The organism is Gordonia sp. L191 (assembly GCF_030077625.1).
GTDB classification, from domain to species: Bacteria; Actinomycetota; Actinomycetes; order Mycobacteriales; family Mycobacteriaceae; genus Gordonia; species Gordonia polyisoprenivorans_A.
On record NZ_CP125996.1, the window covers coordinates 4368337 to 4480981 of the forward strand.

The following is a 112645-nucleotide window of genomic DNA, read 5'->3' on the forward strand; positions in this document are numbered from 1 at the left end:
CACCGACGAGCAGGCCCGCGACGAACTGTGGCCGCACTACCGCGCATACGTGGCGCGGATCGGCGCCGAACGCGGTTGGCCCGCCCCGACGCGCATCGAGTTCGACCGGTCGACCGGACCCGGCGGTTCGCTCTACGTCGGTTCACCGGAGACCGTGGCGCACAAGATCGCCCACACCGTGCGGGCCTTGGGGCTCGATCGCTTCGACCTCAAGTACTCCCACGGCACACTGCCGCATCGCGCCATGATGCGCAGCGTCGAACTCTATGGCACACAGGTCATCCCGCGGGTCCGTGAGATCCTGGGCGACGCGGTCACCGACGAGCGAGGGTGAGGGAGAAATCTCCCATCGGGTCTGTCCAGCTCGTGACGGGCGCCAGTCCCGCCTCGGCGAGTTCGCCGTGCAACACCGGCAGATCGAATTTGGTGCTGATCTCCGTCCGGATCTCGGCACCGGCCGGTAAGCGCCAACGACGTTGCAGGTCACCGAAGTAGGCGTCGATCTCCCGCCGCGCCCGCAACCACATCTCGATGCGGCGGCGCTCGGGATTCCACCGGGCGATGTGGTCGAAGTCGTCGGCGTACAGCCCGACGGCGTCGAGCCCGGTGCGCAGGACCTCGATCATGTTGCGATTGAAATCCGCTGTCACCCCGGCCTTGTCGTTGTAGGCGGCGACGAGCCGACCGGTGTCCTTGATGAGGTCGGCGCCGAGGAGGAAGTAGTCGCCGGGGGCGAGGGTGATGGCAAGGCCGGAGAAGAAGGCGCGGCGCCCATCGTCGTCGAAGTTGCCGATCGTCCCGCCGAGGAACACCGCCAACCGCGACCCATCGCACGACGGCAGGACCAGCCCGGTATCGGTGAAATCGGCTTCCACCGGCCGGATGTCGATGCCCGGATAGTCGTCGGCGAGGATGCCTGCGGATTCGGTGAGCATCTCGGCACTGACGTCGACGGGCACGTAGACGAATCGTCCGGTCGGGCGATGGCCGATCCGCTGACCCGCGCGGGTGAACGCGTCGAGGAGCAGCCGGGTCTTGGTCGATGTGCCCGAACCGAATTCGACCATCATCGCCGCGTCCGTGGCATCGACGATGTCGTCGGCGTGATCACGCAGGATCGCGGTCTCACGTCTGGTCGGGTAGTACTCGGGTAGTCGGGTGATCTCGTCGAACAGCCTGCTGCCGCGCTCGTCGTAGAGCCATTTCGTCGGCAACACCGGCGGGGTGGACCACAATCCGGCGAGAGCGTCGGCGGCCAGCGGTGGCAGTGTCTCGACGGTCACCGGGCGAGCCTCAGTCCGGCGAACACCCACCGCGACGGCGCCGGGAAGAAATTGCGGTACGTCACGCGCTCGTGACCGCGGGGCGTGATGGCGGCCGCGCCGCGCAGAACATGTTGATCGCTCATGAACTTTCCGTTGTATTCGCCGACCGCCCCGTTCGCCGGGACGAATCCCGGATACGGAAGATAGGCACTCGAGGTCCATTCCCACACATTGCCGATCATCGCCGCCTCATCGGATCCGGCGACCGATCGGGGGTGACAACGATCCGGGTCCAACAACTCTGCACGCTGGGCACCGAGCGTGGATGCGGCGGTCTCCCATTCGAATTCGGTGGGCAGACGGGCTCCGGCCCACCGGGCGTAGGCATCTGCCTCGTAGAAGCTCACATGCAGCACCGGTTCACCGGGATCGAGCGGTCGCCGTCCCGAAAGCGTGTACGTCGTCCACTGTCCGTCGTCGTCGCGGTGCCAGTAGCCGGGCGCCTGCCAACCGGTCTGCCGCAGGTGCGCCCATCCGTCGGACAACCACAGCTCGTGGCGCCGATAACCGCCGTCGGCGATGAACTCCAGCCAGTCGGCGTTGGTGACCGGGCGCTCGGCGATCTCGAAGTCCTCCAAGAAGACTCGATGCCGCGGTCCCTCGTTGTCGTAGGAGAATCCGGCTCCCGGATCGGCACCGACCTCGGTGACGCCACCGGTGACCGAACGCCATGTCATCGGGCCGGGCAGGCTCGGCACATCGAGTTCGCGGTCGACGTAGATCGGGCCGGGGGTGAGCGGAATCGTCGAGAACAGATGCTTGATGTCCATGAGCAGCAACTCCTGGTGTTGCTGTTCGTGATTGCAGCCCAGTTCGACAAGATCGAGTGCGGCGTCGTCGAGGGCGCCACGCGTCAGGGCACTTTCCATCGCCGCGTCCACGTAGTTGCGGTAATGCGTGATGTCGTCGACGCCCGGGCGCGTGACCAGACCCCGATCCGGTCGGGGATGACGCTCGCCGACGGTTTCGTAGTAGCTGTTGAACAGATAGCGGTAGGTCTCGTCGTACACCACGTAGCCGGGATCACGACGGAGGATGAACTCCTCGAAAAACCATGTGACGTGGGCCCGATGCCATTTGGCGGGGCTGGCCTCGGTCATCGACTGCGGGGTCTGGTCTTCGGGCGACAACCGGTCGGCCAGTAGGTCGGTGAGCTCCCGGACTTCTCGAAAGCGTTGCGCCGGCGACTGATCGGTGGGTACGGAGATGCGTTCGGTGATGCTCACTGGAGGTCCTCCCGTGGCGTGCGGACGCGGGGTTCATCGACCCCGCCCACTCCATCGTTCCCACGACTGCGCCGACTGTCAACGAGGACAATGCGCGCATCCACCGTTCGTCCACTCCGTTCGTCGGCGTCAACTCATGGTTGACGCAGCAAGGGTCGTCAACCTAGAGTTGACGCATGAGCGACAATCCCACACCCACCCAAGTGACCGGAGTCCGCCTCGACGACCTGATCAGCGGGATCCACAAGGTCCACGACGATCCGCTCGAACAACTCACCGACGCCATGACCGCCGCCGCCCACCTCGGCGACGTCGGCGACAGCCTCATCGGACACTTCGTCGATCAGGCCCGCCGCTCCGGCGCGTCGTGGACGCAGATCGGCGCCAGTATGGGTGTGACGAAACAGGCTGCGCAGAAACGGTTTGTCGGCCGCAACCCGGCGTCCGACGAACCGAGTCCGTTCAGCCGCTTCACCCCACGAGCACGCAACGTCATCTCGTCGGCGCACAATCACGCGGTTGCCACCGGCGCACGCACCGTCGGCTCGACCCACCTGGCCCACGGACTGGCCTCCGACTCGTCGTCACTGGCCACACTGGTACTCACCGCACAGGGCGTCGACCCGACGGTCTTGACCGATACCACCGCGCCGGTGGACACCGATCCCACCGCGAATCGCGATGCCGACACCGTCCTGCCCTACGACGACGCGGCCAAAGCGGTTCTCGAACAGACGGTTCGGACGGCGCTGGAACTCGGGCACAACTACGTCGGCACCGAGCACCTGCTGCTGGCACTGTTCACCGATCAGGCCGCGGGCGCACGCCTGCGCGCAGCGGGCGCCGATGCCGAGGCAACCAAGTCGGCTGTCGAAGAACAACTCTCACAGCTGAAGACCTAGCGATCGAGACGTCAGTCCTCGTCGCCGACGACGTGCACCGCAGCCTCTTCGGCGCTGGCGCCCGCCCCGTCGATCCCGCAGTCGGTGGCGACGGCCTCGGCCTCGTCGTCGCGGTAGTCGCCGGCGTCGGGCGCCAGCAATCGACCGGCGCGACGCCCGCCCACCTGATCGGCATCATCGACGAACTCGTCGTCGGCGTCGGATTCGTGCGACCGCCAGTCGCGTCGCTCATCGGCGGCGATGTCGTCGAGCGGATCACTCGCCCCGACGTCGGGCTCCTCCTCGGAGAGCTTCTCGTCCAGCGTCTCCCCCTCGCGCATCTCCTGCGCGGTCAGCCCGTGCACGGCACCCTTGGGCGCGTAGTCGGGCGGGGAGAAGCCCTCGTCGAGGACGTCGTCGACGCCACGATCATCGAGCGTGTCCTCGGGTTGCAGCTGATCGTCGGGGTCGAGGCTGTACTCGCCGTCCGAGCCTTCGGGGGTGCTGTCGTTCTCGTAACCGCTCACACTTTCACGATGCCAGGCCGCGCGACCGCGGGCCAGCATGCCCGGCCGAACGAGGTCCTTCGGCCCCGCACCGAGGCTCGGAGCGGTTACGTCTTTGTGAAACAGATCACTTTTGTGCCCGGATTCGGCGACAATGACGACTGTGATCGAGGAAATGCAGGACGAAGCCCGGTCCTTGCTCTCCGCGGGTGAATACGGACACGCGCTGGCCGAGTTCTCGGTGCTGCGCGAGATCCGGTCGCGACGTGAGGGACCGTACTCGCCGATGTATCTGTCCAACCTCCACGACTCGGTGCGCTGCATGTCGCACCTGGGCCTGTGGGCCGACGCGACGCCGCTGTGCCGCGAGTTGCACGGCAAATACGTGCGCACGCATGGGCGCGGCGAGTGCGACACCGTCGACGTCGCCAAGCACTGGGCGTGGGCGCTGGTACACCTCGACGACTACCCGCCCGCGGTTCGCCTGTATCTGCTGACCGCCGACGCCCTCTGGGACGTCGACCGCGACCAGGCCCATCGGCTCCTCGGCGCCGCGTTGGCCCATCGCCACGACCTCGACCCCGAAGCCCTGGTCACGCCGGGAACCATCGACGGGGTGGGTTTGCGCCACGCCGACGACGTCCTCGCCGACCTCGGCGATCTGCGGTCACGACTCGCCGCCGACGACCCGCCGTTCACCTGCACGACGATCGACGGGTTGGTGGCCTGAGGCGGTTCGTCATCGCCGCCCCGAGCGGCGCAGTGATTCGCGGATGAAGACGGCGTGCGGGCTGAAGTACTCGCGGGTCCGGGCGTTGAACAGGAAATAACCGGGCAGAACGATGACGAGAATCATCGAGCCCGCCGTCAACAACACATGCCACGGGCTCAGCGCAGCAGGTTCCGGCGTGACAGCGAGCACGACGGCGAGAATCGTGAAGACCGACGGAATCACCCAGATCACGATGAAGAAACGTCGCGCCCCGCGCTTCCCGCGCAGGTAGCGGATCGCTGCGGTCAGACAAGCCAGCGCGTAGACGGTGGCGAGCCCGGCAACGATCACACCCACGACCTCGGCATTGTTGTCGGAGATCACCAGTTCCCCGGTGTCGCGCACCTCGTAGGTTGTGGTGCGCTCGAATCCGCCTGCGTTGAGCCCCACCCCGACGATCCCGCCCACGACGGCGAACACCGTCATCACCAACTGATACACCCCGAAAACAACGACCTGCCATGGCATGGGCACCGCACGGGGCGCCTCCGGAACCGGCCACTGCGCTCCGACGAACCCGGACATCGGCAGAGCCGGCGGCGGCGCGAATTGTGGTGGTGGTGGTGGCGGCGGTGGAGCGAGTCGAGGTGGCGGCGGGGGCGGCGGCACCGCGGAGTAGGCCAGCGGAAATCGTCTGCCCGACTCGGGTTCCGGTGTGTCCGGGTGCATCCGTCGACGCTAGGTCGCCAGGAACGCCGTGACCATCGTCCGATCGGACCAACCGGACATTACACTCACTCGATGGCGGTGGTCAGACCTCGACCGCGCGCCCACCCCGACGACGCCGGAAGACGTAGCTGTCCGCCGCGAAGTTTCCGGCGTTGGCGAATCCCACGGCCAGCAGTGCCGCGATGAGCGCGAGCGGGAATTCGTAGCCGCCGTCGTTGCTCCAGAATCCGTGATCCCAGTGCACTGTGGCGATTGCGCCGATCATGTCGATGATCAGCAGGATCGAGACCAGCGGCAGCAGCAGCCCGAGAATGAGCAGGATTCCGCCGACGAGCTCGACCCACGCCGCGTAGTACGCCGAGAACTCCGGCCAGGGAACGTTCACCGACTTGAAGAACGCCGTGGTGGCGTCGATTCCATTGGTATGGAGCTTCTGCCAGCCGTGCATGATGAAGACATAGCCCAGGATCACCCGGGCTGCCAGGAGTGCGATGCCGCGAAGACCGTTCATGTGCCACTTCCGTTTCTCGATCCGCCAAGTCGTGGCGGGGCGTTGCTCTGACCGAACCCAAGATATACGGACCATGGTCCGCTTACAATTGCGGCACACCGGCATGCGATGCCCACCGACCCCTCGACGGGTACTCTGAGTTTCCGCACGGTCGGTGCTCGAATAGGTGGCCCGACACGCGATCGTCACCCGGTCGAGTCCATCGCAATCAGCCCGTGACCGACCCGCGACGCCCGCGTGCCCGGAGAACCGGACCGACCATGTGACACGCCACCGAGGACGAGGGAGATGTTGAGTGCGGGGAAAGTCGGTCAAGGCATCGCGACAGCCCCTCCTCGGATCACCCGCCGACGAACTGGACCCGTACCTCCCCGACAACGGGAACCTCGGCTACCGCATCTCCCGATACGACCTGGAACTCGAGTACAAGGTCGCCAGTAACCGACTCGAGGGCACCGCGACGCTCACCGCGACGTCCTACGTCGCCCTCCAGCGCTTCACCCTCGATCTCGCCGGAACGCTGAGCGTCTCGCGCGTCACCGTCGACAACAAGCGGGTGCGCTATTCGCACCGCAACAAGAAACTCTCGATCACCCCGGCCGCGCCGATTCCGCCGGGCGGCGCGATGACGATCGTGGTGCGCTATCACGGCTCACCGCGGCCGATCCGCGGCGCCTGGGGTGAGGTCGGCTGGGAAGAACTGACCGAGGGTGCGTTGTGCGCCAACCAACCCAACGGTGCGGCGTCGTGGTTCCCCTGCGACGACCATCCGCTCGCCAAGGCCACGTACCGGATCGCGATCACCGCCGACAGCCCGTATTACGCCCTGGCCAACGGCGTCCTGGAATCCAAACGCGTACGCGCGGCCCAGACCACCTGGGTCTATCAACAGGTCGAGCCGATGTCGACGTATCTGGCGTCCATCCAGGTCGGGCCCTACAAGAAGGTGTCGTTGGCCACCAAGCCGATTCCGGTCGACGCGGTGCTCCCGCCGCGACTGACCCGCAATCTCGACATCGACTTCGGCCGCCAGGTGGAGATGGTCGAGGCGTTCGTCGAGATGTTCGGCCCGTATCCGTTTCCGCGGTACACCGTGGTCGTCACCGACGATCCGCTCGAGATCCCCATTGAGGCGCAGAGCTTTTCGACCTTCGGCGCCAACCATTGCGACGGCACGTCGCGCTCGGAGCGACTCGTCGCCCACGAACTCGCGCATCAGTGGTTCGGCAACTCGGTGACGCTGGCGCGGTGGCGCGACATCTGGCTGCACGAGGGATTCGCCTGCTACGCCGAGTGGTTGTGGAGCCAGCGCTCGGGAGGCCGCAGTGCCGACGAGTGGGCCCGGCACTACTACGCCAAGCTCGCCGCGAGTCCGGTGCGGGTCGCACTCGCCGACCCCGGACCGCGAAAGATGTTCGACGACTGGGTCTACAAGCGCGGAGCCATCACGCTGCACGCTCTGCGACTGACCATCGGTGACGGCAACTTCTTCGCCCTGCTACACCGCTGGACCGACAAATACCGGTACGGCTCGGTGACCACCGAGGACTTCATCGCCCTCGCGGCCAATTTCTCCTCGGCCCCGTTGCAGGACCTGTGGCAACAGTGGCTGTTCACCCCCGAGCTTCCGGCCTACCCGACACCCTGAACGCCGTTGCGTGAGATCACTTCTCGCGCAGCGCGCGCACATAGTCCTCGACGTCGTCGAACCGCGGCAGCAGACCGGACGCCCGTGCGGCGTCCAAACCCGGGGCCGCGGTGTCCTTCGTGGACAGTTCGTAGACCAGTGGACTGCCGTCGCGGGCGAGCGTCGGCCAATCGATCCCGAGTTCGGGATCCATCGGGTTGATCCCGTGTTCGGCACCCGGGTTGTAGCCCGTCGAGCACAGGTAGGTGACGGTGGAGTTGTCGGCGAGCGCGCAGAAGGCATGGCCCAACCCCTCCGACAGATACACCGCGCGGCGGTCGACGTCGTCGAGTAGGACGGTGTCGTGGGTACCGAATGTCGGTGAGCCGACTCGGATGTCGACGATCACGTCGAGAATCGCTCCGGTGGCGCAGGTGACATATTTGGCCTGTCCGGGCGGGACGTCGGCGAAGTGCACGCCGCGCAACACCCCGGCCGCCGACACCGACAGGTTCACCTGCGCGAGGTCGAAGCGGTGCCCGATGGTCTCGGCGAGGACGTCGGCCTTGAACGCCTCGGTGAACACCCCGCGCGCATCCCCGTGCAGTACCGGGGTCAGCTCCCAGGCACCGGCAATCGAGAGCTCTCGGACCTTCACGCGAACCCCTTTCCACGGGCGAGGATCTCGAGCAGATAATCGCCGTAACCCGACTTGCGCAGTTGCTCGGCCCGGGCCGCGAGCTGATCGTCGTCGAGATATCCACGACGCCAGGCGATCTCCTCGGGCACCGCGATCTTGAGTCCCTGCCGTTGTTCGACGGTCCGCACGAAATTGCCCGCATCGAGCAGCGAATCGAAGGTGCCGGTGTCGAGCCAGGCGGTGCCGCGTGGCAGCACCGTGACCTTGAGCTTGCCACGCTGCAGATAGTGGTCGTTGATGTCGGTGATTTCATATTCCCCACGCGCACTGGGCTGTAGCCCACGCGCGATCTCGACGACATCGTTGTCGTAGAAGTACAGCCCCGGAACCGCGTAATTGGATTTCGGTGCGGCGGGCTTCTCCGCCAACGAAATCGCCGTCCCCGACTCGTTGAACTCGACCACACCGTAGGCACCCGGCTCGGCGACCCAGTAGGCGAAAATCGCCCCACCGTCGACGTCGCCGAATCCCTGCAACTGCGAACCGAGTCCGGGGCCGTAGAAGATGTTGTCGCCGAGCACAAGGGCCACCGAATCGCCGCCGATGTGCTCGGCGCCGAGGGTGAATGCCTGCGCGAGCCCGTCGGGCGAGGGCTGCGTCACGTAGCTCAGCTCGACGCCGAATTGACTGCCGTCGCCGAGCAGCCCACGGAAGGCGTCGACGTCGGTGGGCGTGGTGATGACGAGGATCTCCCGAATGCCGGCGAGCATCAGCGTGGACAGCGGGTAGTAAATCATGGGCTTGTCATACACGGGCACCAGCTGTTTACTGACCCCCTGAGTAATGGGGTGGAGGCGACTACCGGTGCCCCCGGCCAGGATGATCCCGCGCATGGGTGCCAGGGTAGCGGGCCGAAGCCGGACTACTCTCGGTATCCTCGACACGGCCATCTCCTGAGGCGTCCCGTTGGACCGGGGCGGCCACAACACTCGTCCGCAGCTGTCCGGACACCACGAAGGGCTCGACCGACATGCGCATCCTGGTCACCGGGGGCGCCGGATTCATCGGCGCGAACTTCGTGCTGCGCACCGTCGAGAATCGCCCGGACGCACGAATCCGGGTACTGGACAAGCTGACCTATGCGGCCAACCCCACCACCCTCGATCCGGTCGCCGACTCCGTCGAACTCGTCGAGGGCGACATCGCCGACGCCGCACTGGTCGACCGGCTGGTCGCCGATTCCGACCTCGTTGTGCATTTTGCCGCCGAATCACACAACGACAACTCTCTGGCCGATCCGTCGGCCTTCGTCCAGACCAACCTGGTGGGCACCTACACCCTGCTCGAAGCGGTCCGCCGACACCGGGTGCGCTACCACCACATCAGTACCGACGAGGTCTACGGGGACCTCGAACTCGACGACCCGGCACGCTTCACCGAGCAGACCCCTTACAACCCGTCGAGCCCCTACAGTTCCACCAAGGCCGGCAGCGACCTGCTCGTTCGTGCCTGGGTCCGCTCGTTCGGCGTGGCCGCGACGCTGTCGAACTGCTCCAACAACTACGGGCCGTATCAGCACGTCGAGAAGTTCATCCCGCGCCAGATCACCAACGTCTTGTCCGGGGTGCGGCCCCGCCTCTACGGCGACGGACGCAACGTGCGCGACTGGATCCACGTCGATGACCACAACGACGCCGTGTGGACCATCATCGACGCCGGCCGCATCGGTGAGACCTACCTCATCGGCGCCGACGGTGAGGTTGACAATCGCACCGTCGTCGAGACGATCCTGGAGTTGCTCGAGCAACCGCGCGACGCGTTCGACTTCGTCACCGATCGGCCCGGCCACGACCGCCGCTATGCGATCGACTCCACGCGGCTGCGCACCGAATTGGGTTGGCGGCCAAAGTATGTGGACTTCCGATCCGGAGTGGCAGCAACGATCGACTGGTATCGCGCGCATCCCGGATGGTGGAGCGATGCCAAGTCGTCGGCAGAGGCACGGTATGCCGAGACCGAGCAGGTCATCGGCTGACCGGCACAGTTGCGCTGAGGAATTCGATCTGGTCGGCGACCACTCGTTCGAACGCACCACCTACGTAGATGTCGAAGTGACCATCGGGATAGCGACGCAGAGTCACCATCGGATTACCCTGAGCCGCAGCGATGGTGGGGCCGACCGGCGCGACACTGTCGGCGTCGCACGCACAGATCAGAGTAGGCACCCGCAGCCGAGAGACACTGCGGGCGGGCACATAGAGCGGTATGGCCAGGCCGATCCGCGCAGCAACGGAGTTGGTGAATTCGAGGTCGGGCGGGATCAAACCCAGATAGCCCGGTTGTGCATCCGGTGCGCTCATCAACGCCGCCTCGTGTCCGGAACCGGCCAATCCCACGCGCACCGGTGGACGGCGCAGTGCCGCCGACGCGAGATCGGCCAGTCCGCGCATCGTCACCTTGAGCGCACCGCGGCGATCCAGCGCCAGTGTCGAGGCCGGGCCACTGGTGAACGGACATTGAGCGACCACCGCGGCCACTTCCGAATGCCGCGCACCGGCCACCAAGACGTGACCACCTCCGAATGACGTGCCCCACAGCACGATACGTGCGGTATCGACGCCCGACAAAGTACGCGCATAGGCCAACGCGGCAGTCCAGTCGGCCAGTTGCCGACGGATCGAGAGCAGCCCTCGCGGAGTACCGTCACTGTCGCCGAAGTGCCGATAATCGAACACCAGGCACGCATATCCCGCGGCAGTGAAGCGCTCGGCAAAGGCGTCGAGGCGCATGCGACGCACCGCACCCAACCCGTGCGCCATCACGATAACCGGTGGATCACCGGCCGGATCGTCCGGTCGGTAGAACCAGGCACGGCATATCACCCCGTGTGAATCGAACTCGACATCTCGTCGCATCGTGACTCCCCCATCACTCGCCTTCCAGGTCTATCAAATCCCGGCCGATCTGCCGGTAACGATATGGTGTCGACTCGCCCGATCGGCTAACGTCGCCCGGACCGGGCCCGACATCGAGATCACAGCGTCCACCTCGACAGACTTCGGAGAAGCAGTCATGAGAACACGTCCGGTCGGTCATCGTCTCACCGGTCAGCGCCGTCGCATCGCGACAGCGCTGATCACACTGGGCATTGTGGGCAGCACGGCCGCTACGTTCGCACCCGTCGCCGACGCCACCCCCTCGACGGCGGGCGTGGGAATCCACCGGGTGGACCAACTCGGCGATCTTTCCTACCAGGCGATGTTCGCCGTCGGGGTACAGGTCTACGAATACGCCGGGGTCATCGAGGAGCACTCCTCCGTCAACCCGCCCACCTACTACACCGTGCTGCGCAAACTACACACCCCCGCGCAAGGCACGCCGGGCAGCCGCCGATACGGATTCGTCGGCGCAGCACTACCCGCCACCTTCGCGATGTACCCGACCCTTGGCCATCCCTCCGTGCTGGCACATTCGAGCTTCATCTTCGGGGTGAATCCCTCGCGTATGACGATACTGCCGGGAACTGGCCTCTCGCAGTGCCTTTCCTTCACAATCGGCCCCGTCGGACCGCTCACCGGGGGTGGCGCGCTCGCCAGCAACACCTGCCCGAGCTGAGTGCTCGGCGCGGCCGCCAGCCGAGAACCGAGAACCGAGAACCGGGCAACTCAGCTCCGTGGCCGCGACCGCTGGTGCCGCCGGGCCTTGGTGCGGTTGCCGCAGATCGCCATCGAACACCACCGCCGCGTCCCCGAACGGCTGGTATCGAGGTACCAGAGCACACACTGCGGGTGCTGACATTGTCGAATCCGGTCGGGAACCCGCGCCAGGAGGTCGAGATAGCCTTCGGCGGCGAGCCACGGCACCGCCCACGCCGGATCGTCGACGACGAGTTCGTCGTGCACCCCGTCGGCTCCGAGTGACAGCTCGCGATGCCCATGGGCCAGAACGTCATTGAGCGCCGAACGGGATTGTTCCTCGGTGGGCCGCTGGGCCACCGAGGCGATCGCCTCACGCGTCGTGCACAGCGCCACCCGCAATGCTGCGTCGGCCCGCTCCGGCCGGTGTCGCTCGTCGAGGATCGCTGATCGTAACCAGATCTCGACGCCGTCAACGGTTTTCAGTAGATCCTGCAGGCGGCCACCCTCGATCCAATGGGTGTCGAGAAGATCCAGCGGGAGCGGCTCGCCGAGGAGCGGGCGCGGATCGGCCTGCGAGGTCATGATCCCAGGGTAAAGGCGGGTCGGCACCTGTGCGCACACCCCCTTGCGCCACGATCGATAACCTCCTAACGTCATTTAGACAGTTACACCGGCAGCATCCCGCCGGTGACCAGCCAGGAGGCATCATGTCCGTACCCACATCCGAGACCTCACCACTGCAGGTGGCCGCGACCGGACACGTCGCGCTCAACGTCACCGACCTGGCCAGATCGGTCGATTTCTACACGGGCGTCTTCGGTTTCGACGTGCTGGGGCGGAGTGACGATCCCGGACAGGAGTTCGCTTTCCTCGGACGCGGCGCCGAGTTGGTCCTGACGCTGTGGCAGCAGAGCGCCGACGAGTTCCCGACGGCCATGGCCGGCCTGCACCATCTGGCGTTCAACGTGCCAACGATCGCCGATGTCGAAGCCGCACAGGAATTCCTGCGTTCGCGGGACGTACCGTTGATCTACGACGAGATCCTCGCGCACATGCCCGGCATGACCTCCGGCGGGATCTTCTTCACCGACCCCGACGGCATCCGGATCGAGATCTGCACCGCCGAGGGCGCGCAGACTCACCCGACCCGCGACGACGGCACCCCCAGCTGCGGATTCTTCTGATGGCCACCGGCTTCCACGCCGGTGAACTGGCCGCCCAGCGCAGCGCCGGCCTGGCCGAGGCCGGCGCGCGCATGGCACGCACCATCCGATCGAGCATGCCGACACCGCTGATCGGCTTCCTCGCCGACCAGCCGTGGATTCATCTGAGCGGTATCGATGCGGCGCACCGCATCTGGGTGTCGACACTCGTCGGAGACGCCGGTCTGATCGAGGTCGTCGACGACACCACCCTGCACCTGCCGCATCCGGCCGCCGACGATCCCCTGCACGACCTCGACGCGGGATCGGAGGTCGGACTACTGGCCATCGACCTCACCCGGCGCCGACGGGCGCGCATCAACGGCACCGTCCACCCCGACGCCGACGGCATTCGCATCGACGTCGACCAGTGCTATGCCAACTGCCCCAAATACATTCAGAGTCGACCACACCGGCCGGCGGTCGGCACCGACCCCGTCGTGCCGACAACACGTACCGACACCGCGCACCTGACGGAGGCCGATATCGAGCTACTGCATCGCGCCGACACCGCCGTCCTCGCGACCATCGCACCCGGCTTCGGGGCGGACTGCTCGCATCGCGGCGGGATGCCCGGCTTCCTGCAGTGCGGCCCCGACCGAACCGTCATCGGCTTCGCCGATCATCCCGGCAACGCCATGTTCAACAGCCTGGGCAACCTGGAGCTCGACGACCGGGCCGGCCTGACCGTCCCCGACTTCGATACGGGTGCGTTGCTGCAGATCACCGGTCGCGCCACGGTGCGGTACGCGACGCCGGAAGAACGGACCGTCGAGATCACCGTCGGCCACGTCGTGCACCGCTCCGGGGTGCTGCCGTGGCGATACGGTCCGGTCGAATACTCCCCGGCCTCGATCGCGGTCGCGAGCGACCACTGACCGAGCCGGTGCAACACATCCGGCACACACCGGCCGCACGAGCACTTCCCAGCCCGACCTTCTACCGTGGTGCTCATGCGCGTACTCGTCAGCGGCGGTGCCGGCTACATCGGCTCCCACACGGTGATCAAACTCGTCGAGGCCGGCCACGATGTGGTGATCGTCGACGACTTCTCCAACGCCAAACCGACGGTGATCGGCCGGCTCGAGGCGCTCACCGGGGTCCACCTGCCGGTTCATGCGTTCAACCTGACCGACTACGACAAGACCGAACATCTCTTCGCCGGTGAGCAGATCGACGCGGTCATCCATTTCGCGGGGTTCAAGGCGGTCGGCGAGTCGGTCGCCAAACCGCTCGACTATTACCAGAACAACCTCGATTCGACGTTCTCGCTGCTACGCGCCATGCGCCGCCACGACGTTCACACGCTGGTGTTCTCGTCGTCGGCGACGGTGTACGGCGCCGAGCCGGTGCTGCCGATGACCGAGGACTCCCCGACCTCGGCCACCAACCCGTACGGGTGGACCAAGGTGATGATCGAACAGGTCCTGCGCGACGTCGCCGCGTCCGACGAGTCGTGGCGGATCGCGGCACTGCGCTACTTCAACCCCGTCGGCGCGCATCCGAGCGGGCAGATCGGCGAGGACCCCTCCGGCATCCCCAACAACCTCATGCCCTTCGTCGCGCAGGTCGCCGTCGGGCGGCGCGAGAAACTGTCGGTGTTCGGTGACGACTACCCCACCCCCGACGGCACGGGTGTGCGCGACTACATCCACGTCGACGATCTCGCGGCCGGTCACGTCGCGGCACTCGAGCGCGTCGGCAGCCACGACGAGCCGATGTCGGTGTGGAATCTCGGTACGGGACAAGGCATTTCGGTTCTCGAGGTGATCAAGGCCTTCGAGCGGGCCAGCGGCCGGGAGATCCCGTACGAGATCGCCCCGCGACGCCCCGGTGACATCGCCGCCTCCTACGCCGACCCGTCGCGCGCCAACGCCGATCTGCGCTGGTATGCGACGAAGACGATCGACGACATGTGCACCGACACCTGGCGGTGGCAGTCGAACAACCCGAACGGCTATCCCGACGCCTGATCGCGAGTTCCCCGGCGTCGACCCGACGGGGCCGATGTCCGGAATGAGACGCTCGCCTCGGAGATACTTGTAGTTCTACAATCTTTGTATGTCCACAAGCATCTCCGCGGCGGAGCTGACCCCGCGTCACAAGATGATCATTCTGGCGACGTGTTGCATGAGCCTGCTGATCGTTTCGATGGACGCGACGATCGTGAACGTCGCGCTCCCGTCAATCCGCACCGAATTGCATGCGTCGGTGTCATCACTGCAATGGGTTATCGACATCTACACGCTGGTCCTCGCCGCCCTGCTGATGCTCTCCGGTGCGACGGCCGACCGCTACGGACGCAAACGCATGTTCCAGATCGGGCTGACGATCTTCGCGATCGGCTCACTGGCCTGCAGTCTTGCGCCCTCGGTGGCGGTGCTCGTCGCCGCCCGCGCCCTGCAGGCCATCGGCGGCTCCATGCTCAACCCGGTCGCGATGTCGATCATCACCCAGGTCTTCGTCGAGCCCAAGGAACGCGCTCGGGCCATCGGCATGTGGGGTGCGGTGGTCGGCATCTCGATGGCGCTCGGCCCGATGATCGGCGGCGTGCTCATCGATCTCATCGACTGGCGCGCGGTCTTCTGGGTGAACCTGCCGATCTGCGCCGCAGCGATCGTGCTGACCGCGATCTTCGTGCCCGAGTCACGCTCGCCGGTCATGCGGACCCTCGACCCGATCGGGCAGGTGCTCGCGGTGATCACCCTGGCCGCGGTGGTCTACGGATTGATCGAGGGCCCGGTCCAGGGCTGGGGCTCTCCGGCGACCATCGCCGTATTCGTCGTTGCCGCACTCGCTTTCGTCGGATTCCTGATCGCCGAACGGCACCACGTCGACCCCTTCATCGACCTGCGGTTCTTCCGAAGTGTGCCGTTCTCCTCGGCCACGCTGATCGCGGTCTGCGCATTCGCGAGTTGGGGTGCGTTCCTGTTCCTGATGTCCCTGTACCTGCAGGACGTGCGCGGTCTGTCGGCCATCCAGACCGGCGCCATGTTGCTGCCGCCCGCGGTGGCGGTGTTGATCCTCTCGCCACTGTCCGGACGTGCCGTCGGGCGCTTCGGCACCCGACCGTCGCTGGTGCTGGCCGGCATCGCGATGCTGATCAGTTCCGCGCTGATGACGACCATCGAGCGCGACACCTCGCTGGTGACGATCGGGATCATCTTCGCCGTCTTCGGGATCGGCTTCGGTGCGATCAACGCGCCGATCACCAACTCCGCGGTCAGCGGGATGCCGCGCCATCGTGCCGGCGCCGCGTCGGCGGTCGCCTCCACCAGCCGACAGGTCGGCGTGAGCATTGGTGTGGCATTGGCCGGCAGCATCACCGGCGTCGCCGCATCCGGGATCGGGCCGGAGTTCACCGCCGACATGCACCCGATGTGGATTCTGGTGGTCATCTTCAGCGCGATCATCCTCGTCCTGGGCCTGGTGTCGACGACGCGCTGGGGACAGAACACCGCCGCCGACGTCTCGGCACGCCTCATCGAACCGGAGACCGCCGATGTCTGAGCACGACACCGACACGTCGACGATCGACAGCCTCGTCGACGACGTCTGGCAGGCGATGATCACCCTCGTCTTCGACTCCCGCGACCCGTGGCGGCGTGACGTGGTCGCGGCAACCGGCTTGCCGTTCAGTCGAATCCGCGTGCTCCGACGAGTGGCGCAGGGACCGACGCCGCTCAAGGAGCTCGCCCGCGCGGCCACCATGGATCCGCCCGCGGTCTCGGTGGCGGTCTCCGATCTCGAGTCGGCGGGCTACGTCGTCCGCAAGGTCACCGAGCAGGATCGACGGTGCAAGTACGTGCATCTGACCGATGCCGGGCGCGCGGTGCTCGACGTCGTGGCCGCCGTCCCCGATCCGGCTCCGCCACAACTGCGTTCACTCGACGCCGACCAACTCCGCCGCCTGAGTGCGGCGTTGGGTCAGGGAGTCGAACCCGCCGCGCCCGCCTGAGCGCCTGCCGCACGATCGTCGAGGTCGGGGCGATACATCCGGTGCCCGACCCCCACGATCGCCAGGCACACCAGTGCCGCACCCACACCGAACAGGAACATCTCCGGATAGGTCAGGGCGCCGAATGTCTGTGAGAGCCAGGCCAACACGGCCGGGACCGCGAACCCCAGATAGGTGACGCCGTAGAACACCGCGCTCAGACCCGCCAGATCCTCGGGACCGGATATCCTCTGGACCTCTAACAGCCCCGCGATCATCGCCATGCCGTATCCACAGCCCAGCACGGTCGCGGCGACCAGGGACAGCCAAATCGTCAGCACGTGAGCGGCCAACGCCGCCAAGCCCATTCCGATCGCGAGCACCACCAGGGCGCTCACGACCCCGCGGACACCGTCGGGGTCGTCGATGCGTCGCCCCACCGATTGGATGCCGAAACCGGCGGCCAGCCCGAGCACACAGCACAGCGCGGCGAAGGCGATCGGCGCGCCGGACGTGCGCACCGACATCAACGCCGGGATCACCGCATACGCCGTGGCGCACGCACCGAACACCCACGGCGCCACCGGTAACACGACGAGCAGAAATCGTCGGTGCCCGGCCGACGGGATCTTCAGATCGTCGACGAGCCGGCCCGGATTCTGTTGCCGCTCACGGGTTTCGGGGACACGCAGGATCAACAGCACGGCGATGGCGGCGATCGAGATGTTCACCGCATAGGCCAGCACGTGCGGCCACGGCGCCCATTGGGCCAGCGCCCCGGCGACACCCGCGCCGACGCCGAAGCCCGCGGTCAGGCTCATCGCACCACGTCGAGCGCCCGCGGCCGGACGGTCACCGGCGCGGACACTGAGCTCGGTGATCCAGCTGCCGCCGACCGCCATCGACAGACCCAGCGCCACACCGCTGAACACCCGCCCCACCGACAGCAGCACGATCGAATGGGCGCCGAACGCCAGGAGCAGCGAGCCGAGCGCGGCGAAGATCGGCGCCGGCAACATCAGGGGTCGGCGACCGAGTCGATCCGAGAGCGGTCCGCCGATGAGCAACGCGGGCACGATGCCGAGGACATAGAGGAACAGCAGCGCATCCACGGCGACAGCCGAGAACTCGCCACTTTGCCGATACATCACCAGCAGGGGCGTGAATTCGTTTCCGCCCCATGCGGAGGCGAACACCGCGAGAGCGACGGCCGGCCAGGTGGCGCGGCGCGCGATGCCCTCGGGCGCGGCGGTCGATGCGGTCGTCAGGGTCATCGCAGGTCTCCCGGCAGGTCGTGGACGTCACTGAGGTGACGGCGCAGCGCGGCCTCGAAGCCGTCGGCGTCGCGGCGTTCGATGAGAACGAGGAGTTCGGCGTGATCGGCGAGGATGCTCTGCGCGATCGCCGGGTCGCGGCGCACGCTCGTGGTGGTCATCCGGCGATGACGCTCGCCGAGGCCGGTGAAGAAGCCGGCGAGCAGCGCGTTGTCGCCGGCGGCCACGATGTGCTGGTGGAATTCGGCGTCAACCCGCGAGAACCGGGCGATGTCGTCGTGCTCGACGAGCCGATGCTCCTCGAGATTGCGGCGCAGCGACTCGACGAGTCGCGTCGTCGCCGCATCGGCGGCGACGACCGCGCGCACCGCATGGCCCTCGAGGAGTTGGCGTGCGTCGACGACGTCGCGGACATCGCGGTCGGTGACCGGAACAACGAGGGCCCCACGTTTGGGATAGAGCCGCATCCACCCCTCGGCCTGCAGTCGCAGGAAGGCCTCGCGGACCGGGGTACGACTGACCTCGCAGCGCTGGGCGACCTCGCCTTCACTGATCAGCTCTCCGCCGGAGATCTCGTTGGTCAGGATCAGTTCCTTGACCTCGTCGTACACCCGATCGGAGGCCGAGGCAGCAGACGAATACAACATAGACACAAGTTGCATGCTAACCGTCGGCCAACGGGAGCCACCACCGGTTTGTTGCCTGGATCACCACACCCGGACCACTGTGACCGGGGAGTGATGCGCGAGTGAGAGACTTTCAGTCATCCCGCGGCCGGTCCACACGACCGCGCGGTTCACGCGCCGGATCGTCATCGTCGCCGATTCGCGCGCACAGCCGGTGGCGTCGTCGCCACCCGAGCAGGAGGACATGACCGTGACGAGCACGGAAGACAACACCACACACCGCGTGGGCGAACCGACCATCGCCGATCATCCGATCACCGACGAAGAGATCTTCCTGGCCCACGTGGGCGGCAAACTCTCGGTGGAGCTGCGGTCCCCGATCCAGACCCAGCGGGACCTGTCGATCGCCTACACCCCCGGCGTGGCCCAGGTCTCGCGCGCGATCGACACCGAGGCCGAGCTGGTCAACAAATACACCTGGACCGATCGACTCGTCGCCGTGGTCAGCGACGGCTCGGCGGTCCTCGGGCTCGGTGACATCGGTCCGCGCGCATCGCTGCCGGTGATGGAGGGCAAGTCGGCGCTGTTCCGGACGTTCGCCGGACTCAACTCGATCCCGATCGTCCTCGATACCAAGGACCCCGACGAGATCGTCGAGACGCTGGTGCGTCTGCGCCCGAGCTTCGGTGCGGTGAACCTCGAGGACATCTCAACGCCACGCTGCTTCGAGATCGAACGACGGGTTATCGAGGCCCTCGACTGCCCGGTCATGCACGACGACCAGCACGGCACCGCGATCGTCGTGCTCGCCGCCCTCAAGGGCGCGGTCCGTCTGCTCGACCGTGGGCTCACCGACCTGCGGGTGGTGATCTCCGGGGCCGGCGCCGCCGGCGTCGCGTGCGCCAACATCCTTCTCGCATCCGGGATCTCCGACGTCGTGGTGCTCGACTCGAAGGGCATTGTGTCGCAGGGTCGCGACGGTCTCAACGAGTTCAAGGAGGACCTCGCCGCCCGCACCAACCCACGCGGACTCGTCGGCGGTGCCGCCGAAGCGCTCGCCGGTGCGGACGTGTTCATCGGGGTGTCGGCGGGCACGATCGACGAGGGTGTGATCGCGTCGATGAACGACGACGCCATCATCTTCGCGCTGTCCAACCCGGATCCGGAGATCCACCCGGAGATCGCCGCCAAGCACGCCGCGGTCGTCGCCACCGGGCGCAGCGACTTCCCGAATCAGATCAACAACGTGCTCGCCTTCCCCGGGGTGTTCGCCGGAGCGCTCGACGCCGGCGCCACCCGCATCACCGAGAGTATGAAACTGGCTGCCGCAGAGGCGATTCTGTCGGTGGTTGCCGAGGATCTCGCGGTGGACAAGATCGTGCCGAGCCCGCTCGACCCGCGGGTCGCGCCGGCGGTGGCCGCGGCCGTCACGGCAGCGGCGAGCGCCGAGGACTGACCCAACGCGCCGACAACTCGCCTGGTTTCAGTCATTTCGAAAGTAGCCTCGGCCCAAAACCCCAGGTCGCGGGTCACGAGCTACTCGGCAGATGACTGAAAACAGGCGACCGCGCGTGATTCAAGACCGAACGCCGGCCGATCAGTCGGATTTTTCGCGGTCTTGCCATGTGCACAGGCAGATCTCGTTGCCCTCGGCGTCGGCGAGCACCCAGAACGACGGAGCGTGGGCGTCGGTGACCAGGTGTCCGCCGGCGTCGATGGCCGCTGCCATCCGTTCCTGCACCTGATCGTGCGGCAGCCACAGATCGACGTGCATCCGACTGCGTTGCAGCCGTGGCGAATCCATCTGCTGAAACCAGATCGGGGGAAGAATCCCGGTGGGGTCGACGAGGTCGAGCGTGTCGTCGGGATCGTCGTTGTAGCCGAGGACCGTCTTCCAGAACGAGCGGATCGCGGTGATGTCCAGCGCGTCGATCGCGAGGTCGAAACGTGCGGGCGGCGCGGCGAACGGTTCGAGATCCATCTCGCGGGCGATGTCGGCAATCCGGTTCGCCAACGCGACGTCGGCATCGGTCATCCGATGCTCGCTGTGCGTGGTGAGTGTCAGGTGCACCGATCCGTAGCGCAGATCGATGTCCGGATGGTGGTTGGCCTCCTCGGCGGCGTCGATGATGCGGGCGACGAATCGCCCGCCGGTCACCATGTTCCGGGTCCGATAGGCGACCTGCAGGGCGTTGGCGATGACCCGCCACGGGTCGGCGACGGCGGCGGTGACCTCGGCGGCGGTCAGTGGGGTGTAGGGGTTGTCGCTCATGACCCGACCATACGGCCGATCCCTGACGCGAACACCGTCGTTTCGGGCATCACCGGGATTACGCTGCTCTCATGCTGATCCCGGCCCGGCTGATGCCACGGATCGTCGAGGGTGAGGTCGACCTGGCCTTCCGTCGGTGGTCGGCGCCGCGTCTGCATCCGGGTTCGCGTTTCGTCAGTCAGGGTGAACTCATCGAGATCACTTCGGTCGAGCAGGTCACCGATTCCGAGATCGCCGACGCCGACGCGCGTCGCGCCGGTTTCGACACCGCCGAACAGGCACGTAAGGCATTGCGCCGCACCGATGATCCCGTCTTCCGCATCGGCTTGCGGCACGCCGGCCCCGACCCGCGGATCGCCTTGCGCAACGATGCCGCGCTCTCCGCGGCCGATCTCGACGATCTGCGCACCCGCCTGGATCGGCTCGATTCCCGCGCCCCGCACGGACCGTGGACGCGAAAGGTGCTGATGCTCATCGCCCGTCGACCGGGAGTCGTGTCGACCGAACTGGCCGCCGAGGTGGGCCGCCCGCGGCCGGATTTCAAGCTCGACGTCCGCAAGCTCAAGAAGCTCGGCCTGACCCACAGCCTCGAGGTCGGCTACGGGTTGTCACCGCGGGGTGAGGAATTCCTGCGACGCGAGTCCCCCAGCGAGTAGGTGTCGAGCCCATAATCGATCCATGCCCTCACCGCCGCCGGCCCGCTACCTCCTGCGTGCCAAGGAACTCGTCGACGCGCGGTTCGCCGAGCCGCTGACCGTCGACGACATGGCGGCCGCCGCCCGACTCTCGCGTGCGCATTTCTCCCGCGCGTTCACCGCGGCCTACGGCGAGACCCCGCACGCTTATCTGCAGACGCGACGCCTCGAACGCGCGGCGTCGATGCTGCGCAACACCGATCGCAGTGTCACCGACATCTGCATCGCGGTCGGGCTTCGCAGTGTCGGTTCGTTCACGACGAGCTTCGCCCGCGCCTACGGCAAGACCCCGACCGCCTATCGCGCGTCGTTCCCGCCCGCGGGCGATCAAGCCCATGTGCCGGCATGCGTCCTGCGCGTGTTCACCCGGCCGGCGCCCACCTCCCGCACGGCCGAACCGAAGACAGCACAGGGGAAGAAGACCACACCCGACGCCGACTCCTAGGCTGAGATCACTCGCCAAGACCACCGCACGACGAGCACCAACCAGGAAGGCTCACATCATGATTCGCATCGCCAGCGCCCAGCTCTGGGTGCACGACCAGGACGCCGCACTCGACTTCTGGACCGGCAGGGTCGGCCTCGAGGTCCGCGAGGACGTGACGATGTCCGAGATGGGCGGCTTCCGGTGGCTGACCGTCGGCCCGCCCGGGCAGGACGACGTGTCGATCGTGCTAATGGCCATCCCGGGTCCGCCGATGATCGACGGCACCACGCAGACCGAGATCGCCGATCTCACCGCCAAGGGCTTCGCCGGCACCATCTTCCTCACCACCGACAACTGCCAGGCCGCCTACGAGGATCTGTCGGCACGCGGCGTCGAGTTCACCGAGGCGCCGGAGTCGCGGCCGTACGGCATCGACGCGGGGTTTCGCGATCCGTCGGGCAACAGTGTGCGGTTGACTCAGATTTCCGAGCAATTCGCGGCGTCGTAGGCGTCATACTCACACGATGACTACACGTCGTCGCACGCGGATGCGGACCCTGATCATCGCGGCGGCGGCACTCCTGGCCGCAGTGGGCGGGGGCATCCTCGGCACCGCCGCGGCGTCGGCCGCCCCGTTTCCGGTGACCACCGACGTCATCGCCGCACAGGCCGCGGGCTATCTGCGTCCGGCGACCACCTCACCACCGGGCGCCAACCTCGACCACTGCACCGACCGCCACGGCCGAGATCCGGTGATCCTGCTGCACGGCACCGCGTCGAACCAGCTCTCGGCGTGGGCCTATCTTGCTCCGACGCTGGCCAACGCCGGTTTCTGCGTGTTCAGCCTGACCTATGGACAGACGCCGTGGAGCGCGAATATCGGGGCGCTGGCAGACAAGGCGGAGTCGACGCGCGAGGTGGCTGCGTTCATCGACGCGGTGCGCGCACGCACCGGTGCGGCCAAGGTCGACCTCGTCGGACACTCGCAAGGCGGGGCGATCGCGCAGCTGGTCACCCAGGTGCCCGGCAAGGCCGATCAGATCGCGACGATCGTCGACGTGTCGGCACCCAACCGCGGGTACGCGAACTCCCCGTGGGCGCCCCGAACCGCCCCGCCGCCGGCCGGCCAGGGCGACAACGGGCCCCTGCACCCGGGAATCCGTTACGTCAACCTCGCCAGCACCCACGACGAGGTCGTGTTTCCGCTGGCCAACGCACTGATGGATCCGGCGCCCAATGTCACCAACATCGTCGTCGAGTCGGTATGTCCGCACTCGGTGGTCGGACATCTCGGGATGATCTACTCCCCGACCGTCGGCGCCCTGGTGCAGGGCGCCCTCGATCCGCAGCGCCCGGTGCCCGTGCCGTGCGGCGCGGACTTTCCCGCCTGACCGAGGCGGTTTTTGCTCGGCGCCCGCGACTCGCTACACTCGTCACCGCTGCCTCGCGCAGCACGCCGCCCTAGCTCAGTCGGTAGAGCAATTCACTCGTAATGAATAGGTCAGGGGTTCGATTCCCCTGGGCGGCTCCACAACCAGCGGGTTTACCGATTCGGCTCCCCAGGATCGGCACTGACCCACCCTTTACCCACCCGGAACCGTGCCCGACCGAGACTTCTGCGAGCCGCTGCCGAGAGCGTCCGAGTGCTCATGCGCCGGCGCCAACCGAACGCGATGGCTGCCAATCCGGCGTGGGTGCCACCCGACCCCGAGCTGATGGCGCTGGCCGTCGAGGTTAACGAAGTGACCTTCGGCAAGCGAGCCGAGGCCCAGAGCCCTCCGAGATCGGCTCGCCGCGGCCCTGGGCGATGACTGGGAGCCACAAGATGGTCCACGAATGTGGTCCACAATCGCTTCCCCAATGTGGTCCACATTGGTGGACTACGATCATGAGCGGATACGAGCTGAGGATCACGACCAGCGCGGCATAGTCGTTGGCAAGCTCCCTCGCGTCGAGCAGAAGCGCATCAGCGACGCGATCAAGTCGCTGCCCGAGAATCCGCGTCCGCACGGCGTGACCAAGCTGTCGGGGACCACCGACAGCTACCGCATCCGCGTCGGCAACTACCGCGTCGTCTACATCATTGACGACGGCGAACTCGTCATCGTGGTCGTTCGTATCGGCCACCGAAGAGAGGTCTACACCCGATGAGCTATTCCATCCGCGAGGCGAAGGCCAAGCTGTCCGAGCTGATTCGAGACGCCGAAGATGAGCCAACGGTGATCTCGAACCACGGCAAGCCGGCCGCGATCATGCTGTCGCCGGAACGCTACGACGGCCTGCTTGATGAGATCGAAGACCTCCGAGATCGGCTGGCCGTGTACGAATCCCGCGACGAGCCGACGATGTCGTTCGACAAGATGCTTGCTGAACTGGGGCTCAACGACTGACGAAGCACCCCGAGCGACCGCAAGTCGAACTGACTGACCTCTTCCGAGGCACTGGACCGACTTTGTGGAGTGTGCCCCTTATCGTTTGGAGGCAGGGAAACGTTCTCCCTGAACACGATTAGGAGTACTCATGCCATGCGACAGATCCAGCGGCTCGGCTGTTGTGCCGAAGCACTTCACGGAAACTGAGCGGATCGATGCGGCGAGGAAGATACTCGCGGATCGTGGAATCCTCTCCACTCGAATCGACCTTGGCGAAGCGCTGCTGGTGGATGCACGCAGCGAGCAGCAGGTCTTCTACTACGACGAGGAGGGCAGTCTCGGTGAGGAGATCGAGTAGGGATACAAAAAGAGCGCCCCACCTCAATCGATGTGGGGCGCTTTGACCTTCGCTGCATTCAAGGCGTGGATCGGGTCGTTACCCTCGTGCGAACTGTCCACTTGCACAGCAACTCTCACCGCGACAATCCTCGCCGAGGAGGTGGGCATCGAGGCGGCGGCCGAGCAGCTGTGCCACACAACACCGGAGACGACGCGCAAGCACTACCGTCAGCGTCCGAAGGTCGCCGGGGATGTGCGGCATGTCCTCGATCGCCTGGCGCCGGTGAGCTGACCCACCGTTTACCCACCGGAAATGAGCGGAATGGCGAGCGTCGGCGCGGACTGGTGGACACGGCATACCGGGACCCCTCTCACCGCCGGGGTTACGTGATGTCGAGGGCGACCGTCACCGGGAACGGTGATTCCACCGTCACCTCGCCGTTGAACTGGTCACCGACATACCCATCGGAATCCAACCTGAGAACGGTGATGGCGACCGGGGCGTCAAGGTCGATGATCCAGTAGTGGGCGATGCCGGCGTCGGCGTATTCACTGCGCTTCATCACGTGATCGGTGCGTCGCGAGCCCGGCGAGACAACCTCAACAGCCAACACCACCTGGTCAGCGGTAATCATCGAGTCATCGGCATCGGTGCGCCGGACAATCACATCAGGAATCCGCACCGTTGCCGGCGTGGCCGCGTCGATGACCACCTCGACCTCCTGCAACGCCTCAAAGCCGTCCGGAAGCTGCGCGGCCAACTGCTGCCACAACCGAGACGCCGCGCGGGAATGTGCGGGGGTGGGACGGGGTGACACGATCGCCAGGCCTTCCTGAAGCTCGACCCGCTGCTCGGGCGCCTCCGGCAACGCACGCCACTGCTCCAGCGACATCAGCTGGGGATACGCGGCAGCGGTCATACCCACGATTCTAGGCACGGCAGCGGCTCTCCGAGGCCCCTCACTACAAGCTCTCCTTGGCCGCTTCGCCGGCGCGTCGCGCAAGCGATCCATCGCCGTTATCCCGTCGAGCGCTTCCGAGGCGGGCTCGCGGACGTAGGCCGATTCCCGGGCTAGTGCGCCGTTGAACCGCTCCACCTTCCCGTTCGTGCGAAGCGTGTAGGGCTTGGTCGGGCTGTGCCGGGACCGACGTCGCGTCAACTCCACCAGTGCCGAGTCGCCACGTCGACCGCCAGCAGGACGATCAACGCGGCGAGCACGATGAGGATCGGCCACAGCGGACGTTCGTCGCCACTCTGGGATGCCAGGGGTCGGTCGTCCGGCCGCCAGGGCGGCAGGGGCGGGAAGGTGGACATGTCCATGGCGATGGCTGCCCCAGCCGTTCCGCGACGAACCCGAAATCTGTCAGTCATGTTGCCCCCCTTACCTTCTCGTCGTGACGATGTTCGCCATATCTTCTAGCACTCGTTGGCGAAGATCGCTGGCACTATTCGGTTCGTGGTGCTATTTTGGTGTCGACAGCATCCTTTGCCGCCGGAGGTGAACGATGACAACTGTTGTAGGAGAGCAACTCTCGACCGACTTCGACGCGGGCGAGAGCATCCGGACTGCGACCATAGCCCGTCCGGCCGCAGGCTTCTGCCGTCCAATTCTCGATGAGAGTGTCACCTGGTCGGCAGCGGATCGGATGTGGTTGGTGCGGCACGGAATCGAGGTCTGCGAACTCCCTCGTTCACGTCGGTCCGACCGGACGATGCGCCTCGACCTGACGCTGCACGCAACACTGCGCGTCCTCTCTCAGCGTTCGATTGTTGCGAGTCACGAACACACCGATCTGCGCGCGGGACGCAGGCCCGACCGGCCGTCACCACATCAACGTGACCCTCCGCGCCGACCGCACACCACGACAACCGTTGTCCGACAGAGGAGGTGGTTATCGAACAAGGTCCGAGACGAACACATCAACCAAACATGACACGCGACGACCGGGTCGCTCACGACACACTGTTTCCGACACGGCTCCGACACTCCCCCGCGGAGTTGGCGGGCACCGCCCTGATGGGCGAGCAGGACACGGCGTGACCGATCCGGTCGTCGCCTTTCTGTCCGGCGGGGTCCTGCGTATCGAGCGGGGTCACGGTCCGATCGCACGCCGGGCCTCGCCCGAATCCGAGCGCGGTGCACTACGCTTCGGCTCATGCGACACGTCGAATCGCCGGTTACACCGACCACGGAGCGCGCGTGGACATCGTCGCGATAATCCTGTCGCTCGCCGCGGCACTGCTGTTCGCGATCGCATCGGTGCTCCAGGCCGCCGGCACCCGAGGGTTGCCCGACGACGGCGCCGTCGGTGCCGGTTTCTTCGTCGCACTCTTCCGACGCAAGACGTGGCTGGCCGGCATCGCCGCCGACATCCTCGGATTCGTCGTCCAGGCCTGGGCCTTGGCGGTCGGCAGCCTGATGCTGGTGCAGCCGTTGCTGGTCACCGCGCTGCTGTTCGCCCTGCCGATGGGCGCCTACTCCGAACGTCGGATGCTCACCGCGCGCGAATGGACGTGGGCTGCACTGTTGACCGCGTCGCTGGTGGTGTTCATGTTGCTCGGGCAACCCACCGAGGGCATCGACGATCCGCCGTTCGGCGACTGGATCATTCCGCTCGCCGTGATGATCCCCGTCGTGATCGTCTGCGTGGCCGGCGGCTCACGACTGCCACACGGCACATGGCGATCACTCACACTGGCCATCGGCGCCGGCGTCCTCCTCGGCCTCTCGGCACCGCTCACCAAGACCGGGATCGCCGCATTCCGCGACGGGCTACTCGACGGACTCGCCAGTTGGGAGTTCTGGGCGATGGCGGTCACCGCGACGCTCGGCACCCTGTGGCAGCAATCCAGCTATCAGGCCGGCGACGTCCAGACCAGCCTGCCCGCGGTCACCGTCCTCAAACCGATCATCGCAATGTCGTTGGGACTGACCATCTATGACGAGGCCCTCCGCGTCGGAAACGCGGGCGACATCGCGATCTTCGTCGCACTCGGCGTGATGCTGCTGTCGACGATCATGCTGGGTCGGCTCTCGGCTCCACCCGAGGCCACACCGTCAGCGGTCGAGTACCGGCCGGCTCAGTGAGCGCCCCTATCGACTGTCGGTACTTCCGTGCGCGTCACCCCGCCGACGCGCACGGAACGCCGTACTCGCCAAGTCCCACACCACGTACACGACCATCGCGATGACGGCGAAGATCAACCCGTCCTTCACCGACTCCCAGAAGCCCTGATGGGTGAGCAGCATATTGATGATCGTCACCACGACGAAGAAGACGACCGACGCCTCAACGTTCCTCCGCAAATCCCCGACTGAAATCATGCGGCGATCGTAAGGCATCGCATGGGCGATCAGGCTGCGGGCTGCTGCTGATCGCTCACAGTGGAGGCACCGGTGCCGCCAGTCGCCGCGGACCCTGCCGCCGGTGAGCTCGACGGCGTCGAGGACGAGTCGTCGGTGGTCGGTGCCGGGTTCGCGGCACCCTGGTCGCCCGTGGCACCGCCGGCCTGATCACCGGCGTCGGCCTGCCCGGCCGGGGTCGTCACGACGGGTGCGGGCGTCGGCGTATCTTGTTGCGGTGCACCCTGATCCGTATCCGTCGAGCCGGTGGCAAGAGTGGAATCGCCGGCCGAGGGAGCGGCCGCCGGGTTGGTCGAGGCGGGCGTCCCTGCGGTCTGTCCACCATCCCCGGCATCGGTGGTCGGGGCGTCCGTGGTCGGCGTGTCGGCGGTCGGGGCGTCGGCGGCCGACACGCTCATCAGCTCCGGCTGCGCCGACCGCAACGCCGACACCGGGACCGTCGCGCTCGTCGGCGACGCGGAGGTCAGGTTGCCGGTGTTGAACGCCGGGATGGTGAACAGATCGAAGAAGTTGAACGACGAGACGTCGAAGGTCGGGATGATCTGCTGCAGAGACGTCGGGGTGCCGAGCGTCAGGGTAGGCAGGCTCAGGTAGTTGACGTAGTCGGGGCCGTTGGTGCCGTGAGCTTTGAACGTTCCAGGGAACAGCACGAACGACGAACCCAGCCACGAAATCGCTATCGGGCCAGTGTATCCGTAATCGCTGGTCAAGGCGAGGTTGGCGCCAGAACCGTTCAGCGTCAGGCGCAAGAAATCGTCGGCGAGGTAAATCGGATTGCCGGTCAGTGCGTCGACCACGACCTGACCCAGCCGCGAGCTATCGGACAGGAGGGTGAGCAGCGAGGCCGGGTTGGTCAGAGCGAGCTCCACGCGACCGTCGGGTTTGTCGTACCGAAGATCCACCGTCGCTGCGATGTTTGCACATGACCCTGCTGTTGAGGAGTTGGCCACTGCGAGTCCGCCGAAGCAGAGGATGACGTCTTCGGGTAGCAGCCCCTCGATCAACGAGATGACGGCTGGACCAACGACGGGAATATCCTCCAGGACATCTACGACTGCGGCGGGTATGTAGTTCTCCAGATCGTTGAGTCCAGCTGTGGCCACCGCTATCCCGAGCACCGCCAGAGCGAACGTACTGTTGCTACCGCCGAGCGCTGCTCCCGCTGCCAGACCTGGGCCGATTGCAATCGTGGTCGAGTTGCCCACTCTGGAGTCGTACCACTCGAGGAACTGCTCAGTGAGTCCCTCTGTCAGGATATTGCTGTTCAGCAGTGCTTCTATCGCATCCCGGATCTCGCCAGCCGGGTCCAGGGACACCCCACCAAGAGCGCTCGTCGACTCGATCCCCAACGCCGCGATCACCTCATCCAGGGTCGCCGTCGACCAGTCGTGGATGCTCGCCAGGCCGCTGGTCACCTGCGGAATCGAGGCCTGTGCCTGGCCGTCGCCGAAGGCCAGACCGGCTGTCAGGGTGGCCGACGCCGCAAGGGCGGTGGCACCCAAAGCCATACGGCGGGTGGCGGGTTCGCGTACGAGGCTGTGTCGTCCCATGGATCGGCTCCTTCAATCCGGTGTGCGAGTGGAGAAGGAGCCCCCCGACTTCCCCGTCGTGCACCGGCGACATTAATCCAGACAAACCACTCGCAAGTGTCAAATAGCAAAATCTCTCTCAGGATCGTCCGGCCGAGTGACAGGTCGAAACCCGCAGGCGACAGCCGACTGTGGCCGGATTCCCTCGGGAACCGGGCCACAGTTGATTCAGCATTCTCTCAGTTCATTCACAGATGAGCGTCACTCAGGCAGCGAAGACCTCCAGCCGCCGGGACTGCTCCACCGACGAGTAGTGCGAGGCGTCGCCCTGGAGAATCCGGCTGCTCTGGCCGTGGATGTCGACGGGTACGTCGCCGGCGAGAGTGATCCGGTGCAGTTGACGTTTCTGGTCACCGAAGTCGGAGATGCCGTAGTGCTGGGTGGCGCGGTTGTCCCAGATGACCAGGTCACCGTAGCTCCACTTCCATCGGAAGGTGTTCTCCAGCTTGGTGATCCGATCTTGCAGTAAGTGGTAGAGGTTCGCGAACTCCGAGGCCTTGAGTCCACGGAACTCCTTGGCGAAATGTCCGAGGAGGAGACTGCGCTCCCCGGTTTCGGGATGCACTCGGACCACGGGATGCAGGGTCTCGTACTCGGTGCTGGTGAACTCGGCGTAGTGCTCCTGCTTCTGGACGACGTCGATACCGCCCGACGGCTCCTTCTGGCTGACGTAGTCGTAGAGGTTGGAGTGAGTGGCCCAGAGATCCTCGGCGAGCGACCGCAGCGGCGTGGGCAGCTGCTCGTAGGCGGCGACCGTCGAGGCCCACGTCGTCGCACCGCCATAGCTCGGCAGCACGATCGGGCGCAGCAGCGACGCCTTGGGGATGCGGTCGACGAAGGTGACGTCGGAGTGCCAGCTGTTGGCGGCTCCCTCGATCGTCAACAGCTGATCACCGCGAGAGGTGACCGTCGGATGCGGCGCAGTCGGCTCACCGAGCAGCGAGGCGAACGCATACTGACTCGCATCGTCGAGATGCTCCTGCCCCGAGAACGCCACCACTTTGTTCACGGCGAGAGCGGTCCGGATGGCCTCGACCTGCTCGGTAGGCACGTCACCGCCGAGGCGCACACCGTCGATCGTAGCGCCGATGTGCTCCCCCAGCTTGGTGACGGTGATGCCTGCGTCCCGGTAGAGCTGTTCTGCGGCCGCCGCGCGGTCGGTGCGGGCATCGATCTGAGCCAATGTCATTGCGATCACCTTTCGTTCGTCGCCACCCACTCTCCGTGGACGCGCGGCGAACACGCATGATCTGGCTCAGGGTGATTCCAACGTCGGCGGCCGACGACGCGATGGATCACACCCGCGGGGTCAGCTCGACAATCGCGATGGGACGCGTGGTCTTGCTCTGATACTGCGCGTAGCGCCCCTTGTTGACGTCATCGACGAGGTCCCAGCGTCGGGCGTAGTCGGGGTCGTCCGGGTAGGTGGCGCGGGCAGTGACCGGAACATGACGACGGCCGACCTGGATCTCGACGTCCGGGATGGCCTTCAGGTTGGCCAGCCATGCGGGCGGGCGCGGCGACCCGCCGTTGGAGGCGACGACGAGATAGGTCTCGCCGTCACGGGCATAGGTCAACGCCGTCGTCCGTGGCTGCCCGCTCTTGCGTCCGGTCATGTGCAGCAGCAGGGTCGGGTTACCCATCAGCAGACGGTGCCCGAGCAGACCATGACTGTGCTGGTAGATCCACTGATGCGCCGTGAGCGCGGTGACGAACAGGTCGGTCGACACCGACACGGGTGCGCTACTTCGACTCGTCGACCGGGGAGCCGCCACCCTCGGTGTCGTCGCTGGCGGTCGCGCTGGCGTCGTCGGACTCGTCCTCGTCCTCGTCCTTGGCGAGCGGGTCATAGCCGGGGACGCCCTCGAGCACGGTGAGTTCGTTGTCGATCGCGGCCTCGACCGCCTTGGCCTCGTCCTTGATCTTCTTGATGAACTCGGACATGTCGTCACTCCTCGTCACAGTTCGCCCGGGCCGCGGTGCACCGGGCAGACCTTCAGCGTATCGGAGCACGCCCGGTGGGCGGATTGTGACGCCCGGTCGACGGGATATGGCGCCCGGTCGATGGAGATTGTTGGGGGTCTGGGTGGTGGAGTGGTGACAGTTGGGTCCTCGAGACCTGTTGCGGTGGTGATGGTTCCGATACATGTGGGACCGGATACTCACCGGTGCAACGGGTCTCGAGGCTCCGTCGCTATCGCTCCTCCGCACCTCGACCACCATGAAGAGCGACCCAGGTCGGTGAGTGGAGAGCGGGTGGGAGAATCAGGCCCGCTTCAAGGTCGGGTCCTCCTCGTAGACCTCCTTGATGAGCGACATGTCGAAGATCTGCTCGGGCTTGATCTGGTAGCCGGCCTTGGCGAGGGCTTCGATGTTCTCGGCGATCAACGCGTCGGTCATGGTGAGCAGCCCGTTGGCCTTGGTGTCGTCGGAGACGACGAGGGTGTTCTGGGCGGTCGCTTCCTTGACCTGTTCGGCCTCGTCGAGTCCGAGATCCTTGCCGTACTTGGTGACGGCGAGTTTCGCCGAGCCCGCGGGATCGGCGACGGCGTCGTACCACCCCTGGATGTCGGCCTTGAGGAAGGCCTTCACCTTGTCGCGCTCGTCGTCGATGGTCTCCTGGCGCACGACGAGGGTTTCGGCGACGAGCGGCAGGTTGAAGTCCGCGAAGAGGAACGCCTTGTTCTCGAAACCCTGCTCGGCCAACGTGATCGGCTCGTTGGTGATGTAGGCGACCCAGCCGTCGACCTCACCCTTGGTCAGCGGGGTGGGGTCGTATTGCACGGTGATCTTCTGGACGTCGGATTCGGTGAGCCCGTTCGCGGTGAGCAGCGCCTTGAAGACGTTCTCGTTGGAGGCCTGCACACCGATCTTCTTACCCTTCATCTCCTGCGGGGTGTTGATGGGCTTGGCCGCCGAGGAGACGATGCAGAACGGGTTCTTCTGGAAGGTTGCCGCAACGGTTTTCAGCTTCGCGCCCTGCAGGATGACCGGAGCGGTGAGCTGCGGGGCGGTCATGCCGATCCACACCTTGTTCGACGTCAGACCCGTCTCCACGCCGGTACCCGCACCACCGCCGGTGAGCAGCTCCGGTGTGCCGACGCCCGCCTTCTGGTAGTACCCCTTCTCCAATGCCCAGTACTCACCGGCGAATTCGATGTTCTTCTGCCACGACAGCTGGACCTTCGGATTGGTCGACGACGCCCCGTTGCCGCCCGAACTGCCGCTGCTACACGCCGACAGCACACCGGCGGCGCCGAGCGCACCCGCTGCCCCACCGGCCATCAGCGTGTAACGAAGGAAGGATCGGCGATCGAATCCGGCGCTCCGACCGGCGGTTCCGCGCTGAGTGGTGTGGTGCTGATTCATGGTGTGGTGTCCCCTCTTTCCGGGCTGTGCCGGGTCTTCTACCTGTTGGTTCGTCCCGGGGCGACGATGGCCCGGGACGGTGGTTCGATCAGTTCTCACTCATGCCCATCTGCCGCAGCACCACCGTCTCGATCACGCCGACCACGGCGTAGACGATGATCGACGACACCGTGATCACCACGACCGATGCCCACAGCTGGTCGTAGGCGGCGGCCGGAAGGGCTTGCTGCAGAGTGGCTCCCAGACCTGTGTTGGTTCCGAGCCACTCGGCGACGGTCGCGCCGATGAACGCGCCGGGCACCGACACCTTGGCCGCGCTGAACAGTGCGGGCACCGCTGACGGCACGGCTGAGCGTCGTAGCGCGGTCCATCGGCCGCCGCCGTAGACGGCGATGACGTCGTCGAGATGTCGTGGGGCGTTGGACAGCCCGGTCATGATCATGACCAGTGCCGGGAAGAACACGACGATTCCACCCATCACCGCGACGACAGCGACACCGCGTCCGACGACGAGCGTGATCAGCGGGGTCATCGCGACCAGCGGCACCGACCGCAGGAGCATCGCGATCGGCATGAATGTCTGTGCGGCCGGGCGGTATACGACGAACAGTGCGGCGGCGAGCACCGCGGCGATCATGCCGGTGACGAAGCCCACCGCCGCATCCTTGAGGGTGATCCACAGGTCGGCGAGGATCTGGTGACGCGAATCCGCCGCGTCGGGCGCGGTGAACAGGTAGGCGTAGACGTCGGCCGGCGTGCGCCCGATGATGGGTCCGATGTCGGGGAAGGCCAACAGGAACAGCCACCAGATCACCAGGATCAGGATCAGCGAGGCGAGCAGCGATCCGAGGAATCTCGCGACCGCCCACAGACTTCCGGCCCCGGCGCTCATCCGAGCACCGCCAACCCCGTCGACCACCGCGTGACGAACCGCGCCACCACCGCGACGACCGCGTAACCGATACCTGCCACCAGCCCGGCGAGCAGCGCGATCGCCCACACCTGCGGGATGTCGCCGGCCTGCTGGGCGATGATCATCGCCGGTCCGGCACCTTGTTCGGGCATCGCGAGGAACTCGCCGAGTACCGCACCCAGCACCGCGGCGGGGGCGGCGATCTTGATGGCGGCCAACGTATTCGGGAGCGCGGCGACCGAGCGGACCCGCCACAGCTGCACGAGACGTCCGCCGCCGTACACCCGGACCAGATCGAGGCTGCCCTTGTGCGGCGAACGCAACCCCGACAGGGTGCCGATCATCGTCGTGAAGAACACCGAGATCGCCGCGAGGAACACGATCATCGTCTGTACCTCCGCGAAGGCCACCTGAACGATCGGTGCGACGGCGATGATCGGCGTGCAGTAGGAGATGATCGCGAGTTGGGTGGCGAGGCCCTCGACCGGCGGCACGACGATCACCAGCACCGCGAGCGCGATCGCCAGCGCGTTACCCCAGAGGAATCCGCGTAACGCCAGCGAGATGGTCGCCGAGAAATTGTCGACGTAGAACGCAGAACCCTTGTCGCCGATGGCCGTACACACCGCCCACGGGGTGGGGATGGTGCCGTGGAACCACTGCAGGGCACCGGCCATCCACCACAGCAGAATCAGACCGACGATGCCGATCGCGCCCGCGGCCCACCGGTCGGCACCCGCGCGCGACGCCGAGATGCTAGCCACCCACAGCCTCCGCGGCGGCGGGATCGGCGCCCTTCGCGCCGAACAGCAAGCCCGAGAGGTGATCGTGGATCGCGTGGAACTCGGGTGTACGCATCATCTCCGGGGTCCGGGGGCGCGGCAGATCGATGCGCACCGTCTCGATGACGCGTCCGGGCCGCGGACTCATCACCGCGACCACGTCGGAAAGGAACACCGCCTCGGCGATCCCGTGGGTGACCATCAGCGTGGTGGCGGGTTTCTCGGTCCAGATACGCAGCAATTCGATGTTCAGTCGTTGTCGGGTCATGTCGTCGAGCGCGCCGAACGGCTCGTCGAGCAACAACGCGGTGGGGCGGACGACGAGCGCGCGGGCGATCGAAACCCGCTGGCGCATACCGCCGGAGAGCACCGCGGGCTTGGCCTTCTCGAATCCGGTGAGTCCGACGAGCTCGATGAGGTCGGCGACGAGCCCATCGGAGGCGGGCATACGACCCACCTGCAGGGGCAGCTTGATGTTGGACTCCACCGACCGCCACGGCAGCAGCGCCGAGTCCTGGAAGGCGATCCCGAGTTCGTGATTACGTTGCAACTCCTTCGGGGACTGCCCGTTCATCAGTACGGTCCCCGACGTCGGGGACTCCAAACCCGCGAGGATGCGCAGAACCGTGGATTTTCCGCAGCCCGAAGGACCGAGAAGCGACAAGAACTCCCCTTCCGAGGTCTTGAGGTCGACCTCGGCGAGGGCGGTCACCGTCGACGATCCGCGGATCGTTCGAGTGGTGAATTCCTTGGTGAGTCCGGTGATGTTGAGTCCGGTGCCGGGTGGGCGCGGCGTGGCGAGAACCATGCGACGCCACATTAGGAGGGCGTCGTTTCTGTCGGGTTACCGACGCGTAACCGAGTTCGTCCACCTGAACGACGCACGCCCCGGATTCAGGTCCACGTGCCCTAGCGTGTGAGCGGTCGCAGTAGGAGGGGAATCAGTATGAGGGGAATGACGATGAACGCACCGCAGCACCATCCGGGCCAGCCGTATCCGCAACAGCCCTACGTGGGTCCGCCACAGCCGTACCCACAACCACAGCCGTACCCGCAGCAACCGTATGCCGGGCCGTACCTGGGTCAGCCCCACCCGCCGGGCGCGTACCGCGGTGCACCAACGGGCGCGTACCGCGCGGTCTTCAAGCGGCACACCGGGATGGTGGTCGTGGCGCTGACCAGCCCCAAGCAGACGGTCGGCACCTGGCCCGAGATCCGCAAGGCCTTCTGGGCGGCACAGACGCACTGCCTCACGCTGGGCTGGTGGGGCATCATCTCGTGTCTCGCCTACAACTGGATCGCGATCTTCGGCAACATCTCCGAACTCAACCGGGTCCGCGAACTCGCCAAGCGCAACGGCGACGCCTGAGCGAGGGCCCGATCGCGCGGACTCACGCCCGTTCGGTCGCGCGCATCGCCAGCCCGATCCGTGCGACCATCGCGTCGACGGCGAACTTCGGTTTGACGTTGACGTCGAGCGCCTCGCGGCATTCCAGCACCGCCTCCACGCATCGCAGCAACTGTTCGGGACTGGCGTACGAGGCCATCGGCCGGGTCGTGTCGTCGGTCTTGTCGGGGTGCATGGCGGTCACCTGCGCACCCATCGACAGCACCAGAGCGTCGCGGTAGAGGGCGGCGAGGTCGACCAGGGCCCGATCGAGGACGTCACGGCCGACCCGGGTGGCGCGTGACTTCTGGCGCTTCTCCAGTTCTTTCAACGCCCCGGCGCTCCCGCGTGGTGCACGGGCGGTGCCCTTGCCGGTGCCGCCGGCACCGAGGGCGGTCTTGAGTTCCTCGGTCTCGGCCTCGTCGAGCTCGGCACTGATCGCCTTGGCCGCGGTCTCGGCCGAACGCACGAGATCCTCGGCCGCCTTGTACGCCGTCGAGTCGCGGGTGGCCGCCCGCGCGATCCCGAGCGCCGATTCCCGTTGCGCCCGGGCGTCGGGGTCGGTGGCCAGGCGCTTCGCGCGCCCGATGTGGCCGCCACAGACCGACGCCGCCCAGCGGGCCGCCTCGGCGTCGATGCCGTCGCGATCGACGAGCACACGCTCGATGTCGGCGGTCGACGGGGTGGTCAAGGCGATGTGCCGGCATCGCGAGCGCAGTGTGACCGAGATGTCTTCGGGGTCGACCGACGGGGCGCACAGCAGGAAGACCGTACGTGAGGGCGGTTCCTCGACGACCTTCAACAGCGCGTTCGCGGCCTGCTCGGTGAGCCGATCGGCGTCCTCGACGATCACGATCTGCCAGCGGCCCGTGCCCGGACGACGCGAGGCGACCTGCACGATCTCACGCATCGAGTCCACCGACAGGCTCAATCCCTGCGGCACGATGTTGCGGACGTCGGCGTGGGTCTGCGCCATCACCGTCGAACAGGCGCGGCACTCGCCGCAACCGATGACGTCGGGGTCCTGACACTGCAGCGCAGCGGCGAAACAGGTCGCGGCCACCGACCGACCGCTGCCCGGCGGTCCGGTGAACAACCATGCGTGGGTCATCGACGACCGCGCGGGATCGCCGAGATCCTCGTTGCCGTCGGCCTCACCGAACATCGAGACGGCACCGGCGGCGTGCTCGTCGAGTCGATTCGCCAGGCCACGCGCTGCGCGGGCGGCGTCACGCAGGTCGGCGATGACCGTCGTCTGCCCGATCATCCGGTCGAAGACATTTGTCACACCCACACCCTAAACCGCACGTCGGACACGTCCGATTCGTCGACCGCGTTTAACAATTGCAAGCAGCCAGCTACCGTAGTTGACGTGATTGAGCGTCGGTCGAGGGTGTCAAAAGCCCTGCACACGGGGAAGTGGCTGATCCGCACCCCGTGGCCGATCCTTGCGCTCGACATGCTGCGCGCCAACCTCGTCGGCGCATTGTTCACCTTCGCTTTCCTGCGGTTCGGGATGCCCGCAAGCGACTCGTTCCGCTTCGACGAGATCACCACCCTCAATCAGGCGATCTTCGCCGCCTACCTCGTGGTGGCCATGATCGTCGGGGCGGTCTTCAGCATCCAACTGTCGTTGCCGGTGCTGATCTGGCATCGGCGCCGTACCCGCCTGGACAACGAGGGCGCCCGGCGGCGTGCCCTACAACTGCCGATGCTGCTGTCGGCGGTCAACGTCGGCATGTGGCTGGTCGGCGGCATCCTGTTCACCTGCGTGAATCTGACTGTCTCGCACCGGGATGCGTTCATCGTCGCGATGGCCAGCTTCATCGGCGCAATCGTCACCTGTGTGCTCAGCTTCCTCCAGTTCGAGAAGGTGCTGCGGCCCATCACGGTAGCGGCGATGGCCAACAACCCCGACAACGCGATCGCACCGGGGGTCACCACCCGCATCACCGTGTTCTGGGTGATCAGTGTGGTGGCGCCGATGATGGTCATCATCGGGCTGATCACGATGCAACGGCTGAACTTCATCGAGACCGACGCCGCCGGGCTGCAACGGCCGATCCTGTGGATGGCGTTGGCGTCGTTGGCCTTCAGCCTGCTCGCGATCGTGCGCGTGGTGGCGGCGATCAACGACCCCATCAAACAACTTCGCCGTGCGCAGTCGAAGGTGTCCGCGGGCGATCTGAACGCCGCGGTGAAGATCTACGACGGCTCCGACCTCGGCCTGCTGCAGGCCGGTTTCAACGACATGGTGGCCGATCTGCGCGAACGTCAGCAGCTGCGCAACCTGTTCGGCCGCTACGTCGGAGAGGACGTCGCACGACGGGCCATCGAGATCGGCACCGAGCTCGGCGGCGAGGAACGCTACGTGGGGGTGCTGTTCGTCGACATCGTCGGCTCGACGCGCCTGGCGGTGAACCGGCCCCCGCGAGAGGTCGTCGACATGCTCAACGAGTTCTTCCGTGTGGTGGTGGCCGTGGTCGGGCGGCACGGCGGCTTCGTCAACAAATTCCAAGGCGATGCCGCACTCGCGATCTTCGGTGCGCCCCTGGATCTGGAGGACTTCGCCGGTCGCGCACTGGCGTCGGCGCGCGAGCTGCGCATCGAGCTCTACCAGACCCTCGGCGACACCGACATCGGCATCGGGGTGTCGGCGGGCAAGGCGATCGCCGGCCACATCGGTTCCGAACAGCGCCTGGAGTACACCGTGATCGGCGACCCGGTCAACGAGGCCGCCCGGCTGACCGAGCTCGCGAAGGACGAGCCGACACGTGTGCTCGGGTCGGCTCGTGCGGTGTTCCTGGCCTCGCACGAGGAGGCCGAGTACTGGGAGATCGGTGAAGGCGTCGAACTGCGCGGACGCGGCATCGAGACCCTGCTGGCGCGCCCGCACGTCGACCCGATGAATACCAGCCCGATCCCGCTCACCGAGGTGCCCTGAGCACGCCTCACCTCGGCACGCTCATCCACCGGCCAGGGCCGGATTCGGACCTCAGCCCTCCGACGCGTCGGGTGCCGTCTTCTTCGCGGCCGTCTTCTTGGCAGTGGTCTTCTTGGCAGTGGTCTTCTTGGCAGCCGTCTTCTTGGCAGCGGTCTTCTTGGCCGGCGTCTTCTTCGCAGCCTTCTTGGTCGCCTTCTTGGCCGGGCCGCGTGCACGGCGGTCGGCGAGCAACTCCATCGCCCGCTCGGGGGTGATGGAGGCGACCTCGTCACCCTTGCGCAGGCTGGCATTGGTCTCGCCGTCGGTGACGTACGGACCGAAACGGCCGTCCTTGATCACCATCGGCTGCCCACTGACCTCGTCGTTCTTGCCGAGTTCGCGCAGCGGCGGCGCGGCAGCGGCCCGGCCTCGACGCTTGGGCTCGGAGTAGATCTTGAGAGCCTCGTCGAGGGTGATGCCGAACAGCTGATCCTCACTGGTCAGCGACCGCGAGTCGGTGCCCTTCTTCAGGTACGGGCCGTAGCGCCCGTTCTGGGCGGTGATCTCCTCGTTCGACGCCGGGTCGACGCCGACCACGCGCGGCAACGACAGCAGCTTCAATGCGTCCTCGAGCGTGACGGTGGAGATGTCCATGGTCTTGAACAGCGATCCGGTCCGCGGCTTGGGGCCCGCGGCCTTCTTGGCGGTCTTCTTCGCAGCGGTCTTCTTCGCGACCGCCTTCTTGGCGGCGGTCTTGGTGGCCGTCGAACCGCCGGAGGTCGATCCGCCCGTGCCGGCCGGGGTGTCGTCGAGCGGGACGACCTCACCGTCACCGGCGCCGCCACCGTCACGCGGGGTGGGCCCGGCCGGGATCGTCGCCGGCGCGCCGGCCGAGCCGGAATCGTCACCGTCGTCCTCGGCGGGCAGGATCTCGGTCACGTACGGGCCGAATCTGCCCTCCTTGACCACGATTTCGTGCCCGGTCACCGGATCGGTGCCGAGTGTGCGTCCCTCCTGCGGGGTGGAGAACAGTTTCTCCGCCACGGCGAGGGTGAGCTCGTCGGGCGTCATGTCGGCGGGCAGGTTGGCCCGCTGCAGGTCCGGTTCGGCGTCGGCGCTCGCGGCGACGTTGCGTTCGAGGTACGGCCCGAATCGTCCGACGCGCACATAGACCGGTCGGCCCTGCTCGTCGTCGAACAGGCGGATCGAGTTGACCTCGCGGGCGTCGATCTCCTCGAGATTGACCCCGACGAGCTTCTTCAACCCGCCGTGCTTGGCGATATCCGAGCCAGCTATTTCCGCGTCATGCTCGGCATTCGCGGCTGAATCACCGAAGTAGAACTCGGTGAGCCACCGGGTGCGGTTCTCCTGGCCATTGGCGATCTGATCGAGATCGTCCTCGAGGGACGCGGTGAAGTCGTAGTCGACGAGGCTCTCGAAGTAGGCCTCCAGCAAGCCGACGACGGCGAACGCGATCCACGAGGGCACCAGCGCGTTGCCCTTCTTGACCACGTAGCCACGGTCCTGGATGGTGCCGATGATCGAGGCATACGTCGACGGGCGACCGATGCCCAGCTCCTCGAGCACCTTCACCAGCGACGCCTCGGTGAAGCGGGCGGGCGGGTTGGTGGAGTGGCCGTCGGCCCGCAGCTCCGAGGCGGTCAACGACTGGCCCTCGGTCAGTTGCGGCAAACGGTTCTCGGCGTCGTCGGCCTGGCCGCCCGCCTGATCGTCGACGGTCTCGACGTAGGCCGACAAGAAGCCCGGGAAGGTGATCGTGCGACCCGACGCGGCGAAGGTGCATTCCTCGCCGCTGGAGGCGGTTCCGGTGATCCGCAGGCTCAGCGTGGTGCCCTTGGCATCGGCCATCTGGCTGGCCACCGTACGCTGCCAGATCAGCTCGTAGAGACGGAATTCGTCGGTCTCCAACTGACCGGCGACCTGGCCGGGAGTCCGGAATGTCTCACCGGCCGGGCGGATCGCCTCGTGAGCTTCCTGGGCGTTCTTGACCTTTCGCGTGTACTGCCGTGGGGTCGGGTGAACGAAGTTGTCGCCGTACAGTTCTCGCGCCTGGGTACGAGCGGCGTTGATGGCCGACTCGCTCAGCGTCGTCGAGTCGGTACGCATGTAGGTGATGAAGCCGTTCTCGTACAGGCGTTGCGCGATGCGCATGGTGCGGTCGGAGGAGAACCGCAACTTGCGGCCGGCTTCCTGCTGCAGCGTCGAGGTCATGAACGGCGCGTACGGCCGCCGGGTGTACGGCTTCTCCTCGACCGAGGTGACGGTCATGTCGGCGCCGTCGAGGGCACCGGCCAGCGCGGTGGCCCGGGACTCGTCGAGGACGATGACGCCGTCGGCCTTCTTCAGCACACCCTTCGGGGTGAAATCACGGCCGGTCGCGACACGGGCGTCGTCGACATTGACCAGGCGTGCGGAGAAGCTACGCGGATTGGACGCGTCCTCCTGCGACCCGGCGGCGTTCATCGTCGCGTCGATGTCCCAGTACTCGGCCGAGACGAACGCCATCCGCTCGCGTTCGCGCTCGACGATGATGCGGGTGGCCACCGACTGCACACGGCCCGCCGATAGCTTCGGCATGACCTTCTTCCACAGCACCGGGGAGACCTCGTAGCCGTAGAGACGGTCCAGGATGCGGCGGGTCTCCTGGGCATCGACGAGATCGATGTCGAGGTCGCGGGGGTTCTCCGCGGCCGCCCGGATCGCCGGCTCGGTGATCTCGTGGAACACCATCCGCTTGACCGGGATCTTCGGCTTGAGCGTCTCGAGCAGGTGCCAGGCGATCGCCTCACCCTCGCGGTCACCGTCGGTGGCGAGATAGAGCTCGTCGACGTCGCGCATCAGCGACTTGAGTTCGGTGACCGTCGACTTCTTGTCGGGTGAGACCACGTAGAGCGGTTCGAAGTTCTCGTCGACGTTCACCCCGAGCCGCGCCCACGACTGACCCTTGTACTTGGCCGGGACGTCGGCGGCGCCGCGCGGCAGGTCCCGGATGTGCCCACGGGAGGACTCGACCACATAGTTCGATCCCAGGTACCCGGCGATCTTGCGCGCCTTGGTGGGCGACTCGACGATCACGAGTCGTCGGATCGCTTTGCCGCTCGTGGGGCTTGTGGTGCTGGTCTCGGCCAACGGGGGTCCTTCGCTATCGAGTCGGTCACCGGGCGGATGATTGTGCCCGGAGCCGCTCTTGTTCGTTCAGTGGGTTTGTACCTTATAGATAGCGCCTATTGCACATCCGAATTCCCGGCAAGGTATACCCGACGGACCGGACATCTCTCATTCTTTTAAGGAATCACCTGGTCAGACGGCTGTGAAGCATGCATCACATTTTGGCGTCATCGGCGTGGCCCGATGCGGGGACCCGACGGGCGCGGGCGTCTCGGCGATCAGTCGGCACCGGGCCACTCGCGAGCCGACGCACCGGGCGGCGGCGGGCCGACGTACTCGGCCAACCGCGCCAGTCGGCGACGCCCCACCCGCAGCGCGGGCGCCCCGATCCGGTTGCCGACGAGGGTCGGAGCGATGCCGACCCGCATCAATGCGGTGGCGAGCAATGAATGCGAGTCCGGGCAATGCGCGTCGAGCCCGAGGAGATACTGTCCGGTCGGGTCGGTGCGGCCGGCCGCCAGTACCCAGAACCGCAACGCATGCGGTGTCGGGACCCACGCGGCGGGCATCGTCTTGACCGCACCCGTCGACCAGCGGCGGTGCAATTCGTCGAGATCCGGACTCGGCGCGGTGCGCGCCAGCGGATTGCCCTCGTCGGAGGTGATGACCTCGGCCTCGAGACCGACCGTCCGCACCTGCTCGGCGATTGCATCGGCACGCCACAGTTCGGCGACGACGACCGACACGCGCGTACCGATCAGGTCCGCCCAGGCATACACCGGCGCCGACTGCCCGGGACCGGCGAGCAGACCCGCCAGGTCGTCGATCGTCGGTTCGTCGGTCTCCGCGGAGAAGAACGCCAACTGACCCACGGCTATGAGACTACTGCGCCGCGCGATACCGGTGGCCCCGCGCGCCACCCGGGTCGCGATGAACTCCGGAGCCGGGCAGAGAAAACCGCTCCCGGTCTGGATGACCAGACCGGGAGCGGTTCAAGACAAACTCTTCGCGTTGCCGCGAGGTCGCCTATCAGACGGCGCGGACGCCCGTCGCCTGTGGGCCCTTCGTGCCCTGCCCGACCTCGAACTCGACGCGCTGGTTCTCTTCGAGGGTGCGGAAACCGGATCCCTGGATCTCGGAGTAGTGGACGAACACGTCGTCGGACCCCTCGTCAGGAGCGATGAAGCCGAAGCCCTTTTCCGCGTTGAACCACTTCACAGTTCCCTGTGCCATTACTGCAATCCTTCACATTCATTCGATCTGACTCCGATACGAGATGTACTCGCACCGTGGCCGGTTCTGACCGCCATACCTCGAAGAAACCCCGGTGAACCGTGGACGCGGTTCGGTGAGGGAATAACTCAGTACCACGGCTGCAACCCGATTCCCCCGATCACCGCAGTGACGATGCATCGGAAGAAGCTGCGGCCGCACATAGTCAATCACGTCTGACACCGATGCGATAGTCACAGGACCAGTGGGAACGAAAATGTGGACGATTACAGCCGATTGACATCAAGCGGTAACATCTGCGCGGGCGTCACGCCAGAGCGCCACATATCGATCCGGTCTCGAATTCCCGTCGCTTAGCGCGAGAACCACATTCGACTCCACGCGACACAGACGACAACAAAGAGTTATGAGCCTGCACACCTTCGGAACCGAACTCCTCCGCCGTTCCCTCGCCGGTACCGAAGCGGACTCTGGTCCTGTCACACACCTGTCCGTCATCCCATCGCGCACAGCGACTTTCACCGACTGGCCGGAATGGGTCGACGAGAACGTGCGCGAGGCATTCGAGGCAAACGGCATCACGAAACCGTGGATTCATCAGGCAGCAGCAGCCGAACATGCACACTCGGGTCGGCATGTGTCCATATCCACCGGCACCGCGTCCGGGAAATCACTGGCCTACCAATTACCGATCCTGAATACACTCCTCACCGAACCACACTCCACCGCACTGTATTTGGCTCCCACCAAAGCTCTAGGCGCCGACCAGATCCGGGCTGTCTCCGCACTGACCGCCGGCCGCGGACCCTTTGCACACCTCGCACCGTGCGCCTACGATGGCGACACCGATCCGGACATACGGCATTGGGCGCGCACGCATTCCCGGTGGATCTTCACCAACCCCGACATGTTGCACATCGGGATACTCACCGGCGTGCTCTCCGGTGGGAGTGGCTCGTCGACGGGCCCGGTGCGCGGACAGTGGCGGCAGTTCTTCCGGCACCTGCGATACATCGTGATCGACGAATGTCACCACTACCGTGGGGTGTTCGGTTCACACACGGCGCTGGTCCTGCGGCGGTTGTTGCGATTGGCACGTGCGTGCGGATCGAATCCGACGGTGATCGCGGCGAGCGCGACCGTCGCCGACCCGGCGGCTGCGCTATCCCGGCTCATCGGCGAACCGGCGGTCGGGGTGACCGAGGACGGATCGCCGCGCGGCGAACGCACCATCGCCCTGTGGGAGCCCGATTTCGTGCCGGGGATCAGCGGCGAGAACGGTGCACCGGTCCGCAGGTCCGCGGGCGCCGAATCCTCAAGACTACTCGCAGATTTCGTCATCGAGGGCGCACGCACGCTGTGCTTCGGACGCAGTCGGCGCGGAGTGGAGATCACCGCGCTCGGCGCCCGTGATCTGTTGGCGCACAGCGCTCCCGAACTGGTCGACAAGGTAGCCGCCTACCGTGCCGGATACCTCGCCGAGGACCGGCGCAAGCTCGAACAGGCCATCTCCTCCGGCGAACTCGTCGGCGTGGCCACCACCAACGCACTCGAACTCGGCGTCGACATCAGCGGCCTCGACGCCGTCATCATCGCCGGGTACCCGGGCACCGTCGCATCGTTCTGGCAGCAGGCCGGGCGTGCCGGTCGTCAGCGCACCTCGGGCGACGCGCTCGTGGTGCTCGTCGCCCGCGACGATCCGCTCGACACCTATCTGGTCCATCACCCGCGGGCATTGCTGGGCACGCCGGTGGAGGCGCCGGTCATCGACCCGACCAATCGCTACATCCTCGGCCCCCACCTACTCTGTGCGGCAACCGAATTCCCGTTGCAGGACGCCGAGATCGAGCAATGGCGCGCCGGCGAGCTGGTCGCCGACCTCGCGGCGCAGGGGCTGCTGCGCAGGCGCAAGGCCGGCTGGTATGCCGCGCCCGGGGTGGATCCGCACGGCGACATCGACATTCGCGGCGGCATCGGCGGGCAGATCCTGATCGTCGACGCGACCACCTCGGAGTTACTCGGCACCGTCGACGCCGGACGCGCCCCGGCCACCGTGCATCCCGGGGCCGTGCACATCCATCAGGGCCGCACCTACGTCGTCGACGAACTCGACCTCGACGACGGACTGGCGCTCGCCCATCCCGAGGAGCCGGACTGGACGACCTCGGCGCGGGAGACCGCCGAGATCACCATCACCGACGTCGTCGCCGCCACCGATCACGGGGTGTTGCGGACAGCGCTGGTCGACGTCGACGTCACCCATCAGGTCGTCGGCTATCTCCGTACGCTGCTCTCCGGCGAGGTGCTCGACGCCGTCGAACTCGACATGCCACGTCAGACCCTGCACACCCGCGCGGTGATGTACACGCTGCCGCCGGAGGTCCTCGCCGCCGACGGGATCGACGCGACCCGCCTGCCCGGCTCGCTGCACGCCGCCGAACACGCCGCCATCGGTCTGCTGCCGCTGATCGCGACGTGCGACCGCTGGGACATCGGTGGGCTCTCCACCAACCTGCACCCCGACACCGGACTGCCGACGGTGTTCGTCTACGACGGCTATCTGGGCGGCGCGGGGTTCGCCGAGCGCGGCTACACCGAATTCGCCGCCTGGATCGCCGCCACACGCGACGCCGTCGCCGGCTGCGGCTGCGAGAGCGGCTGCCCGTCGTGCGTGCAGTCCCCCAAGTGCGGCAACGGAAACGATCCCCTCGACAAGGCCGGAGCCATCACCACCTTGTCGCTGCTGTCGGCGTTGCTCGCAGGGTGAGACGCCACCTGCGCCCGTCCGAGCATCGTCGACGCAGGTCAGCGCCCCGGTGCGTAGCCTTCGCCCACGTGAATCATCAAGGCGTCTCGGTGAATTCCGTGTCGGAGGGAACCAAACCCTCGTTTCTCGGCGATAATCGACCAATGCAGGACAGCGATGCCGGGCAGGACGGGGAAGCCGGGCTCGACCGGGACGCCGGGCACACCAGGGCGCAGGGCACGATCCTGCGGCCGTGCCCGGTGTACTTCCTGCTCGCCCGCCCCACCCAGGAACCCGACCGGATGCCGTCGACGATCGGTGAGAGCGACGTGTTCTTCTCCGAGGCCGAGGCACTCGACGCCCTCGACATCCACTTCGCGTGGGCGTCGGCCAGCCTGGAGAACCCGGCCGTGGCCGATACCGCGCAGTGGTATCTGCAGAGCGCCATGGTCGGGCCCCGGATCAGCCCGTCGCTCGGTGAGGTGTACCTCGCGATTTCCGAGGGCTCCTCGGGTGACACCTGGGCAGCTGCGGGCGGCTTCCTCACCGAGGGTGAGGTGGTGCACTGGGCGCCGTTCGTCAGCGCGGTGCGCCCGCGAATCCGCACCGCGTACGGCGACGGCGTCCTGGAATTGGCCTACCGGGGTGACACGTCGGTGTATTTCGGTCAGGTGTGGTTCGCGCCGATGCATTCGGTACGGGTGTACCCGAAACGGATCATCGTCGGCGACGACGCCATCGGTTAGGGCCCTTCGAGGTTGGTTTGTTCACTCCGCCGGACCCGCCCGCGCCGCCGCCGACGCATCACGAGAACCGAAGAGCCCCAGCGTGATCGGCACGCCTACCTCGACGACGGTGTCGGCGCCGTCGGTCCGACACCGACGCAGCACCACCCCCGAACGCTGATCGTCGACCACCTCCCGGGCGGTTGCGCACGCATCACCGTCACTGGAGACGTGATCGATGGCCGCGGCGAGGGCCGCGAGGTCGGCGGCCGACTGCGCCCGGTGCCGGGCGATCACCGCCGCACCGACGTAGACCAGCATCACCAGGACCGACACCACCCCGACGATGACCCCGGCCGCGGCGACGGTGGCGTAACCACGATCGTCACGGGCAAGGCGCACAAGCATTTTCACGGCGTCACCCCCGGCGCGATGTCGACCTGATCAAAGCCGTCCGGCTCCTTGGCCGCCACCGCCCGGGCCGACATCGTCAGCCCGGGCAGCGACAGCACCCGGTCGGAGACCGAGACGACGACCTTGCCGCCCTGCTCGCTCACCGCGATGGTCGCGTCGGCGCCGACCAGCCGGGCTCCGGCCGCCCGCGCCCCGGCGTCACCGGCCGCGGTCAACCGCGCGACCTCACGGGCGGCGTCGGTGCACCGGATCTCGGCGATCACCGCACCGATCGCCCCGACACCCAGGATGAGGACGGCCACGATCGCGGCGATCGCATACGCCGCCTCGACGGTGACCATGCCCGCGTCATCGTCCAAGACACGTCGCAGCACGCCACGTCGCGCCACGCCCCGACGCCGCGCTCCCATCAGCTCACCGAGGTGTTGAGGGCCTTGTTGATGATCCCGGTGAGTGCGGAAACGATGTCGTTGCCGGTGACGACGGTGTAGAGGATCGCCCCGAATGCTGCGGCAGCGATGGTGCCGATGGCGTATTCGGCGGTACTCATTCCCTCCTCGTCGCTGATCAGGCGCAACGTCTGGGCGTTGAGCCAGTCACCCGCAGCGCGGAAGCCGGGAACGCCGCGTGGGTTCTCGATGGGGTCGGCATCGTCGGGAGGGCTTTGATTCATGGTGTGTGACATGGTTTTTCCTTTCGGGGTTCGGACGTTGCGGTAATTGGACGCAGCGGGCGGCGATTTGGCTCCCTCCCGGCGCGAGTTTTTCTAGGGCGTGTCTCCCAATTCCTCTCCGATGGATTTGCGAGGTCGATGGTTTCCTGGCAAGGCGGAGGAGGCGCCGTCCTGAGGTGCGAGGCACGAGCCTCGAAGGGGAGCGATAGCGGAGCTATCGTGACCGACGACAACGCCGCCAGGGGGCCATCGAGCCGCAAAGACGCGCAAAGGGAATTGGGAGACACGCCCTAGAGATCTCCCAGGGTCTGCGACGCGAGGCCGATGACCACGGGCACGATGCCCAGACAGATGAAGGCCGGCAGGAAGCACAAACCCAATGGGCCGCTGACCATCACCCCGGCCCGCTCGGCGCGGGCCAGCGCTTCGTCGTGGGCACGCCGGCGGAGGTGTTCGGCGAGTTCGCCGACCCCGTCGGCGAGTGCCGACCCGGCTCGCGCCGATCGTCGGGCGAGCATCGTCAGATCCGCGAAACATTCGGCGCCGAGGTCGGTCGACGACGCCCGCCGCCGACGTCGTCGGGCACCCGGTGACACCTCGGGAGCAGCCCAGGCCCGGTCCGGGTCGGCGCCGAGTTCGAGGAGTTCTGCGGTCGAGGTCAACGGCCGCGCCAGGGACGGCGGCGCACTCGACGCTGCAACCCGGATCGACTGTGCCACAGGTAGTCCGGCACGTAGGCACACCGAGAGCAGGTCCAGTGCGGCCGCGGTGGCGAACGGGTCCGTCCCGCGGTCACTCACCCCGAGGAATCGTGGTTCCCGCGTGGGCGGTGCGGGCAGATCGATCACCCGGTAGAGACGCCATCGCGCGGCCGGCCAGATCCAGCAGGCGAGGGCCACCAGGAGCACGGCCAGGGCCTTCACCGGGCCACTCCCATGCGCAGACCGCCGCTCACGGGGCCACCACCTTCGCGGCGATGCGATCCGCCCAGAGCAGCCCGCCCGCGACCAGACCGGTGCCCACGATCAGCAGGATTCCACCGAGCCCACCGCCCAGCAGCGTGGACAGCGGTTGCGCACCGGTGGCCTGCCCGAGGGCGATGCCCAGGACCGGTAGTCCGGCCAGGACGGTCGCGGTGGCCCGGGGGCCGGCCATTCCGGCCCGCGTACGTTCGACGAAGGCCTTGCGGGCCAACAGATCCGAGCGGACCGATCCCAGCAGATCGGCCAGCGGCAGCCCGTGGGTCTCCGAGGTCTGCCAGGCCACGGCGATACGCTGCCACGATTCGTCGTCGCCGTGCGTTGCCGCGGAGTCGATCAGGATGCCGCCGCCGAGCTCGGCGCGGCCGGCCAGCATCGACAGCGCTGCGGGCACCGAATCCGTCTGTCCGGTAACGCCTTCCCCGCCGGCACCGGCCATGGCCGTCATCTCCGCCGCCGCGGCCGCACAGGCATGGGCGGGTGGTGCACCGACCGAGAGTTCGGCGATCATCAACGACAGCGCGGTCAACAGATCATCTCGTCGCGCGTCGACCTGCTCGGTGGTACGGCGTCGATGGGCCCGCCAGATGTGGACGCCCGCCACGATTCCCGCAGCGACCGCCGCCGCGATGCCACCGGCCAGCAGCGCACCGCAGATCCCGATCGGCACGACGAGCCGTCGGAGCACCCCGACTCCCCTGGCCTGCGGATTGCGCCCAACCGGAGGGCGAAGACGATGGGCGGCACGCGGCGCACCCGACCACAGCACCGCGCAAGCCGCGGCACACAGGATCACTGTCATCGGGTCGCGACCATCTCGTCGAAAAGAGTTCGGTGCGAGGTGAATCCGGCACTGCGCAACCAGATCGGCACGACGGTGACCAGACCATCGGCACCGCGACGCAGGACACCGATCTCGGACAGTCCACGCGTCCCGTCGACGTTGCGGGCGACGCCGAAGACCACGTGGACGGCCGCGGCGAGCTGGCTGTGCAGGGCGTCGCGGCCCATCCCGCCCAAGGCGGCGAGCGCCTCCATCCGGGCGGGCACCTCGGCGGTCGAGTTGGCGTGCAAGGTGCCGCCACTGCCGTCGTGTCCGGTGTTCAGGGCGGTCAGCAGGTCGATCACCTCCGCACCCCGGACCTCGCCGAGAATGATCCGATCGGGCCGCATCCGCAGCGCCTGGCGCACCAGTACCCGTACCGCAACCTCGCCCGCCCCTTCGACATTCGCCGTTCGCGCGACCAGTCGCACGACGTGCGGGTGGGTCGGCGTCAGTTCGAGCGCATCCTCGACGCACAGGACGCGTTCGGCGGCGCCCATCTGTCCGATCAGCGCACCGAGAAGCGTCGTCTTGCCCGACCCGGTGCCGCCGATGATCAGGAACGACAACCGGGCACCCAGCACCTCCCGCACGACCTCGGCCGCCTCTGCCGGAATCGCACCGGAGGCCACCATCGCATCGAAACCCATACCGGCACTGCGCAGCACGCGCAGCGACAAACAGGTGCCGTCGGCAGCCAACGGGGGGATCACCGCGTGCAGGCGGACTGTGTATCCCCGGCGTCCGACATTCGACAACTGCCCGTCGACCCACGGCTGGGCGTCGTCGAGTCGGCGTCCGGCACCCAACGCCAGCCGTCCGGCCAGCCTGCGAACCGCGGCGTCGTCGTCGAAGGTGATCCCCGAGAGTTCCAGTCCTGCACCCCGATCCACCCACACCCGGTGCGGCCCGACGACGAGGATGTCGGCGATCCCCGGCTCGGCCAGAAGTTCTTCGAGCCGGCCGGCGCCGGTCAACTCGGTCTGCAGATATCGCAGCGCGGCGAGGAGATCGGTGTCGCCGAGCACCCCACCGGCCTCGGCGCGGATCGCGTCGGCGATCACCGCCGCCGTCGGCTCCACCGCGTCGGCCGCCAACCGGGAACGCACCCGATCCAGCAGCGCCTCGTCGGTGTGTGCGCTCATCCGGTCCGCCCCGTCCCGAGCGCCCCGACACCGAGCGCCCCGACACCTTGGGCCCCGACACCTTGGGCCCCGACACCACCGACACCGACGCCAAGGGCCCGGTACACCGCTCGTGCCGCGCGCCCCAACGGACTGCGCGCGCCGATCCCCGGTCGTCCGCTCTCCAGCCGCGCCGGCAGTCGCGGGTCCGGTCGGTAGGCGGCGAGCAATCGCAGGTCGGCGGCCTCGGCGATCTGCGGGGCGCGCAGCCCGCCCGGCGAGGGACCACGCACGACGAGCGCGAGATCGGCGGCGTCGGCGAGCAACCGGTCGGCGATCTGGCGGGCGGCGGCACAGCCGACAACGGTCGGTGAGGTCACCAGGACGACGAGATCCACCGATTCGACCACGCCGCGAACGATGTCGGTGTCGGCGCGGGGCAGGTCGACGACCACCAGATCACCGTGCGAGCGCCCGGCGTCGATGGTGGCGAGCACCGCATCGGCGTGAACCGGGCGGGAGTCGTCGCGACGGCCGGTGAGCACCGCGATCCGATCGTCGACTCGCGGCAGAGCGCGGTGCAGCGCAAGTCCGTTGACCGCACCGCCCTCGAGCGTCAGATCCGGCCATCGCAACCCCGGCCGATCCTCGATGCCGAGAATGAGGTCGAGACCGCCACCGAGGTCGTCCGCGTCGAGCAGCAACACCTGCTCGCCGGCCTCACCCGCTGCCGTCGCCACGGCGGCGGCCAGCACCGACGCCCCGGCCCCGCCGTGCGCACTCATCAGCGCGACTCCGCCACCGGTGGCCCGTCGTGGCGTACGCAACTCGGTCAGCGCGCGCACCAGATGCCCCTCGTCGGCCGGCAACAGGGCGGCGTCGCCGGCGCCGAGATCCATCGCCGAACGCCAGACGTCGGCGGGAGGCGCGGAGTCGGCAACCAGCAGCACCCCGGCTCGGCGCGGCACCGACGTCGAGGCCAATGCGCCCACCGCGGGCGGATCGACGACGACCGCACGAGACCGCAGCCACTCGGCGCGACAGGTCGCGGGATCACCGAGGATCAGCCGATAGCCTGCGGCCGCGGCGCACCTGGCGACGTCATCACGCAGATCGTCGTTGACGAGGGCGAGGAGGGCTTCGGTCATGAGCGCCATCGTGGCCGATTCCGGCGTCGTCGTTCTGTGTCCGCGTGCGCGGAGGGTCTCGGCCTGTGGACGCAGAGAGTTCTGTGGAAGGCACCACGCGGGAAGGCACCACGCGCTTGGGAGAACGGCAACGGCGATAGGGGAATCGGCGAGCTGACTTGCTCCAGATAGAGGACAACCCCGGCCAGGGGGGGGGGGGAGGAGGCCGGGGTCGTCGCGCTTCAGCCCCGGGGGGTCGGGCTGAAGGGCACCGGTCCGAAGACCGGGTACTCACGACTATACACGTTCGTACGACACTCGCAAACAACTCGCGAAACCCGGCACAACATCGTTAATTCGTCTCACTGCCTGCGGGTTTGTTGATCTGAACGAATGACACACAGCGGCAATCGCCGCCTCCTCGACCCGCATCGAGCGGGATAGCCGAACTCGACTTACAACATCGCGTAACTCCAGTACGATGCCCGAAATGAGCGATGAGCGCCCGCGGGTCCATCAGACGCCGCCGGTCGCCGCGTTCTTCGATCTCGACAAGACCGTCATCGCGAAATCGTCGGTCCTCGCCTTCAGTCGCCAGTTCTTCACCGAGGGCCTGCTCGACACCCGCACGCTGCTTCGTTCGGCCGTCACCCAGTTGAGCTTTGCCCGCTCGGCTGCCGACGCCGACCACGTCGAGCGGCTGCGCAGGCACATCACCACGATGTGTCAGGGCTGGGATGTCTCCGAGGTGAACCGGATCGTCGCGGAAACCATCGACGACGTCGTCCGGCCGCTCGTCTACAGCGGTGCGGTCGATCTCATCGACGCGCACCGGCAGAAGGGACATGCCATCGCCCTGGTATCGGCGTCGGGGCAGGAGATGGTCGAGCCGATCGGCGCCATGCTGGGCGTCGATCACGTGCGTGCCAGCCGGATGCACATCACCGACGGCCACTACACCGGCGACCTCGATTTCTATTGCTACGGCGAACAGAAGGCCGCGGCCATCCTGCAGATCGCGCAGGAGCACGGCTACGATCTCGACCTCTGCTACGCCTACTCGGATTCGGTGACCGATCTGCCGATGCTCGAGGTCGTCGGGCGGCCCACGGTGGTGAACCCCGACAAGCAATTACGCCGGCACGCCGAGGACAACGGCTGGCCGATCCTCGACTTCGACCGCGATCCGGACCCGTCGTTCGCCGGCGCGCCAGCGCTGGCCGCGGCGGTGGCCCTGGGGCTCGGCGCCGCGGTGGGATGCGGCGTCGGAATCCGTCTCACCAGGCCTCGACGCACCGCCGCGGCGAGCGTCGGACTGCACCTCTGAAATGCCGTAAACCGTTGCACCAGTGCACCAGTCGTCGGTGACGTGAACGCCACCGAACATTGACACGCTTGAGTCTTGATGTGATCGCGATCACGGTGTACAAAGGTCATACGGAACCTCGGAAGGCAAAGTTCGCCCCGGAAGAGAAGGAGCGGACCCCCATTCCGAGCACTTCCCAGCACGAGCGGCAAGTACCCACGCGGAGCGAGCCGCATAAGGCACAAGTGTTGTGCGCCTGCGACATCGCGGCCATGTGAACGACTACCCTCGACGGCAGCGCCCCGACCCTCGGACAGCGCCGACGACATCATCTGATGGCGTCGTGATGGGACGAGATTGGCAGCGCCGGAACGGTATTCGGGCAGATGACCGTGGTCAATCGCCGAGGCGGTACCCACAACCCACCAAGCACGCTTGGTAGCTTTCGTTCGTGCTATGCGGGCGGCGACCCGGTTTTCGAACCGGATCGCCGCCCGCAGTGTTGTGTGAGCCCAATGTTGTATGGGCCCAGTGTTGCGTGACCCCGGTGTTGTACCGCCCGGTCAGCCGGCCCGTGCGGCGTCGGCGATCGACTTCGCTTCCGCCGCACCGGCGGTGAGCGCCTCGCAACAGAAGACGATCCACTCCCCCAGCGCTTCGGCACGGCCGGTGCCGAAGGCCTCCGCCAGGACGCGATAGTCGGCGACCCGCCGCAGCCATGTCACCTCGGGGACGCCGAGATTGTGCGGATCAAGACCCGACGACGTACACACCAACCGCGACGCAGCACGGGCGACGATCCCGTTGGCGGATCGAAAGGCGTTCAGGCTCAGTAATTCCCCGTGGACGACGGCCGCGAGGACCGGCGCACCCACCCTGGTGCCGCCGGTGATCAACTGGCTGAGCAGGTCCAGGCGGGTCGCGACGTCGGCATCGGCGCGCGGGCGGCCGAGTTCGTCGGGATCATCGATGAGATCGGCGGCGGCGAGCATGTGCAATCGCGCGAAGGCCTGTGCGGGAGCACGCCGGAACACCGAGGTGAGGCTTTCCAGCGAATCACCGTCAAGTGCCTGGGCCACGCGCATGGCGCCGGCGAGGACCGGGTCGTCGAAGTCGCCGTCACGACGCAGCTCGACGCTACCGCCGTCGATGGCCGCCGATGACCGTCCGGCTCGCCAGGACGCCTCGGTGGCCGTCTTGTCCCAGCCGCGCAGGTTCGCCGGATGCCGGTGCACCGCGCCCAGCGCGTCGCGTGCGGCGTCGGCCGCGGCGGCCACCCCGGGCAGGTCGGCGAGCGGTGCGAGCGGGTCGGAGGTCATCCGAACACCATAATCCGCACCGCCGGAGCGACCCGCCCGGGCTGTCGCGTGGGCGAGCGTCGGCGATGGCGGCCGTCAGGCCACGCCGCCCCCGAGGGGGATCGACCGGCCGGGGATCGCCTCGAGCAACGCTCGCGTGTACTCCTCGCGCGGCGCGGCGAAGATCTCGTCGGCCGAACTGTGTTCGACGACGCGTCCCTTCTCCATCACCAGCACGTCGTCGGCGATCTGGCGGACCACCGCGAGGTCGTGGGTGATGAACAGATAGGTCAACCCCATCTCGCTCTGTAGGTGATCGAGCAGGGTCAGGATCTGATCCTGGACCAGCACGTCGAGCGCCGAGACCGCCTCGTCGCACACCACGACCTCCGGCTCGAGGGCCAACGCGCGCGCGATCGCCGCGCGCTGGCGCTGCCCACCGGAGAGTTCGTTGGGGTAGCGATGCATCGCCGACGCCGGGAGCGCGACCCGATCGAGCAGTTCACGCACCCGCTTCTCCCGCGAGGCCTTGTCACCGATCTTGTGCACCCGCAACGGCTCCTCGATCACCCGGTAGATCGAGAACATCGGGTCGATGGAGCCGTAGGGATTCTGGAACACCGGCTGGATACGACGCCGCAGCGCCAGCGCCGAGCGGCCACGGACCGTCGAGACGTCGGTGCCGTCGAACTCGACACGACCCGACGTCGGCGCCAGCAGGCCGAGCACCATCTGCGCGACGGTCGACTTACCCGATCCGGACTCCCCGACGATCGCGGTGGTGGTGCCGCGCGGCACCGCGAAGCCGACGTCGTCGACCGCGCGGAACGGGGTCGATCGCCACGGCACCTTGCCACGGACCGGGAAGTCCTTCACCAGTTTGTCGGCGACGATAAGGGCATCGGAATCGGTTGTCGGCGAACTGTTCCCAACGACGTCGGCCTCCGCAGCCGGCCCGTCGGGGCGCGGTGTCGTCGTCGCCCGCATCCTGCGCCGGGCGACCAGCGAGGGTGCGGCCTGCACGAGCCGCCGGGTGTAGGCGTGCTGCGGATGCTGCAGGATCTCGGTGGCCGGACCCGATTCAACGACCTTGCCGCGATACATGACGACGATGTGGTCGGCACGCTCGGCGGCCAATCCGAGGTCGTGCGTGATCAGCAGAACCGCCGTGCCGAGTTCGTCGGTGAGTCCGTCGAGGTGATCGAGGATCTGTCGTTGCACCGTCACATCGAGGGCCGAGGTGGGTTCGTCGGCGACCAGGAGTTTCGGACGGCACGCCAGACCGATCGCGATGAGCGCGCGCTGACGCATACCCCCGGAGAACTCGTGGGGATACTGATTCATCCGGGACGCGGCGTCGGACATGCCCGCCTCTTCGAGGACCTCCGCGGCGCGCTTCTTCGCGGCGGCCCCCTTGGCGACCTTGTTGACCTCGATCGCCTCGCGAACCTGGAATCCCACCTTCCACAACGGGTTCAGGTTCGACATCGGGTCCTGGGGGACCAGACCGATTCCGGTGCCTCGCAACTGGTCGATCTGTCTCTTCGACGCCGTCGTGAGATCCATGCCGTCGAACATGATGGTGCCGCCGGTGATCCGGCCCGTTCCGGGCAACAGGTCGAGCACCGCATTGGCGGTGGTGGTCTTGCCCGACCCGGATTCGCCGACCACGGCGACGGTTTGGCCGGGATAGACGCGCAGATTCACCCCCGACACCGCGCGCGTCGGGTTCTTCGCGCTCCCGAAGGACACCTCGAGGTCCCGGATCTCCAACAGCGGGGCGACGGCGCCTGCGGTGTCGCCGGTCTCGGCGGCGGTGGGTTGTTCGGTCATCGTGTCCTCGATTTCGGGTCGAGCGAATCGCGCAGGGCATCACCCATGAGCATGAAGCTCAGAACCGTGAGGGCAAGTGCGCCTGCGGGATACAGCAGGATCGGATTGCCCGACCGCAGCAGACTCTGACCGGCGGCGATGTCGATACCCCAGGAGACCGCCGTGGCGGGCAGCCCGATGCCGAGGTAGGACAACGTCGCCTCGGTCACGATGAACACACCGAGGGACACCGTACAGGTGACGATCACCGGGCCGAGTGCATTCGGCACCACGTGCGAGAACACGATGCGCCGCCGAGAGGCTCCCAGCGATGTGGCTGCGGTGATGAATTCGTTGTTCTTGATCGATATGGTCGCGCCGCGGGCGATGCGCGCGATCTGCGGCCAGCCGAAGACGGCGAGGATCGCCACCACCGTCCACACCGTCCGGTGGGTGAACATCTGCATGATCACGATCGCGGCCAGGATCAGCGGCAGCGCGAAGAAGACGTCGGTGACGCGCGACAGCAGGACGTCGAGCCACCCGCCGAGATAGCCGGCGAGGACCCCGATCAGACCACCGACGACGAAGACCAGCAACGTGGTGCACACGCCGACGATCACCGAGTCGCGGGCCCCGAAGATGGTGCGTGCGTAGATGTCACAGCCCTGCAGGTCGGTGCCGAACCAATGCGACGAACTCGGCGGCAACAGGCTGTTGCCGCCCTGGCAGTAACGCGGGTCCTGATGGGCGAACAGCGACGGGAACAGGCAGATCAGAATCACCAGGATGATCATGACGGAGGCGACGATGAAGGTCGGACTGGTCCGCAACTGCAACCAGGCGCCCTTCCAGAAACCGGCGGAGCCGCCGGTGTCGCGGACCGGATCGGCATCGAGGACCTCGACCTCGTCGTCAGGGGCGACGAAGCGATGTTGGCCCGGCAACGGACGGCCCGAAGGGTCGCTCTCGCCGAGGGTTGAAGGGTCGCTCTCGCCGAGGGTTTCGGCGTCCGAGCGCAGGACCTCGGCCTCGGATTCGGGTGGGAAGAAACTGTCAGGCATAGCGGATCCTCGGATCGATCACGGCGTAGAGCAGGTCGACGACCAGATTCGCCACGAGGTAGATGAGTACGAGCACGGTGACGATCGACACCACCGTTGGTGCCTCACCGAGACTCACACTGCGGAAGATGGTCTGACCGATCCCGTTGATGTTGAAGATGCCCTCGGTGACCACCGCACCGGCCATCAGTGCGCCGAGATCGACGCCGAGGAAGGTGATCACCGGGATCAGCGAGTTGCGCAGGATGTGCACGATCACCACCCGCGGACGGGAGGCACCCTTGGCCGTCGCGGTCCGCACGAAGTCGGCAGAAGAGTTCTCCGCCACCGAATTACGGGTCAATCGTAAGACGTAGGCGAACGACGCCGACGCCAGCACGAAGGCCGGTAACCACAGGTGTGCGAGGTCGTCGTTGGCCCCGACGGTCACCGGTGCGATCCCCCACTTCACCCCGAAGAGGAACTGGGCGATGAAGCCGATCACGAAGATCGGGACCGCGATGACCACCAGGCTCGCGAACAGCACCGTGGCATCGAACCATCCGCCGCGGCGCAGACCGGCGATGACGCCGAACAGGATGCCGAACACGGCCTCGATGATCAGCGCGAAGACGGCGAGCCGGATGGTGACCGGAAATGCTTGGGCCATCACGTCGGCAACGGGTCGTCCGGAGAAGGACAGGCCGAGGTTACCGGTGAAGATGCCGCTCAGATAGTGCCAATATTGTTGGAAGAAGCCGTCGTTGAGGTGATACTGCTCCCGGATCTGCTCGCGGACCGCAGGGGTCAGCGGTTTGCCGCCACCCATCGCCGCGGTCGGATCGCCCGGCAGGCTGAACACCATGAAGTAGAGCAGCAGCGTGGCCCCGAAGAAGACCGGGATCAGCTGGAGAACTCGTCGGATTGTGTACCAGAGCATGTCAATTCGTCTCTCGTGCGCAGCATCGACCCACCCGACGGAGTACCGGTCATCACCGTGCGGTGACGACCGGTACCCGCCGAACGGGCGGGATGCCTCAGCCCTTGGTCAGGTTCGGGTAGTCGGGGAGGTTGTTCCAGGTAATGGTTCCCTTGACCCCCTGGGCCAGACCCAGCGTGGAGACGTAGTCGAACAGCGGGATCGCCGGCAGGTCCTGCAGCAGGATCTGCTGAGCGCCGTTGGCCGCCTTGTAGGCCGCATCGTTGGTCGGCTGCGCGAGCGCGTTGTTGATCGCCGCGTCGAACTGCGGGTTGGAGTAGTCGCCGTCGTTGGAGCCGGCCCCGGTCACATAGAGCGGGTACAGGAACTCCAGCATCGACGGGTAGTCACCCTGCCAGCCGGTGCGGAAGGCGGTCTTGATGGTGCGCGCGTTGACTTCCGAGCGCAGCTGCTTGAAGGTCGGCACCGACTCACCGTGCGCGTCGATACCCAGCGTGTTCTTGATGTCATTGGAGGCCGCGTCGATCCACTCCTTGTGTCCGCCATCGTAATTGGAGGCGATGACGAAGCTGCCCGACCACGGGGCGATGGCATTGGCCTGCGCCCACAACTGCTTGGCCTTGGCGGCGTTGTAGTCGAGCACATCGGAGCCGGGGATATTGGCGTCGTATCCCGGCAGCGATGACGAGGTGAAGTCGCGGGCCGGGGACCTCGTACCGGCGAAGATGTTCTGGGCGATCTGCGGACGGTTGATGGCCATCGAGATCGCCTGTCGCCGTAGGCGACCCTCCTCACCGGAAAAGTGCGGCAAGGTCTCCGGAATGGTCATCGTCAGGTTATAGGCGACGGGCTTGTTGATGACCTGCGACTCCCCGAGATCCTTCTTGTAAGTGCGCAACGCCGAGGTGGGGATGACCTCGAGCGCATCGAGGTTGCCCGACTGCAGGTCACTGTAGGCGGCGTCGGGGTCCTGGTAGGCGACGAAGGTGATGCCCTTGTTCTTCGCCTTGTCGGGACCGGGATAGTCCGCCTTGGCCTCGACGTCGATCTTCTGGTTGTGCTGCCAGTCGACGAACTTGTAGGGGCCGTTGCCGATCGGCTTCTGACCAAAGGCGTTGATGTCCTTGAAGGCGACATCGGGCAGCGGCTTGAACGGGGTGAATCCGAGGCCGAGCTTGAAGTCGATGTTGGGCTGCTTGAGGGCCACGGTGAACGTGTAGTCGTCGACGACCTTCAGTCCGGACATGGTCTTGGCCGTCGGATTCTCCGCGGCGACCTGGTCATAGCCCTCGATGGGCTCGAAGAAGCTCTGCTGCTTCTGGGCGTTGGGCGTGTAGGCACCGAAGTTCCAGGCGTCGACGAAGTTGTGCGCCTTCACCTCGGTACCGTCGTCGAACTTCCACCCCTTCTTGATGGTGATGGTGTAGTTCTTGTTGTCGGTGGTCTCCAGCTTGTCGACCATCGCCGGACGCGGATTGCCCTGTGCGTCATAGGCATACAGGCCGGTGAACAACGCGTCGACGACGCGGCCGCCGATGTTCTCGTTGGTCGTGGTGGTGATCAGACCGGTTTCCGGCTCACCGCCGTACACCCGGATGTAACCGTTGGAGTCGTCCGACGAACTCCCGCATGCGGATAGGACGCCGGCGGCCACCACGGCCGCACCCAACGCCACCCAGATCTTCCTCAATTTCACTCGCTATCGCCCTCCGAGGCACGCCGGTGGTAACCGGCAATATTCGACGCCGGAAGGCGCTGTACTACACCTCCGGCCGGACTTCTGCATTTGCACGCGCAGCATCGTGGACCGCGCGTGGACGTGGACGAACCCGATCCTTACCGGATCGTGGCCGGAAGCTGTCAACAACCTGACCGGGAGGTAACCATACCCACGAGTCAACGAGCCGTCTCGCCGAACAATCATTTTTCTTCGCGCTGCGAACCAACAATCCGGCAAAACGCGCAGAGACCACGCCGGAGTACGCCGACCCCCGAGAACCGACCGCTCGACGACGAGCGCACACCTTTTGTCGCCCCGCCACCTGCAACGGGTATCCAACGTGACTACCCTCACAATGAGGATCTCGTGGCAGCCGGCTCACGTGCGGCTGCCACGCGCGATGTTGTTGCCGACCAGTGAAAGGCCAGCTCAGATGACCACTTCCGCTTCCGACACCACTCCCGGTTACCCGCCGTCGGAGGAGTTCGCGGCGCAGGCCAACGGCACCGCCGAACTGTACGACCGGGCCGAGGCCGATCGTCTGGAGTTCTGGGCGGAGCAGGCGCGACGGCTGGAATGGGACACCGATTTCGGGGAGGTCCTCGACTGGTCGGACGCCCCGTTCGCCAAGTGGTTCGTCGGCGGCAAGCTCAATGTCTCGGTCAACTGCGTCGACCGCCATGTCGCCGCGGGCAAGGGTGATCGCGTCGCGATCCACTGGGTCGGCGAGCCCGGCGATCACCGCGACATCACCTACAGCCAGCTCAAGGACGAGGTCAGCCGCGCCGCGAACTACTTCACCGCGATCGGATTGACCGCCGGAGACCGGGTGGCGATCTACATGCCGATGGTCCCCGAGGCACTGATCTCCATGCTCGCCTGCGCGCGACTGGGCCTGACCCACTCTGTCGTGTTCGCCGGATTCTCCTCGGGCGCACTGCGTTCCCGCGTCGACGACGCCCAGGCCAAACTCGTCATCACCACCGACGGCCAGTACCGCCGCGGCAAGCCGGCACCGCTGAAGACCGCCGTCGACGAAGCCCTCGGCACCGGCGCGGACGCCGCGGAATCGGTCGAGAAGGTCCTCGTGGTGCGCCGCACCAATCACGACGAGAACCTCTCGTGGGTCGACGGCCGCGACGTCTGGTGGGAGGACACCGTCGCCGAGCAGTCCCCCGAGCACACCCCGGAGGCCTTCGACGCCGAACACCCGCTGTTTCTGCTCTACACCTCGGGCACCACCGGCAAGCCCAAGGGGATCGTGCACTCCTCGGGCGGCTACCTCACCCAGGCGTCCTACACCTTCCACTACGTCTTCGATCACAAGGAAGGCCGCGACGTCTTCTGGTGTGGCGCCGACATCGGCTGGGTGACCGGGCACTCCTACCTGGTGTACGGTCCGCTGTCCAACGGGGCGACCGAGGTCGTCTACGAGGGCACCCCGAACTCCCCCAACGAACACCGCCACTTCGAGATCATCGAAAAGTACGGCGTCACCATCTATTACATCGCGCCGACACTGATCCGCACCTTCATGAAGTGGGGCCGGGAGATCCCCGACGCCCACGATCTGAGCTCGGTGCGACTGCTCGGCAGCGTCGGCGAACCGATCAACCCCGAGGCGTGGAAGTGGTACCGCGAGGTCATCGGCGGCAACTCCGCGCCGATCGTCGACACCTGGTGGCAGACCGAGACCGGCGCGATCATGATCAGCCCGCTGCCCGGGGTGACCGTCACCAAACCCGGCTCGGCGATGGCACCGCTGCCCGGCATATCGGCGACCATCGTCGACGACGACGCCAACCCGGTCGGCGCGGGCGAGCAGGGCTACCTCGTCCTCGACAAGCCGTGGCCGTCGATGCTGCGCGGGATCTGGGGCGACGACGAACGCTACCGCGAGACCTACTGGTCCCGCTTCGCCGAACACGGCTGGTACTTCGCCGGCGACGGCGCCCGCTACGACGACGACCACGCCCTGTGGGTGCTCGGTCGCGTCGACGACGTCATGAACGTCTCCGGCCACCGGATCTCCACCGCCGAGGTCGAATCCGCCCTCGTCGGGCACTCCGGCGTCGCCGAAGCCGCGGTCATCGGCGCCGCCGACGAGACCACCGGCCAGGGCATCGTCGCCTTCGTCATCCTGCGCGAGGGCATCGAGAACACCGGCGACGAGCTGATCGCCGAACTGCGCCAACAGGTGTCGGTGGAGATCTCCCCGATCGCCAAACCCCGCGAGATCAACGTCGTACCCGAACTCCCCAAGACACGCTCGGGCAAGATCATGCGCCGCCTGCTCAAGGACGTCGCCGAGGGACGCGAACTCGGCGACACCTCCACCCTCGTCGACCCCTCGGTCTTCGAGGCGATCCGCGCTAAGAAGGCCTGATCGGGCCGGAGCTCGCCCGCGGCGAGAAGCGCTGCACGGCCCGCGAGATGCGCCACCGGGTGCCCCAACCCGGTGGCGCATCTCGTGTGTCGGCACCTGCCCGTCGGTCGGTGACGAGGCCGCGCCCGCGGGCGGCACTGACCACCTCGATCGGCCGACATGGCAACATATGCCCCATACCCCAGATACGGAGGATGCTGTGAGCCGAAACGAGAACGGCCGGTCTGCACCAGGAGGACGTCCGGTCCCCTCGATCCCCCTGTCCGACGCCGACCTCGGGCCCCAGGGCGAGCCGAGCATCGGCAACCTGGTCAAGGACGCGACCGCGAGCGTGTCGACGCTCGTCCGTTCCGAGGTGGCGCTGGCCAAGTCCGAGCTGGTCGCGGAGGCCAAGAAGGCCGGGGCCGGCACCGGTGCGCTCGCCGTGGCCGGGGTGACCGCACTGTATGCGAGTTTCTTCTTTTTCTTCTTCCTCGCCGAACTCCTCAGCGAATGGCTGCCGCGCTGGGCGGCGTTCCTGATCGTGTTCGGATTGCTGGTCGTCATCACCATCGTGGTCGCCATCGCCGGTTACCTGTTCTTCAAGAAGATCCGCGGTCCGAAGAAGACCATCGAGACCGTCAAGGAGATCCCGTCGGTGCTGCCCAAGTCGGGCCCGCCCGTTGCCGATCGGTCCAAGATCGCGGTGCCCGACGACGCCGCCGCGACCGCGTCGGCCACCGCCGAGCACCCACGAATCCCGCCCGCCCGCGAGGGCTGAGCGATGGCCGCGCCCGACCCGTCGAGCGTTCGGCTCCCCGGCGTCTGGCGGCATCTCGACGTCCGCGCGAACGGCCTGCGGTTTCATGCCGTCGAGGTCGACGAGCCGATCGCGGATCGGCCACTGGTGTTGCTGCTGCACGGTTTCGGCGAGTTCTGGTGGAGTTGGCGTCATCAGCTGACCGCATTGACCGAGGCCGGTCATCGGGCCGTGGCGGTCGACCTGCGCGGGTACGGCGACACCGACAAACCGCCTCGTGGCTATGACGGGTGGACGCTGGCCGGTGACACCAACGGTCTCGTCCGCGCACTCGGGCACACCGACGCAACCCTGGTCGGGCACGCCGACGGCGGTTTGGTCTGCTGGGCGACGGCAACCCTGCACCCGCGCGCGGTGTCGCGCATCGCGGTGATCGCGTCACCGCATCCGCGTTCCCTGCGCCACGACGTGTTGCTGCGCGGACCGCAACGCACGGCGTTCCTCCCGAACTTCCTGCGCAATCAGCTCCCACGGTCGGCCGAGGCACGCTTGACCCGCCGCGACGGCGCCTTCATCGCACGGTATTTCGATCAACGCGCGGGCAGCGCCTGGCGCGGCACCGACGACTACGCGCAGACCGTCGGACTCAACCGCTCGGCCATCCAGATTCCCTATGTGGCGCACTCGAGTCTGGAATACCAGCGCTGGGCCTTCCGGTCGCAGTTCCGGCCCGACGGCATCCGGTTCATGCGTCTCATGCACCGCAGACTGCACATCCCGGCGCTGGCGCTGCGCGGCGCCGACGATCCCTACATCACCGACCACGCGATGCGCGAGAGCCGCGAGTGGGTGGACCATCTCGACGTCCGGGAGATCCCCGACAGCGGACACTTCGCCCATCAGGAACAGCCGGACGCGGTCAACGCCGCGCTGATCGGCCTGCTGACCTCCTGAGCCAGACCTCACCGAGCGCCGCCGATCACCGAGCGCAGGCCTCACCGAGCGCCGCCGATCACCTGCTGCCCGGATCACCCGGGCCGGCGGTGTGGTCGCGATGTCCGTGGGTACGTCGCCGTTCCTTCATCCGCGCCTCGTGGACGTGACGCACCCCGCCGGTCAGTTCCGCGCGCACCCGAGCCTCGGTGTCGGTGAACGCGGCGTGATAGCCGTCGTCGAATTCCTCGACGATCTGGAAGGTCCAGCGACCCTCGATCACGTTGCGGCCCACCATCTCCGTCTCGATCCGATCGGCGAGTTCGGTGTACCCGGCATCGCGCATCTCGTCGACCGCCTCCCCGAGCAGGGCGTCGGCATGCCCGACGAGCTGATGGAAGCCGTACAGATGACCCCGCGCCCGCTCGATGTATTCCAGTGCCTCCGTGACCTTTCCGGCCACCTCGGCGGTGTGGTCGTCGACGGCGCCCGGGTCGGGGGACTCATGTGCATCGCTCATTCGCGCACACACGCCCCGGTCGAGACCCGCCCGTAGCGGCCCTGGGCACGGGCGAGGTCCTTCTGCACGAGAGCGGCGGTGAGTACGTAACCGGTCTCGTCGGCGGCGTTCTCCGACGTCGCGAACACCACACCGAGCACCTCGCCGGCCGAATTGAGCATCGGCCCACCGGAATTGCCCTGACGGATCACACCGCGCACCGTGTACACCTCGCGGGTGACCTGACGGTTGCGGTAGATGTTGGCGGTCGGCAGCTGGCGCATGTCGCGTACCCGCACCGCGGTCTTCTGGAACGGTCCGGCCTGCGGATATCCCAGGACGATCGCGTCGTCGCCGGTGGATGCGGTCTTCGAGGCGAATCGCAACGGCCGCGCGTCGATGCCGTCGACCCGCAGGATCGCGACGTCGTTGACGCTGTCGAAGAGCACGACGTCGGCGTCGTAGGAGGTGCCGTCGGACTGCTGGGCCTGCAGCGTCGAGGTCCCGGCGACGACGTGCGCGTTGGTCATGATCAGATCCGGGCCGACGACGAAACCGCTGCCCTCGAGGGCCTGCTGGCAGTTCGGTGCCTCGCCCTCGATCTTGACCACACTCGGCTCGGTCTGCGCGACGACCGGCAGGTCCAGCAGCGCCGGGTCGGGGGGTGCGACCTGGCCGGCGTTGGTGGTGGGGATGACGCCGTCGAGTTTGGAATCCTCGAGCAGTCGGCGGAACTCGTCGACCGGCTTCGCGGCCAGCCACCCGGGCGCCGCATCATCGACCGCGCCGAGCACCTTGGAGCCGTCGACGGCCTTGGTCAGCGCCTGCGAATGCGAACTTGCCAGCAGGGTGCCGATCAGCCACATCGCCACCAGCGCCGCGAGGGCCTGCAGCACCAGTCCGACGCCGCTGTCGATTGCCCGCAGTTCCGGTGACCGGATGCCGCCGCGGGCGGCGTGACCGAGGATCATGCCGGCGATCTCGCCGATCACCACCAGCGCGACGAGCACCCCGACGGCCGCCACCAGCTGCATCGTCGGATCGTCGATCCGGGAGATCACATGCGGCACCAGCAGAATCCCGGCGAAGGCTCCGAGGAGCACACCGAGCACGGCCAGCGCGGAGGCCACCGCGCCCTGCCGGAAACCACTGATCGCGGCGATCAGGGCGACCGCGACGACGATGATGTCGACCCACGTCGAACCGCTCATCGGCCGCCCCGGCCGTCGGCGTCGCGCAGATGGTCGGGGTGCACCGCACGGAAACCCGATTCCTGCCGGCTGCCGGCGCGTCGGATCATCTCGTCGAGCGGACGGACGTCGTCGGTGTCCCAGGCCGGCCCCCACCCGGCGGCGTCGCTGATCGCCGCGATCAGGCCGCCGGTGAAACCCCAGACGAGCAGTCCGTCGACGAAGAACGCGGGACCTTGATAGGCGCGGGCACCGAGGACCGATCGGCGCACCTGGAATCGGTTCTCCGGTGCCAGGAGCTCACGCATGCTGACGCGGGCGACGCGGGCGGTCTCGCCTTCGTCGACGACGCGCACCTCACCGGGTTCGCGCCAGTGGGCGATCACCGGGACGACGTCGAAACCCGACGGCGGGACCGGGAAGCTGGGCAGGGTCGCCAGCACGTCGACCCCCTCGGTCGCCAGGCCGGTTTCCTCGTCGGCCTCCCGCAGCGCGGTGCCGACCGGATAGTCGTCACCCGGGTCGTAGCCGCCGCCGGGGAAGGCGACCTGCCCGCTGTGTTGACGCAGGGTCGACGCGCGCTCGGTGAGCAGCACCTCGGCGTCGGCGGGCAGCCCACCGGGATAGTCGGGGTCGGCGTCGAAGGACCCCGAGAACAACACCAGCACCGCGGCCGCGCGCCGGTTCCGGTTGACCATCGCCGCCCATCGGGTGCGGTCACCGCCACGATTGAGCACGATCTCGGTCACCGAGCCGACGTCGTCGGTGAGCCGGTGCATCCACGACGGAATCCGTTCACGCGCCACCAGCGGGCCGATGTGGGGTTCGGGGATCGGCGTCGGATCACTCGTGCTCACGTGGTGACCCCGGTCGCCATGCGGACCTGGTCGGCGATCTGCTGTGGATTCTCGAAGACCATCGGCGCGACCTTCGCGACGGAACCGTCGGCGCGCAGGATGATCGTCGACGGGAACACGCGGGGAGCCCGTAGCGCGGCCGCGACCTGTCCGTCGGTGTCGAGGACGACGGGCAGATGCACCCCGAGCTCGGAGAGGAACCGCAGCACCAGGTACGGACTACCCGCGCCCTCGCGTGCGTGAACGGTCAGCACCGTCACCGCCGACCCGGCCCGCTCGGCGTAGTCGGCGAGCACGGGAAGCTCCGCGCGGCACGGCTGACACCACACCGCCCACATGTTGATGACCAGAGGTTTACCGACGGTCCCGGCGCCGAGGTCGTAGCTCGCCCCGGTCGACAGACACGGTGCCCGTACCCCGGCCAGCACCGCGGCCCCGGTCGGCGCGGGCCCGCCGACCTGCGGACACGGTGCGATCGCGGCGTCGGCGCGGGCCTGTGCCAACTGCGCGTCGTCGACCTGCACGTCGGTGGCCGAGGCGGCACCCGACGGACGGATCTGCTGGGCGTCATCGTCCGTCGACGAATCGCGCGGCCAGATCGCGACGACGAGGGCGATTACCACGACGAAGAACACGAGTGTCCATCGCGCGGCCGGGGGGAAACGAGAGCCCCGCCGGCGATCCGGCGGGGTCGGCTTCTCCACGGGCGGCAGATTGTCGGTGGTCACGACGTGATCCCCGCCAACGCCAGCAGGTGATCGGTCTCGGGCCCCTTCACCAGGGCCGCGGCGGCCGTCTTGTCCATTGGCCCGGTACCCGCCGAAGGACAGTCCTTGGCCAGGATGCACACCCCGCACGCCGGCTTGCGCGCATGGCAGACACGTCGGCCGTGGAAGATCACCCGGTGGGACAGATCGGTCCACTCCTTGCGCTCGATGAGTTCGCCGACGGCATGCTCGACCTTGACCGGATCGGTCTCCTCGGTCCACTCCCAACGCCGGACCAGACGACCGAAGTGGGTGTCGACGGTGATTCCGGGAACCCCGAACGCGTTGCCCAACACCACATTTGCGGTCTTTCGGCCGAATCCGGGCAGCGTCACCAGCTCGGGCAGGGTGTGGGGCACCTCGCCGTCGAAGCGCTCCACGAGCGCCTGACCGAGCCCGATGAGCGAGTTGGTCTTGTTCCGGTAAAAGCCGGTGGGGCGGATCAATTCCTCGAGTTCGGTGCGGTCGGCCTGCGCATAGTCCAGTGCGGTGCGGTAGCGGGCGAACACCGCCGGGGTGGTCTGGTTCACGCGGACGTCGGTGCATTGCGCCGACAAGATGGTGGCCACCGACAGTTCCAGCGGAGTGGTGAAATCGAGCTCGCAATAGACGTGCGGGAAAGCCACCTTCAGCGTGCGATTCATCCGGCGGGCACGACGAACCAACCCGAGGTGGGTCTCGGCCTTCTTCGTGCCCGAACCCCTCCCCGACCTCGGCTGGGTTGTCGATGCAGCCTTCGGCTCGGATGCCGATGCAGCCGGCTTGCGCGCGCTCACCCGACCAGGTTAGCGATGCGCGGCGGCGTGGGGCGCGGTGCGGCGCCCGACATTGCCGATGTCAACCAGCGGCGCGCTTTGGTCACAACTGGGTTACCGCGGCCGTTCTGGTTGGGAGTCGTGAGCCCGATTGTGTTTACTTGTGGCCATGCAAGGACTTGCCGTACTGCTGTTCCCGGCCGTACTGATGCTCTTCGCCCTCGGCATGGAGAAGGTCCAGTCCTGGACGGATCGCGTCACCGTGAACCGTGACAACGTCGAGGAATTCCTGTCGGCTGCCGATCCCGAGGATGTCGACACCCTGGCCCGCGAGGGCATGCCGGCCGCGTTGGACGAACTGCGCAATCGCCGGGCCGGCTGACCCGACGCCACACCCCTGCTACTCCACCCGGCTCGTCGCGCCGGCATGCACCGCTGCGCGGGATCGCCGACGTCCGGTGTTCGCCGAGAGCAGACACGCCACCCATTACAACGCCGGTGACCCATTCAACACATATGCTGGGGGCGAGAGTAGCGTTGCAGCGGGTGTGCCAGTGGAGCACACCCGGGATTCATGAGTGAGAAGGGACTCCTTGGTGGAGGAAGTACTGGCGCGGGCAGGCATTTTTCAGGGTGTCGAGCCCTCTGCCGTAGCGGCACTGACCAAGCAGCTTCAGCCTGTCGACTTTCCGCGGGGACATGTCATCTTCCACGAGGGCGAACCCGGTGATCGGCTGTACATCATCCTGTCCGGCAAGGTGAAGGTCGGCCGTCGGTCGCCCGACGGTCGCGAGAACCTGCTGACGATCATGGGACCGTCGGACATGTTCGGCGAGCTGTCGATCTTCGATCCCGGTCCGCGCACCAGCTCGGCAACCACGGTGACCGAGGTCCGCGCGGTCTCGATGGACCGGGATGCGCTGCGCGCCTGGATCAAGGACCGCCCGGAGATCGCCGAGCAGCTCCTGCGCGTGTTGGCCCGACGTCTGCGTCGCACCAACAACAACCTCGCCGACCTGATCTTCACCGACGTGCCCGGACGTGTGGCCAAGCAGCTCCTGCAGCTGGCCCAGCGCTTCGGCACCCAGGAAGGCGGCTCGCTACGCGTCACCCATGACCTCACGCAGGAAGAGATCGCCCAGCTCGTCGGGGCCTCGCGCGAGACCGTGAACAAGGCGCTCGCCGACTTCGCCCAGCGCGGATGGCTGCGCCTGGAGGGCAAGAGCGTGCTGATCGCCGACTCCGAGCGACTCGCCCGCCGCGCCCGCTGACCTGAGCTCGACGTTCTTCCCTCACTTTCTCGTTCTTCCCCCGACAATTTCCCGGGGAAGAACGAAAGAGTGGGGGAAGAACTGTTTTCGGCCCTCGGCCGGCCGTCACAGTTGACGCAGATACTCCAGCTGCGCCTTCACCGACATCCGCGCCGCGGGCCACAACTTCTTGTCGACGTCGGCATAGACCTTGCGGACCACGTTCATCGGCTTGGCCTTCTTCGCCGACACCCCCATCTCGTCGAGCGCGGCCTGGATCTGGTCGATCCGCTCCTCACGGTGCGCCTTGTAGAAGCGCGCGACGGGTTCGAGCGTCGGATGATCGGGACCGTGCGCCGGCAGCAGCGCAGCCTCGGCACCATCGACGATCAACCGGTTCAGCGAACCCATGTAGTCGAGCAAACTGCCGTCGGACGGATCGATGACGGTGGTGCCGCTACCCAGGATCGTGTCGCCGGTGAGCATGGCGCGCTGCCCCTCGTGCTCGACGAGATAGCTGACGGAGTCGCCGGTGTGGCCGGGCGTGAACAACACGGTGATGCGCAGACCGGCGACGTCGATGACCTCGCGATCACGCAGGGGTGCGGCGTCGCGGCAGTGCGACCGCAGGCGGGCACGGGTCGGCGCACCGGTCCGCTTGGCCAGCGCGTCGATGGCGCCGGTGTGATCGAAGTGCCGGTGGGTGATCAGGGTCAGCGCGATACCCGGTTGCGCCGCAACCCTTTTCACGTGCTTCTTGTGGCGGGGCGGGCCCGGGTCGACGACGACGCATTCCGTGCTGCCCGGCGCCCGCAGAATCCACGTGTTGGTGCCGTCGAGTTCCATCACGCCGGGGTTGTCGCACAACAACACCGACGCGAACGGCGTCACCTCGCGCAGTACCCCGTAGGCGGGATGCACCGGGTCGGCGTCGGCAACAACCTCGCTGTCCCGAGGGCGGTCGTCAGGGGCGGTCATGGGGCCAGGGTAATGCCGCGCCGACACCGCGGGTGAGTCAGGCTCATCCGGCGATCAGATCGTAGGACAGCTTGGCCACCATGACGACCACGACGACGAGCAGCACCCACCGCACGAACCTGCTGCCGCGGCCCAGCGCCATGTGCGCGCCGACCTGCGCCCCCACGACATTGCCCACCGCCAGCGCCAATCCGAGCAACCACAACACGTGTCCCTGCGCGGCGAACACCGCGAGCGCCCCGAGATTGGTTCCGGTGTTGATCACCTTCGCCGTCGCCGAACTCTGCACGAAATCGGTACCCACCAACGCGGTCAGCGTGATGATCAGGAAGGTTCCGGTACCCGGACCCATGAGCCCGTCGTAGAAGGCCACGACGATCCCCGCGATCGCCAGCCCGCACACCACCGACCTGCGGGACCGCGTCCGCGAGACACCCGATCCGAACCCGGGATTGAGCGCGACGAACAACCCCACGGCCACCAGCATCACCAGGACGATCGGCGTGAAGACGTCGGTGGGCAACCGACTCGCCACGAACGCTCCCGCGCCCGAACAGACTGCGGCACAGACGAATACCGGCGCGAGACGACACGCCCGCAGCGGCACGGTGCGCGAATAACGCCACGCCGCGGACGCGGTCCCAACGACCGCGGCCAGCTTGTTGGTCGCCAGCGCCGACGCCGGAACGATCCCGGGCGCACCGATCAGCAGAGCCGGGATGAGGATCAGACCACCCCCACCGACCACCGCGTCGACCCAGCCCGCGGCCACCGCGGCGACGATCAGCGCCGCGACGACCTCAGCACTCAAGCGTCAGCGACCTCGACCACGAGTTCGACCTCCACCGGCGCCCCCAACGGCAACTCGGTGACCCCGACCGCGGAGCGGGCATGCACGCCAGCGTCCCCGAAGATCTCGCCGAGCAGGTCCGACGCACCATTGAGGACACCCGGTTGCCCGGTGAAGCCCGGTGCCGACGCGACGAATCCGGTCACCTTCACCACGCGCACAATCGAATCCAGTCCGACGAGTCCGTTGATCGCGGCCAACGCGTTGATGGTGCACTGCCGTGCGGCCGCCGTCGCCTCATCGGGTTTGACGACACCCTCCGCGCCGGTGCAGACCTTGCCGTGGATCGACAGCTCACCGTTGACGAAGGGCAACTGCCCCGAGGTGTAGACCAGGTTCCCCGAGCGGAGGGCCGGAACGTAATTGGCGACCGGGGTGGGGGCCGTCGGCAACTCGATTCCCAGCTCGTCGAGCCGTTGTGTCCAGGTGCTCATGGCCTCAGCCCTTCGGCCGCTTGAGGTAGGCGACGTGCTGCTCTCCGGTGGGGCCGGGCAACACACTGACCAGCTCCCAGCCGTCGGCGCCCCACTGATCGAGAATCTGTTTGGTGGCGTGGGTCAGCAGCGGAACCGTCACGTATTCCCAGGCGGTGACATCACTCATGGCCCCAAGCCTAGGGCATCGAGGTGGCGTGCTCGCAGGCACGATCGGGCGAAATGACCTGACCGGAGTGACCCTGGACGACGACTGAGTCGATATGGTGAATCCGTGGTGTACGACACGCCCGGGGGCGACCAGACATCCAGCGGTCGGCAGAGCCGACCCCGACCTGACGGGGTCGCAGCGATTCTCGACGACGAGGAGGCAGTGACCGCACCGAACATCTGGCCGGACTCGGCCGCCAAGGCACGCCTGCACTTCGTCTCGGGTAAGGGCGGCACCGGCAAGACCACCATCGCCGGCGCGCTCTCGCTGGCCCTGGCTGCCGCGGGAAAGCGCGTCTTACTCGTCGAATGCGAGGGGCGCCAGGGCATCGCGCAACTCTTCGACCTGCCACCGCTACCGCCGACCGACACCCGCATCGCCACGGCCGAGGGCGGCGGCGAGGTGTGGGCGCTGGCCCTCGACATCGAGCATGCGCTGCTGGAATACCTCGACATGTTCTACAACCTGGGCTTCGCCGGCCGGGCGATGAAGCGGATCGGTGCGATCGACTTCGTCACCACGGTCGCCCCGGGGCTGCGTGACGTCCTGATCACCGGAAAGATCAAGGAACGCATCATCGCGACCAACAAAAAAGGCGTGCGGCTCTACGACGCCGTCGTCGTCGACTCCCCGCCCACCGGCCGGATCGGCAGCTTCCTCGACGTCACCAAGGCGATGGCGGACCTCGCCAAGACCGGCCCGATCCGCAACCAGAGCGAGGGGGTGGCACGGTTGCTGCACTCGGAGGAGACCGCGATCCACCTCGTCACCCTCCTCGAAGCGATGCCGATCACCGAGACCATCGAGGCCGTCGACGAGTTGCGGGGCAAGAACCTCCGAGTCGGCAGCCTGATCATCAACCGGGTGAACCCGATGCATCTGCCGTCGGATGAGATCGACGACATCGCCGAGGGCAACGTCGACGCACAGCGGGTCGCGTCCGGGCTCGCCGACGCCGGCATCGAGGCGAGCGAAGCCGATTTCGCCGGGTTGCTCACCGAAACGATCGAACACGCCTCGCGGCTGCAGGCGCAGCAGGTGGCCAAGGCCCAACTCGACGAGGTGGAGGTCCCGACGCTGGAACTACCCACCCTCGGCGACGGGATGGATCTCGGCGGCCTCTACGAACTGGCCAATCTGCTGCAGAAAGCGGGTGCCTGATGCCCCTCGACCTGAAGATGGGTTCGGTGCTCGCCGACCCGGAGACCCGCGTGGTCATCTGCTGCGGCGCCGGTGGCGTCGGCAAGACGACGACCGCCGCGGCGATGGCCCTGCACGCCGCCGAACACGGCCGCACCGTCGCGGTGCTCACGATCGACCCGGCCAAGCGGCTCGCTCAATCGTTGGGCATGAGCGAGCTGACCAACGATCCCCAACCGGTGGCCATCGACGGCACCGGATCGCTCGACGCGATGATGCTCGATATGCGCCGCACCTTCGACGAGATGGTGCAGGAGTACTCCACACCCGAGCGCGCCGCGGCCATCATGGAGAACTCCTTCTACCAGACTGTCGCCGAATCCTTTTCCGGCACACAGGAATACATGGCGATGGAGAAGCTCGGCAAGCTACTGGAGACCAACCGGTGGGACCTGATCATCGTCGACACCCCACCGTCGCGCAACGCCCTGGACTTCCTCGACGCACCGCAGCGCCTCGGGTCGTTCCTGTCCGGCCGACTGATGAAGGTGCTCGTCGGCGGCGGCCGCGGCGTCGGCCGCATGGTCACCGGCGCGATGAGCCTGGCGATGCGCGGGGTCTCCACCATCATCGGCGGCGAGATGCTGCGCGACGTCGCGACGTTCGTGCAGTCACTCGACTCGATGTTCGGCGGCTTCCAGGACCGCGCGCTCAAGACCTACGAACTGCTCAAACAGCCCGGTACCCGCTTCGCGGTGGTCGCCGCGGCCGAGCCGGATGCGCTGCGCGAGGCCGCCTTCTTCGTCGATCGCCTCTCCGAGGAGTCGATGCCGCTGGCCGGGCTCATCCTCAATCGCACCCACCCCAACCTCACCGGCATCCCCGAAGAGGTCGCGCGGGTGGCCGTGGACAAGGCCGACGACGACCTCACGCGCGGAGTGCTGCTGGTGCACGCCGAGCGTGCCGCGACGGCCAAACGGGAGGTCCACCTGCTGGGGCGGTTCACCTCCGCGCATCCGACGGTGCCGATCGTCGGCGTCCCGTCGTTGCCGTTCGAGGTGGCCGACCGCGTCGCCCTGCGCGCCGTAGCCGAGCAGATCACCGGTCGGGGCTGACCTCGATTCCGAACACGAGGCCGACGAGCCCTGCACGCCACGTCGATGACGCCCCGGTGGTCACCGCGGCGGTCGCCGACGGCGAGTAACGACGTCGCATCACTGTGGCACCGACTTTCGAAGCGATTGACACACAGCATGTTCCGCGGCGGTTCCTCGACGCCGGCACCTTCGGTCTCCCGCCGGACTGAAGTTGCGCCCCGATCGGCCCTGCCCCCGGATCCACGCTGTCCCCCGAACGGACCACACACCCCCGGACACGACATCACCGGCGGGGTACTCCCGCCGGTGATGTGAGTTTGTGGTCCGGGTCAGCCCGCGACGCGCTGGCGGCGACGCTGCGCCTCGAAGAACGCCGACCACGAGGTGACCTCGGGATGCTGGCGCAGCAGCGCCCGGCGCTGACGCTCGGTCATACCGCCCCACACCCCGAATTCGACGCGATTATCGAGAGCGTCGGCGCCACACTGCAACTGCACCGGACAGTGCCGGCAGATCGTGGCGGCCTTGCGCTGCGCTGCGCCCCGCACGAACAGGTCGTCCGGGTTCTCCCCGCGACACCTCGCCTGCGACACCCAGGTCAACCGCGCCTCGTCTGCCGATACTGCCGCTGTTGCCATCGTTATCGCCCCTGTCTGTCGTTGTCTGCGATGACCACGTCACCGCACTGCGACTGCAACCCGCTTGCTCACCTGGACAATTGATCGAGTTTGATATCTCTAACACTCTGCCGCATCGGCTGTTAAGTGAGTCACATTCTGCCCTCAATCTAGGGATCTGTGCATGCCACCGCAACCCCTGAGGCCGAAAAACTGGCACAACCGTGCAGACTCTCGGCGAAACACCTGGTCATCGCCACCGACCCCGCCGGTGCCATGCGCGGCGACGCGGGCTGCGAGGGTGTTGAGGAAATCACACGTATTCTGTCGGGGTGCCGATCTCGAAGAAGCTTGGGCCGCTCGCTGCCGCGTGCGTGCTGGCCGGCGTGCTCGTCGCCGGACTCCTGTATCCGGTCGCCAGCGGGGTGGGACTGGTGTCCAACAGAGCCGCTTCGGCAGTAGAGAACGTCTCGTCGGAATTGCTCAACGGCACCCTGCCCCAGGTCTCGACGATGACCGACGCGGCGGGCAACCCGATCGCGCTGTTGTTCGACCAGTACCGCTATGAGGTCGGCTACAACGACATCTCGCCCGACATGGTCGCCGCGATCATCTCCATCGAGGACCGCCGCTTCCTCGAGCACGACGGCGTCGACTGGAAGGGCACCATCCGCGCCGCGTTGAAGAACTCGTCCTCGGGCGAGGTCCAGCAGGGCGCGTCGACACTGGATCAGCAGTACATCAAAAACTATCAACTCCTCGTGCTCGCGCGGACCGAGGCCGATCGGGAGGCAGCCACCGAGACCACCCCGGCACGCAAGCTGCGTGAGGTCCGGATGGCGCTGACGATGGAGCAATCGCTCACCGAGCAGGCCAAACGCAAGGGCCTCTCCGACGCCGCGGCCAAGCAGGAGGCCAAGAAGCAGATCGTCACGCGGTATCTCAACGTGGTGCCGTTCGGCAACAACGCCTACGGCATCGAGGCCGCGTCGCAGGTGTACTTCAACAAGCACGCCAAGGACCTCACCGTCGAGCAGGCCGCACTGCTCGCGGGCATGGTGCAGTCGAGCAGCGCGCTCAACCCGTACACCAATCCGCAGGCTGCGCTGGCACGACGCAACACCGTGCTCGACACGATGATCCAGAACTTCCCCAATCGCCGCGACGAGCTGACCGCGGCCAAGGCCAAGCCGCTCGGGGTGGTCCCCAATCCCAACATCCCCACCCAGGGGTGCATCGGCGCCGGCAACAACGGATTCTTCTGCGACTACGCGCTGCAGTTCCTCGCCGCGAACGGCATCTCCCGCGACTCGGTGATGCGCAGCGGATACATCATCAAGACCACCCTCGACCCCGACGTGCAGCGTTCGGTCGAGCGCGCGGTGCAGACCCAGGCCGATCCGCACGCCGACGGCGTCGCGAGCGTGATGAGCGCGATCCGGCCGGGCACCACCGCCCATCCCGTGCTGGCGATGGCGTCGAGCCGCGACTACGGGCTCAATCAGAATGCCGACCAAACCGTGCAGCCGCAGCCGTTCTCGCTGGTCGGTGACGGTGCGGGCTCGGTGTTCAAGGTGTTCACGACGGCCGCGGCGATGGAGCAGGGCCTCGGCACCGGCTCCAACATCCCGGTCCCGTCGACACTGGCCGTGCAGGGCATGGGCAGCAGCGGCGGCTCCAACGGATGTCCTGCCGACAGCTACTGCGTCAAGAACGACGGCCGCTATCCCGCGTCGATGTCGGTCTCCCAGGCGCTGGCCCAGTCACCGAACACCGCCTTCGTCAAGCTGTTGCAGCAGACCGGGGTGAAGCCGACCGTCGACATGGCCGTGCGCCTGGGTCTGCGCTCCTACAACACGCCGGGCACCTCCGGTGACGGCGACAAGTCGATCGCCCAGTACGTCAAGGACGGCAACTTCGGTTCGTTCACCCTGGGCCCCTTCCCGGTCAACGGACTCGAGCTGTCGAATGTGGCGGCCACCCTGTCCTCGGGCGGGGTGTGGTGCCCGCCCAACCCGATCGGCTCGATCAGCACCATCAAGCGCGACGAGAACAGCAACGCGGTGCCCGGCCCCGACGGCGCACCGGTACTGACCACGGTGCCGTTCAACGCACCGGGATGTGACCGCGTCGTCGAGCAGGGTCTGGCCAACACCCTGGCCAGTGCGATGAGCTTCGACGATCGAGGCGGGGGCACCTCGGCGGCGGCCGCCGGCTCGACGGGCTGGAATTTGCCGGTGTCGGCGAAGACCGGCACCACCGAGGCGCACCGCTCGGCGGCGTTCCTCGGCTTCACCAACAACATCGCCGGGTCGGTCTACGTCTACAGCGACGGTCCCAACCCGGAGGGCATCTGCACCAGCCCGCTGCGGTCCTGCTACGACGGCAACCTCTACGGCGGATACGAGCCGGCACGTACCTGGTATTCGGCGATCCTGCCGGTCGCGAACAAGTTCGGGCCGACGAGCCTGCCACCGCAGGATCCGCAGTACGTGTCCGGCAACAGTCGCGGACGGGTCCCCGACGTCACCGGTCTGACCGCCAGCGACGCGACCGCCAGGCTGCAGGCTGCCGGCTTCAAGGTCACCCAGCTCGAGATCGACTCCCCGCGCCCGCAGGGCACGGTGGTGTTCACCGCACCGTCGGACTCGGCGTTGCCGGGGAGCACGATCACGATCTACGTGAGCAACGGACGTCAGTCCCCGGGCGGCAGCAACGGCCCGACCCAGACGACGGTGCAGGTACCCGGCGTCGGGCCGGTGGTGATCGATCTGCCCGGCTGAGGCCGAGTCGCCGGACGGGGTTGTCCGTCACGACCCTGACGCGTGCCCTCGGGCGGCGCGTATCCTGAGGAAATGTCCATCCTCGATTCGACCCGGTCCTGGCGCGTGGACGGCCTTCTCCCCACGTCGACGGCAGCACGGACGCTTGCCGTCGGTGCGGGGGCGGCTGCTGCCGGACTGCTCTACTCGACGCTGATCGAGCGCAACGCATTCACCTTGCGTCACACCACGATGGCGGTACTCGAACCCGGCGCCACCCCGTTGCGGGTCTTGCACATCAGCGACCTGCACATGATGCCCAACCAGCGACTCAAGCAAGCCTGGGTGACCGAACTCGAAGCGCTCGAACCGGACCTGGTGATCAACACCGGCGACAACCTGGCGCATCCGCAAGCGGTGCCCGCGGTGATCCAGTCCCTCGGCGGATTGCTTTCGCGCCCCGGCCTTTTCGTGTTCGGATCGAACGACTACTTCGGTCCGACACCGAAGAATCCGTTCAAGTACTTCAAGACCGAACACAAGCGCACGCACGGCGATCCCCTGCCGTGGCAGGATCTGCGGGCCGCGTTCGTCGAGCGTGGCTGGCTCGATGCCACGCACTCGGTGCGCGAACTCGAGGTCGGCGGGGTGCGGGTGGTCGCGGCAGGTGTCGACGACCCGCACATCGAACGCGACCGCTACGACACCATCGCCGGACGGCCCAATCCGCTCGCCCAGCTACGTCTGGGTCTGACACATTCACCCGAACCACGGGTCCTCGACCGCTTCGCCGACGACGGATACGACCTCGTGCTCGCCGGGCACACCCACGGCGGCCAGCTGTGCCTGCCGCTCGTCGGTGCGCTCGTCACCAACTGCCACCTCGATCGCTCCCGGGTCAAGGGCGCCTCGGCGTGGGGGTCGACGATGAAGCTGCACGTCAGCGCCGGTCTGGGTACCTCTCCGTATGTTCCCGCACGGTTCTGCTGCCGACCCGAGGCGAGTCTGCTCACCCTCACCCCGGTCTCCCACGGCGACGCCGAGTACGACGAGGACCACTCGCTGCCGCAGTTGGCCACCGACGCGCGCTGACGCGATGCCGGCAATGTCGACGCCTCCTCGCGTGCTGGCATTCGACACCTTCGGGACAGTCGCCGACTGGCTCGGCGGCATCAGCGCCGCGGTGGCGCGCACCGTACCCGAGGTCGACGCGGGTGAGTTCGCGCGGCAATGGCGGGCCCGCTACTCCCCGGCGATCGCTCGCGTCGAGGCCGGTGAGATCGGCTGGCGCGGACTCGACGACCTGCAGGCCGACACCCTGGCCGAGGTCGCCGCACAGTTCGGCGTCGCGATCGATGACGACCGAGCCACCCACCTCGTGCACGCCTGGCGCGAGATCCCCGGGTGGCCGGACTCGGCGCGCGGCCTGACCCGTCTGCGACGTCGATTCACGGTGTGCGCGTTGAGCAACGGGAGCGTCGCGCTGCTCACCGAGATGGCCAAACGCAATTATCTCGGGCTGGCCGGGCTGATGGAAGCGCGGCCCGACGAGGTGATGATGGTCGCGACCCACCAATCCGATCTCGACGCCGCCCGCTCCCACGGGTTACGGTCGGCCTTCGTCGAGCGTCCCCTCGAATGGGGTGACCCGGAGCTCAAAGACGATTCGGGCTCGCCGGACAACGACATCCACGCCCGAGACCTCGACGACCTCGCCGATCAGCTGGGGTGCTGACGGAGCGCAGCCGCGCGTCACCCTTGTCCGGTGACGCGATCGGCGCCGCAACGCTGCCTGGCAGACGGATCGAGGGCGTGGTACCGCGTCACTCCCCGAACGACCCGTGCCGCCCGGCGCCCTGCGCGAATCGTGTTGCCCCGGTGACGGTATCGGCTTGGATCGAGTGCAGTCCGTGCAGGTATTCGTTGTGGATGCCGTCGGGTTCGGCCATCCCTTCCTGCTCGAGCGCCGAGAGCCGGTCGTGGCGTAGGCAGGTCTGCGGAAACGACGCGAGTTCATGCGCGAGTTCCACCGCCCGCTTCAGGGACTGCCCGGAGGGCACGAGTCGATTCACCAACCCCATGTCGAAGGCTTCGCGCGCCGACACCGCACGGCCGGTGAGGATGAGATCCATCGCGCGACTCGACCCGATGAGGTGCGGCAGCCGCACGGTGCCGCCGTCGATGAGCGGTACGCCCCAGCGGCGGCAGAACACCCCCAGCACCGCGTCGTCGTCGGCGACACGGAGATCAGCCCAGATCGCCAGCTCCAATCCGCCCGCGACCGCGTACCCGGAGATGGCGGCGATCACCGGCTTACCCAATCGCAGTCGCGTCGGTCCCATCGGCCCGTCGCCGTCGGCCTCGACGCGGTTGCGGGTGCTGCCGTCGGCTATGGCCTTGAGATCGGCTCCCGCGCAGAAGGTTCCACCCTCTCCATAGAGCACGGCCACCGACGCGCTCTCGTTGGCGTCGAAACGACGGAATGCGTCGGCGAGCGCCTGCGCCGTCGGACCGTCGACGGCATTGCGGCGCTCGGGTCTGTTGAGGCCGAGGATCCGCACCGCACCGTCGGAACGTTCGAGGATCGTCTGAGTGCTCACCATCTCGATCATGCCCCTTACGGGCCCTGAGAGGATTCGATCCGCGCGCAAGCGGGTACCCGAGGTGCATTGCCCACTATCAAGTGCTCACTCCGGCGGGTTCCGTCCTGCCACCCGCGACATCGACAACGCCGACGACGCGCACGCGTGGTTCATCGACGCGCAGGCCGACAACACCGAGCTCGGTTTCTGGATAACCGGGCAGACGATGTTCGCCACCAGCTACTACACCACCCGCTGGGCCGACCTGTGCAGCCCGACAACAGGTTTCCGATGTTGCCGGGCCGGCATGTTCGCGGTCCGACGGGTGGCTGGCGGGCAGGTGGAGCGAGTCACGCCGTACAGCGGAGGATCGGCGTCCTGCTTCGGGGATCTCTGACTTCGCCACCAGGCTGCCGGTGCAGGCTGTCGCGGAGCTCGTGGCGCCGGACCCTTCACCACACCATTGCCCGGTCAGGTGAGCTCCGGCAGGGGAAGTGCGAGTAGGCGTGCGATCTCGCTGTCCACGACTCCGAGGCTGCGCAGAACATGCTTGGTCACCTGGTCGGTCGTCGAGGCGTCGTCGCGCTCGGGCTCCGCGTGTAGCAGCACCGCCAGCGACAACGCCGCGCCCGCCACGATTGCCACAGCCACGTCGACATCCTCAGCATCGAAACGCTGTGCGCGCACTGCTGCCTCGATGTCTCGACGTGCACGTGGAATGAGCCCGGCGTCGGCAGAGGCCATGCCGATACCCCTGTTGACCACCACGCGGCTCATCTGAGGAAAACGCCGATGGAGCCGGCCGGTCAGGCGAAAACTCTGGGTGAAGGCCTCGGCTGGGTCCGGCAAGTCCGCGGTCAAGCTGTCCATCACCGCGCCGTGGTCGTCGAGTACAGCGAGCACCGCAGCTTCGAACAGCTCATCCTTGGACGCGAAATGATTGTAGAACGACCCGTTTCCCACATCCGCGAGGTTGGTGATGTCGAGGACCGATACCGACGTCCGCCCCTCGGCCAACAACTGCTGTCCTGCTCGGACAAGCGACGAGCGCGTGCGGTGTTTCCGCCGCTCGAGTCGGCTGGGATTGTCCGCACCTCCGACGCCGGTCACTGCCACCCCGCCATCGTCGCACAGAACCGATTCTGACGATATCGTCAAACGTCTTGACTGACCGGTATCTCGCAAGTGACGATATCGTCACTACTACGAAGTGGAGTTGCGATGTCGGTCACCCAGGATGTGCACGACGGGTTGCACGCAGATGAAGGCGCCCTGCCGGGCGAACACCCGGGCCGACATCCCGACCCCGTCATCAAGGTGCACGACATCGCCTGGCTCGAGTTCGACAAGCCCGACCTGGTGCGCACAGCCGCGTTCGCCGTCGACTTCGGATTCACGCCGACGCTGCAGACCAGCGAGGAACTACACCTTCGGGGTGCGCTCGCCGGGGCCCCCTGCGTCATCGTGCGGCGTGCTCGGCGAACCGCGTTCACCGGAGTGGCATTCCGGGCCGGCGATCGAGCCGACCTGACGACGATCGCCGGCGCGTGGGGCCGTGCGGTCGAACCCCTGGATGAGGCGCTGGGTGGCCACGGGGTTACCACCCGTGACCCCAGCGGCTGTCGGGTCCGGGTCGTCGCCGACGTCACCGAGTGGCCTGCGCTACCACTGCAAACGGTGCGCGCCCCGTTCAACTTCGAGGGTGCCCGCAACCGGGCGAACGCCACCCAGCGTCCCCCGAGGGCGCCGGCGGTCGTCGAGCGGCTCGGCCACGTCGTGTTGCAGTCCGACAGATACCTGGAGGCGCTCAACTGGTATCTGCGGCATCTGGGCCTCATCGTCAGCGACTTCCTCTACTACCCAGGGCAACGGGATCGCGGCCCGGTCATGAGTTTCATCCGCTGCGACCGCGGCACCGCGCCATCGGACCATCACACTCTCGCGATGACGCTCGGGCCGGCGAACCGTTACGTGCACTCGGCGTATCAGGTGAGTGACCTCGACGCGCTCGCCGCCGGCGGCGAGTACCTCGTCAATCGTGGCTACGATCGATCCTGGGGCATCGGTCGCCACATCCAGGGCAGCCAGATCTTCGACTACTGGCGCGATCCCGACGGTTTTCTCGTCGAACACTTCACCGACGGCGACCATTTCGACCACTCGATCACCCCCGGTTGGGCTCCGATGACCGCGTCCGGCCTGAACCAGTGGGGACCGCCCGCGACAGCGGACTTCCTCGGGGTGAAACCAGGACGCGCCGCACTGCGGGAGTTCACCTCGATCCTCACCTCGTTGCGAGAGTCCGACAACGAATTCGACGTCCATCGCCTCCTCGGCCTACTGAAAGTTGCCCGCTCATGAGCTTCTCCGTTCTCCGCACTGCCGACGCCTGGTGGGTCTCTGTTGACCAGGGCGCCCGTCGTATCGACACCGGTGCGACCACGACCGCCGAGCTGATCGCCGACATCGCAGCGGTCGCCTCTGCCGCGGAGGGCGCCGGCGACGCAGTCGCCCCGTCCACGCTGGATCTCGTCTCGCCGGTCACCGCGCCCTGCCGGGTGATCGCTCAGATGACGAACTACGTGTCACACGTGAGAGATTCGGGCTTGAACCCCGAGAAGGTCCCGCTCACCTTCTTTCGCAAGTCGTCGGGGTCGATCACCGGTCCGTTCGACGACATCGTCAAGCCGGCGCACGTGTCCCTCCTCGACTACGAGGTCGAGATCGGCCTGGTGTTCGGTCAGACCATCCCCGTCGGGTCGTCCGTCGACGACGAACTCGTTGCTGATTGCGTCGCCGGGATCGTCGTGACCAACGACGTATCGGCGCGTGACGTACAGCTCCCAAAAACGCAATTCTACGAGGCGAAGTCGTACCCGACCTTCACCCCGGTCGGCCCCGTACTGGTGCTCCTTGAGCCTGGCGAGTGGCAGAAGTTCGCGACCCTCACCCTCGAGCTCCGGGTGAACGGCGTGACCCGACAGAACAGCACCGTCGCGGACATGGTCTACAGCCCGCTCCAGGCGCTCCGCACCCTCACCCGGTTCCAGCGTGTCGATCCGGGCGACCTGGTTCTCACCGGGACGCCCGGCGGCACGGCGTTGACCGCACCTCCCAAGCCGATCGAGATCGTCGGCTCGCTGTTGCCGCCGCACGTAAAGTGGAAGGCGTTCTTCAAGCGTCAGGCCGGCAACCCGAAGTACCTTCATGACGGAGACGTCGTCGAGGCGACCATCCGCTCCGGGGACGGGATGCTGGATCTCGGCACACAGCGCAACGTGGTGCGATACGCATGACGACATCGAACACAGCGCTGTGGCCTCGATACGACAACCCCGGTGATCTCGCGGAGATCGAGAGCATCCCACTAGATGAACGCGGGTTGCCCGCGACGACGTTCGACGCGCTCGTCCGTGCGGCAACCTTGTGGCCCGACCGCACCGCCCTGCGCGTACTTCCCGACGCGGCACGGTGGGAACAACCCGTCGAACGCACCTACGCGGAGTTACTCGGCGCCGTCGAGCACCACGCCTCGGTCCTGCGCGCGGCGGGTGTGACTCGCCACGACCCGGTTGCGGTGCTGTCACCGAACTGTCTCGAGCTGGTCGAGGCCATCCTCGCCGCGCAGCGGGCCGGCATCGTCGCGCCGATCAACCCCGCCATGGACGCCCGCCACGTCGCGGACCTCCTGCGGCGGTCGGGCGCCCGCGTGCTCGTCGCCGCAGGATCCGATCTCGCACCCGACGTCGTCACGAACCTCGCCGACATCATCGAGGAGACCAGCGTCGAGACCGTGTTCCTGTTGCAACCGACCGGTGGCGCAGCGGGTGAGGTCCCGACGATCCCCGGCGCGCGCTCGGTCGCGTACCTCGCTGACACCCCGACGGGACCGCCCGTCGCCGACATCGTGGACGCCGACGAGATCGCGTCGCTGTTCCACACCGGCGGTACCACCGGTACTCCCAAGCTGGCAGCGCACACCCATCGTAACGAGCTCGCGAACAGTTGGATGATCGCAGCGAACAGTGTTCTCGACGAAGATTCGGTGCTGTTCGCTGCACTCCCCCTGTTCCACGTGAACGCGTTGATGGTCACGGTGCTCGCACCGATCCTGCGTGGGCAGACGGTCGTGTGGGCGGGGCCTCTCGGATACCGCGACCTCGACCTTTACGGCGTCTTCTGGCGTCTCGTGGAGCGTCACCGTATCGCCGCGATGAGCGGCGTCCCGACGGTGTACTCGGTTCTGGCGCAGTGCCCGATCGATGCCGACATCTCCAGTCTGCGTGCCTGTCTCGTCGGAGCGTCGATGCTGCCGCCGGCCGTGCGCACCGCGTTCGAGTCCCACACCGGGACTCCACTCCTCGAGGGGTACGGTCTCACAGAGGCGACCTGCGCGAGCGTCCGGAGCTTCTTCGACGGACAGCCCGCAGGGTCGGTGGGTCAGCGGATGCCGTATCAACACATCCGCGCGGTCGACGAGTCGTGGGGCGACGTCGCCGAGGGTGCGGTGGGACGGATCGTGGTGTCCGGGCCGACCGTCTTCGCCGGCTACGTCCGATCACGGGCCGCGAGCGGTCTCGAGTTCGACTCGGCCGGCAGTGTGCGTCACGGATGGTTGGACACCGGCGATCTGGGGTCGGTGACGGCTGACGGCTTTCTCACGCTGACCGGCCGCGCAAAAGACCTGATCATCCGCGGTGGCCACAACATCGACCCGGGGACGATCGAGGACATCCTCCTCGATCACCCCGACGTGACCGGCGCCGGTGTCGTCGGACGTCCCGACGTCCACAGCGGTGAGGTTCCCGTCGGCTACGTGACCCTACGCGAGGGCGCGACGGTCAGCGCGGGTGAGCTGCGCGAGTGGGCGTCCGGACATGTCCCCGAGGCCGCTGCGGCACCGAAAGCCATCACCGTCGTTGACGCTCTTCCGGTCACCGACGTGGGCAAGCCGTACAAGCTCGCGCTACGCGCGAGCGCGACGGAGTCGGCTGTGACCGCTGCGCTCGTCGAGGCGGGACTCGAGACCGAGGTGTCCTCACGTGTCGATGACGGCGCGGTCGTCGCGCTCATCGTGCCGCCTGTCGATCGTGAGAAGGCAGCGCGAGTGCTCGACGCCTTCCCGATCGGGTGGCAGTGGGCGGACGTCCGGTGACAGCACAGAAGACGCCCGTCGTCATCATCGGTGCCGGACCGTCCGGACTCACCGCCGCGGCGCTGCTGGCGGATCATGGTGTGCCATCGACGATCCTCGAGCGATGGGACGACATCTATCCGCAGCCGCGTGCGGTGCATCTCGACGACGAGGTCTATCGGGTTCTCGCCCGCCTCGGCCTCGCCGAGGAGTTCGCGTGCATCTCGCGCCCGGGTCGCGGTCTGCGGCTCGTCACCGACACCCTCGACCTGATCGCCGAGTTCCCTCGTGACGTCGAGATCGGCGTGCACGGGTTCCCGGCCGCGTCGATGTTCGATCAGCCCGATCTTGAGCGCCTCCTTCGCACCGCCGTGGCGCGGCGTGGTCACCTCGTGACCTTGCGTGGGGGCGTGGAAGTCGACAGCATCACGCAGGGCGACGAATCGGTGACCGTACACGCCACCGAACGCGCCACCGGCGAGCCCTTCACGGTCGACGGCAGGTACCTCCTCGGCTGCGACGGCGCAGGGAGCATGACTCGCTCGGTTGTCGGAACTCAGTGGAAAGACCTCGGTTTCAGTCAGCGATGGCTGGTCATCGACATCGAGACCACCGCCGATCTCGGTCAGTGGGAGGGCGTGCAGCAGGTATGCGACACCCGCCGCGCCGCCACCTACATGAGGATCGGTGACACGCGTTACCGTTGGGAGTTCCAACTCCTCGAGGGCGAGATCGCCTCGGATTTCCGTGAACTCGCTGCGGTACTCCCCCTGATGCGTCCGTGGCTGTCGTACGCAGGGGACCCCGACCTCAGATTGATCCGTTCGGCGGAATACACCTTCAATGCCCGGGTGGCCCAGCGGTGGCGCGATCGGCGCGTCTTCCTGCTCGGTGACGCCGCGCATCTCACCCCGCCGTTCATCGGGCAGGGGATGGGCGCCGGGATTCGAGACGCGGCGAATCTGAGTTGGAAACTCGCCGCGGTGCTGTCCGGCGGAGTGCCGCAACACAGCCTCGACAGCTACGAAGACGAGCGCAAACCGCATGCAGTTGGCCTGATCCGATTGGCCGTCCTGACAGGAGCGCTGATGACCGGCGGCGGGCGCGGCGGTGATCGGTTGCGTGGTGTCGTCGCGCCGATCCTTGCCCGCACACCGGCGATCGTGTCGCGACTCACCGACAGCGCCACCCCACCGCTATCGCCCTCGTACTACGTCCGCGACACACCGGGCGGACGGCTGCCGGGGCCACTCCGCGGCGCAGTCGGTGGCAACGGTCTCGCGGGGACGCTCGCTCCCAACGCCACGGTGAGCACCGATGGCTGCCGCCTAGACAGTGTGGTGTCGGGTTTTGTCCTCGTCACCCTGGATGAGCCCACCGAGGACCAAAACTGGGAGATCACCCGCCGCGGAGCATCGACACTCGTCGTCGGACCCAGGGATGGCTTGGGTCTGTGGCTCGAAACGAGCCACAGACGCTGCGCGATCGTGCGACCCGACGGCACGGTCATGGCCGCGGGTCGCTCGATTGCCTCAGTGTTCACCCTCGTCCCCACCGTCCTGACCGCAGCCGCCGGACCGGTGGCATGAACCACGCGCGAAAGAACGATCGCCCCACCGCCGACCGGACGTATCTGTCGGTCGAGGAGATCGTCGATGCGGCCCCGCGCGCGAGACCGGGACCACGGTCGCCGAGGTCGGCATGAGTTACGCCGACGCCTACCGCTGCACCTCCTCGGTGTCAGGTGTCGGGTGTCGGTGACGACCGACTGAGCGTCTCAGCCGAGCAGGCGTGTGGCATTCGACCGGGTGAGTGAACGCCACCCGCCCGACCCCTTGGGCGACGGTGCCTGCTCGATGGAGCGAACCTGTCTATGACCGCCGCCGCGGGGGTGAAGAAATGATCGCTGCCGTAGAGCACCTTGCTGGTGCCGACCACTGCGGTGAGCGTGGGTATCGTTCGCGGGAACGGGGTACCGGCCATGTCATACCACAGCTGTGCGAGGGCTTCGGGCATGGAAGGGCGGAGGCTGTCGAGGTGTGCCTGCCAACGAAAGAAGTCGACGCGGTCGCGTCGAGAGCGCGCCGCGCCTCAGCGACTGCACCGACGACGTCGGACAGCGGGAGCGATGCGAAAAGGCCGAAGCGGCGCGGGTGGTCCTTCACGACTTGAGCACCGAAATCATGACACGGCGGGCAAGCGCCACGGCCTGTGCGTCGTTGCCGAGATGGACGCCCGGAGACGATACCGAGAGGATCACTTGCTCGATGCCTGTGGAATCGAGCAAGCGAGATGATCATTCACGGTCCAGTTCGGCCAGAACGGCATTCCGTCGGGAAATGGGATTCCCGCCCGACGTGCCTCTGCGACGAAAAGCTCGGGAGGTAGTGGGCGTGCACATCGATCAGCGCGACGTCGTCGGCCTGCTCGGGCGCCGCGTCAGCCAACGGAGCTGCACCGGCCAACATCGCGCCACCGAGTGTCGAGGCCGCAGCTATACGACCCGCAGAGCTGATCACTGCACGGCGGCCGACGGAGTTGGTCCATTGTTCGTCCGGCATTGAGGGGGACTCCCGTTCTTCGTGAGCCGCTCATTCATCGGGCGGTACCACGACACGACAATGCCAGGTAGTGATGAATTCGTCAATTATGTTGGTCACGGCAACGCTTGTCGTGGTGACCTAGCCGTCAGGAATGAGACCGCCGGCGCGCAAGCAAGAACGGTCTCGACGCTGATGACTGTCCACCGGAGACCCGGCGTCACGATCCCAGCGCCGCGAACGTCGTGGGTTTCGAGCAGGCGTCACGCGCGCGAAGCTGAGAGATTCGCCAGGCCGTGATCAGCAACGACCGCCCGAAGGTGAACTCCTCGTCCAACGAAACCGGCACCTGACCGGCAACAGCCATGGACGCGGAGAATCGCCGGCGTCGCTCACGCCCCTCACGAGTGTCGACGCATCCGCGGCATGGCCGGACCTGCGGACGACCACGAAAATTGACACCGGATCGAACACAGAAACGAGGAAGCCCTGACCAGGACTTCTCCTGGCCAGGGCCTCAACTGTGTCTCAACCAACACGTCGGGGTGGCGGGATTCGAACCCACGACCTCTTCGTCCCGAACGAAGCGCGCTACCAAGCTGCGCCACACCCCGTGTACAACCTGCGATAGCTTACCCCCGACAGGCCTCGCAGGCTAAATCGCCTGGTCAGCACCTGATTCCGTGGGCCTGACCGCCGCAATGAGCTGTGCCAGGTCGGCGCGCGTCGGGCCGTCGGGATTGATGATCGTGAAGTAGCTGACGCCGAACGATTCACGCAGATCACGGATCTGTGCGGTGACCTCGTCCAGGGTGCCGAACAATCCGTTCATGCTTGCGAGCAACTCATCGTCACCGGCTCCAGGATGCAGCGACCGGAGTCCGTCGAGTTGGGGCTCGCGGTCAATGGCGAGCCCGAAGATGATGAGGTTCAATTCGAGCTCGGCAAACCGTTGTCCGGCAACTGATTTGATGAATCCAACCCGGTCTGCGAGGGTCGCGCGGTCCGGTATCGCCGACAGCGCGATGATGTCGGCGTGCTGGGCGGCCAGGGTCAGCACCCGATCACCGACGCCGGCGACCATGATCGGCGGCGGAGACTGCACGGGTGCCGGACGGTACTGCGGATCGCTCAAGGTCTCGCGCAGATGTCTGACGGTGCGGGCGAGGTGGTCGACGCGTCGGCCCGCAGGCAGAAACGGGATGCCGGCATCGACGAACTCGTTCTCGGCATAGCCTGCGCCCAAGCCGATCTCCAGACGGCCGCCGGTGAACTGGTCGGTGGCAGCGACATCCCGGGCGAGGAGTGCCGGCGAGTAGAAGCCGGTATTGAGGACGAAATGCCCCAGGCGCATGCGCTGCGCGACGGCACCAGCGGCGACCAACGCGGGAAACGGAGCGGTGAAACCCAAGTGATCGGGCACCATCAGGACATCGGCGCCGGTGGCCTCCACCGCCCTCACCTGCTCGGTGAAATCACCGTCGATCCCGAAGAGGTTGACACCGAATCGAAACGGACGCATCTGCTGATTCTCCCCCTGGCTTTCGGTCACAGCTTCCGATTCTGACACAGTTCTCTGTGATAGACATTTTGACGTCGATAATGGGTTCGTCGGCGTCGAACTCCTCAGTATCGGCACCGGATGACATCGACGCACCGGATAGCACCGAGAGAAGGCGGCCGGGTGAACACAGATGACCGCGACGCCGAGTCGCGAGCCGACGAGGAGGCCTACCTCCGCGAGGCCCATTCCCGCCTCGGGACCTTTGTCAAGCACGCCGAACAAGCCCTCATGGCCGCGAAGAGCGCCGTGCTGCGCCCCTTCGACCTCACCGTTCCGCAGTACGCGGCGCTGATGGCGATCCGTTACCTACCGGGGCGATCGGCCACCCAGCTGGCCCGGATCACCGGCGTCACGCAGCAGACGATGGCAGCCACCCTCGACATCCTCGACTCCCGTGGCGTGATCGAGCGCCACACGTCCACGGTGCACGCAAAGGTACGAACCACCCACCTCACCGCCGACGGTGCCCGGCTGGTCGACGTCGCCGATCAGCACGTCCGTGTCGTCGAGCAACGCCTGACCGATGCCCTATCCTCCGCTGAGGCCGAGCAATTCCGCGCACTCAGCACTCGCGTGACCGAGGCCCTCCGCGGCGACCCATCCGGACGCACCAGCGGCGACGAATGACGCGCACCTACCGATCGAAAGGGACCCCCCCATGACGTTCGCTCGCCGTTCAGTTCGGCTGATGCTCGCACCACTCGTGGTGACCATCGCCGCCGTCGCGATGATCCTCACCCCCACAACCGCCGACGCCGCGCCGCTCAAGCCGGTCGCCAAGCTCGACGTCACGCGATATCTCGGCACGTGGTGGCAGCAGGCGACCATCCCGTCGTTCTTCGGTGTGCGCTGCGCGAAGGACACCAACGCCACCTACACCCAGATCAACGCGACGACCATCGGCGTCGACAACAAGTGCACCTCGTTCACCGGTCAGCCCGACGGCATCAAGGGCAAGGCCACCGTCATCGATCCGGTCACCAAAGCACAACTGGTGGTGGCCTTTCCGGGCGTACCCAACACCATCAACCCGGGCAACAACCCCAACTACATCGTGACCTGGGTCGGCGACGCGCAGGGTCGCGATGCCACCGGGCCGGGCGCGAACAGCACCGAGCCGTACCAGTTCGCGATCGTCGGTGATCCGACACGCCTGTCCGGATTCGTGTTAAGCCGCGAGAAGGTGCTCACCACCGATCAGCTGCGGATGCTCAAGCGCCGCACCGAGGCCGCGGGATTCAATTCGTGCACCTTCCTGATCTCACCGACGACCGGCGGACGCTCGGACTACTCGCCGCTGTGCACCGTCTGATCGACTGATTCCGTTCGTTCTCGCACCGGCTGCATCGCTCTGCAGCCGGTGCGACGGCGCTACTGTGAACGGGTGACCCCGACCACCGGTGACCCGGCCCGATCCGGTCGCGTCGAGCGACTCCTCTCCGACACCTACCGCATCGCCGACGAGGTCCTCTACCCCGCGGCCGGCGACGTCGACCACAGTGGCACCGTTCCCGACTCCCACTGGCGCGAACTCGCCGACGCCGGGCTCTACGGGCTGGTCACCGGCGACCCGCCACTCGATCTCACCTCCGTCCTGGAGATCGCCGAAGTCCTCGCGAGCGGATGCCTGCCCACCGCGTTCACCTGGCTGCAGCATCACGGGGTGGTGATCTCCTTGTCGGGCACCGACAACGACACACTGCGGGACCGGTATCTCGATGCAACCGTCGCCGGCCGGGTTCGGGCGGGAGTGGCCTACGCCGGTGTCGTCCCGACCCCGCCGCGGATGACGGCCACACGCACCGACGGCGGCTGGATTCTCGACGGATACGCACCGTTCGTCAGCGGCTGGGGCATCGTGCACATCCTGCAGATCTCGGCCCGGGATGTACAGACCGACGACGTGATCGCGGCGATCGTCGATGTCACCCAACCGATTCCGGGGATCGCGGTGACCCCGACCCACCTGTCGGTGTGCAACGCCACGAGTACGGTATTCCTGCGAGTGCAGGGAGTGCGGGTCGACGACGCCGACATCGTCTCTCGCGTCAGCCTCGAGCGATTCTTCGCCACCCAGATCACCGGCCTACGCATCAACGGCACCCTCCCGTTCGGCATCCTGCGTCGCGCCACCGCCCTGCTCGAACGCGGCGGCGAGGTGAAAGCCGCTCGCACGCTTCGGGAACGGGCCGGCGAGGTCCGCGCCCGTCTCGACAACGCGCTCGGCGCCGGTGACACCGGGCCGATGATCGACGCGCGTGCCGACGCCGCCCGCATCGCCGTCGACGCCACAGCCGCGCTGGTCTCCGCCGACGGTGGTCGCGCCCTGCTCTCCGGCAACGTCGCGCAACGTCTGGCCCGCGAATCCATGTTCACTCTCGTCGCAGCCAGTCGCCCGCAGGTGAAAGATCTTCTGGTGCAGCGGTTCAGCGGGAGCTGATCAGCTCACCTCGCAGAGCCGTAGTCCCGCAGGAACAGTGCCTCGGCCAGCGCCATGTGCTCGATCTCCGACGGGTCGACGCTCTCGTTGGGCGCATGGATCAGGCAGCGCGGCTCCTCGACCCCGAACAGCATGATCTCGGCGTCGGGAAAGGTGTTCTGCAGCACCGTACACAGCGGGATCGATCCACCCTGCCCCTGCTGCACGACCTCGGTTCCGTAGGCGGTGCTCAACGACCGCGAAATCGCCTCGAACGCAGGCCCATCGGTCGACCCCGAGAACGGCGCTCCGATCGCCTCACGCTCCACCGACACCCGCACGTGCCACGGCGCGACGGCGTGCAGGTGGGCGATCAGCGCATCCTGGGCGGCCGCCGGATCCATGCCGGGCGGCACACGCAGGTTGATGCGCGCACGGGCCCGCGGGACGACCGACGCCGACGAGCCGACCACCGGCGGGCAGTCGATACCCAGCACGGTCGCCGCCGGGCGGGCCCACACCATCTCCGCGATCGACCCCGACCCGAGCACCCCGACCCCGTCGAGAACCGTTGCGTCCTTCCGGAACTGGCTCTCTCGATAGTCGATGCCCGTCCACACCTGATCGGAGTCGAGCCCGGTGACGGTGGTGTTGCCCGCATCGTCGCGCAGGGTGGCCAGCATGGCGATCAGGGCGGCGAGCGCATCCGGCGCCGCACCTCCGAACATCCCGGAATGCATTGCCGAGGAGAGCGTTTCGACGCTGACGACAACGTTGGCGATCCCGCGCAGACTCGTCGTCAGGGTCGGGCGGCCCACTTCGATGTTGCCGGAATCGAGGATGAGGATCGCGTCGGCGCGCAACAGCTCGGGGTTCTTGGGAACGAAATCCTCGATACCGCCGGAGCCCTGCTCCTCGGACCCCTCACCGATGATCTTGACGTTGACGCCGAGGTCGTCGCCGATCGCCCGCAGCGCGGTCAGGTGCACGGCGATGTTGCCCTTGCAGTCGGCGGCACCGCGCCCGTACCAGCGGCCGTCGCGTTCGGTCAGCGTCCACGCCGGTGAGTCCCAGGCGTCGGCGTCCAGCGGCGGCTGCACGTCGTGGTGGAAGTACAGCAGCACCGTCGGTGCGTCGGCCGGTCCGGGGATGTGTCCGGTCACCGCCTGCGATCCGTCGGCGGTGACGTGCGCCTCGACGTCGGATACGCCGGCCTCCGTGAAGGTCTCCTGCAGCCAGTCGACCATCCGTGCGCAGTCGGCGGGCGCGGGCCCGGCGGGGTCGTAGACCGATTCGAAGGCCACCATCTCCGCGAGATCCGTGCGCGCCCTTCCCATCAGATCGTGCACGCGGTCTGCGATCGCGTCGTCGGTCACGTCGGGTCCTCTCGTCGTCGGCCGCCTCGACGCCACGCGCATGCCCGCGCGGCGAGGTCGTGTCCCCAAGTTATCGCGTCGTGCGGGCGGGTGGCGCGGCGATCAGCCTTGGGCCGCGGAGTCCTCGGCGGGATCGAGGATCGGCCGTCCCGGCCTCCGCGTCGGCGGCGTCGAGTCGGCGACGACGCTCATCTACCGTCGATATTCTGCCGGGGTCAGACCGAGTTCGGTCCGGAATCTGCTGCGCAGGGTGGCGGCCGAGCCGAATCCGCTGGCGGCGGCGATTTCGGCGAACGTGTGTCGGTGCGGCGCCACCAACAGACCCTGCGCACGGGCGATTCTCCTCTCGGAGATCAAGTCCGACAACGACTTCGACGAGTCGGTGAAATGCCGGTACAGATGACGCCTGCTGATGTTGAGTTCCCGGGCGATGTCGGCGACACCGAAGGTGGGGTCGGTGTGTCGGCGTGCGATGAGGTCGTCGACCGCCGCCCACATCACCAGCGAATTGTCGCGGACGCGAGACAGGTCCGTGCGCTGGTTGTCGAGAACCGCGCGCACCAGATCGATCGCCGCCAATTCGACGTCGGGATCGAACGACGGCGCCCGCGTCAGCGACGAGAGGGCCAGTTCACGCACGAACTGGGCGGTGGCCCGACTCAGCAGGGTCTGGACGCGGACGGTACGGCGGCCGAGCTCCTCGCCCAGACTGTCGACGGGGATCACCACTCCGGCCGGGTCGACCGCGCCCGTGACCTCGATGACCGCCATCTCGGAGGTGGGGTGCACGACGAGTTGTCCGGGGCCGTAGGTGGTCTGCTCGTCGCCGCGACGGATGATGATCGACCCGGAGAAACCGGTGACCAGAACGGCAACACCGGGTTCGGAGTCGACCGTATGCCGGTGATCTCGATATCGCCGATCTCGTTCGCACACACCCGGCGCGACGAGCGCGCAGAACGTTGTCAGGTGACGCAACGACCGCGTCACGTACACACAATCGAAGGTCCTCGCGTCGCCGACGACTCGCGCGCACCCGAGAGTCGACGCACCCGCCCGCCCACGCAGACGTACCGCATCGCCCGCGTCGTCTCCCGCGAGTCCGACCTCGCGTCGCCAACGCGCCACCAGCCGCGGATCGAGTCCGGTACGCGTCACGAACCTGCCCCCGGGTCACCACGCCCCGCACCCTGGGCGCTTTCGCCTCGGCCGTCGGTGAGCGAGCGACGGAATTCGTGGGGAGTGACGCGAATGCCGCACGGAATCGATTGCGCAAGGTCGCCGCCGAGGTGAACCCAGATGCGGCGGCGATCGAATCCAGGCCCGCACCCTCGCGGTAGGCCAACAACTCCCGGGCGCGTTCCAGGCGGCGCGTCGCGATCATCGTGGCCGGCGTGTCATCGGTGTCGCCGAAGTAGCGGTACAGATGTCGCCGACTCATGTGCAGGGTCTTCGCGATCGTCTCCGCGCTGAACTCCGGATCGCGGAAATGATGATCGATCAATGCCCGCGTGGCCTCGCGAACGTACACCGGATCGGTGCAGACGCGGTCGGGTGACTGATCGGCCTGCCTGCGGGCGAGTATCGCCCGGACGAGGTCGATCACGGCCAGTTCCGTGTCGGGGTCCACATCGGCGCCGCGTGCGGCGACGTCGAACGCGAAGTTGCGAATGAACGCCGCAGCCGCGCACGCCAACGGCGTCCCGGTGACCACGGGGGCGATCGGGACGCCGACGAAGTCGTTGCCCAGCGATTCGACGGGAATCCAGACGCCCGCGAGGTCGGCGACCTCCTCGGAGGTCTGCTGATACGGCTCGTTGTTGTCGAAGATCACCGGTTATTGTCCCGGATTGACGCACGAATTCACTTAATTCAGCAAGTCACTGGGTGGGTGGAGCCTTTTCCGCGGCCGGTGCGTCGGCGTCCGCCGGTGTGTCCGCGTCGGGTACGGCGGTATCGGGTACGGCGCTGCCAGAACCAGCGGCGTCGGAACCAGTAGTGCCGGAACCAGCGGCGTCGGAACCAGCAGTGCCGTCGTTCGCGTAGGACTCGGCGAAGGACACGCGCGGGGTGGTGGCCGCGTGGAATGCGGCGAGCCCCGCGAAGAACAGTGTCGCGAGCGCGAAGACGACCGCAAGGAACAACGCCGCCCAGTGCACGATCGTCAACGCCAGACCGTCACCGCGTGTCGCCAACGCACCGGCAGCCGAGAGGACCGCCGCAAGCAGACACCACACGGCGCTGCGCACCCGCGGCGACACCGTCGAGACGTAGAACAGTCGCTGATAGAGCGAGGTCTCGTATTCCTCGACCGCGGCCAGTCGCACCGCATCACCGGCGGCCAGGGCACGCAGCTCACCGGCCAGTGACGCCCCGCGTCGTAGCTGTTCTGTTTCCCGATCGCGGTAACGGACGAAGGCAATGCCCGCGACGACCGCGGCCAGAAGTCCGATCCCCGCCATGACTCCCCAGTACTCCACGCCCTCACGCTACCGCCGCCGTCCTCGGCGACGTGCGTCAGGTCACAGCTCGCCCGGGCCGGTCGGCAACGACGTCCCACCCCGGATACGACGACGGACCCCGCCGTGTGGGCGGGGTCCGTCGTTGTGGTCGGTGGAGCCGAGAACCAGGCTGTCGCTCTCGCTCCCACCGGGTATCGGTGCGCTCAGGCCACCTGTGCCTGCCACATCCAGTGCAACTGCTCGAGCTTCGAGGCGAAGCCGATGAGCAGGTCCTGGGTGACCGGGTCGGCGTCCTCGGTGACGTCGATGCGCTCGCGCAGACCGGCGATGACGGCCTTGAGGTTCTCGACGATCGAGACGACGACGTCGGCGTCCTTGGTCCAGCCTTCGCCGAAGCCCTTGGTACCGGCGGTCTTGGCGACGGTCTCGGCCCGGCCGTCGGGACTGACACCGATGGCCGTGGCACGCTCGGCGGCCGCGTCGGTGAAGTCGCGAGCGACGCTGACGAGCTCGTCGAGTTCGAGGTGCACCGACCGGAACTGGGCGCCGACGACGTTCCAGTGGGCCTGCTTGGCGATCAGTGACAGATCGATCAGGTCGACAAGGGTCTCCTGTAGGGCCTTGCCGGTGATCTCTTTCTGCTCATCACTCAGGGTGCTGGTGATGGGGGTGGACAGTGCAGTCATGGTGTGACTCCTTCCTGTGGTGCGGCCGCCCGGCTGGTGGCCGAGGGCACGCGGTGGTGCGGTGGTCGCGGCGTCCTCAGACGCGGACCGTCAGATTGTGATCGATGTTGCCCTTGGTGGCCTTGGAGTACGGGCAGAAGGCATGGGCCTTCTCCGCGAGTTCCTTGGCCGTCGCCTCATCGAGGCCGGGCAGGTAGGTCTCGATGCCGACGACGAGCCCGAAGCCGCCGTCGGACTCGTCCTTGCCGATGCCGACGGTCACGGTGACGGTGGCGTCGTCGGGGGCCGGCGTGCCGGCCTGCTTGGAGGTGGCGCGCAGGGCACCGAGGAAGCAGGCGGCGTAGCCGGCGGAGAACAGCTCCTCCGGGTTGCTGCCGTCGCCGCTGCCACCGAGCTCCTTCGGCGGACGCAGTTCGAGGTCGATCTGACCACTTGCGGAGACCACTTCTCCGTCGCGGCCGCCGCCACTGGCCTTGGACGAGATGCTGTATGCGGGTTCGATAGCCATGATGTCTCCTCGGTTGTCGGCCGCCCATGGACGGCTGTTGGACGTACTGGATCGAGCGGATTGCCGGTTGTTGTCGAACTACCTTGCTCTGCAACCATTCTCGACGACTCTTCGTTCCCGAAAGGGTGAATTCGCCGAGAATTCCCGGCGTCGGGTCACGGCCCCTCGGGTTCGGCGGACGCCGGCGCTGCGCCCCGGCATCGCGGACACAGTCCCCAGAAGGTGATCTCGGCTTCCTCGACGAGGTAGCCGTGATCGTGGTCGGGGTTCAGGCATGGGGCCGCACCGACGACGCAGTCGACGTCGGTGATGTCCCCGCAGACCCGGCACACCAGGTGGTGATGGTTGTCGCCGGTCCGGGTCTCGTAGCGGACGGCCGAACCCGCGGGCTCGATCCGTCTCAGCAGCCCCTTGTCGGCGCACGTGCGCAGCACGTCGTAGACCGTCTGGGTCGATACGCCGCCGAGATGGTCCCGCACATGGGAGGCCACGGCGTCGGCGGTCGAGTGCGGATGCCCGTGGACGAACTGCAGCACCGCGACCCGCGGTGCCGTGACGCGCATGCCCGCTCCGCGCAACTGCCGGTGCAGCTGCGCGGGGGTGACGACGTCGATCTCGGGCATGACCCCAGTGTAGCCCTTTTCTGGAGTAACTCCAACTATTGGATCAACTCCAAACTAATGCAGGTATGCCTAACCTTTCCGGGTACGACCCGCTCGGATGGCGGGTCGGCCGAAGCTGTCGTATCGTCTTTTGCACGAGATCGTGTGTAGCAATCGGCAAGGAGCCGATTGTTCGCGTCCGTCGGCCACTCCTCTCTCACGCGGCCGGCGTCGAAAAGCGCACACCGTCTCATCACCACCGAGAGAGTCACACCATGAGCGACACGACGACCACCGTCGACATCCACTCGTCTGCCACCCACACCGATCCCACCCACATGCCGGCCACCCCGATGGCCGAACTCACCCGGGAGTCACGGATGGGTGGTGCCGGCACCGAGACCGCCGACCGCGAGGTCCGCCAGATCTCCCTCGCCGACTTCGCCGCCCGCCGCGCCGAGCTCACCGAGCAACTCTGGTCGGCCGCAACCGATATCGGCTTCTTCCAGATCGTCGACCACGGCATCGACATGTCCGTGGTGAATCATGCGTTCGCCATGTCCGAACGGTTCTTCGCACTGCCGCGAGAGGTCAAGGAGCGCTATCCGCTCAAGAAGGGGCAGAACGCGGGCTGGGAGTTCATGACCCAGGTGCGTCCGTCGGTCGGCACCCCGGATCAGAAGGAGTCCTACCAGTTCACCCGCCCGCGCATGGACGGATTGTGGCCCACCGAGGACGAGCTCGCCGGATTCCGCAGTACCCTCGACGATTTCGAGTCGCGGTGCCGGCAGATCGCCATGGACCTGCTCGGCTGCTTCGCCGACAAGCTTGGCTTCGATCGCGAGTTCTTCACGCGCGCACACGATCCGGCCGTCGACACCTATCAGAGCACCCTGCGGCTGTTGCACTACTACCCCTTCCCCGACGAGCTGCTCGACGAGCCCAACATCTGGCGGGCCGGCGCGCACACCGATTTCGACGTGTTGACCCTGCTGTTCCAGCGATCGGGACAGGGCGGTCTGCAGGTGCTACCGGGAGCCGAAACCGACAGCCAGGCATGGACTCCCGTCGAACCCTCGGACGAGGCCATCACCTGCAACATCGGTGACATGCTGATGCGATGGTCCGACGACGCCCTGCCGTCGAACTTTCATCGCGTGCGCGCACCGCGACGCGGGGAGTACCAGGGCCCGCGCTACACCATCGCCTACTTCGCGCAGGCCAACACCGATGTGGTGATCGAGAGTGCCGTGGGGAAGTACCCGCCGATCACCGCCGCCGACTATATCGCCCAACGCCTTTCGGCCAACTTCAACGCCGCGAAGAGTCGTCGATGACCGCCCCGAACGGCGCGCCTGTCGGCGACCGGGCGTTCTCCGACGTCACCGTCCGCGTGGGCGGCACCTGGGTCGCCCACCAGGATGTGTACGTGGCCGGCGGGGTCGTCAGTGCGATCACCGACACCACCGCCTCCCCCGACACCGGGCCGCCCGCGGTACTCATCCCCGGCTTCGTCAACACCCACACCCACCTGCAGCAGTCACTGATGCGCGGAATCGCCGAATGCACACCACTTCTGGAGTGGCTCTTCGCCATCGGCGAGCAGTCGGTGGCCATCACACCGCAGCGCGCGTATCTCGCGGCGGTGGCCGCCTGCTTGGAGAGTCTCCGGTCGGGCACGACGACCGTCGTCGAGCACATGTGGCCCCATCCGTCCGAAGAGGTCCACGGTGCGGTCATCGCGGCATTGCGCGACACCGGGATTCGCGCCCTACTCGGGCGGGGCGTCGCCGATCGGGGTGACGCGACCCGCAAGTGGGGCTTCGAGCCACGGCTCATGCAACCCCTCGACGAGGTCCTCGACCACATCGATCACCTTCGGGCACAGGTCGACAGATCGACGATCTCTATCGCCCTCGCGGTCCCGAATCCGCGATCGCTCACCGAGCCGGGCATGACGACGCTGCGTGAGTTCGCCCAGGAGCGTGACCTGTCGGTCTCCATCCATCTGCTGGAAACGCCGACCGACGATGTGATGTGCCGTGAGCACGCCGGTGTCGGCGCCGTCGACTACCTCGATCGCGGGGGTTTCCTCTGGGATCGGGTGCTCGCGGTGCACTGTGTCGAACTCGACGAGTACGGGCAGGCCCTGCTCGCCGACCGCGGTGTGGCGATCTCGCACAATCCATTGTCCAACATGCGACTCGGCAGTGGCGTCGCGCCGGTGCCCGCGATGCTCGATCGCGGCCTCGCGGTGGGGCTCGGTGTCGACGGTGCGGCCAGCAACGACACCCAGGACATGCTCGAGACGCTGCGCATCGGCGCCTATGTGCAGCGGGCGGTGCATCGGCGCGCGGATCTGATGGACAACGCCACAATGCTCGACATCGCCTGCGGCGGCGCGAACGTCGCGCTCGGACTCCCCGAATCGATCGGTGGCATCGCCGTCGGGGCCCCCGCCGACCTGACGCTCCTGCGCTTCGACCGGGACTACGCCACACTCCCCGTTCGCGATCCGGGCGCCTCGCTGCTGACCACCGGCTCGCCGCGTCTGGTCGACACGGTGATGGTCGACGGCGAGATCGTCGTCGCCGACGGCCGCAGCACCCGGATCGACGAGGCTGAGTTCACCAAAGAGCTGATCGCCGCGACCGCCGGGTGACCGGTGGCTGCGGGCGCGGTGAGTTCCCTACCGGGCCCGTAGCATTCGCGTCGGGCGCATCCGGGTCGACTCGGGCAGCCAGCGGTCGACGACACGGCGCAGGGTCATGACCGCCGACACCAGCAGCAACGCGAACTGAATCCATCCAAGAACCACGGTCCCCGACCACAGGCTCGGATAGCGAAAGAACATGTCGATCCCGATCGGGATACACATCAGGTTCAGGACGACGATCGTGAGGAAGAAGTTGCGGCAGTTGCGGCTGTGATGGGTGACCGCGGCCCGGAGAAACAGATATGCGCCGAGAAGGAACAGCACCGTGATGATCAACCCGGCGACCGGCAGCACCGACGCGAAGGTGTCGATCTGACCGGCGTTGGGTTGCCCCTTCGGCGTGGCCACGGCGTCGGCGAGCATCCGATCACGGAGAAGATCTCTGATCGCTCCGAGGTTGATCGCCCCGTACACGACGCACACCAGCCCGGCCGCGGCCGCTCCCCAGAAGGCCACCCGGGCGTGGAGTGCCAACGCGGCCGGGGCAGGCCCGGGCGCGGTGGGCGGCTTCGGGTACAGATTGGCCCGGTCCCGGTCGGCCGAGGTCCGCTGCAGTTCGGCGAGGTCCTGCGCGTCGAGCTCGGCCTGCGACGGCCTGCGGTCGGGGTCCTCGGAGGTGGGATCGATCATGGTCGCATTGTGACACTCGTCGCGTCGGCGCGGTGGCGCGCCCGGTCATCGGAACACGGAGGGCGACCGTCGACCACCGAGCTCACCGGCCGATCTTGAGCATGTGACCGACCGTCGCCTGCCACAACATGTCATCGGCGGCGATGGTGCCCGTCAGTTCCAGCGGCTCGTCGATCGGAGCGGTACCGATCTGCCGGGTGACCACCCGCCGTCCGGTGGCGAAGTCGCTCGCGATGTAGTCGACCGGCCCGCTCTGTTGGATCGCCCCCGGCACATACGGCCCGTATCCGAGGCCGTGGAGGAGTCCGTCGGCGCGGGAGAGCTTCGGCAACGACGCGAGGCGGTCGTTGTTCTCCCAGACCCGATGACAGCCGCGCGCGGTCACGTCGATGCGGGTCGACCCGCCGACGAAGCCCGAAGTCGCCGGGACGGACGGCCCCGACACCGCCATCGGCGGGTACTGATAGCCATAGGTGCTGGGAATGACCAGTGAGTCACCCCACGCCATCGGGGAGTTCTCGGTGCCCTGACCGGACGTGCCGAAGGCAGGCATTGTGCACACGAGCCGACCGGTGTCGCTGTCTCGCACGATCAGCGACGGGTGGTGCGCGGCGTTGTCCACGATCGCCACCCAGCCGTCGCCGCCGGGACCGAAATACGTTGGCGTCGTGCCCGATCCCCACGTCAGCTGGCCGGGTTTGCGTGCCGGGCCGCGGTCGTAGGCCTGTCGCCAGATCGTGTGCGGCGCGGCACCCGGGGTCGCCCACATCTCGTACAGCGCGTGCGTGGTGAGCACCGAGACACCACCGGGGCGGACGCTGAGTCCGTTGCCGAGGTCCTCGCCGGGCGGCAGATGCACCGAGTGCACCCGACGGTCGGTGTCGACGGTGCCGATCACGCCGTGGGTGGTCGCAAACCAGATGCGGCCCAACCCATCCGGCGCCAGGCCGGTGATCGAGTCGCCGGAGGGGATGTGCCCGGACACGTCGATCCGGTCGTCGACGTACACCTGCCACCCGCGGGTGGTGTGCCGGTGGGCAACGAAGAGGATCGCGTTCGAGCCGTCGGCGACGACCACCCGGTCGCGGCCGTCGAGGTACCCGTACACCCCGCCGAGCAATCCGCCCTTGGCCAATTGAACCGACGCCAGCGGTGCGGCGGACGCCGGATCGAACAGCGTCACCGACGGCACCGCGAACCCGCCGGCAGACCCGTCTCCGTGTGCTCCGATGTACCTGGTGCACAACGAGACCGGCATGCCGTCGCTGCCCACGAAGGTTGCCGCGCACGCGGCTCCCGGTACCGACGACGCGAGCAGCCGGGCGCCGCGGCCGGGTCCGGGGTGAGGCGTGGAGTCGGTGGACTCGAGATCCCCGTGCATCAGCGACGTGCCCGGCGGTCCGAGGATCGGCGGCCCCGGATCGGGCGGCGGGTCCCCGGCAGCGCGGCCCGAGCCGGCGACCACCATGCCGGTGATCAGCGCCGCGACCGCCGCCGCCCGGACCCGTCGACCCGCCGTCATGTCACCTGGCGAGTTCGGTGAGGAGGAAATTCGTCGCCGGCAACAGTGTGGTGAGCATCGGCAGCGCGTGGTTCACGACCAGTCCCGGGAAGATCGGCGGGAGGGTGTTGGTGACCATGGACACGGTGGCGCCCTGCGCTTTCCAGTCCCGATACAGCTGGGCGACCTGGTCATACGGGATGACGTCGTCGTTGATCCCGCCCTCGAGCAACACCGGGGCGTTGGGCTTGAGCTTGCCGATCAGCTGGTCCCCGACGATCTTGCGGACCTGTGGGTCGGCGTTGACGATCGCCGACAGCGGTTGACCGCTGCGGGTCCAGGAGTTGGTCCGCTGGAATCCGTAGGACAGGATCGTGTCACCGATGCACTGCGTCGACAACCGTTGCAGTGCAGTGTGTCCGGCCGCATTGGTCTGCCGGTCGACGACGGTCTTGAGCGCCGGGTACCGGGCTTCGAGGCCGTTGATGGCGTAGCCGATGGCGCCGGAGATCGCGGTGCCGTCGATGCGGTCGATCACCTTCGACAGATCCGCGGGCGGAGCACCGGCATAGGTGGCCTTGACGTTGAGGTCGGGTGCGTAGGTCGAGGCGAGTTCGGCCGCCGATGCCGCCGCACCACCGCCTTGCGAGTAGCCGGAGAACGCGACCGGTGAATTCGCCGGTGCCCCGGCAATCTTCAGCGCTGCGCGCGCGGCGTCGAGCATGGCGTGGCCGGATTCGAGTCGATTGACATAGGTGTGGATGCCGGGTGTGCCCATCCCGATGTAGTCGGTGATCGCCACGCGCACACCGTTGATGAGCAGGAGATTCATCTCCAGACCGGAGTAGTTCACCGCGATCGACGGCTTGCTCGGATCGATCGCCAGCGGGAACGACATGAGCTTCGATCCGGCGCATTGATCACCCTGCCCGACGGTGCCGGGGCCGAGCACGACGGTCGGTCGCGGGCCCTTGCCACGCCACGGGGCGGTCGGTTCGATGACCGTTCCGGTCACCGCGGCCGGCGAACCGTCCTGGTATTCCGAGGTGTACATGACGCGCTTGGCGGTGCCCGGCCACTGGTTCGGAATGCCGGGAATCTGCAGCAGTAGCGGTGACGGCTCGCTGCGGATGATCGATCCCGGTGCGCTCGCGAAGTGCGCGGGCGGTGTGTAGAAGTCTGCGGCCTGGGCCGACGGTGCTGCCAGGCTCGCTCCGGCGGCGGCCAGCGCGCCGGCGGTGAGCACCGCCGCACCCCGAATCCCCCAGGTTCGCCGTGATGAGTTCAATCCCCGAATTCGTCTCATGGCTAGGTAAGCTACCGCACAGTAACCTCGCGGGGTAGATCCCGGTCACCCTCAGATCACGAGGCCGAGCGCCGACACCACGATCAGTCCGGTCACCGACAGGATCGTCTCCATCGCCGACCAGGTCTTGAAGGTCTGCCCGACACTCATCCCGAAATACTCCTTGACCAGCCAGAATCCGGCGTCGTTGACGTGTGAGAGGAAGACCGAGCCCGCGCCGATCGCCAGAACCACCAGCGACACCTGGCCCGAACTCAGCCCGTCGACGAGTCCGAGCATCAATGACGACGCGGTGATGGTCGCGACGGTGGCCGATCCGGTGGCGACGCGGATGAGTGCGGCGAGCACCCAGCCGAGCAGGATGACCGAGATGTTGGCGGCCGATGCCCAGTCGGCGAGCAGGGTGCCGATGCCGGTGTCGACGAGGACCTGTTTGAAGCCGCCACCGGCCGAGACGATCAACAGGATGCCCGCGATCGGCGGCAGCGACGATCCCACACAGGACGACAGGGTGTCGCGGGTCATGCCCGATCGGCGGCCGAGGGTGAACATCGCGACGACGACGGCGATCAGCAGTGCGACCAACGGCGTGCCGAGCACGTCGAGAATCCTGCGGATCCATTGACCGTCGTCGTCGACGACGATCTCGGCGATGGCCTTGCCGAGCATCAGCACCACCGGCAGCAGGACCGTCGCGAGGGTGAGGCCGAATCCCGGCCCCTTGGGCGATCGTGCCGAAGGTGTTGCGCCGGAGTCTGATTCGGACTCCTCCGGGGAACTCTCGGAGCGGGCGCCGACGGTACCCGGGTCGGCATCGAAGGTGCGGGGCGCGTCGATGACGACCCATCGCCCGGCCAGCATGCCGAACAGCGGACCGGCAACGATGATGGTCGGAATCGCCACGGCCACACCGAGAGCCAAGGTGAGGCCGAGATCGGCGTGGAGTGCGTCGATGGCGACGAGCGGCCCGGGATGCGGCGGGACGAAGCCGTGCATGGCCGAGAGTCCGGCGAGCGCCGGGATACCGATCGGGATCAGGCCGAGACCCGAGCGCCGGGCGACGAGGTAGATGACCGGCATCAACAACACCAGGCCGATCTCGAAGAACATCGGCAGCCCGATGACCGCACCCACGAGGGCCATCGCCCACGGCAGCATCCGCGGCCCGGCGTGGCCGACGATGGTGTCGACGATCTCGTCGGCACCGCCGGAATCGGCGAGCAGTTTGGCGAACATCGCGCCGAGCACGATGAGGATGCCAACCCCGGCCGCAGTCGATCCGAAGCCCGCGGTGAACGAGTCGATGACCTTCGGAACCGCTTCGCCGGCAACGATTCCCACGGTGCCCGCACCGGCGATCAGGGCGAGGAAAGGATGGACCTTGGCCCACGTGATGAGGGCGACGATGACGGCGATGCCCGCGAGCGCGGCGACGACGAGATGCCAGCCGGAGCCGACCGGGTCGGGCAATGTCGTCTCGGCGGCGAGGACGGTGAGCGTGTTCATCGGGCGCCTCCGGTGGCGTCGGCGATCAGTGGTGCGGCGGCGATGCGGTCGATGATGGCGTCGACGGGCTGGTCGACGTCGACGATGACTCCACGCTCGTCGGACCCGAGCGGCTCGAGGATGTCGAACTGTGAGTGCAGCAGCGACGTCGGCATGAAGTGCCCGGGCCGGGACGCCTGCCGCCGCGCGATCACCTCGAGCGGCCCGTCGAGGTGGACGAAAACCGTGTCGGGGCAGTGGCTGCGCAACCGGTCGCGGTAGGCGCGCTTGAGCGCCGAACAACTCATCACCCCGCCGTCGCCGTGCTCACCGAGCCAGTCCCCGATGAGGTCGAGCCACGGCTGCCGGTCGGTGTCGGTCAGCGCGCGACCGGCCGTCATCTTGTCGATGTTCGACTGCGGATGAAAGTCGTCGGCGTCGGCAAACGGCACCCGCATGCGCTGCGCCAACGCGGCGCCGACCGTCGACTTTCCGGATCCGGATACTCCCATGACCACCACCGGTGACCCCATGCCCGCTCCTCTGCTGCTGTGCTACTGGTCACATAGATTGCCTCAAAGGTATGACTATTGCAAGCCCAAGATTCCAATCATCGTTTTATATGGATCGCACGACCGTAAACGGCAGCGCTTCGCGATTGACACCCGCGAATGAGAAGATGATTGGGTGACCGAGACCACTGCCGCCACCGATCGGCACGAACAGGTGCTCACCGAACTCGGGGTGCGCATCGCCTCCGGCGATCTGCCCGAGGGCGCCGTGGTGACCCTCGACGGGATCGGGACCGAGTTCACGGTGTCCCGCACCCTGGCCCGCGAGGTGATCCGCGTACTCGAATCGATGGGACTCGTCGCGTCGCGGCGACGCGTGGGGATCACCGTGCAGCCCCGAACCCGCTGGAGTGTGTTCGATCCGCGACTGATCCGGTGGCGCCTCGACGGCGCCGATCGCGCCGCCTTCCTGCTGACGCTGTCCGAGCTACGCCGGGGTATCGAGCCCGCCGCGGCCGCACTGGCCGCCCAGCGCGCCGACGAACACCAGTGCCGCGTACTCGCCGCCGCGGCCTCCGACATGGCCGTACACGGACGGACCGGAGACCTCGACGCCTACCTGTTGGCCGACAAGATCTTTCACCGCGGCCTTCTCGAGGCCAGCGGTAACGAGATGTTCCGGACACTGACCGGGGTGGTCGGCGAGGTCCTCACCGGCCGTACCCATCACGGCATGATGCCCGCCCGGCCCAACCCCGCGGCCATCGCACTGCACGACGACGTCGCCCGCGCGATCCGGCTCGGCGAACCCGACGCCGCCGAGAACGCCATGCGCGCAATCATCGATGAGGCGGCGCAAGCGGTCGCCGACGAGCGCAGCTGACCCGCCCGCCACATATCCTGGGCGCGTTGCCCTTTCGGTCGTCAGGGATTCCAGGCGTCGGGGATTCCAGGCGTCGGGGATTCCGGCCGTCAGGCGAAGCGCACGTTCATCGTCGCCAGCCCGAAGATCTTGCGGCCGCCGGACTTCGCGACGATGATCACCACGCCGCTGCGGGTCTCGGCGTCGAGGGACTTGATCCGCCCGCTGAACTCGATGTCGCCGCCCTCGGCGGCCGAGACCACCGCCACCTGCGACAGGCGCACCGAATAACGGGTCACCGCACCCGGATCACCCGACCAGGAGGAGACGAAACCCGCGCCGAGACCCATGGTCAGCATGCCGTGCGCGATGACGTCGGGCAGCCCGGCCAGCTTCGCGATCGACTCGTCCCAGTGAATCGGGTTGCCGTCACCGGACACCCCCGCGTAATTCACCAGATCCCCGCGGGACAGCCGGGCGTGACGCGTCGGGAGTTCGTCGCCGACCGAGAGGTCCTCGAACCGCAACGATCCCGGCTCACGGTCGACACCTCCGGTCGAGATGTGTTGCTCGCCTTCGGGTCGCACCGTCTTGTGATACTCCGCATCCGACTGCTCGGCGGAGAGCATGTTGACGTCGTGCACCATGATGCTGCGCACCGCATCGGAGATGCCCGGGTCCACCTCGTCGGCGGTCACCCCGACCACGGTGGTGTGCATCGTGTGCACCACCTCGCCGTGGGCGTCGGTGAAGGTGTTGGTGACGGTGATGAGGTCGCGTCCGGCCACCCGCCGAACAGAGGACAACTCGACGTCGGTGGTCAGTTCGTCACCGGCGACGATCGGCCGATGCTGCTCGAAGACCTGCTCGGTCTGCACGTAGGTCTCGTAGCCGACGACGACCGACTCGAACAGGTCGCGGTTGGCGGCCATCGCCGGGATCGAGGTGAAGGTCAACGGCGTCACCACACCCGAATACCCCAGTTGCGCAGCGGCTTTCTCGTCCCGGTGCACCGGGTGGTAGTCCTGCACCGCACGCGCGTACTCGCGCACCTTCTCGCGACCGACCAGGTACGGCTCGTCGATCACGTAGTAATGCCCCAGCCGCGAGTCGAGGGACGGGGAGTCGGGTGCGGACATGGCGCAACGCCTTACGGTCGAAGGGGTGAGGGGATGATCGTGCGCCCGCTACGGGACGAGCAGTTCGGCGATCTGAATCGTGTTGAGCGCCGCGCCCTTACGGAGGTTGTCGCCGGAGACGAACAATGCCAGCCCCCGCCCGTCCGGGGCACCCGGATCCGCACGGATGCGACCGACCAGCGAGTTGTCGCGGCCCGCGGCGGCCAGCGGCGTTGGAACATCGACGACCTCGACCCCCGCTGCGCCGGCGAGGATCTCCCTCGCACGCTGCGGCGAGAGCGGCTCGGCGAACTCGGCATTGATCGAGAGCGAGTGCCCGGTGAACACCGGCACTCGCACGCACGTACCACTCACCAGCAACTCGGGCAGTCCGAGGATCTTGCGGGATTCGTTGCGCAGCTTCTGATCCTCGTCGGTCTCCCCCGACCCGTCGTCCACCAACGCCCCGGCCAGTGCGATCACGTCGAAGGCGATCGGCGCGACGTACTTGTCGGGTGCCGGGAAGTCGACGGACGACCCGTCGTAGACCAGTTTTTCGACGTCATCGATCACCGCGCGCGACTGCGACGCCAGTTCCTCGACGCCGGCCAGCCCGCTACCCGACACCGCCTGATACGACGAGACGATCAACCGTTGCAGGCCCGCCGCATCGTGCAGCGGCTTGAGCACCGGCATCGCGGCCATGGTGGTGCAGTTGGGGTTGGCGATGATGCCCTTCGGCGGGTTCTTGGCGAGTTCGCCGTTGACCTCCGAAACCACCAGCGGCACATCGGGATCCTTGCGCCAGGCGGAGCTGTTGTCGATGACGGTCACCCCGACGGCGGCAAAGCGCGGTGCCTGCTCGCGCGACATCGTCGCCCCCGCGGAGAATAGTGCGATGTCGAGTCCCGACGGATCCGCGGTCGCGGCGTCCTCGACGACGATCTCGCCGTCACCCCACGGCAGCTTCTTGCCTGCCGAGCGCGACGACGCGAAGAACCGCACCGAATCGGCGGGGAACTTGCGCTCCGCCAACAGGGTTCGCATCACGCCGCCGACCTGCCCGGTCGCTCCGACGACTCCGATGGAAAGTCCCATCACAATCTCCCGTCGCTTCGCTCGCCCATGTCCCTTACCGCCCTGTTCCTGCGTAGACGACGGCTTCCTCGTCGCCACCGAGATCGAACGCCGCGTGCAGCGCGCGCACCGCGTCGTCGAGTTCGGTGTCGCGGCACAGCACCGAGATCCGGATCTCGGAGGTGGAGATGAGTTCGATGTTGATGCCGGCCTCGCTCAACGCCTCACAGAAGGTGGCGGTGACGCCGGGATGGCTCTTCATGCCCGCGCCGACCAGCGACACCTTGCCGATGTGATCGTCGTAGAGGACCTCGGTGAACCCGATCTCCTGCTGCAGCTTGGTCAGCTTCTCCACGCCGAGCGGCCCGAGCTCACGCGGCAGGGTGAAGGTGATGTCGGTCTTGCCGGTGTCGACCTTGGAGATGTTCTGCAACACCATGTCGATGTTGATCTCGGCGTCGGCGACCGCGCGGAACACCTTGGCGGCGTAGCCCGGCCGGTCCTCGAGGCCGACGACGGTGATCTTGGCCTCGCTGCGATCGTGCGCGACGCCGGTGAGAATCGCTTCTTCCACGGGGATGTCCTCCATCGATCCGGCCACCATCGTGCCGGGTTTGGTCGAGTACGACGAGCGCACGTGAACGGGAACGTTGTATCGGCGGGCGTATTCCACGCACCGCAGCATCAGGACCTTGGCGCCGCACGCGGCCATCTCCAGCATCTCCTCGAAGGAGACGGTCTCGAGCCGGCGGGCGTCGGGCACGATGCGCGGATCGGCGGTGTAGACGCCGTCGACGTCGGTGTAGATCTCACAGACGTCGGCCTCCAACGCCGCGGCGAGCGCGACGGCGGTGGTGTCCGAGCCGCCGCGGCCCAGCGTGGTGATGTCCTTGGTGTCCTGCGAGACGCCCTGGAAGCCGGCGACCAGCACGATCTTGCCCTCGTCGAGCGCCGCGCGGACGCGCCCGGGCGTGACGTCGATGATCTTGGCCGATCCGTGGCTGCTGGTGGTGATCACCCCGGCCTGCGAGCCGGTGAACGACTGCGCCTGCGCGCCGAGCGAACTGATCGCCATCGCCACCAGCGCGTTGGAGATGCGCTCACCGGAGGTCAACAGCATGTCCATCTCGCGGGCCGGAGGCGCCGGATTCACCTGCTGGGCCAGATCGAGCAGCTCATCGGTGGTGTCACCCATCGCCGAGACGACCACGACGACGTCGTTGCCCTGCTTCTTGGTTTCGACGATGCGCTCGGCGACACGACGAATCCGCTCGGCCGAGGCGACCGAGGATCCGCCATATTTCTGCACTACGAGTGCCACGTCGGCTGCCCTCCTGCAAGGTGTGTCGATGCGTTGTTTGCCGGGACAACCTTACCGGCGACGCTCGTGCACCTCGCAGCCGCCGCTCGGCGCCCTCCCGCAGGTCGCACTTTCCACAGGTCGCTGACCTACCATCTCTGCGTGTCCACCACGAGTGCCGTCGGCCGCGACGCGCGCACACCCGACCCCGGCGAACCGACGCACGCGTCGGCAGCGACCGCACTGCCCACCCCCGAGTGGCGGTCGTGGCTCGCGCCGATCGGCATCTACCTGCTGATTCGCGCCGTCGGGATTCTCGTGCTGGCCCGGTTCGACGCGCTGCGCGGCTCGTCGCTGCGGGAGTCGTTGTCGGCGTGGGACAGCAAATGGATGCTCGCGATCGCCGAGCACGGATACGACGGTGTGCCCGTCGAGCTCACCGACGCCCGCGGCTATCACACCGCCGACACCGCCTTCGCCTTCTTTCCCGGCTATCCGTACGCCGTGGGAGCACTCGCCCACCTTCCCTTCGTCAGTCCGTTCGGTGCGGCCGTACTACTGAATCTGGTGCTCGGATGCGTGGCCGCGGTGGGGACGGCGCGGTTGGGTGTGCTGTGCGTGGAGCGGATGGCCGGGCGGACACCGATGCTCGCCACTCTCGACCACATCGACGCGGGTGACCCGTATGCCCGGCGCGTCGGGCTGTATCTCGTCGCGATCTTCGCCGCGACCCCGATGTCGGTGGTCCTCAACATGGCCTACACCGAGACCCTGTTCTGTGCGCTGAGCATCTGGGCGCTGGTGGGGGTGCTGCAACGGCGGTGGGTGCTCGCCGGGATCTGCGCGTGCCTGGTCGGGACGGTCCGTCCGACCGCGGTGGTCGTCATCGGGGTGGTGATGCTGGCCGCGCTGATCGACCTGTTCGGCCGGTCTGAGTCACCGTGGTCGGGGTGGGTGGCCGCCCGCGCCTGGTTCGCGGTGGTCCTCAGCCCGCTCGGCTACCTCGGCTTTCTGGCCGTGGTGTGGGCCCAGACCGGCTCACCGACAGGATGGTTCACGATCCAGACCCAGGGCTGGGACACCCGTTTCGATTGGGGCGTCGCGGCATTCACCTTCGTCAACGATCAACTGGTGAACTCCGGCGAGGTGGCACCGGTCGCGACGTCGTGGATCATCGTCGCGACGCTGGTGATGGTGGTGGTGGCGCTCTGGGCCCGGTTGCCGTGGCCGGTCCTGACCTACGGTGTCCTGGTGACGGCGTCGATCGTGGCGTCGAGTGGTCTCATGATGAGCCGGCCCCGGTTGCTGTTGCCGGCGTTCGTGCTGCTCCTGCCGCTGGCCATCGTCCTCGCCCGGGCCCGCCCGGCGATCGGGGTGGCCGTGATGGTGCCGATCGTCCTGGCCAGTTCGTGGTTCGGGGCGCACATGCTGACGGTGTACCCGCACGCCATGTAGGTCCGGGACTCTCAGCCACCCGACACTTCTGCGGCAAATCCCCCACACAGCACGCGAAGCCCGGCGTCGAGCACCGCTCGTGGGTCCGAGAGTCGGGTCGCGTCCGGGTTGCCGGCGAGGGCGGCCAGCTGCGGCAGGCTCGTCGAGTCGACGGCGAGCCGCCCGGCGATCAGGTCGGCCAGACCGCCGGCCGGTGACGGCGACGCCTCGGCCCCCGGGCGCCGGAGTTGCTCACTGAGGAGTTGTTCGCCGACGGCGGCCAGCGCGACGCCGTTCACGAACGACCAGAACGCCAGGGCCATCTCCGCCGCCCGCACGTGCCCGACGCCGACGTCGACGAATCCGGCGATGAGCCAATCGAGTCCGGCCAGTGACTCGGTCCCGAAGGCATAGCGCGGCGTCGCATACGCGAGCACCACCCATGGATGGCGTTGGTAGAGAGCCCAGTCGACGTCGACGGCGATCTCGATGCGCTCACGCCACGTGGGTGAGCAATCCTGCACCGGATACGGAAACCGGGTGCCGATCTCCTCGGCCATGGCGTGGAGCAACGCGTCCTTGTCGGCGATGTGCCGGTACAGCGACATCGCGCCGACGCCGAGTTCGTCGGCGATCCGGCGCATCGACAGCGCGTCGAGCCCGTCGCGGTCGGCGACGACGATGGCTGCCTCGACGATCGCCGACGACGTCAGCTTCTGGACCGGCTGGGCCACCACCACGCTCCTCTCACCCCGCACTGGGAATTTTCCACTTGCGTACAGCGTACCCATATCCGTACCGTCAATGAGCGTACGTCGTACGCGGGCGCCGATCCGCGACGACGCGTACGCCACATCCACCTCGTCCCCGGATGCAGAATCCAGACACCAGATACCCCCAGATACGGAGCCCTCCTCATGACCACCGAATGCCGCACGACCGATCAGCGCCACCGGGACACCTCGGTCGCCGATCGCCGTACATGGCTCGGACTGGCCGTGCTGAC

Annotated in this window: 118 protein-coding genes, 2 tRNA genes and 2 pseudogenes (2 of these 122 running past the window's edge); 51 read left to right on the plus strand and 71 right to left on the minus strand. The window is 67.1% G+C overall.

The window, feature by feature from the left end:
- On the plus strand, window positions 1–334 hold the final stretch of the coding sequence (locus tag QNM97_RS19770; RefSeq protein WP_283819968.1) for an LLM class flavin-dependent oxidoreductase. 767 nt of this gene lie to the left of the window's left edge; only the last 334 of its 1101 coding nucleotides appear in the window; its start codon lies off the left edge, out of view; its stop codon occupies window positions 332–334.
- Here QNM97_RS19770 and egtD read toward each other — a convergent pair.
- On the minus strand, window positions 315–1283 hold the full coding sequence (gene egtD, locus QNM97_RS19775) for an L-histidine N(alpha)-methyltransferase (protein WP_283819969.1): 969 nt from the start codon (window positions 1281–1283) through the stop codon (window positions 315–317). The two genes, QNM97_RS19770 and egtD, sit on opposite strands and share 20 nt — an antisense overlap.
- Window positions 1280–2551 carry an ergothioneine biosynthesis protein EgtB gene (egtB, locus tag QNM97_RS19780; RefSeq protein ID WP_283819970.1) on the minus strand — a complete coding sequence of 424 codons (1272 nt, stop codon included), beginning with the start codon at window positions 2549–2551 and terminating at the stop codon, window positions 1280–1282. The genes egtD and egtB overlap by 4 nt, the downstream gene beginning before the upstream one ends.
- A gap of 176 nt (window positions 2552–2727) precedes the next feature.
- Here egtB and QNM97_RS19785 point away from each other — a divergent pair, with 176 nt between their 5' ends.
- A complete protein-coding gene (locus QNM97_RS19785; RefSeq protein WP_283819971.1) occupies window positions 2728–3453 on the plus strand; it encodes a Clp protease N-terminal domain-containing protein in 726 nt (241 codons plus the stop codon).
- An 11-nt stretch (window positions 3454–3464) separates the two neighbouring features.
- Here QNM97_RS19785 and QNM97_RS19790 read toward each other — a convergent pair whose 3' ends face one another.
- Entirely contained in the window at window positions 3465–3998 is a 534-nt protein-coding gene (locus tag QNM97_RS19790; protein ID WP_283819972.1) for a DUF5709 domain-containing protein, read from the minus strand.
- 94 nt (window positions 3999–4092) lie between these two features.
- Here QNM97_RS19790 and QNM97_RS19795 point away from each other — a divergent pair, with 94 nt between their 5' ends.
- Entirely contained in the window at window positions 4093–4668 is a 576-nt protein-coding gene (locus QNM97_RS19795; RefSeq protein ID WP_208794074.1) for a hypothetical protein, read from the plus strand.
- Between the two features lie 9 nt (window positions 4669–4677).
- Here QNM97_RS19795 and QNM97_RS19800 read toward each other — a convergent pair whose 3' ends face one another.
- Both QNM97_RS19800 and QNM97_RS19805 read right to left on the minus strand, forming a co-directional pair.
- Window positions 4678–5379, minus strand: a complete 702-nt coding sequence (locus QNM97_RS19800) for a hypothetical protein (protein ID WP_283819973.1) — start codon at window positions 5377–5379, stop codon at window positions 4678–4680.
- Window positions 5380–5461: 82 nt separating this feature from the next.
- A complete protein-coding gene (locus tag QNM97_RS19805) occupies window positions 5462–5890 on the minus strand; it encodes a DoxX family protein (RefSeq protein ID WP_283819974.1) in 429 nt (142 codons plus the stop codon).
- Between the two features lie 295 nt (window positions 5891–6185).
- Between QNM97_RS19805 and QNM97_RS19810 the strand changes: the two genes are divergently transcribed.
- Window positions 6186–7538, plus strand: a complete 1353-nt coding sequence (locus QNM97_RS19810; protein ID WP_283819975.1) for a M1 family metallopeptidase — start codon at window positions 6186–6188, stop codon at window positions 7536–7538.
- A gap of 16 nt (window positions 7539–7554) precedes the next feature.
- Here the strand turns inward: QNM97_RS19810 and QNM97_RS19815 are convergent, their stop codons facing one another.
- Both QNM97_RS19815 and rfbA read right to left on the minus strand, forming a co-directional pair.
- The gene (locus QNM97_RS19815) at window positions 7555–8175 is read right to left on the minus strand and encodes a dTDP-4-dehydrorhamnose 3,5-epimerase family protein (RefSeq protein WP_283819976.1); all 621 of its coding nucleotides are present in this window, start codon (window positions 8173–8175) and stop codon (window positions 7555–7557) included.
- Window positions 8172–9050, minus strand: coding sequence for a glucose-1-phosphate thymidylyltransferase RfbA (gene rfbA / locus QNM97_RS19820; protein ID WP_283819977.1), 879 nt, complete (start codon window positions 9048–9050; stop codon window positions 8172–8174). The genes QNM97_RS19815 and rfbA overlap by 4 nt, the downstream gene beginning before the upstream one ends.
- A gap of 137 nt (window positions 9051–9187) precedes the next feature.
- Between rfbA and rfbB the strand changes: the two genes are divergently transcribed.
- Window positions 9188–10192 (plus strand): dTDP-glucose 4,6-dehydratase, encoded by a 1005-nt coding sequence (gene rfbB, locus QNM97_RS19825; protein ID WP_283819978.1) that lies wholly within the window; start codon window positions 9188–9190, stop codon window positions 10190–10192.
- Here rfbB and QNM97_RS19830 read toward each other — a convergent pair.
- Window positions 10182–11072 carry an alpha/beta hydrolase gene (locus tag QNM97_RS19830; protein WP_283819979.1) on the minus strand — a complete coding sequence of 297 codons (891 nt, stop codon included), beginning with the start codon at window positions 11070–11072 and terminating at the stop codon, window positions 10182–10184. The genes rfbB and QNM97_RS19830 overlap by 11 nt on opposite strands.
- Window positions 11073–11229: 157 nt before the next feature.
- Here QNM97_RS19830 and QNM97_RS19835 point away from each other — a divergent pair, with 157 nt between their 5' ends.
- Entirely contained in the window at window positions 11230–11772 is a 543-nt protein-coding gene (locus QNM97_RS19835) for a hypothetical protein (RefSeq protein ID WP_283819980.1), read from the plus strand.
- Between the two features lie 50 nt (window positions 11773–11822).
- Here the strand turns inward: QNM97_RS19835 and QNM97_RS19840 are convergent, their stop codons facing one another.
- The gene (locus QNM97_RS19840) at window positions 11823–12377 is read right to left on the minus strand and encodes a CGNR zinc finger domain-containing protein (protein WP_283819981.1); all 555 of its coding nucleotides are present in this window, start codon (window positions 12375–12377) and stop codon (window positions 11823–11825) included.
- Window positions 12378–12502: 125 nt separating this feature from the next.
- Here QNM97_RS19840 and QNM97_RS19845 point away from each other — a divergent pair, with 125 nt between their 5' ends.
- From QNM97_RS19845 to QNM97_RS19865, 5 genes are all read left to right on the plus strand, one after another.
- Window positions 12503–12979 carry a VOC family protein gene (locus QNM97_RS19845; RefSeq protein ID WP_283819982.1) on the plus strand — a complete coding sequence of 159 codons (477 nt, stop codon included), beginning with the start codon at window positions 12503–12505 and terminating at the stop codon, window positions 12977–12979.
- A complete protein-coding gene (locus QNM97_RS19850; protein WP_283819983.1) occupies window positions 12979–13875 on the plus strand; it encodes a pyridoxamine 5'-phosphate oxidase family protein in 897 nt (298 codons plus the stop codon). The genes QNM97_RS19845 and QNM97_RS19850 overlap by 1 nt, the downstream gene beginning before the upstream one ends.
- A gap of 75 nt (window positions 13876–13950) precedes the next feature.
- Complete coding sequence (gene galE / locus QNM97_RS19855; RefSeq protein ID WP_283819984.1) at window positions 13951–14970, plus strand: UDP-glucose 4-epimerase GalE; 1020 nt, start codon at window positions 13951–13953, stop codon at window positions 14968–14970.
- Window positions 14971–15058: 88 nt separating this feature from the next.
- A complete protein-coding gene (locus QNM97_RS19860; RefSeq protein WP_283819985.1) occupies window positions 15059–16507 on the plus strand; it encodes an MFS transporter in 1449 nt (482 codons plus the stop codon).
- Complete coding sequence (locus QNM97_RS19865) at window positions 16500–16955, plus strand: MarR family winged helix-turn-helix transcriptional regulator (RefSeq protein ID WP_208794049.1); 456 nt, start codon at window positions 16500–16502, stop codon at window positions 16953–16955. Before QNM97_RS19860 ends, QNM97_RS19865 begins: the two co-directional genes overlap by 8 nt.
- Here the strand turns inward: QNM97_RS19865 and QNM97_RS19870 are convergent.
- Both QNM97_RS19870 and QNM97_RS19875 read right to left on the minus strand, forming a co-directional pair.
- Window positions 16925–18208, minus strand: coding sequence for an MFS transporter (locus tag QNM97_RS19870; RefSeq protein ID WP_283819986.1), 1284 nt, complete (start codon window positions 18206–18208; stop codon window positions 16925–16927). The two genes, QNM97_RS19865 and QNM97_RS19870, sit on opposite strands and share 31 nt — an antisense overlap.
- Window positions 18205–18855, minus strand: a complete 651-nt coding sequence (locus QNM97_RS19875; RefSeq protein WP_283823257.1) for a GntR family transcriptional regulator — start codon at window positions 18853–18855, stop codon at window positions 18205–18207. Before QNM97_RS19875 ends, QNM97_RS19870 begins: the two co-directional genes overlap by 4 nt.
- A 223-nt stretch (window positions 18856–19078) precedes the next feature.
- Between QNM97_RS19875 and QNM97_RS19880 the strand changes: the two genes are divergently transcribed.
- Window positions 19079–20290 carry an NAD(P)-dependent malic enzyme gene (locus QNM97_RS19880; RefSeq protein ID WP_283819987.1) on the plus strand — a complete coding sequence of 404 codons (1212 nt, stop codon included), beginning with the start codon at window positions 19079–19081 and terminating at the stop codon, window positions 20288–20290.
- A gap of 141 nt (window positions 20291–20431) precedes the next feature.
- Here the strand turns inward: QNM97_RS19880 and QNM97_RS19885 are convergent, their stop codons facing one another.
- Window positions 20432–21106, minus strand: coding sequence for a 4a-hydroxytetrahydrobiopterin dehydratase (locus QNM97_RS19885; RefSeq protein WP_283819988.1), 675 nt, complete (start codon window positions 21104–21106; stop codon window positions 20432–20434).
- Between the two features lie 71 nt (window positions 21107–21177).
- On the opposite strand from QNM97_RS19885, the gene QNM97_RS19890 reads away from it, so the two are divergent.
- From QNM97_RS19890 to QNM97_RS19930, 9 genes are all read left to right on the plus strand, one after another.
- Window positions 21178–21762, plus strand: a complete 585-nt coding sequence (locus QNM97_RS19890) for an ASCH domain-containing protein (RefSeq protein ID WP_283819989.1) — start codon at window positions 21178–21180, stop codon at window positions 21760–21762.
- A gap of 22 nt (window positions 21763–21784) precedes the next feature.
- Window positions 21785–22246, plus strand: a complete 462-nt coding sequence (locus tag QNM97_RS19895; RefSeq protein ID WP_283819990.1) for a helix-turn-helix domain-containing protein — start codon at window positions 21785–21787, stop codon at window positions 22244–22246.
- Between the two features lie 58 nt (window positions 22247–22304).
- Window positions 22305–22736, plus strand: a complete 432-nt coding sequence (locus tag QNM97_RS19900; protein ID WP_283819991.1) for a VOC family protein — start codon at window positions 22305–22307, stop codon at window positions 22734–22736.
- A gap of 40 nt (window positions 22737–22776) precedes the next feature.
- Window positions 22777–23619, plus strand: coding sequence for an esterase/lipase family protein (locus QNM97_RS19905; RefSeq protein ID WP_283823258.1), 843 nt, complete (start codon window positions 22777–22779; stop codon window positions 23617–23619).
- A 64-nt stretch (window positions 23620–23683) separates the two neighbouring features.
- Window positions 23684–23759, plus strand: a tRNA-Thr gene (locus tag QNM97_RS19910).
- 329 nt (window positions 23760–24088) lie between these two features.
- Window positions 24089–24379 carry a type II toxin-antitoxin system RelE family toxin gene (locus tag QNM97_RS19915; RefSeq protein ID WP_283819992.1) on the plus strand — a complete coding sequence of 97 codons (291 nt, stop codon included), beginning with the start codon at window positions 24089–24091 and terminating at the stop codon, window positions 24377–24379.
- Window positions 24376–24618 (plus strand): type II toxin-antitoxin system Phd/YefM family antitoxin, encoded by a 243-nt coding sequence (locus QNM97_RS19920; protein ID WP_283819993.1) that lies wholly within the window; start codon window positions 24376–24378, stop codon window positions 24616–24618. Before QNM97_RS19915 ends, QNM97_RS19920 begins: the two co-directional genes overlap by 4 nt.
- Before the next feature lie 130 nt (window positions 24619–24748).
- The gene (locus tag QNM97_RS19925) at window positions 24749–24958 is read left to right on the plus strand and encodes a hypothetical protein (RefSeq protein WP_283819994.1); all 210 of its coding nucleotides are present in this window, start codon (window positions 24749–24751) and stop codon (window positions 24956–24958) included.
- A gap of 42 nt (window positions 24959–25000) precedes the next feature.
- Window positions 25001–25231 (plus strand): hypothetical protein, encoded by a 231-nt coding sequence (locus QNM97_RS19930; RefSeq protein WP_208794041.1) that lies wholly within the window; start codon window positions 25001–25003, stop codon window positions 25229–25231.
- A gap of 91 nt (window positions 25232–25322) precedes the next feature.
- Here the strand turns inward: QNM97_RS19930 and QNM97_RS19935 are convergent, their stop codons facing one another.
- The 3 genes and pseudogenes from QNM97_RS19935 to QNM97_RS19945 all read right to left on the minus strand — a co-directional run bounded on the left by QNM97_RS19935 (window position 25323) and on the right by QNM97_RS19945 (window position 26311).
- Complete coding sequence (locus tag QNM97_RS19935; RefSeq protein WP_283823259.1) at window positions 25323–25952, minus strand: Uma2 family endonuclease; 630 nt, start codon at window positions 25950–25952, stop codon at window positions 25323–25325.
- Between the two features lie 21 nt (window positions 25953–25973).
- A pseudogene (locus QNM97_RS19940) lies at window positions 25974–26078 on the minus strand (IS481 family transposase); the annotation flags it as partial.
- A 17-nt stretch (window positions 26079–26095) separates the two neighbouring features.
- Entirely contained in the window at window positions 26096–26311 is a 216-nt protein-coding gene (locus QNM97_RS19945) for a hypothetical protein (protein WP_283819995.1), read from the minus strand.
- Window positions 26312–27140: 829 nt separating this feature from the next.
- Between QNM97_RS19945 and QNM97_RS19950 the strand changes: the two genes are divergently transcribed.
- Window positions 27141–28028, plus strand: coding sequence for a DMT family transporter (locus QNM97_RS19950; protein WP_283819996.1), 888 nt, complete (start codon window positions 27141–27143; stop codon window positions 28026–28028).
- Between the two features lie 6 nt (window positions 28029–28034).
- Here the strand turns inward: QNM97_RS19950 and QNM97_RS19955 are convergent, their stop codons facing one another.
- The 9 genes from QNM97_RS19955 to QNM97_RS19995 all read right to left on the minus strand — a co-directional run bounded on the left by QNM97_RS19955 (window position 28035) and on the right by QNM97_RS19995 (window position 35777).
- Window positions 28035–28265, minus strand: coding sequence for a hypothetical protein (locus QNM97_RS19955; protein ID WP_283819997.1), 231 nt, complete (start codon window positions 28263–28265; stop codon window positions 28035–28037).
- A gap of 29 nt (window positions 28266–28294) precedes the next feature.
- Window positions 28295–29854: a hypothetical protein gene (locus QNM97_RS19960; RefSeq protein WP_283819998.1), complete on the minus strand. Its 1560-nt coding sequence runs from the start codon at window positions 29852–29854 to the stop codon at window positions 28295–28297.
- Between the two features lie 244 nt (window positions 29855–30098).
- The gene (locus QNM97_RS19965; RefSeq protein WP_283819999.1) at window positions 30099–31082 is read right to left on the minus strand and encodes a TauD/TfdA dioxygenase family protein; all 984 of its coding nucleotides are present in this window, start codon (window positions 31080–31082) and stop codon (window positions 30099–30101) included.
- A 106-nt stretch (window positions 31083–31188) separates the two neighbouring features.
- Complete coding sequence (locus QNM97_RS19970) at window positions 31189–31629, minus strand: nitroreductase family deazaflavin-dependent oxidoreductase (protein ID WP_283820000.1); 441 nt, start codon at window positions 31627–31629, stop codon at window positions 31189–31191.
- 7 nt (window positions 31630–31636) lie between these two features.
- Window positions 31637–31837: a hypothetical protein gene (locus QNM97_RS19975; protein ID WP_283820001.1), complete on the minus strand. Its 201-nt coding sequence runs from the start codon at window positions 31835–31837 to the stop codon at window positions 31637–31639.
- A 321-nt stretch (window positions 31838–32158) separates the two neighbouring features.
- Window positions 32159–33262: an ABC transporter substrate-binding protein gene (locus tag QNM97_RS19980; RefSeq protein WP_283820002.1), complete on the minus strand. Its 1104-nt coding sequence runs from the start codon at window positions 33260–33262 to the stop codon at window positions 32159–32161.
- Window positions 33263–33350: 88 nt separating this feature from the next.
- A complete protein-coding gene (locus QNM97_RS19985; protein WP_283820003.1) occupies window positions 33351–34154 on the minus strand; it encodes an ABC transporter permease in 804 nt (267 codons plus the stop codon).
- Window positions 34151–34939, minus strand: a complete 789-nt coding sequence (locus QNM97_RS19990) for an ABC transporter permease (RefSeq protein WP_283820004.1) — start codon at window positions 34937–34939, stop codon at window positions 34151–34153. Before QNM97_RS19990 ends, QNM97_RS19985 begins: the two co-directional genes overlap by 4 nt.
- Complete coding sequence (locus QNM97_RS19995; protein WP_283820005.1) at window positions 34932–35777, minus strand: ABC transporter ATP-binding protein; 846 nt, start codon at window positions 35775–35777, stop codon at window positions 34932–34934. The genes QNM97_RS19990 and QNM97_RS19995 overlap by 8 nt, the downstream gene beginning before the upstream one ends.
- A gap of 141 nt (window positions 35778–35918) precedes the next feature.
- Here QNM97_RS19995 and QNM97_RS20000 point away from each other — a divergent pair, with 141 nt between their 5' ends.
- Window positions 35919–36326, plus strand: a complete 408-nt coding sequence (locus QNM97_RS20000) for a hypothetical protein (RefSeq protein ID WP_283820006.1) — start codon at window positions 35919–35921, stop codon at window positions 36324–36326.
- Window positions 36327–36348: 22 nt separating this feature from the next.
- On the opposite strand, the gene QNM97_RS20005 is transcribed toward QNM97_RS20000, so the two are convergent.
- Window positions 36349–37632: a DNA polymerase III subunit delta' gene (locus tag QNM97_RS20005; protein ID WP_283820007.1), complete on the minus strand. Its 1284-nt coding sequence runs from the start codon at window positions 37630–37632 to the stop codon at window positions 36349–36351.
- Between the two features lie 171 nt (window positions 37633–37803).
- Between QNM97_RS20005 and QNM97_RS20010 the strand changes: the two genes are divergently transcribed.
- On the plus strand, window positions 37804–39288 hold the full coding sequence (locus QNM97_RS20010) for an adenylate/guanylate cyclase domain-containing protein (protein WP_283823260.1): 1485 nt from the start codon (window positions 37804–37806) through the stop codon (window positions 39286–39288).
- Window positions 39289–39339: 51 nt separating this feature from the next.
- Here the strand turns inward: QNM97_RS20010 and topA are convergent, their stop codons facing one another.
- The 3 genes from topA to QNM97_RS20025 form a co-directional block, all read right to left on the minus strand.
- A complete protein-coding gene (gene topA, locus QNM97_RS20015) occupies window positions 39340–42417 on the minus strand; it encodes a type I DNA topoisomerase (RefSeq protein ID WP_283820008.1) in 3078 nt (1025 codons plus the stop codon).
- A 257-nt stretch (window positions 42418–42674) separates the two neighbouring features.
- Window positions 42675–43268 (minus strand): hypothetical protein, encoded by a 594-nt coding sequence (locus QNM97_RS20020; RefSeq protein WP_283820009.1) that lies wholly within the window; start codon window positions 43266–43268, stop codon window positions 42675–42677.
- Window positions 43269–43425: 157 nt separating this feature from the next.
- Entirely contained in the window at window positions 43426–43629 is a 204-nt protein-coding gene (locus tag QNM97_RS20025; protein ID WP_004022110.1) for a cold-shock protein, read from the minus strand.
- A gap of 406 nt (window positions 43630–44035) precedes the next feature.
- On the opposite strand from QNM97_RS20025, the gene QNM97_RS20030 reads away from it, so the two are divergent.
- Entirely contained in the window at window positions 44036–46396 is a 2361-nt protein-coding gene (locus tag QNM97_RS20030) for a DEAD/DEAH box helicase (protein ID WP_283820010.1), read from the plus strand.
- A gap of 143 nt (window positions 46397–46539) precedes the next feature.
- On the plus strand, window positions 46540–47121 hold the full coding sequence (locus QNM97_RS20035; RefSeq protein WP_208794025.1) for a hypothetical protein: 582 nt from the start codon (window positions 46540–46542) through the stop codon (window positions 47119–47121).
- 21 nt (window positions 47122–47142) lie between these two features.
- Here the strand turns inward: QNM97_RS20035 and QNM97_RS20040 are convergent, their stop codons facing one another.
- From QNM97_RS20040 to ssd, 7 genes are all read right to left on the minus strand, one after another.
- Window positions 47143–47508 carry an Rv3654c family TadE-like protein gene (locus tag QNM97_RS20040; protein WP_283823261.1) on the minus strand — a complete coding sequence of 122 codons (366 nt, stop codon included), beginning with the start codon at window positions 47506–47508 and terminating at the stop codon, window positions 47143–47145.
- 2 nt (window positions 47509–47510) lie between these two features.
- Window positions 47511–47924, minus strand: coding sequence for a TadE family type IV pilus minor pilin (locus QNM97_RS20045; RefSeq protein WP_283820011.1), 414 nt, complete (start codon window positions 47922–47924; stop codon window positions 47511–47513).
- Window positions 47924–48199, minus strand: a complete 276-nt coding sequence (locus QNM97_RS20050) for a DUF4244 domain-containing protein (RefSeq protein WP_208794023.1) — start codon at window positions 48197–48199, stop codon at window positions 47924–47926. Before QNM97_RS20050 ends, QNM97_RS20045 begins: the two co-directional genes overlap by 1 nt.
- Before the next feature lie 278 nt (window positions 48200–48477).
- Window positions 48478–49110 (minus strand): type II secretion system F family protein, encoded by a 633-nt coding sequence (locus QNM97_RS20055; protein WP_283820012.1) that lies wholly within the window; start codon window positions 49108–49110, stop codon window positions 48478–48480.
- Between the two features lie 28 nt (window positions 49111–49138).
- Complete coding sequence (locus QNM97_RS20060) at window positions 49139–49969, minus strand: type II secretion system F family protein (protein WP_283820013.1); 831 nt, start codon at window positions 49967–49969, stop codon at window positions 49139–49141.
- Window positions 49966–51135 carry a TadA family conjugal transfer-associated ATPase gene (locus QNM97_RS20065; protein ID WP_208794020.1) on the minus strand — a complete coding sequence of 390 codons (1170 nt, stop codon included), beginning with the start codon at window positions 51133–51135 and terminating at the stop codon, window positions 49966–49968. Before QNM97_RS20065 ends, QNM97_RS20060 begins: the two co-directional genes overlap by 4 nt.
- Window positions 51132–52262 (minus strand): septum site-determining protein Ssd, encoded by a 1131-nt coding sequence (gene ssd / locus QNM97_RS20070; RefSeq protein ID WP_283820014.1) that lies wholly within the window; start codon window positions 52260–52262, stop codon window positions 51132–51134. The genes QNM97_RS20065 and ssd overlap by 4 nt, the downstream gene beginning before the upstream one ends.
- 469 nt (window positions 52263–52731) lie before the next feature.
- On the opposite strand from ssd, the gene QNM97_RS20075 reads away from it, so the two are divergent.
- On the plus strand, window positions 52732–53568 hold the full coding sequence (locus QNM97_RS20075; protein ID WP_283820015.1) for an HAD family hydrolase: 837 nt from the start codon (window positions 52732–52734) through the stop codon (window positions 53566–53568).
- 542 nt (window positions 53569–54110) lie between these two features.
- On the opposite strand, the gene QNM97_RS20080 is transcribed toward QNM97_RS20075, so the two are convergent.
- The 5 genes from QNM97_RS20080 to QNM97_RS20100 all read right to left on the minus strand — a co-directional run bounded on the left by QNM97_RS20080 (window position 54111) and on the right by QNM97_RS20100 (window position 60336).
- Window positions 54111–54866, minus strand: coding sequence for a Fic family protein (locus tag QNM97_RS20080; protein WP_283820016.1), 756 nt, complete (start codon window positions 54864–54866; stop codon window positions 54111–54113).
- A 75-nt stretch (window positions 54867–54941) separates the two neighbouring features.
- The gene (locus QNM97_RS20085; protein ID WP_283820017.1) at window positions 54942–56678 is read right to left on the minus strand and encodes a dipeptide ABC transporter ATP-binding protein; all 1737 of its coding nucleotides are present in this window, start codon (window positions 56676–56678) and stop codon (window positions 54942–54944) included.
- Window positions 56675–57721 (minus strand): ABC transporter permease, encoded by a 1047-nt coding sequence (locus tag QNM97_RS20090; RefSeq protein WP_283820018.1) that lies wholly within the window; start codon window positions 57719–57721, stop codon window positions 56675–56677. Before QNM97_RS20090 ends, QNM97_RS20085 begins: the two co-directional genes overlap by 4 nt.
- Window positions 57714–58640: an ABC transporter permease gene (locus QNM97_RS20095; RefSeq protein ID WP_283820019.1), complete on the minus strand. Its 927-nt coding sequence runs from the start codon at window positions 58638–58640 to the stop codon at window positions 57714–57716. The genes QNM97_RS20090 and QNM97_RS20095 overlap by 8 nt, the downstream gene beginning before the upstream one ends.
- Window positions 58641–58737: 97 nt before the next feature.
- Entirely contained in the window at window positions 58738–60336 is a 1599-nt protein-coding gene (locus QNM97_RS20100) for a peptide ABC transporter substrate-binding protein (protein ID WP_283820020.1), read from the minus strand.
- Between the two features lie 457 nt (window positions 60337–60793).
- Here QNM97_RS20100 and acs point away from each other — a divergent pair, with 457 nt between their 5' ends.
- The 3 genes from acs (at window position 60794) to QNM97_RS20115 (ending at window position 64439) form a co-directional block, all read left to right on the plus strand.
- A complete protein-coding gene (acs, locus tag QNM97_RS20105) occupies window positions 60794–62746 on the plus strand; it encodes an acetate--CoA ligase (protein WP_283820021.1) in 1953 nt (650 codons plus the stop codon).
- Between the two features lie 199 nt (window positions 62747–62945).
- On the plus strand, window positions 62946–63506 hold the full coding sequence (locus tag QNM97_RS20110) for a phage holin family protein (RefSeq protein WP_283820022.1): 561 nt from the start codon (window positions 62946–62948) through the stop codon (window positions 63504–63506).
- A gap of 3 nt (window positions 63507–63509) precedes the next feature.
- Window positions 63510–64439 carry an alpha/beta fold hydrolase gene (locus QNM97_RS20115; RefSeq protein ID WP_283820023.1) on the plus strand — a complete coding sequence of 310 codons (930 nt, stop codon included), beginning with the start codon at window positions 63510–63512 and terminating at the stop codon, window positions 64437–64439.
- Window positions 64440–64497: 58 nt separating this feature from the next.
- On the opposite strand, the gene QNM97_RS20120 is transcribed toward QNM97_RS20115, so the two are convergent.
- Genes QNM97_RS20120 through nth form a run of 5 tightly spaced genes read right to left on the minus strand, consistent with a single transcriptional unit; the run spans window position 64498 to window position 68507 of the window.
- Window positions 64498–64938 (minus strand): hypothetical protein, encoded by a 441-nt coding sequence (locus QNM97_RS20120; protein ID WP_208794009.1) that lies wholly within the window; start codon window positions 64936–64938, stop codon window positions 64498–64500.
- Entirely contained in the window at window positions 64935–66128 is a 1194-nt protein-coding gene (locus tag QNM97_RS20125; protein ID WP_208794008.1) for a MarP family serine protease, read from the minus strand. The genes QNM97_RS20120 and QNM97_RS20125 overlap by 4 nt, the downstream gene beginning before the upstream one ends.
- Complete coding sequence (locus QNM97_RS20130) at window positions 66125–66964, minus strand: NUDIX hydrolase (protein ID WP_283820024.1); 840 nt, start codon at window positions 66962–66964, stop codon at window positions 66125–66127. Before QNM97_RS20130 ends, QNM97_RS20125 begins: the two co-directional genes overlap by 4 nt.
- Window positions 66961–67692, minus strand: a complete 732-nt coding sequence (locus QNM97_RS20135) for a TlpA disulfide reductase family protein (RefSeq protein WP_283820025.1) — start codon at window positions 67690–67692, stop codon at window positions 66961–66963. Before QNM97_RS20135 ends, QNM97_RS20130 begins: the two co-directional genes overlap by 4 nt.
- Window positions 67689–68507, minus strand: coding sequence for an endonuclease III (gene nth / locus QNM97_RS20140; RefSeq protein ID WP_502874939.1), 819 nt, complete (start codon window positions 68505–68507; stop codon window positions 67689–67691). Before nth ends, QNM97_RS20135 begins: the two co-directional genes overlap by 4 nt.
- Before the next feature lie 148 nt (window positions 68508–68655).
- Between nth and QNM97_RS20145 the strand changes: the two genes are divergently transcribed.
- Entirely contained in the window at window positions 68656–68868 is a 213-nt protein-coding gene (locus QNM97_RS20145; RefSeq protein ID WP_208794004.1) for a hypothetical protein, read from the plus strand.
- A 214-nt stretch (window positions 68869–69082) separates the two neighbouring features.
- Window positions 69083–69757 (plus strand): Crp/Fnr family transcriptional regulator, encoded by a 675-nt coding sequence (locus QNM97_RS20150; RefSeq protein ID WP_006373149.1) that lies wholly within the window; start codon window positions 69083–69085, stop codon window positions 69755–69757.
- A gap of 105 nt (window positions 69758–69862) precedes the next feature.
- Here the strand turns inward: QNM97_RS20150 and QNM97_RS20155 are convergent, their stop codons facing one another.
- Genes QNM97_RS20155 through sp36 form a run of 4 tightly spaced genes read right to left on the minus strand, consistent with a single transcriptional unit; the run spans window position 69863 to window position 72167 of the window.
- Window positions 69863–70714, minus strand: coding sequence for an MBL fold metallo-hydrolase (locus tag QNM97_RS20155; protein WP_283820026.1), 852 nt, complete (start codon window positions 70712–70714; stop codon window positions 69863–69865).
- A 43-nt stretch (window positions 70715–70757) separates the two neighbouring features.
- Window positions 70758–71525 (minus strand): TSUP family transporter, encoded by a 768-nt coding sequence (locus QNM97_RS20160; protein WP_283820027.1) that lies wholly within the window; start codon window positions 71523–71525, stop codon window positions 70758–70760.
- Entirely contained in the window at window positions 71522–71998 is a 477-nt protein-coding gene (locus QNM97_RS20165) for a RidA family protein (RefSeq protein ID WP_283820028.1), read from the minus strand. Before QNM97_RS20165 ends, QNM97_RS20160 begins: the two co-directional genes overlap by 4 nt.
- A gap of 4 nt (window positions 71999–72002) precedes the next feature.
- Entirely contained in the window at window positions 72003–72167 is a 165-nt protein-coding gene (sp36, locus tag QNM97_RS20170) for a Sp36 family protein (RefSeq protein ID WP_006373145.1), read from the minus strand.
- Between the two features lie 204 nt (window positions 72168–72371).
- Here sp36 and bagA point away from each other — a divergent pair, with 204 nt between their 5' ends.
- Window positions 72372–73370 carry an ATPase BagA gene (bagA, locus tag QNM97_RS20175; protein WP_283820029.1) on the plus strand — a complete coding sequence of 333 codons (999 nt, stop codon included), beginning with the start codon at window positions 72372–72374 and terminating at the stop codon, window positions 73368–73370.
- On the plus strand, window positions 73370–74464 hold the full coding sequence (gene bagB / locus QNM97_RS20180) for an ArsA family ATPase (protein WP_014358756.1): 1095 nt from the start codon (window positions 73370–73372) through the stop codon (window positions 74462–74464). Before bagA ends, bagB begins: the two co-directional genes overlap by 1 nt.
- A gap of 311 nt (window positions 74465–74775) precedes the next feature.
- On the opposite strand, the gene QNM97_RS20185 is transcribed toward bagB, so the two are convergent.
- Entirely contained in the window at window positions 74776–75084 is a 309-nt protein-coding gene (locus tag QNM97_RS20185) for a WhiB family transcriptional regulator (protein ID WP_006373141.1), read from the minus strand.
- Between the two features lie 311 nt (window positions 75085–75395).
- On the opposite strand from QNM97_RS20185, the gene QNM97_RS20190 reads away from it, so the two are divergent.
- From QNM97_RS20190 to QNM97_RS20200, 3 genes are all read left to right on the plus strand, one after another.
- Entirely contained in the window at window positions 75396–77846 is a 2451-nt protein-coding gene (locus QNM97_RS20190) for a penicillin-binding protein (RefSeq protein WP_283820030.1), read from the plus strand.
- A gap of 72 nt (window positions 77847–77918) precedes the next feature.
- Window positions 77919–78917 (plus strand): metallophosphoesterase, encoded by a 999-nt coding sequence (locus tag QNM97_RS20195; protein ID WP_283820031.1) that lies wholly within the window; start codon window positions 77919–77921, stop codon window positions 78915–78917.
- 13 nt (window positions 78918–78930) lie between these two features.
- The gene (locus QNM97_RS20200) at window positions 78931–79560 is read left to right on the plus strand and encodes an HAD family hydrolase (protein WP_283820032.1); all 630 of its coding nucleotides are present in this window, start codon (window positions 78931–78933) and stop codon (window positions 79558–79560) included.
- An 88-nt stretch (window positions 79561–79648) separates the two neighbouring features.
- Here the strand turns inward: QNM97_RS20200 and QNM97_RS20205 are convergent, their stop codons facing one another.
- Window positions 79649–80428, minus strand: coding sequence for a crotonase/enoyl-CoA hydratase family protein (locus QNM97_RS20205; protein ID WP_283823263.1), 780 nt, complete (start codon window positions 80426–80428; stop codon window positions 79649–79651).
- Between the two features lie 7 nt (window positions 80429–80435).
- Here QNM97_RS20205 and QNM97_RS20210 point away from each other — a divergent pair, with 7 nt between their 5' ends.
- Window positions 80436–80804 (plus strand): hypothetical protein, encoded by a 369-nt coding sequence (locus QNM97_RS20210; RefSeq protein WP_283823342.1) that lies wholly within the window; start codon window positions 80436–80438, stop codon window positions 80802–80804.
- A 74-nt stretch (window positions 80805–80878) separates the two neighbouring features.
- On the opposite strand, the gene QNM97_RS20215 is transcribed toward QNM97_RS20210, so the two are convergent.
- Entirely contained in the window at window positions 80879–81523 is a 645-nt protein-coding gene (locus QNM97_RS20215; RefSeq protein WP_283820033.1) for a TetR/AcrR family transcriptional regulator, read from the minus strand.
- 105 nt (window positions 81524–81628) lie between these two features.
- Here QNM97_RS20215 and QNM97_RS20220 point away from each other — a divergent pair, with 105 nt between their 5' ends.
- Genes QNM97_RS20220 through mhpA form a run of 4 tightly spaced genes read left to right on the plus strand, consistent with a single transcriptional unit; the run spans window position 81629 to window position 87130 of the window.
- Window positions 81629–82768: a VOC family protein gene (locus QNM97_RS20220; protein WP_283820034.1), complete on the plus strand. Its 1140-nt coding sequence runs from the start codon at window positions 81629–81631 to the stop codon at window positions 82766–82768.
- The gene (locus QNM97_RS20225) at window positions 82765–83703 is read left to right on the plus strand and encodes a fumarylacetoacetate hydrolase family protein (protein ID WP_283820035.1); all 939 of its coding nucleotides are present in this window, start codon (window positions 82765–82767) and stop codon (window positions 83701–83703) included. Before QNM97_RS20220 ends, QNM97_RS20225 begins: the two co-directional genes overlap by 4 nt.
- Window positions 83700–85562 carry an acyl-CoA synthetase gene (locus QNM97_RS20230; protein WP_283820036.1) on the plus strand — a complete coding sequence of 621 codons (1863 nt, stop codon included), beginning with the start codon at window positions 83700–83702 and terminating at the stop codon, window positions 85560–85562. The genes QNM97_RS20225 and QNM97_RS20230 overlap by 4 nt, the downstream gene beginning before the upstream one ends.
- Window positions 85559–87130 carry a bifunctional 3-(3-hydroxy-phenyl)propionate/3-hydroxycinnamic acid hydroxylase MhpA gene (mhpA, locus tag QNM97_RS20235; protein ID WP_283820037.1) on the plus strand — a complete coding sequence of 524 codons (1572 nt, stop codon included), beginning with the start codon at window positions 85559–85561 and terminating at the stop codon, window positions 87128–87130. The genes QNM97_RS20230 and mhpA overlap by 4 nt, the downstream gene beginning before the upstream one ends.
- A 1171-nt stretch (window positions 87131–88301) precedes the next feature.
- On the opposite strand, the gene QNM97_RS20240 is transcribed toward mhpA, so the two are convergent.
- The 3 genes from QNM97_RS20240 to QNM97_RS20250 all read right to left on the minus strand — a co-directional run bounded on the left by QNM97_RS20240 (window position 88302) and on the right by QNM97_RS20250 (window position 89633).
- A complete protein-coding gene (locus tag QNM97_RS20240) occupies window positions 88302–88448 on the minus strand; it encodes a hypothetical protein (protein ID WP_283820038.1) in 147 nt (48 codons plus the stop codon).
- Between the two features lie 173 nt (window positions 88449–88621).
- A tRNA-Pro gene (locus tag QNM97_RS20245) sits at window positions 88622–88695 on the minus strand.
- A gap of 41 nt (window positions 88696–88736) precedes the next feature.
- Window positions 88737–89633, minus strand: a complete 897-nt coding sequence (locus QNM97_RS20250; RefSeq protein WP_283820039.1) for a TIGR03621 family F420-dependent LLM class oxidoreductase — start codon at window positions 89631–89633, stop codon at window positions 88737–88739.
- 132 nt (window positions 89634–89765) lie between these two features.
- Here QNM97_RS20250 and QNM97_RS20255 point away from each other — a divergent pair, with 132 nt between their 5' ends.
- The 3 genes from QNM97_RS20255 (at window position 89766) to QNM97_RS20265 (ending at window position 92085) form a co-directional block, all read left to right on the plus strand.
- Window positions 89766–90272: a MarR family winged helix-turn-helix transcriptional regulator gene (locus QNM97_RS20255; protein WP_283820040.1), complete on the plus strand. Its 507-nt coding sequence runs from the start codon at window positions 89766–89768 to the stop codon at window positions 90270–90272.
- A gap of 61 nt (window positions 90273–90333) precedes the next feature.
- The gene (locus tag QNM97_RS20260) at window positions 90334–90957 is read left to right on the plus strand and encodes a lipocalin family protein (RefSeq protein ID WP_283820041.1); all 624 of its coding nucleotides are present in this window, start codon (window positions 90334–90336) and stop codon (window positions 90955–90957) included.
- A 72-nt stretch (window positions 90958–91029) separates the two neighbouring features.
- Window positions 91030–92085, plus strand: a complete 1056-nt coding sequence (locus tag QNM97_RS20265; RefSeq protein WP_283820042.1) for an acyl-CoA dehydrogenase family protein — start codon at window positions 91030–91032, stop codon at window positions 92083–92085.
- 5 nt (window positions 92086–92090) lie between these two features.
- Here QNM97_RS20265 and QNM97_RS20270 read toward each other — a convergent pair whose 3' ends face one another.
- The 3 genes and pseudogenes from QNM97_RS20270 to QNM97_RS26685 all read right to left on the minus strand — a co-directional run.
- Window positions 92091–93440: a dipeptidase gene (locus QNM97_RS20270; RefSeq protein WP_283820043.1), complete on the minus strand. Its 1350-nt coding sequence runs from the start codon at window positions 93438–93440 to the stop codon at window positions 92091–92093.
- A 192-nt stretch (window positions 93441–93632) separates the two neighbouring features.
- On the minus strand, window positions 93633–94598 hold the full coding sequence (locus tag QNM97_RS20275) for an AraC family transcriptional regulator (RefSeq protein WP_283820044.1): 966 nt from the start codon (window positions 94596–94598) through the stop codon (window positions 93633–93635).
- 133 nt (window positions 94599–94731) lie between these two features.
- Window positions 94732–94881 (minus strand): annotated as a pseudogene (locus tag QNM97_RS26685) (helix-turn-helix domain-containing protein); the annotation flags it as partial.
- 229 nt (window positions 94882–95110) lie between these two features.
- Between QNM97_RS26685 and QNM97_RS20280 the strand changes: the two are divergent.
- Entirely contained in the window at window positions 95111–95248 is a 138-nt protein-coding gene (locus tag QNM97_RS20280) for a hypothetical protein (RefSeq protein ID WP_283820045.1), read from the plus strand.
- A gap of 72 nt (window positions 95249–95320) precedes the next feature.
- Here QNM97_RS20280 and QNM97_RS20285 read toward each other — a convergent pair whose 3' ends face one another.
- From QNM97_RS20285 to QNM97_RS20300, 4 genes are all read right to left on the minus strand, one after another.
- Window positions 95321–95920 (minus strand): histidine kinase, encoded by a 600-nt coding sequence (locus tag QNM97_RS20285; protein ID WP_502874940.1) that lies wholly within the window; start codon window positions 95918–95920, stop codon window positions 95321–95323.
- Between the two features lie 185 nt (window positions 95921–96105).
- A complete protein-coding gene (locus tag QNM97_RS20290) occupies window positions 96106–96588 on the minus strand; it encodes a Dps family protein (protein ID WP_283820046.1) in 483 nt (160 codons plus the stop codon).
- A gap of 76 nt (window positions 96589–96664) precedes the next feature.
- Complete coding sequence (locus QNM97_RS20295) at window positions 96665–97096, minus strand: organic hydroperoxide resistance protein (protein ID WP_094601782.1); 432 nt, start codon at window positions 97094–97096, stop codon at window positions 96665–96667.
- Between the two features lie 155 nt (window positions 97097–97251).
- Window positions 97252–97719 (minus strand): Fur family transcriptional regulator, encoded by a 468-nt coding sequence (locus QNM97_RS20300; protein WP_283820047.1) that lies wholly within the window; start codon window positions 97717–97719, stop codon window positions 97252–97254.
- A gap of 254 nt (window positions 97720–97973) precedes the next feature.
- On the opposite strand from QNM97_RS20300, the gene QNM97_RS20305 reads away from it, so the two are divergent.
- Together QNM97_RS20305 and QNM97_RS20310 are read left to right on the plus strand one after the other, a co-directional pair.
- The gene (locus QNM97_RS20305; protein ID WP_283820048.1) at window positions 97974–99035 is read left to right on the plus strand and encodes an isopenicillin N synthase family dioxygenase; all 1062 of its coding nucleotides are present in this window, start codon (window positions 97974–97976) and stop codon (window positions 99033–99035) included.
- Window positions 99032–100360 carry an amidohydrolase family protein gene (locus tag QNM97_RS20310; protein WP_283820049.1) on the plus strand — a complete coding sequence of 443 codons (1329 nt, stop codon included), beginning with the start codon at window positions 99032–99034 and terminating at the stop codon, window positions 100358–100360. The genes QNM97_RS20305 and QNM97_RS20310 overlap by 4 nt, the downstream gene beginning before the upstream one ends.
- Window positions 100361–100387: 27 nt before the next feature.
- Here QNM97_RS20310 and QNM97_RS20315 read toward each other — a convergent pair whose 3' ends face one another.
- From QNM97_RS20315 to QNM97_RS20335, 5 genes are all read right to left on the minus strand, one after another.
- Window positions 100388–101044 carry a hypothetical protein gene (locus QNM97_RS20315; protein ID WP_283820050.1) on the minus strand — a complete coding sequence of 219 codons (657 nt, stop codon included), beginning with the start codon at window positions 101042–101044 and terminating at the stop codon, window positions 100388–100390.
- Window positions 101045–101126: 82 nt separating this feature from the next.
- On the minus strand, window positions 101127–102566 hold the full coding sequence (locus QNM97_RS20320; protein WP_283820051.1) for a hypothetical protein: 1440 nt from the start codon (window positions 102564–102566) through the stop codon (window positions 101127–101129).
- Window position 102567: 1 nt separating this feature from the next.
- A complete protein-coding gene (locus QNM97_RS20325; RefSeq protein ID WP_185091146.1) occupies window positions 102568–103851 on the minus strand; it encodes a lipase family protein in 1284 nt (427 codons plus the stop codon).
- A 51-nt stretch (window positions 103852–103902) separates the two neighbouring features.
- On the minus strand, window positions 103903–105357 hold the full coding sequence (locus QNM97_RS20330) for a GntP family permease (RefSeq protein ID WP_283820052.1): 1455 nt from the start codon (window positions 105355–105357) through the stop codon (window positions 103903–103905).
- Complete coding sequence (locus tag QNM97_RS20335; protein WP_123932358.1) at window positions 105354–105869, minus strand: gluconokinase; 516 nt, start codon at window positions 105867–105869, stop codon at window positions 105354–105356. Before QNM97_RS20335 ends, QNM97_RS20330 begins: the two co-directional genes overlap by 4 nt.
- 154 nt (window positions 105870–106023) lie before the next feature.
- On the opposite strand from QNM97_RS20335, the gene QNM97_RS20340 reads away from it, so the two are divergent.
- A complete protein-coding gene (locus QNM97_RS20340; protein ID WP_283820053.1) occupies window positions 106024–106731 on the plus strand; it encodes a FadR/GntR family transcriptional regulator in 708 nt (235 codons plus the stop codon).
- Window positions 106732–106820: 89 nt separating this feature from the next.
- Here the strand turns inward: QNM97_RS20340 and QNM97_RS20345 are convergent, their stop codons facing one another.
- Genes QNM97_RS20345 through QNM97_RS20355 form a run of 3 tightly spaced genes read right to left on the minus strand, consistent with a single transcriptional unit; the run spans window position 106821 to window position 110226 of the window.
- Window positions 106821–107849: a fused (3R)-hydroxyacyl-ACP dehydratase subunits HadA/HadB gene (locus QNM97_RS20345; RefSeq protein WP_208793984.1), complete on the minus strand. Its 1029-nt coding sequence runs from the start codon at window positions 107847–107849 to the stop codon at window positions 106821–106823.
- A 48-nt stretch (window positions 107850–107897) separates the two neighbouring features.
- On the minus strand, window positions 107898–108926 hold the full coding sequence (locus QNM97_RS20350) for an aspartate-semialdehyde dehydrogenase (protein WP_283820054.1): 1029 nt from the start codon (window positions 108924–108926) through the stop codon (window positions 107898–107900).
- Between the two features lie 34 nt (window positions 108927–108960).
- A complete protein-coding gene (locus QNM97_RS20355; RefSeq protein WP_006369521.1) occupies window positions 108961–110226 on the minus strand; it encodes an aspartate kinase in 1266 nt (421 codons plus the stop codon).
- 141 nt (window positions 110227–110367) lie between these two features.
- On the opposite strand from QNM97_RS20355, the gene QNM97_RS20360 reads away from it, so the two are divergent.
- Entirely contained in the window at window positions 110368–111660 is a 1293-nt protein-coding gene (locus tag QNM97_RS20360) for a putative hexosyltransferase (protein ID WP_283820055.1), read from the plus strand.
- 11 nt (window positions 111661–111671) lie between these two features.
- Here the strand turns inward: QNM97_RS20360 and QNM97_RS20365 are convergent, their stop codons facing one another.
- On the minus strand, window positions 111672–112430 hold the full coding sequence (locus QNM97_RS20365; protein WP_283820056.1) for a TetR/AcrR family transcriptional regulator: 759 nt from the start codon (window positions 112428–112430) through the stop codon (window positions 111672–111674).
- Between the two features lie 126 nt (window positions 112431–112556).
- Between QNM97_RS20365 and QNM97_RS20370 the strand changes: the two genes are divergently transcribed.
- Window positions 112557–112645, plus strand: partial view of an MFS transporter gene (locus QNM97_RS20370; RefSeq protein ID WP_283820057.1) — the 5' end (the start) only. 1432 nt of this gene lie beyond the right edge of the window; only the first 89 of its 1521 coding nucleotides appear in the window; it begins with the start codon at window positions 112557–112559; its stop codon lies beyond the right edge, outside the window.

Bases quoted from the DNA above. Each gene is read 5' to 3' on its own strand.
- QNM97_RS19785 (WP_283819971.1), top strand. From the start codon at position 2,728: ATGAGCGACAATCCCACACCCACCCAAGTGACCGGAGTCCGCCTCGAC.
- QNM97_RS19790 (WP_283819972.1), bottom strand. From the start codon at position 3,998: ATGCTGGCCCGCGGTCGCGCGGCCTGGCATCGTGAAAGTGTGAGCGGT.
- QNM97_RS19795 (WP_208794074.1), top strand. From the start codon at position 4,093: ATGACGACTGTGATCGAGGAAATGCAGGACGAAGCCCGGTCCTTGCTC.
- QNM97_RS19800 (WP_283819973.1), bottom strand. From the start codon at position 5,379: ATGCACCCGGACACACCGGAACCCGAGTCGGGCAGACGATTTCCGCTG.
- QNM97_RS19805 (WP_283819974.1), bottom strand. From the start codon at position 5,890: ATGAACGGTCTTCGCGGCATCGCACTCCTGGCAGCCCGGGTGATCCTG.
- rfbA (WP_283819977.1), bottom strand. From the start codon at position 9,050: ATGCGCGGGATCATCCTGGCCGGGGGCACCGGTAGTCGCCTCCACCCC.
- rfbB (WP_283819978.1), top strand. From the start codon at position 9,188: ATGCGCATCCTGGTCACCGGGGGCGCCGGATTCATCGGCGCGAACTTC.
- QNM97_RS19830 (WP_283819979.1), bottom strand. From the start codon at position 11,072: ATGCGACGAGATGTCGAGTTCGATTCACACGGGGTGATATGCCGTGCC.
- QNM97_RS19835 (WP_283819980.1), top strand. From the start codon at position 11,230: ATGAGAACACGTCCGGTCGGTCATCGTCTCACCGGTCAGCGCCGTCGC.
- QNM97_RS19840 (WP_283819981.1), bottom strand. From the start codon at position 12,377: ATGACCTCGCAGGCCGATCCGCGCCCGCTCCTCGGCGAGCCGCTCCCG.
- QNM97_RS19845 (WP_283819982.1), top strand. From the start codon at position 12,503: ATGTCCGTACCCACATCCGAGACCTCACCACTGCAGGTGGCCGCGACC.
- QNM97_RS19850 (WP_283819983.1), top strand. From the start codon at position 12,979: ATGGCCACCGGCTTCCACGCCGGTGAACTGGCCGCCCAGCGCAGCGCC.
- galE (WP_283819984.1), top strand. From the start codon at position 13,951: ATGCGCGTACTCGTCAGCGGCGGTGCCGGCTACATCGGCTCCCACACG.
- QNM97_RS19860 (WP_283819985.1), top strand. From the start codon at position 15,059: ATGTCCACAAGCATCTCCGCGGCGGAGCTGACCCCGCGTCACAAGATG.
- QNM97_RS19865 (WP_208794049.1), top strand. From the start codon at position 16,500: ATGTCTGAGCACGACACCGACACGTCGACGATCGACAGCCTCGTCGAC.
- QNM97_RS19870 (WP_283819986.1), bottom strand. From the start codon at position 18,208: ATGACCCTGACGACCGCATCGACCGCCGCGCCCGAGGGCATCGCGCGC.
- QNM97_RS19875 (WP_283823257.1), bottom strand. From the start codon at position 18,855: ATGTTGTATTCGTCTGCTGCCTCGGCCTCCGATCGGGTGTACGACGAG.
- QNM97_RS19880 (WP_283819987.1), top strand. From the start codon at position 19,079: ATGACCGTGACGAGCACGGAAGACAACACCACACACCGCGTGGGCGAA.
- QNM97_RS19885 (WP_283819988.1), bottom strand. From the start codon at position 21,106: ATGAGCGACAACCCCTACACCCCACTGACCGCCGCCGAGGTCACCGCC.
- QNM97_RS19890 (WP_283819989.1), top strand. From the start codon at position 21,178: ATGCTGATCCCGGCCCGGCTGATGCCACGGATCGTCGAGGGTGAGGTC.
- QNM97_RS19895 (WP_283819990.1), top strand. From the start codon at position 21,785: ATGCCCTCACCGCCGCCGGCCCGCTACCTCCTGCGTGCCAAGGAACTC.
- QNM97_RS19900 (WP_283819991.1), top strand. From the start codon at position 22,305: ATGATTCGCATCGCCAGCGCCCAGCTCTGGGTGCACGACCAGGACGCC.
- QNM97_RS19905 (WP_283823258.1), top strand. From the start codon at position 22,777: ATGCGGACCCTGATCATCGCGGCGGCGGCACTCCTGGCCGCAGTGGGC.
- QNM97_RS19915 (WP_283819992.1), top strand. From the start codon at position 24,089: ATGTGGTCCACATTGGTGGACTACGATCATGAGCGGATACGAGCTGAG.
- QNM97_RS19920 (WP_283819993.1), top strand. From the start codon at position 24,376: ATGAGCTATTCCATCCGCGAGGCGAAGGCCAAGCTGTCCGAGCTGATT.
- QNM97_RS19925 (WP_283819994.1), top strand. From the start codon at position 24,749: ATGCCATGCGACAGATCCAGCGGCTCGGCTGTTGTGCCGAAGCACTTC.
- QNM97_RS19935 (WP_283823259.1), bottom strand. From the start codon at position 25,952: ATGGATCGCTTGCGCGACGCGCCGGCGAAGCGGCCAAGGAGAGCTTGT.
- QNM97_RS19945 (WP_283819995.1), bottom strand. From the start codon at position 26,311: ATGACTGACAGATTTCGGGTTCGTCGCGGAACGGCTGGGGCAGCCATC.
- QNM97_RS19955 (WP_283819997.1), bottom strand. From the start codon at position 28,265: ATGATTTCAGTCGGGGATTTGCGGAGGAACGTTGAGGCGTCGGTCGTC.
- QNM97_RS19960 (WP_283819998.1), bottom strand. From the start codon at position 29,854: ATGGGACGACACAGCCTCGTACGCGAACCCGCCACCCGCCGTATGGCT.
- QNM97_RS19965 (WP_283819999.1), bottom strand. From the start codon at position 31,082: ATGACATTGGCTCAGATCGATGCCCGCACCGACCGCGCGGCGGCCGCA.
- QNM97_RS19975 (WP_283820001.1), bottom strand. From the start codon at position 31,837: ATGTCCGAGTTCATCAAGAAGATCAAGGACGAGGCCAAGGCGGTCGAG.
- QNM97_RS19980 (WP_283820002.1), bottom strand. From the start codon at position 33,262: ATGAATCAGCACCACACCACTCAGCGCGGAACCGCCGGTCGGAGCGCC.
- QNM97_RS19985 (WP_283820003.1), bottom strand. From the start codon at position 34,154: ATGAGCGCCGGGGCCGGAAGTCTGTGGGCGGTCGCGAGATTCCTCGGA.
- QNM97_RS19995 (WP_283820005.1), bottom strand. From the start codon at position 35,777: ATGTGGCGTCGCATGGTTCTCGCCACGCCGCGCCCACCCGGCACCGGA.
- QNM97_RS20000 (WP_283820006.1), top strand. From the start codon at position 35,919: ATGAACGCACCGCAGCACCATCCGGGCCAGCCGTATCCGCAACAGCCC.
- QNM97_RS20010 (WP_283823260.1), top strand. From the start codon at position 37,804: ATGCTGCGCGCCAACCTCGTCGGCGCATTGTTCACCTTCGCTTTCCTG.
- QNM97_RS20025 (WP_004022110.1), bottom strand. From the start codon at position 43,629: ATGGCACAGGGAACTGTGAAGTGGTTCAACGCGGAAAAGGGCTTCGGC.
- QNM97_RS20030 (WP_283820010.1), top strand. From the start codon at position 44,036: ATGAGCCTGCACACCTTCGGAACCGAACTCCTCCGCCGTTCCCTCGCC.
- QNM97_RS20035 (WP_208794025.1), top strand. From the start codon at position 46,540: ATGCAGGACAGCGATGCCGGGCAGGACGGGGAAGCCGGGCTCGACCGG.
- QNM97_RS20040 (WP_283823261.1), bottom strand. From the start codon at position 47,508: ATGCTTGTGCGCCTTGCCCGTGACGATCGTGGTTACGCCACCGTCGCC.
- QNM97_RS20045 (WP_283820011.1), bottom strand. From the start codon at position 47,924: ATGGGAGCGCGGCGTCGGGGCGTGGCGCGACGTGGCGTGCTGCGACGT.
- QNM97_RS20050 (WP_208794023.1), bottom strand. From the start codon at position 48,199: ATGTCACACACCATGAATCAAAGCCCTCCCGACGATGCCGACCCCATC.
- QNM97_RS20060 (WP_283820013.1), bottom strand. From the start codon at position 49,969: ATGACAGTGATCCTGTGTGCCGCGGCTTGCGCGGTGCTGTGGTCGGGT.
- QNM97_RS20065 (WP_208794020.1), bottom strand. From the start codon at position 51,135: ATGAGCGCACACACCGACGAGGCGCTGCTGGATCGGGTGCGTTCCCGG.
- ssd (WP_283820014.1), bottom strand. From the start codon at position 52,262: ATGACCGAAGCCCTCCTCGCCCTCGTCAACGACGATCTGCGTGATGAC.
- QNM97_RS20075 (WP_283820015.1), top strand. From the start codon at position 52,732: ATGAGCGATGAGCGCCCGCGGGTCCATCAGACGCCGCCGGTCGCCGCG.
- QNM97_RS20080 (WP_283820016.1), bottom strand. From the start codon at position 54,866: ATGACCTCCGACCCGCTCGCACCGCTCGCCGACCTGCCCGGGGTGGCC.
- QNM97_RS20085 (WP_283820017.1), bottom strand. From the start codon at position 56,678: ATGACCGAACAACCCACCGCCGCCGAGACCGGCGACACCGCAGGCGCC.
- QNM97_RS20090 (WP_283820018.1), bottom strand. From the start codon at position 57,721: ATGCCTGACAGTTTCTTCCCACCCGAATCCGAGGCCGAGGTCCTGCGC.
- QNM97_RS20095 (WP_283820019.1), bottom strand. From the start codon at position 58,640: ATGCTCTGGTACACAATCCGACGAGTTCTCCAGCTGATCCCGGTCTTC.
- acs (WP_283820021.1), top strand. From the start codon at position 60,794: ATGACCACTTCCGCTTCCGACACCACTCCCGGTTACCCGCCGTCGGAG.
- QNM97_RS20115 (WP_283820023.1), top strand. From the start codon at position 63,510: ATGGCCGCGCCCGACCCGTCGAGCGTTCGGCTCCCCGGCGTCTGGCGG.
- QNM97_RS20120 (WP_208794009.1), bottom strand. From the start codon at position 64,938: ATGAGCGATGCACATGAGTCCCCCGACCCGGGCGCCGTCGACGACCAC.
- QNM97_RS20125 (WP_208794008.1), bottom strand. From the start codon at position 66,128: ATGAGCGGTTCGACGTGGGTCGACATCATCGTCGTCGCGGTCGCCCTG.
- QNM97_RS20145 (WP_208794004.1), top strand. From the start codon at position 68,656: ATGCAAGGACTTGCCGTACTGCTGTTCCCGGCCGTACTGATGCTCTTC.
- QNM97_RS20155 (WP_283820026.1), bottom strand. From the start codon at position 70,714: ATGACCGCCCCTGACGACCGCCCTCGGGACAGCGAGGTTGTTGCCGAC.
- QNM97_RS20165 (WP_283820028.1), bottom strand. From the start codon at position 71,998: ATGAGCACCTGGACACAACGGCTCGACGAGCTGGGAATCGAGTTGCCG.
- sp36 (WP_006373145.1), bottom strand. From the start codon at position 72,167: ATGAGTGATGTCACCGCCTGGGAATACGTGACGGTTCCGCTGCTGACC.
- bagB (WP_014358756.1), top strand. From the start codon at position 73,370: ATGCCCCTCGACCTGAAGATGGGTTCGGTGCTCGCCGACCCGGAGACC.
- QNM97_RS20185 (WP_006373141.1), bottom strand. From the start codon at position 75,084: ATGGCAACAGCGGCAGTATCGGCAGACGAGGCGCGGTTGACCTGGGTG.
- QNM97_RS20195 (WP_283820031.1), top strand. From the start codon at position 77,919: ATGTCCATCCTCGATTCGACCCGGTCCTGGCGCGTGGACGGCCTTCTC.
- QNM97_RS20200 (WP_283820032.1), top strand. From the start codon at position 78,931: ATGTCGACGCCTCCTCGCGTGCTGGCATTCGACACCTTCGGGACAGTC.
- QNM97_RS20205 (WP_283823263.1), bottom strand. From the start codon at position 80,428: ATGGTGAGCACTCAGACGATCCTCGAACGTTCCGACGGTGCGGTGCGG.
- QNM97_RS20210 (WP_283823342.1), top strand. From the start codon at position 80,436: ATGCCCCTTACGGGCCCTGAGAGGATTCGATCCGCGCGCAAGCGGGTA.
- QNM97_RS20220 (WP_283820034.1), top strand. From the start codon at position 81,629: ATGTCGGTCACCCAGGATGTGCACGACGGGTTGCACGCAGATGAAGGC.
- QNM97_RS20225 (WP_283820035.1), top strand. From the start codon at position 82,765: ATGAGCTTCTCCGTTCTCCGCACTGCCGACGCCTGGTGGGTCTCTGTT.
- QNM97_RS20230 (WP_283820036.1), top strand. From the start codon at position 83,700: ATGACGACATCGAACACAGCGCTGTGGCCTCGATACGACAACCCCGGT.
- QNM97_RS20240 (WP_283820038.1), bottom strand. From the start codon at position 88,448: ATGGCTGTTGCCGGTCAGGTGCCGGTTTCGTTGGACGAGGAGTTCACC.
- QNM97_RS20260 (WP_283820041.1), top strand. From the start codon at position 90,334: ATGCTCGCACCACTCGTGGTGACCATCGCCGCCGTCGCGATGATCCTC.
- QNM97_RS20280 (WP_283820045.1), top strand. From the start codon at position 95,111: ATGAACGCCGCAGCCGCGCACGCCAACGGCGTCCCGGTGACCACGGGG.
- QNM97_RS20290 (WP_283820046.1), bottom strand. From the start codon at position 96,588: ATGACTGCACTGTCCACCCCCATCACCAGCACCCTGAGTGATGAGCAG.
- QNM97_RS20295 (WP_094601782.1), bottom strand. From the start codon at position 97,096: ATGGCTATCGAACCCGCATACAGCATCTCGTCCAAGGCCAGTGGCGGC.
- QNM97_RS20300 (WP_283820047.1), bottom strand. From the start codon at position 97,719: ATGCCCGAGATCGACGTCGTCACCCCCGCGCAGCTGCACCGGCAGTTG.
- QNM97_RS20305 (WP_283820048.1), top strand. From the start codon at position 97,974: ATGAGCGACACGACGACCACCGTCGACATCCACTCGTCTGCCACCCAC.
- QNM97_RS20310 (WP_283820049.1), top strand. From the start codon at position 99,032: ATGACCGCCCCGAACGGCGCGCCTGTCGGCGACCGGGCGTTCTCCGAC.
- QNM97_RS20315 (WP_283820050.1), bottom strand. From the start codon at position 101,044: ATGATCGATCCCACCTCCGAGGACCCCGACCGCAGGCCGTCGCAGGCC.
- QNM97_RS20320 (WP_283820051.1), bottom strand. From the start codon at position 102,566: ATGACGGCGGGTCGACGGGTCCGGGCGGCGGCGGTCGCGGCGCTGATC.
- QNM97_RS20325 (WP_185091146.1), bottom strand. From the start codon at position 103,851: ATGAGACGAATTCGGGGATTGAACTCATCACGGCGAACCTGGGGGATT.
- QNM97_RS20330 (WP_283820052.1), bottom strand. From the start codon at position 105,357: ATGAACACGCTCACCGTCCTCGCCGCCGAGACGACATTGCCCGACCCG.
- QNM97_RS20335 (WP_123932358.1), bottom strand. From the start codon at position 105,869: ATGGGGTCACCGGTGGTGGTCATGGGAGTATCCGGATCCGGAAAGTCG.
- QNM97_RS20345 (WP_208793984.1), bottom strand. From the start codon at position 107,849: ATGTCCGCACCCGACTCCCCGTCCCTCGACTCGCGGCTGGGGCATTAC.
- QNM97_RS20350 (WP_283820054.1), bottom strand. From the start codon at position 108,926: ATGGGACTTTCCATCGGAGTCGTCGGAGCGACCGGGCAGGTCGGCGGC.
- QNM97_RS20365 (WP_283820056.1), bottom strand. From the start codon at position 112,430: ATGGGTACGCTGTACGCAAGTGGAAAATTCCCAGTGCGGGGTGAGAGG.